The sequence below is a fragment of the Streptomyces sp. NPDC006551 genome, assembly GCF_040611675.1.
Lineage (GTDB): Bacteria > Actinomycetota > Actinomycetes > Streptomycetales > Streptomycetaceae > Streptomyces.
The window spans coordinates 1-101,769 of the sequence record NZ_JBEXOT010000025.1; the positions used below are offsets into that span (position 1 = coordinate 1).

The 101,769-nt window shown below is 71.8% G+C and carries 82 protein-coding genes, 1 pseudogene and 1 riboswitch; of the genes and pseudogenes, 60 read left to right on the top strand and 23 right to left on the bottom strand.

Annotated elements, in window-relative coordinates; genetic code table 11:
* Positions 1–776: TAXI family TRAP transporter solute-binding subunit (locus ABZY12_RS21625; RefSeq protein ID WP_356892667.1), on the bottom strand; the 776-nt coding region annotated here is incomplete at its 3' end.
* Between the two features lie 103 nt (positions 777–879).
* Positions 880–1,782, bottom strand: a complete 903-nt coding sequence (locus tag ABZY12_RS21630; protein ID WP_356892669.1) for a LysR substrate-binding domain-containing protein — start codon at positions 1,780–1,782, stop codon at positions 880–882.
* A gap of 348 nt (positions 1,783–2,130) precedes the next feature.
* Here ABZY12_RS21630 and ABZY12_RS21635 point away from each other — a divergent pair, with 348 nt between their 5' ends.
* The 5 genes from ABZY12_RS21635 (at position 2,131) to ABZY12_RS21655 (ending at position 7,463) form a co-directional block, all read left to right on the top strand.
* The gene (locus ABZY12_RS21635) at positions 2,131–3,336 is read left to right on the top strand and encodes a four-carbon acid sugar kinase family protein (protein ID WP_356892671.1); all 1,206 of its coding nucleotides are present in this window, start codon (positions 2,131–2,133) and stop codon (positions 3,334–3,336) included.
* Positions 3,333–4,343, top strand: a complete 1,011-nt coding sequence (gene pdxA / locus ABZY12_RS21640; RefSeq protein ID WP_356892673.1) for a 4-hydroxythreonine-4-phosphate dehydrogenase PdxA — start codon at positions 3,333–3,335, stop codon at positions 4,341–4,343. Before ABZY12_RS21635 ends, pdxA begins: the two co-directional genes overlap by 4 nt.
* A 56-nt stretch (positions 4,344–4,399) precedes the next feature.
* Complete coding sequence (locus tag ABZY12_RS21645) at positions 4,400–5,083, top strand: hypothetical protein (protein WP_356892675.1); 684 nt, start codon at positions 4,400–4,402, stop codon at positions 5,081–5,083.
* Positions 5,084–5,159: 76 nt separating this feature from the next.
* Positions 5,160–6,680 (top strand): tRNA (N6-isopentenyl adenosine(37)-C2)-methylthiotransferase MiaB, encoded by a 1,521-nt coding sequence (gene miaB, locus ABZY12_RS21650; RefSeq protein WP_356892677.1) that lies wholly within the window; start codon positions 5,160–5,162, stop codon positions 6,678–6,680.
* A gap of 42 nt (positions 6,681–6,722) precedes the next feature.
* The gene (locus ABZY12_RS21655) at positions 6,723–7,463 is read left to right on the top strand and encodes a class III extradiol dioxygenase subunit B-like domain-containing protein (protein ID WP_356892679.1); all 741 of its coding nucleotides are present in this window, start codon (positions 6,723–6,725) and stop codon (positions 7,461–7,463) included.
* A gap of 120 nt (positions 7,464–7,583) precedes the next feature.
* Here the strand turns inward: ABZY12_RS21655 and ABZY12_RS21660 are convergent, their stop codons facing one another.
* Complete coding sequence (locus ABZY12_RS21660; protein ID WP_356892681.1) at positions 7,584–7,853, bottom strand: antitoxin; 270 nt, start codon at positions 7,851–7,853, stop codon at positions 7,584–7,586.
* A gap of 50 nt (positions 7,854–7,903) precedes the next feature.
* Positions 7,904–8,179, bottom strand: a complete 276-nt coding sequence (locus tag ABZY12_RS21665; protein ID WP_356892683.1) for a hypothetical protein — start codon at positions 8,177–8,179, stop codon at positions 7,904–7,906.
* A 183-nt stretch (positions 8,180–8,362) separates the two neighbouring features.
* Here ABZY12_RS21665 and miaA point away from each other — a divergent pair, with 183 nt between their 5' ends.
* The 6 genes from miaA (at position 8,363) to hflX (ending at position 16,487) form a co-directional block, all read left to right on the top strand.
* Positions 8,363–9,301 carry a tRNA (adenosine(37)-N6)-dimethylallyltransferase MiaA gene (gene miaA, locus ABZY12_RS21670; RefSeq protein ID WP_356892685.1) on the top strand — a complete coding sequence of 313 codons (939 nt, stop codon included), beginning with the start codon at positions 8,363–8,365 and terminating at the stop codon, positions 9,299–9,301.
* Between the two features lie 108 nt (positions 9,302–9,409).
* On the top strand, positions 9,410–9,874 hold the full coding sequence (locus tag ABZY12_RS21675; protein ID WP_356892818.1) for a hypothetical protein: 465 nt from the start codon (positions 9,410–9,412) through the stop codon (positions 9,872–9,874).
* 126 nt (positions 9,875–10,000) lie between these two features.
* Positions 10,001–10,885, top strand: coding sequence for a diaminopimelate epimerase (gene dapF / locus ABZY12_RS21680; protein WP_356892687.1), 885 nt, complete (start codon positions 10,001–10,003; stop codon positions 10,883–10,885).
* 205 nt (positions 10,886–11,090) lie between these two features.
* On the top strand, positions 11,091–13,220 hold the full coding sequence (locus ABZY12_RS21685; protein WP_356892689.1) for an HD domain-containing protein: 2,130 nt from the start codon (positions 11,091–11,093) through the stop codon (positions 13,218–13,220).
* Between the two features lie 164 nt (positions 13,221–13,384).
* Positions 13,385–14,875 (top strand): M1 family metallopeptidase, encoded by a 1,491-nt coding sequence (locus ABZY12_RS21690; RefSeq protein WP_356892691.1) that lies wholly within the window; start codon positions 13,385–13,387, stop codon positions 14,873–14,875.
* 118 nt (positions 14,876–14,993) lie between these two features.
* Positions 14,994–16,487, top strand: coding sequence for a GTPase HflX (gene hflX, locus ABZY12_RS21695; RefSeq protein ID WP_356892693.1), 1,494 nt, complete (start codon positions 14,994–14,996; stop codon positions 16,485–16,487).
* 126 nt (positions 16,488–16,613) lie between these two features.
* On the opposite strand, the gene ABZY12_RS21700 is transcribed toward hflX, so the two are convergent.
* Both ABZY12_RS21700 and ABZY12_RS21705 read right to left on the bottom strand, forming a co-directional pair.
* On the bottom strand, positions 16,614–17,783 hold the full coding sequence (locus ABZY12_RS21700; protein ID WP_356892695.1) for a hypothetical protein: 1,170 nt from the start codon (positions 17,781–17,783) through the stop codon (positions 16,614–16,616).
* A 142-nt stretch (positions 17,784–17,925) separates the two neighbouring features.
* The gene (locus ABZY12_RS21705) at positions 17,926–19,101 is read right to left on the bottom strand and encodes a hypothetical protein (protein ID WP_356892697.1); all 1,176 of its coding nucleotides are present in this window, start codon (positions 19,099–19,101) and stop codon (positions 17,926–17,928) included.
* A gap of 332 nt (positions 19,102–19,433) precedes the next feature.
* On the opposite strand from ABZY12_RS21705, the gene ABZY12_RS21710 reads away from it, so the two are divergent.
* The 5 genes from ABZY12_RS21710 to ABZY12_RS21730 all read left to right on the top strand — a co-directional run bounded on the left by ABZY12_RS21710 (position 19,434) and on the right by ABZY12_RS21730 (position 27,459).
* Positions 19,434–20,885, top strand: coding sequence for a diaminobutyrate--2-oxoglutarate transaminase family protein (locus ABZY12_RS21710; RefSeq protein ID WP_356892699.1), 1,452 nt, complete (start codon positions 19,434–19,436; stop codon positions 20,883–20,885).
* 41 nt (positions 20,886–20,926) lie between these two features.
* Positions 20,927–22,813, top strand: coding sequence for an IucA/IucC family protein (locus ABZY12_RS21715; protein WP_356892701.1), 1,887 nt, complete (start codon positions 20,927–20,929; stop codon positions 22,811–22,813).
* 135 nt (positions 22,814–22,948) lie between these two features.
* The gene (locus ABZY12_RS21720; RefSeq protein WP_356892820.1) at positions 22,949–23,590 is read left to right on the top strand and encodes a GNAT family N-acetyltransferase; all 642 of its coding nucleotides are present in this window, start codon (positions 22,949–22,951) and stop codon (positions 23,588–23,590) included.
* Between the two features lie 61 nt (positions 23,591–23,651).
* On the top strand, positions 23,652–25,448 hold the full coding sequence (locus ABZY12_RS21725; RefSeq protein WP_356892703.1) for an IucA/IucC family siderophore biosynthesis protein: 1,797 nt from the start codon (positions 23,652–23,654) through the stop codon (positions 25,446–25,448).
* Positions 25,449–25,485: 37 nt separating this feature from the next.
* Positions 25,486–27,459, top strand: coding sequence for an ATP-dependent DNA helicase (locus tag ABZY12_RS21730; protein ID WP_356892705.1), 1,974 nt, complete (start codon positions 25,486–25,488; stop codon positions 27,457–27,459).
* Between the two features lie 89 nt (positions 27,460–27,548).
* Here ABZY12_RS21730 and lexA read toward each other — a convergent pair whose 3' ends face one another.
* Positions 27,549–28,340 (bottom strand): transcriptional repressor LexA, encoded by a 792-nt coding sequence (gene lexA / locus ABZY12_RS21735; protein ID WP_356892707.1) that lies wholly within the window; start codon positions 28,338–28,340, stop codon positions 27,549–27,551.
* Between the two features lie 477 nt (positions 28,341–28,817).
* On the opposite strand from lexA, the gene nrdR reads away from it, so the two are divergent.
* Both nrdR and ABZY12_RS21745 read left to right on the top strand, forming a co-directional pair.
* Positions 28,818–29,330, top strand: coding sequence for a transcriptional regulator NrdR (gene nrdR / locus ABZY12_RS21740; protein WP_356892709.1), 513 nt, complete (start codon positions 28,818–28,820; stop codon positions 29,328–29,330).
* A gap of 158 nt (positions 29,331–29,488) precedes the next feature.
* A complete protein-coding gene (locus ABZY12_RS21745; RefSeq protein WP_356892711.1) occupies positions 29,489–32,380 on the top strand; it encodes a vitamin B12-dependent ribonucleotide reductase in 2,892 nt (963 codons plus the stop codon).
* A 166-nt stretch (positions 32,381–32,546) separates the two neighbouring features.
* Here ABZY12_RS21745 and ABZY12_RS21750 read toward each other — a convergent pair whose 3' ends face one another.
* A complete protein-coding gene (locus ABZY12_RS21750) occupies positions 32,547–33,077 on the bottom strand; it encodes a TerD family protein (RefSeq protein ID WP_356892713.1) in 531 nt (176 codons plus the stop codon).
* A 236-nt stretch (positions 33,078–33,313) separates the two neighbouring features.
* Here ABZY12_RS21750 and ABZY12_RS21755 point away from each other — a divergent pair, with 236 nt between their 5' ends.
* Positions 33,314–33,919 carry a YdbC family protein gene (locus ABZY12_RS21755; RefSeq protein WP_356892715.1) on the top strand — a complete coding sequence of 202 codons (606 nt, stop codon included), beginning with the start codon at positions 33,314–33,316 and terminating at the stop codon, positions 33,917–33,919.
* Between the two features lie 128 nt (positions 33,920–34,047).
* Here ABZY12_RS21755 and ABZY12_RS21760 read toward each other — a convergent pair.
* Positions 34,048–34,665 (bottom strand): annotated as a pseudogene (locus tag ABZY12_RS21760) (TetR/AcrR family transcriptional regulator); the annotation flags it as partial.
* A 130-nt stretch (positions 34,666–34,795) separates the two neighbouring features.
* Between ABZY12_RS21760 and ABZY12_RS21765 the strand changes: the two are divergent.
* From ABZY12_RS21765 to ABZY12_RS21795, 7 genes are all read left to right on the top strand, one after another.
* Positions 34,796–36,406: an ATP-binding cassette domain-containing protein gene (locus tag ABZY12_RS21765; protein ID WP_356892717.1), complete on the top strand. Its 1,611-nt coding sequence runs from the start codon at positions 34,796–34,798 to the stop codon at positions 36,404–36,406.
* 33 nt (positions 36,407–36,439) lie between these two features.
* The gene (locus ABZY12_RS21770; protein WP_356892719.1) at positions 36,440–37,123 is read left to right on the top strand and encodes a histidine phosphatase family protein; all 684 of its coding nucleotides are present in this window, start codon (positions 36,440–36,442) and stop codon (positions 37,121–37,123) included.
* A complete protein-coding gene (locus ABZY12_RS21775; protein WP_356892721.1) occupies positions 37,113–38,024 on the top strand; it encodes an ADP-ribosylglycohydrolase family protein in 912 nt (303 codons plus the stop codon). The genes ABZY12_RS21770 and ABZY12_RS21775 overlap by 11 nt, the downstream gene beginning before the upstream one ends.
* Before the next feature lie 308 nt (positions 38,025–38,332).
* Complete coding sequence (locus ABZY12_RS21780; protein WP_356892822.1) at positions 38,333–40,003, top strand: DUF4173 domain-containing protein; 1,671 nt, start codon at positions 38,333–38,335, stop codon at positions 40,001–40,003.
* A gap of 144 nt (positions 40,004–40,147) precedes the next feature.
* Entirely contained in the window at positions 40,148–40,417 is a 270-nt protein-coding gene (locus tag ABZY12_RS21785; RefSeq protein ID WP_356892723.1) for a TetR-like C-terminal domain-containing protein, read from the top strand.
* 92 nt (positions 40,418–40,509) lie between these two features.
* The gene (locus tag ABZY12_RS21790; protein WP_356892725.1) at positions 40,510–41,220 is read left to right on the top strand and encodes a ribonuclease HII; all 711 of its coding nucleotides are present in this window, start codon (positions 40,510–40,512) and stop codon (positions 41,218–41,220) included.
* Positions 41,221–41,333: 113 nt separating this feature from the next.
* Entirely contained in the window at positions 41,334–41,966 is a 633-nt protein-coding gene (locus ABZY12_RS21795; protein WP_356892727.1) for a hypothetical protein, read from the top strand.
* 80 nt (positions 41,967–42,046) lie between these two features.
* Here the strand turns inward: ABZY12_RS21795 and ABZY12_RS21800 are convergent, their stop codons facing one another.
* Together ABZY12_RS21800 and ABZY12_RS21805 are read right to left on the bottom strand one after the other, a co-directional pair.
* On the bottom strand, positions 42,047–42,676 hold the full coding sequence (locus ABZY12_RS21800; RefSeq protein ID WP_356892729.1) for a hypothetical protein: 630 nt from the start codon (positions 42,674–42,676) through the stop codon (positions 42,047–42,049).
* A gap of 214 nt (positions 42,677–42,890) precedes the next feature.
* Positions 42,891–45,074 carry a RecQ family ATP-dependent DNA helicase gene (locus ABZY12_RS21805; protein WP_356892731.1) on the bottom strand — a complete coding sequence of 728 codons (2,184 nt, stop codon included), beginning with the start codon at positions 45,072–45,074 and terminating at the stop codon, positions 42,891–42,893.
* 133 nt (positions 45,075–45,207) lie between these two features.
* Here ABZY12_RS21805 and ABZY12_RS21810 point away from each other — a divergent pair, with 133 nt between their 5' ends.
* The 7 genes from ABZY12_RS21810 (at position 45,208) to ABZY12_RS21840 (ending at position 55,739) form a co-directional block, all read left to right on the top strand.
* Positions 45,208–46,689, top strand: a complete 1,482-nt coding sequence (locus ABZY12_RS21810) for a DUF4192 domain-containing protein (RefSeq protein ID WP_356892733.1) — start codon at positions 45,208–45,210, stop codon at positions 46,687–46,689.
* A 115-nt stretch (positions 46,690–46,804) separates the two neighbouring features.
* Complete coding sequence (locus ABZY12_RS21815) at positions 46,805–48,967, top strand: glycogen debranching N-terminal domain-containing protein (protein ID WP_356892735.1); 2,163 nt, start codon at positions 46,805–46,807, stop codon at positions 48,965–48,967.
* A 110-nt stretch (positions 48,968–49,077) separates the two neighbouring features.
* Positions 49,078–49,848, top strand: a complete 771-nt coding sequence (locus ABZY12_RS21820) for an NUDIX domain-containing protein (RefSeq protein ID WP_356892737.1) — start codon at positions 49,078–49,080, stop codon at positions 49,846–49,848.
* Between the two features lie 141 nt (positions 49,849–49,989).
* Positions 49,990–51,768, top strand: coding sequence for an ABC transporter ATP-binding protein (locus ABZY12_RS21825; protein WP_356892739.1), 1,779 nt, complete (start codon positions 49,990–49,992; stop codon positions 51,766–51,768).
* 160 nt (positions 51,769–51,928) lie between these two features.
* Positions 51,929–52,816, top strand: a complete 888-nt coding sequence (locus ABZY12_RS21830) for a FadR/GntR family transcriptional regulator (protein ID WP_356892741.1) — start codon at positions 51,929–51,931, stop codon at positions 52,814–52,816.
* Positions 52,817–53,191: 375 nt separating this feature from the next.
* Positions 53,192–54,739 carry an RNA polymerase sigma factor gene (locus tag ABZY12_RS21835; protein ID WP_356892743.1) on the top strand — a complete coding sequence of 516 codons (1,548 nt, stop codon included), beginning with the start codon at positions 53,192–53,194 and terminating at the stop codon, positions 54,737–54,739.
* Positions 54,740–54,914: 175 nt separating this feature from the next.
* On the top strand, positions 54,915–55,739 hold the full coding sequence (locus ABZY12_RS21840) for a serine protease (RefSeq protein ID WP_356892745.1): 825 nt from the start codon (positions 54,915–54,917) through the stop codon (positions 55,737–55,739).
* 172 nt (positions 55,740–55,911) lie between these two features.
* On the opposite strand, the gene ABZY12_RS21845 is transcribed toward ABZY12_RS21840, so the two are convergent.
* A complete protein-coding gene (locus ABZY12_RS21845; protein WP_356892747.1) occupies positions 55,912–56,142 on the bottom strand; it encodes a hypothetical protein in 231 nt (76 codons plus the stop codon).
* 432 nt (positions 56,143–56,574) lie between these two features.
* Here ABZY12_RS21845 and ABZY12_RS21850 point away from each other — a divergent pair, with 432 nt between their 5' ends.
* The 3 genes from ABZY12_RS21850 (at position 56,575) to ABZY12_RS21860 (ending at position 61,064) form a co-directional block, all read left to right on the top strand.
* A complete protein-coding gene (locus ABZY12_RS21850) occupies positions 56,575–58,692 on the top strand; it encodes a DNA topoisomerase IV subunit B (protein WP_356892749.1) in 2,118 nt (705 codons plus the stop codon).
* A gap of 258 nt (positions 58,693–58,950) precedes the next feature.
* Positions 58,951–59,469 (top strand): DUF485 domain-containing protein, encoded by a 519-nt coding sequence (locus ABZY12_RS21855; protein WP_356892751.1) that lies wholly within the window; start codon positions 58,951–58,953, stop codon positions 59,467–59,469.
* The gene (locus ABZY12_RS21860) at positions 59,466–61,064 is read left to right on the top strand and encodes a cation acetate symporter (protein ID WP_356892753.1); all 1,599 of its coding nucleotides are present in this window, start codon (positions 59,466–59,468) and stop codon (positions 61,062–61,064) included. The genes ABZY12_RS21855 and ABZY12_RS21860 overlap by 4 nt, the downstream gene beginning before the upstream one ends.
* Positions 61,065–61,067: 3 nt before the next feature.
* Here ABZY12_RS21860 and ABZY12_RS21865 read toward each other — a convergent pair whose 3' ends face one another.
* Together ABZY12_RS21865 and ABZY12_RS21870 are read right to left on the bottom strand one after the other, a co-directional pair.
* Positions 61,068–61,751: a response regulator gene (locus ABZY12_RS21865; protein WP_356892755.1), complete on the bottom strand. Its 684-nt coding sequence runs from the start codon at positions 61,749–61,751 to the stop codon at positions 61,068–61,070.
* Positions 61,748–63,406, bottom strand: coding sequence for a sensor histidine kinase (locus tag ABZY12_RS21870; RefSeq protein WP_356892757.1), 1,659 nt, complete (start codon positions 63,404–63,406; stop codon positions 61,748–61,750). Before ABZY12_RS21870 ends, ABZY12_RS21865 begins: the two co-directional genes overlap by 4 nt.
* A gap of 302 nt (positions 63,407–63,708) precedes the next feature.
* On the opposite strand from ABZY12_RS21870, the gene ABZY12_RS21875 reads away from it, so the two are divergent.
* The gene (locus ABZY12_RS21875) at positions 63,709–64,758 is read left to right on the top strand and encodes a CobW family GTP-binding protein (RefSeq protein ID WP_356892759.1); all 1,050 of its coding nucleotides are present in this window, start codon (positions 63,709–63,711) and stop codon (positions 64,756–64,758) included.
* Between the two features lie 190 nt (positions 64,759–64,948).
* Here ABZY12_RS21875 and ABZY12_RS21880 read toward each other — a convergent pair whose 3' ends face one another.
* Positions 64,949–67,405 (bottom strand): DNA topoisomerase IV subunit A, encoded by a 2,457-nt coding sequence (locus ABZY12_RS21880; protein WP_356892761.1) that lies wholly within the window; start codon positions 67,403–67,405, stop codon positions 64,949–64,951.
* A 236-nt stretch (positions 67,406–67,641) separates the two neighbouring features.
* Here ABZY12_RS21880 and ABZY12_RS21885 point away from each other — a divergent pair, with 236 nt between their 5' ends.
* From ABZY12_RS21885 to ABZY12_RS21900, 4 genes are all read left to right on the top strand, one after another.
* On the top strand, positions 67,642–68,988 hold the full coding sequence (locus tag ABZY12_RS21885; protein WP_356892763.1) for a pitrilysin family protein: 1,347 nt from the start codon (positions 67,642–67,644) through the stop codon (positions 68,986–68,988).
* A complete protein-coding gene (locus ABZY12_RS21890; protein WP_356892765.1) occupies positions 68,985–70,382 on the top strand; it encodes a pitrilysin family protein in 1,398 nt (465 codons plus the stop codon). Before ABZY12_RS21885 ends, ABZY12_RS21890 begins: the two co-directional genes overlap by 4 nt.
* 212 nt (positions 70,383–70,594) lie before the next feature.
* Positions 70,595–70,761, top strand: a riboswitch (cyclic di-AMP (ydaO/yuaA leader).
* A 12-nt stretch (positions 70,762–70,773) separates the two neighbouring features.
* The gene (locus tag ABZY12_RS21895) at positions 70,774–71,556 is read left to right on the top strand and encodes a M23 family metallopeptidase (RefSeq protein ID WP_356892767.1); all 783 of its coding nucleotides are present in this window, start codon (positions 70,774–70,776) and stop codon (positions 71,554–71,556) included.
* Positions 71,557–71,773: 217 nt separating this feature from the next.
* The gene (locus tag ABZY12_RS21900) at positions 71,774–72,457 is read left to right on the top strand and encodes a GntR family transcriptional regulator (protein ID WP_356892769.1); all 684 of its coding nucleotides are present in this window, start codon (positions 71,774–71,776) and stop codon (positions 72,455–72,457) included.
* 187 nt (positions 72,458–72,644) lie between these two features.
* Here ABZY12_RS21900 and ABZY12_RS21905 read toward each other — a convergent pair whose 3' ends face one another.
* A complete protein-coding gene (locus ABZY12_RS21905) occupies positions 72,645–72,926 on the bottom strand; it encodes an HPr family phosphocarrier protein (RefSeq protein WP_356892771.1) in 282 nt (93 codons plus the stop codon).
* Positions 72,927–73,112: 186 nt separating this feature from the next.
* On the opposite strand from ABZY12_RS21905, the gene ABZY12_RS21910 reads away from it, so the two are divergent.
* The 4 genes from ABZY12_RS21910 (at position 73,113) to ABZY12_RS21925 (ending at position 78,887) form a co-directional block, all read left to right on the top strand.
* On the top strand, positions 73,113–76,280 hold the full coding sequence (locus ABZY12_RS21910; RefSeq protein ID WP_356892773.1) for a GNAT family N-acetyltransferase: 3,168 nt from the start codon (positions 73,113–73,115) through the stop codon (positions 76,278–76,280).
* Positions 76,281–76,345: 65 nt separating this feature from the next.
* On the top strand, positions 76,346–76,930 hold the full coding sequence (locus ABZY12_RS21915; RefSeq protein WP_158991310.1) for a DUF5998 family protein: 585 nt from the start codon (positions 76,346–76,348) through the stop codon (positions 76,928–76,930).
* Positions 76,930–78,177 carry a nucleotide pyrophosphatase/phosphodiesterase family protein gene (locus ABZY12_RS21920; protein ID WP_356892776.1) on the top strand — a complete coding sequence of 416 codons (1,248 nt, stop codon included), beginning with the start codon at positions 76,930–76,932 and terminating at the stop codon, positions 78,175–78,177. The genes ABZY12_RS21915 and ABZY12_RS21920 overlap by 1 nt, the downstream gene beginning before the upstream one ends.
* Before the next feature lie 59 nt (positions 78,178–78,236).
* Positions 78,237–78,887, top strand: a complete 651-nt coding sequence (locus ABZY12_RS21925; RefSeq protein ID WP_356892778.1) for a thymidine kinase — start codon at positions 78,237–78,239, stop codon at positions 78,885–78,887.
* Positions 78,888–78,973: 86 nt separating this feature from the next.
* Here the strand turns inward: ABZY12_RS21925 and ABZY12_RS21930 are convergent, their stop codons facing one another.
* A complete protein-coding gene (locus ABZY12_RS21930) occupies positions 78,974–79,375 on the bottom strand; it encodes a DUF5997 family protein (protein WP_356892780.1) in 402 nt (133 codons plus the stop codon).
* 58 nt (positions 79,376–79,433) lie between these two features.
* Here ABZY12_RS21930 and ABZY12_RS21935 point away from each other — a divergent pair, with 58 nt between their 5' ends.
* From ABZY12_RS21935 to ABZY12_RS21950, 4 genes are all read left to right on the top strand, one after another.
* Entirely contained in the window at positions 79,434–80,255 is an 822-nt protein-coding gene (locus tag ABZY12_RS21935) for a LysR family substrate-binding domain-containing protein (RefSeq protein WP_356892782.1), read from the top strand.
* Between the two features lie 254 nt (positions 80,256–80,509).
* Positions 80,510–83,161: a YfhO family protein gene (locus ABZY12_RS21940; protein WP_356892784.1), complete on the top strand. Its 2,652-nt coding sequence runs from the start codon at positions 80,510–80,512 to the stop codon at positions 83,159–83,161.
* A gap of 110 nt (positions 83,162–83,271) precedes the next feature.
* On the top strand, positions 83,272–84,237 hold the full coding sequence (locus ABZY12_RS21945) for a glycosyltransferase family 2 protein (protein WP_356892786.1): 966 nt from the start codon (positions 83,272–83,274) through the stop codon (positions 84,235–84,237).
* A gap of 3 nt (positions 84,238–84,240) precedes the next feature.
* Positions 84,241–85,578 (top strand): polysialyltransferase family glycosyltransferase, encoded by a 1,338-nt coding sequence (locus ABZY12_RS21950; RefSeq protein ID WP_356892788.1) that lies wholly within the window; start codon positions 84,241–84,243, stop codon positions 85,576–85,578.
* 75 nt (positions 85,579–85,653) lie between these two features.
* Here ABZY12_RS21950 and ABZY12_RS21955 read toward each other — a convergent pair whose 3' ends face one another.
* Positions 85,654–86,430, bottom strand: a complete 777-nt coding sequence (locus ABZY12_RS21955) for a VOC family protein (protein WP_356892790.1) — start codon at positions 86,428–86,430, stop codon at positions 85,654–85,656.
* A gap of 316 nt (positions 86,431–86,746) precedes the next feature.
* On the opposite strand from ABZY12_RS21955, the gene ABZY12_RS21960 reads away from it, so the two are divergent.
* Positions 86,747–87,574: a sulfurtransferase gene (locus ABZY12_RS21960; RefSeq protein WP_356892792.1), complete on the top strand. Its 828-nt coding sequence runs from the start codon at positions 86,747–86,749 to the stop codon at positions 87,572–87,574.
* A 293-nt stretch (positions 87,575–87,867) separates the two neighbouring features.
* On the opposite strand, the gene sepH is transcribed toward ABZY12_RS21960, so the two are convergent.
* Positions 87,868–88,941 (bottom strand): septation protein SepH, encoded by a 1,074-nt coding sequence (sepH, locus tag ABZY12_RS21965; protein WP_356892794.1) that lies wholly within the window; start codon positions 88,939–88,941, stop codon positions 87,868–87,870.
* Between the two features lie 433 nt (positions 88,942–89,374).
* Here sepH and ABZY12_RS21970 point away from each other — a divergent pair, with 433 nt between their 5' ends.
* Positions 89,375–90,274 (top strand): hypothetical protein, encoded by a 900-nt coding sequence (locus tag ABZY12_RS21970; RefSeq protein ID WP_356892796.1) that lies wholly within the window; start codon positions 89,375–89,377, stop codon positions 90,272–90,274.
* A 3-nt stretch (positions 90,275–90,277) separates the two neighbouring features.
* Here the strand turns inward: ABZY12_RS21970 and ABZY12_RS21975 are convergent, their stop codons facing one another.
* A complete protein-coding gene (locus tag ABZY12_RS21975; RefSeq protein ID WP_356892798.1) occupies positions 90,278–91,627 on the bottom strand; it encodes a D-arabinono-1,4-lactone oxidase in 1,350 nt (449 codons plus the stop codon).
* Positions 91,557–92,828 carry an MFS transporter gene (locus ABZY12_RS21980; RefSeq protein WP_356892824.1) on the bottom strand — a complete coding sequence of 424 codons (1,272 nt, stop codon included), beginning with the start codon at positions 92,826–92,828 and terminating at the stop codon, positions 91,557–91,559. Before ABZY12_RS21980 ends, ABZY12_RS21975 begins: the two co-directional genes overlap by 71 nt.
* Before the next feature lie 145 nt (positions 92,829–92,973).
* On the opposite strand from ABZY12_RS21980, the gene ABZY12_RS21985 reads away from it, so the two are divergent.
* Both ABZY12_RS21985 and ABZY12_RS21990 read left to right on the top strand, forming a co-directional pair.
* Positions 92,974–94,101 (top strand): ferrochelatase, encoded by a 1,128-nt coding sequence (locus tag ABZY12_RS21985; RefSeq protein WP_356892800.1) that lies wholly within the window; start codon positions 92,974–92,976, stop codon positions 94,099–94,101.
* A 9-nt stretch (positions 94,102–94,110) separates the two neighbouring features.
* Positions 94,111–94,968 (top strand): inositol monophosphatase family protein, encoded by an 858-nt coding sequence (locus ABZY12_RS21990; protein WP_356892802.1) that lies wholly within the window; start codon positions 94,111–94,113, stop codon positions 94,966–94,968.
* Between the two features lie 61 nt (positions 94,969–95,029).
* Here the strand turns inward: ABZY12_RS21990 and ABZY12_RS21995 are convergent, their stop codons facing one another.
* On the bottom strand, positions 95,030–95,203 hold the full coding sequence (locus ABZY12_RS21995) for a hypothetical protein (protein WP_356892804.1): 174 nt from the start codon (positions 95,201–95,203) through the stop codon (positions 95,030–95,032).
* Positions 95,204–95,605: 402 nt separating this feature from the next.
* Here ABZY12_RS21995 and ABZY12_RS22000 point away from each other — a divergent pair, with 402 nt between their 5' ends.
* The 4 genes from ABZY12_RS22000 to ABZY12_RS22015 all read left to right on the top strand — a co-directional run bounded on the left by ABZY12_RS22000 (position 95,606) and on the right by ABZY12_RS22015 (position 99,193).
* The gene (locus tag ABZY12_RS22000) at positions 95,606–96,259 is read left to right on the top strand and encodes a response regulator transcription factor (protein ID WP_132914883.1); all 654 of its coding nucleotides are present in this window, start codon (positions 95,606–95,608) and stop codon (positions 96,257–96,259) included.
* 3 nt (positions 96,260–96,262) lie between these two features.
* The gene (locus tag ABZY12_RS22005; RefSeq protein WP_356892806.1) at positions 96,263–97,498 is read left to right on the top strand and encodes an ATP-binding protein; all 1,236 of its coding nucleotides are present in this window, start codon (positions 96,263–96,265) and stop codon (positions 97,496–97,498) included.
* A 396-nt stretch (positions 97,499–97,894) separates the two neighbouring features.
* A complete protein-coding gene (locus ABZY12_RS22010; RefSeq protein ID WP_003955561.1) occupies positions 97,895–98,191 on the top strand; it encodes a DUF4193 domain-containing protein in 297 nt (98 codons plus the stop codon).
* Between the two features lie 12 nt (positions 98,192–98,203).
* Positions 98,204–99,193, top strand: a complete 990-nt coding sequence (locus ABZY12_RS22015; RefSeq protein ID WP_356892808.1) for a hypothetical protein — start codon at positions 98,204–98,206, stop codon at positions 99,191–99,193.
* Here ABZY12_RS22015 and ABZY12_RS22020 read toward each other — a convergent pair.
* On the bottom strand, positions 99,190–99,750 hold the full coding sequence (locus ABZY12_RS22020; protein WP_356892810.1) for a DUF3093 domain-containing protein: 561 nt from the start codon (positions 99,748–99,750) through the stop codon (positions 99,190–99,192). The two genes, ABZY12_RS22015 and ABZY12_RS22020, sit on opposite strands and share 4 nt — an antisense overlap.
* 58 nt (positions 99,751–99,808) lie before the next feature.
* Here ABZY12_RS22020 and ABZY12_RS22025 point away from each other — a divergent pair, with 58 nt between their 5' ends.
* Genes ABZY12_RS22025 through ABZY12_RS22035 form a run of 3 tightly spaced genes read left to right on the top strand, consistent with a single transcriptional unit; the run spans position 99,809 to position 101,677 of the window.
* Positions 99,809–100,393, top strand: a complete 585-nt coding sequence (locus ABZY12_RS22025; RefSeq protein WP_356892812.1) for a PaaI family thioesterase — start codon at positions 99,809–99,811, stop codon at positions 100,391–100,393.
* Entirely contained in the window at positions 100,393–100,905 is a 513-nt protein-coding gene (gene dut, locus ABZY12_RS22030; protein WP_356892814.1) for a dUTP diphosphatase, read from the top strand. Before ABZY12_RS22025 ends, dut begins: the two co-directional genes overlap by 1 nt.
* A gap of 1 nt (position 100,906) precedes the next feature.
* Complete coding sequence (locus ABZY12_RS22035) at positions 100,907–101,677, top strand: DUF3710 domain-containing protein (protein ID WP_356892816.1); 771 nt, start codon at positions 100,907–100,909, stop codon at positions 101,675–101,677.
* Positions 101,678–101,769 lie beyond the last annotated feature (92 nt).

Sequence of the window (101,769 nt, forward strand, 5' to 3'; positions counted from 1 at the left end):
GGAGAGCACGACGTCGACGAGGTGCTCCAGGAGCCTCGGTCCGGCGATGGCGCCGTCCTTCGCCCGCCACGGTCGTGGAGCTTGTCCACCAGGGCGGCGTCCAGCGGAATGAGTCGTACCGGAAGGCGCTCGGAGAGGGTCTGGACCGCGTGGGTGGGCAGCCCGCCCGACCAGAAGAACGCGTCGAGCTGCTTGCGCTCCAGCAGCGACGGCATCGTGTCGATACCGGCCGACACCGGCTGGATGCCGACGTCCGGGGTGAGCCCCGCGGCCGCCAGGACCCGGTCCGCGATCAGTCTCACCCCGGAGCCCTCCTGCCCGACGCCCACCCGCAGGCCGCGCAGGTCGGCCACCGACCGGACGGGCGACTCCTTACGGACCACCAGCTGTACGTAGTCGTCGTAGAGGCGGGCGGAGCCGCGCAGCCGGTCGAATCCCGGCTTCCGGTCCCGCTGGTACTGGGCCACCGCGTCGGCTGTCGCGATCGTGAAATCCACCTCGCCGGAGGCGAGCCGAGCCAGGTTCTGCTGGGAGCCCTCGCTGTTCCTGAGCGTTATCGAGACATCCGGCAGATCGCGGGCGAGGGCCTGCTTCAGCAGGTCGCCGTACCGCTGGTAGACGCCGGTGGGCACGCCGGTACTGAAGGTCACGGTGCCGCTCGGCGCGGGCGGACCGATAGGAACCAGCCACCAGACGAGCAGCCCGCCCACCACCAGGAGCGCCGCCGCCAGCTGGAGGGCACGGCGTCGGGCGGCGCGGGAGAGGGTGGCGAACATGGCGCGATCCTGCCAGCTCGGCCCCCGCGATGGCCAGGCCCGCAGGGGCCGTACGCGGGGAGCCACGAGGCCCCGATCGCGGCGAGCCGGGTCGGCCGGGGCGTCAGGCCTCCCCGGGCGGCGGCCGGAGCTGGGCCGACTGGCTGCGCAGCCAGTCGAGCAGCCGGGAGACCCGGGCGTCCTCCTCGGGTGGCCGCGGGCTGAGCAGGTGGTAGTGCGTGCCGTCCGCGACCAGGCCGAAGGGCGCCACCAACTGCCCGCGGACGAGATCGTCATGGACGAGGGCGTACGGGCCGATCGCGACACCCACCCCCGCGACGGCCGCCTGCAACGCCAGATAGAAGTGCTCGAAGGTCTGCTGCGACGCGCCTTCGACACGGGTCCCGGTGAGCCGCCACCAGTCGTCCCACGCCTGTGGCCGGGTGCTGGTGTGCAGGAGCGACAGACCGGCGAGATCCTCCACCCGGCTCAGGCGCCGCGCCAGATCGGGGCTGCAGACCGGACCGATCCGCTCCTCGAAGAGGTGCGTGCGGCTCACCCGATCCGGTACGGGGAAGTCGTCCCTGCGCAGAGCGAGGTCGATGGTCTCCCGCTCGAAGGAGACGGGCCCACCGCCCGCCGACAGGTGCACGGTGAGGCCGGGCACCCGCACGGCGAGATCCGGCAGGCGGGGGATCAGCCAGCGCATCAGCAGCGTGGGCTCGCAGGAGAGCGCGATCGGACCGCCCCGCTCACGGCGGGAGATCTCCCGGGCCGCCGAGTCGATCTGGTCGAGCGCGTCACGGACGGCGGCCGCCAGCCGACGGGCCTGCGGGGTGGGACGCAGTGACCGCGTCCCGCGCTCGAACAGCGTGGTGCCGAGCGCCTTCTCCAGGTTCTGGATCTGCCGGCTGATCGCCCCGTGGGTGACGTGGAGCTCGTGGGCGGCCCGGGTCATGCTCGCGTGCCGCACGGTGGCCTCGAAGGGGAGAAGGGTGTTCGGCGGCGGGAGGTCGGGCCAGCGCATGTGTGAAATCTACTCACAGGTGGGGTGAGAAGGAATCGCTTGTCCCAGGTGCTTCGCGGGCGCCAGGGTTGACGACGTCACCGACCGGCGATCCGAGGAAGACGTATCAGGATGGCGCATCAGGCCCCTCAGAAACCGCAGGCATCGCAGGCACCACAGATACGCCAGGCATCGCAGACGCCCCGGGACCCGCAGGCACCGCAGGACCCTCAGGCATCGCAGACGCCCCGGGACCCGCAGGCACCGCAGGACCCCCAGGCGCCCCAGGCACCCCGGGACCCCCAGGCGCCGCACGGCCCCATGGCCGCACGGACGCCCCACATGCCCCGAGCGACCTATACGCCCTACGTGCCCCGGTGGCCCCACGCGGGCCCGTTCGCATCGACCATCGCCGTCCTCGCCGACGACCTGACCAGCGCCGGTGACGGTGCGGCCCCCTTCCGCAGGGGTGGTCACCGCGCCCAGGTGCTGCTCAGCGCCTCCGCTACCGCGCCCGAGGCGGTGAACGGTGTGGTGGCCGTCGACCTCGGCAGCCGGCTGCTCGGCCAGGGCGAGGCCGTGGCCGAGACGCGACGGGCCGCCCAGACGTACGCCGGAGCCGACCTGTTGATCAAGACGGTCGACTCCACGCTGAGGGGCCATGTCGCCGCCGAGATCCGCGCCGCCCACGCGGGCTCGCGTCGCCGTGCCGTGGTGATCGCGCCCGCCTTCCCGGCGGAGGGGCGGACCACGGTCCGGGGGGTCCAGCATGTGCACGGAGTTCCGGTGCACGAGAGTGCGTTCGGCAGCGACCCGGCGCACCCGGTCACCTCCTCGGACCTCACGCACCTCCTGCCGGAGGCCGTCGTCCTCGAACCCGACCGGCTGGACCGGCTGCCCGAACTGATCGAAGGCGGCGGCCTGTTCGTCTGCTCGGCCGCCACGGACCGCGATCTGGACCGTCTCGTCTCCGCGGCGCCGGCGATCCGTGAGGTGCTGTGGGTCGGCTCCCCGGGCCTCGCCGCCGCGCTGGCCCGGCATCACTCCCGTACCGCCACCGCCACCGCCACAACCACCGCCCTGCCCGCCGCACGCCATCCGCTGGTGGTGGTCGGCAGCGCGAATCCGGCGACCCGACGCCAGTTGGACCGGCTGCGCGGGCGACCGGACGTGGCCGCGGTGGCGGCGGGCGACCCCCTCGCCGCCGCCGGGGCGCTGCGGCGTACGGCGGCGCCGGTACGGGTCGTCCACACGCCCGATGCCCGCCGCGAGGCCCCCGCCCCGGGCTCGCTCACCCGCGATCTGGCGCTCGTGGCGGGGAGGTTGGTGGCGGACGGGCTGGTCGACGGGCTCGTCCTGACCGGGGGAGAGACGGCCGTCACCGTCCTCCGGGCGCTCGGGGCCACCGGGATCGACCTGTACGACGAGCCCGAGCCCGGGATCGCCCGCGGCACGCTGCTCGGCCCGCGGGGCATCCCCGTCCTGATCAAGGCCGGCGGGTTCGGCGACGACGGGACGCTCGACCGGCTGTGCCGCCTTCTCGCCGAAGGCGACGAAAGGAGCACGCGCGCGTGAAGCCCCTGGCCGTCACCATGGGTGACCCGAACGGCATCGGGCCCGAGATCACCGTCAAGGCGCACGCCGACCCCGCCCGCCGGCCACCGGTCGTCGTGATCGGGGACCCGGACGTCCTCACCCGTGCCTGCCGCACCACGGGCACGGCCCTGACCGTGCGGGCGATCGACTCCGTGGCCCAGGCCCGTCCCACCCCAGGTGTCATGGACGTGCTCGCCGAGGGCGAACTCCCCGCGGACCTGTCACCGGGCACGGTGGACGCCCGAGCCGGGATGGCGTGCTTCCGGTACGTACGGCGGGGTGTCGAACTCGCGCTCCGCGGCGAGATCCGGGCCCTGACCACCGCGCCGATCAACAAGGAGGCGCTCCGACTGGCCGGGCTGCCCTACCCCGGACACACGGAGATCCTCGCCGACCTGTCGGGCACGACCGACTACGCGATGATGATGGCCAACGACGAGCTGCGGGTCGTCCTGGTCACCGTCCACCAGTCGCTGCGTACGGCCCTCGACGCACTCACCACCGCCCGCGAGCTGGAGATCATCCGGCTGACCGACCGCACCTTGCGGGGCGGCGGGCTCAGCCGTCCCCGTATCGCCGTGGCCGCGCTCAACCCGCACGCGGGCGAGAACGGGCTCTTCGGGCGCGAGGACCTCGACATCATCGAGCCGGCCGTCCGGGGTGCACGGGCGGAGGGCATCGAGGCGAGCGGGCCGTGGCCGGCCGACACGGTCTTCATGCGGGCCCGGGCAGGGGAGTTCGACGCGGTCGTCGCCCAGTACCACGACCAAGGGCTCATCCCCGTCAAGTACCTGGGGCTCGAACGCGGCGTCAACATCACCATCGGCCTGCCGTTCGTGCGTACGAGCGTCGACCACGGAACGGCCTTCGACATCGCGGGACACGGCACCGCGGACCATACGAGCCTGCTCACCGCCCTGCACCAGGCCGCCGACCTGACCGCCGACAGGACCGGTGACCCGACGGATGCCGCGCCGCCGACCTGACGGACGCTCCGTCGACGGCCCGACCGCCGACCTGACCCACTCCCCGGAGGACCACCGTGGACTTCATCTTCATGCTCACCCGTGACGACAGGACCGTCACGGACTGCCTGCGCGTCCTCGACTCCGTCGCGGACCTCGACATCGGCCACATCGGTTTCAAGGACATCGGCGTCGACCCCGCGACCCTCGCCCGGCTCCACCGCCGGATCAAGGAGAGAGGCGCCACCAGCTACCTCGAAGTGGTGAGCACCACGCGGGAGCAGGCCCTCGCGTCCGTGAGGAGCGCGATCGACCTCGGTGTCGACCGGCTCATGGGCGGCACCTGGATCGACGAGACGCAGGCCCTCCTCGCCGGAACGGGCATCGAGTACCTGCCCTTCGCGGGCGAACCCCTCGGGCACCCCACCCGGCTGGCCGGCGGTCCGGACCGTATCGCCGACGACTGCCGCCGAGCCGAGACGGCGGGCTGCGCGGGCGTCGACCTCCTCGCCTACCGCGCCACCGACGCCGACCCGCTCGACCTCGTCCGCGCCGCCCGCGCCGCGACCACCGGCCGGCTCGTGGTGGCCGGAAGCATCACCACCCCCGCACAGATCCGCGCCCTGGCCGACGCGGGCGCCGACGCCTTCACCATCGGCTCCGCGGCCTTCAACGGCTCCCTCCGCCCGGACGCGGGCACGCTCGGCGCCCAGCTCACAGCGGTGGCCGAGGCCATGGCAGCGGCCGTCGCCCACCACTAGAGGCCCGCCCGCCGCCGCCTCCCGCCCCACGAGAGGCACGGGCCGGCGCTCCTCCGACGGCCCTTACCCTAGAGACGTGACTAGCATCGACCGGAGCCTCGCCGTGGGCGAACCCAAGACCTATGAGATCCGCACCTACGGGTGCCAGATGAACGTCCACGATTCCGAGCGGCTCTCCGGTCTGCTGGAGGACGCCGGCTACGTCCGCGCTCCCAAGGGCGCCGACGGTGACGCCGACGTCGTCGTGTTCAACACCTGCGCCGTCCGCGAGAACGCCGACAACAAGCTGTACGGCAACCTCGGCCGGCTCGCCCCGATGAAGACCTCGCGCCCCGGGATGCAGATCGCCGTCGGTGGCTGTCTCGCCCAGAAGGACCGCGACACCATCGTCAAGAAGGCGCCCTGGGTCGACGTCGTCTTCGGTACGCACAACATCGGCAAGCTGCCGGTCCTCCTGGAGCGCGCCCGTATCCAGGAAGAGGCGCAGATCGAGATCGCCGAGTCGCTGGAGGCGTTCCCCTCCACGCTGCCGACCCGGCGCGAGTCCGCCTACGCCGCCTGGGTGTCGATCTCCGTCGGCTGCAACAACACCTGCACGTTCTGCATCGTCCCGGCGCTGCGCGGCAAGGAGAAGGACCGCCGTCCCGGCGACATCCTCGCCGAGATCGAAGCCCTGGTCGCCGAGGGCGTCTCCGAGATCACCCTGCTCGGCCAGAACGTCAACGCGTACGGGTCCGACATCGGCGACCGCGAGGCGTTCTCCAAGCTGCTGCGCGCCTGCGGGAAGATCGAGGGCCTGGAGCGGGTCCGCTTCACCTCACCGCACCCCCGCGACTTCACGGACGACGTCATCGCGGCGATGGCCGAGACCCCGAACGTCATGCCGCAGCTGCACATGCCGCTGCAGTCCGGTTCGGACACGATCCTCAAGGCGATGCGCCGCTCCTACCGGCAGGAGCGTTTCCTCGGCATCATCGAGAAGGTGCGCGCCGCGATCCCGCACGCCGCCATCTCCACCGACATCATCGTGGGCTTCCCCGGCGAGACCGAGGAGGACTTCGAGCAGACGATGCACACGGTCCGCGAGGCACGGTTCGCCAACGCCTTCACCTTCCAGTACTCCAAGCGGCCCGGCACTCCCGCGGCCGAGATGGAGGGGCAGATCCCCAAGGAGGTCGTGCAGGCACGGTACGAACGCCTTGTCGCGCTCCAGGAGGAGATCTCCTGGGAGGAGAACAAGAAGCAGGTCGGCCGGACCCTGGAGGTCATGGTCGCGGAGGGCGAGGGGCGCAAGGACGGCACCACGCACCGCCTCTCCGGCCGCGCCCCCGACAACCGGCTGGTCCACTTCACCAAGCCGGACCAGGAGGTCCGCCCGGGCGATGTGGTGACGGTCGAGATCACCTACGCCGCCCCGCACCACCTGCTCGCCGAGGGTCCGACGACATCGGTACGCCGTACCCGCTCCGGAGACGCCTGGGAGAAGCGCACCGCCGAGGCCGCCGCCAAGCCGGCGGGTGTCCTGCTCGGCCTGCCGAAGATCGGCGTGCCGGAGCCGCTTCCCGCCGCCTCCGTGCCGGCCTGCGGCAGCCACTGACACCCGCGGGCCGCGGCCTGTCGTCGCAGTAGGCTGCGGATCATGCTTGTCGCCGCAGCCGTCTGTCCGTGTCCGCCGTTGCTCGTACCCGAGGTCGCGACCGGAGCCGCCCCCGAACTCCACGCCGCGCGGGTGGCGTGCGCGGACGCCCTGGGGCTGCTGGCCGCGTCCCGGCCCGATCGGCTGTACGTCGTCGGGCCCGCGGCCGAGGGCGCCCTCGGTCCGTACCCCGCCGGCTCCACGGGGTCCTTCGCCGGGTTCGGAGTCGACCTCTCCGTACGGCTCGGGGCCGCCCGGCCGGCCGGAGGCCGGCCCGGCGACGACAGGTCGGCCGGAGACCGGCCGCTGCCCGCGTCGCTCGCCGTCGCCGCCTGGCTCCTGGAGCGCACCGACTGGGCCGACGCGCCGGTCGAGGGGCTGGGAGTCGGGGAGCGGCTGGAGAGCGGCCGGTGCGCCGCCGCCGGCCGTGAGCTGGCCGCGTCCGCCGACCGCGTGGCGCTGCTGGTCATGGGCGACGGCAGCGCCTGCCGCTCGGTCAAGGCGCCCGGTTATCTGGACGAGCGCGCCGCGCCCTTCGACGCCGAGGCGGCCAGGGCGCTGGGCAGCGCCGATCCGGACGCCCTCCTGGGCCTGGACGAGAACCTCGCATACGAGCTGAAGGCGGCCGGCCGGGCTCCCTGGCAGGTTCTCGCGGGCGCCGCCCAGGGGGCGGGCCTGGAGGGCCGACTGCTGTACGAGGACGCCCCGTACGGCGTCGGATACTTCGTCGCCGCTTGGTCCTAGGGCACGGCGGGCGACCGGCCAACCACCGTCAACCAACCGCGTACGAACGGCGGACGGCCGCGGAGCGGTGTGCTCCGCGGCCGTCCGCCGTGCGGAGGGAGCGTCAGGTGACGCCGGGCGTCAGGCGGCCGGCGGCGTGGTCGGGCCTCCGCCAGGAGTGCCGTCGCCCTTGGTTCCGTCGTCCTTGTGGGCGATCCGGTCCAGAGCCTCCTTGGCCTTGCCGGTGCCCGACTCGATCTTGTCGCTGTACTTGCCCTTGGTCTTCTCGTCGACCATCTTCGCGGCCTTCTCCAGGCCGTGGTCGATCTTGTCCCCATGCTGCTGTGCGAGGTCGGAGACCTTGTGCTTGGCCGGGGCGAGCTTGGCCTTCAGTGAATCCAGGAGACCCATGGGTCACCTTCCCTCCGGTAAACCGAATTGCCGTGTCCTGTCCCCAGGAGCTACTTCCGGGCGCTCTCGCCGGCCTCGTTGTCCGCCGCCTCCTCGGCCGACTGCTGCTTGGGGATCTCCACCGACTCGGCCGCTTCGGCGGCCGGGGCCGGCTCGGTGATCCCCGCGGTCCCGCTGTCCTCCGTCGCCTCGGCATCGGTGGCGGGGGCCTCGGAAGCGTTCTCCGCCTCCTCCGCGTCGGACGTCAGGGCGACGGCCTCCGTCTCCTGCGGTGACGCCTCGGCAGCTTCCTTGCCCTTGCGGCGAAACATTGCAAAAATGCCCATTTCCACTCCATAGCGTACTCGTGCGGGAGAAGCCCCGCGGGCGCCCGGTGCGCCCCATCGCGCCACCCGGTGCAGCCGGCACGGAAACCGGCGGTCGGAACCTCGCAACAGGCAACGAACCCGGATGCGGGCCGTCACGTCGCTCATTCGGGGACTCGGCGGGAGGTTTGCGAGACTGGGGCAGTGAGAAGTGCAGCTCCCGCCCCGCGGGTCATCGCCGTCGTCGGTCCCACAGCGGCCGGAAAGTCCGATCTGGGCGTTTTCCTCGCCCAGCAGCTCGGCGGCGAGGTCGTCAACGCCGACTCGATGCAGCTCTACCGAGGGATGGACATCGGTACCGCCAAGCTGACGCTCGAAGAGCGCGGCGGCGTGCCGCACCACCTCCTCGACATCTGGGACGTGACGGAGGCCGCCAGCGTCGCCGAGTACCAGCGCCTCGCCAGGGCCGAGATCGACCGCCTCCTCGCCGCCGGCCGCACTCCCGTCCTGGTCGGGGGCTCCGGTCTGTACGTACGGGGTGCCATCGACGCGCTCGAGTTCCCCGGCACCGATCCCGTCGTACGGGCCCGTCTGGAGGCCGAGCTGGAGGAGCGGGGCTCCGGGGTCCTGCACGCCCGACTGGCTGCCGCGGACCCGGAGGCGGGGCGCGCGATCCTGCCCAGCAACGGCCGCCGCATCGTCCGGGCGCTCGAAGTCATCGAGATCACCGGCAAGCCGTTCACCGCGAATCTGCCGGGGCCCGATTCGGTCTACGACACGGTCCAGATCGGCGTGGACGTCGAGCGGCCCGAGCTCGACGAGCGGATCACCGCGCGCGTGGACCGGATGTGGGAGGCCGGGCTCGTGGACGAGGTCCGCGCGCTGGAGGCGCGCGGACTGCGCGAGGGGCGCACGGCCGCCCGCGCACTGGGCTACCAGCAGGTGCTCGCGGCGCTCGCGGGGGAGTGCACCGAGGACGAGGCGCGTGCCGAGACCGTACGCGCCACCAAGCGCTTCGCGCGCCGTCAGGACTCGTGGTTCCGGCGCGACCCGCGCGTCCACTGGCTGAGCGGCGCGGCGGAACACCGCGGGGAACTCCCGCGAGAGGCGCTGACGTTGGTCGAACGAGCGGTTACAGCCTGATCACGTGATGGCATCGGGACGCCACGCCCGTCATTCCAACGGTCGGGAGCGTGCCATCATCGAGCATCGATCGACCAAGTGGAGTCCGAGTTGGGAGGGCGCGTGGCGATGGAGGCCGGCCCTCGCGACACAGAGCAGCACGGCGCGGCCCGGGGCGAAGCCCCGGGTGACGCGCCCGGTTTGACCCCGGACGGTCCCGACGACGCCCAGGGCACCTCCGTCGAGGTGGACGCCGCCGAGGTCGAGGTCGAGCTGCGGCCCCAGCGCCGTCTGAGGATCTGGCAGCTGGCGCCCATCGTGGGCCTCGCCGCCGTCGGCTCCCTGATGTTCGCCTTCCCGCTGGCCTTCGGTTCGGGGGAGGGCGGCGCCGTCGTCGCCATGCTGGGGCTGCTCATCAGCTCCTGCGCCGCCGGCTGGGGCATGATGGCCGCCCGCAAGGTCGGCTACACCTGGCCGGGCCTGCCGTCCCGCGGCTCCGGCGAGCGCCCGGACTGGCGCGTGATGGCTCTGTACGTCTGCGTCAGCGCGCTCCTGGTGGCCCTGGCGGTCTGGCGCGTCGCCCGCCTCCGCTGACCCGCGGAGCACACGCCGCACCGACCTGCCCCGCGCGGCGGGGCACGCGATCGAGCGCCCGGCGCGACCCGCCCGCTCCGTGGACCGTCGAGGCGGCTGTCGTACCCGACCCGTACAGTTGATCCCGTGACCAGCACGCAGACATCGCCGCTCCCCTTCCTCAAGGGCCACGGGACCGAGAACGACTTCGTGATCGTCCCCGACACCGACAACACCGTCGAGCTGCCCGCCGACGTCGTCGCCCGGATCTGCGACCGGCGCGCCGGGATCGGCGGCGACGGGCTGCTGCACGTGGTCCGCAGCGCGGCCCATCCCGAGGCCCGGGCGATGGCCGGCGAAGCCGAATGGTTCATGGACTACCGCAACGCCGACGGCTCGGTCGCCGAGATGTGCGGCAACGGCCTGCGGGTCTTCGCCCGCTACCTGGAGCACGCCGGGCATGTCACGGCCGGTGAGATCGCGATCGCCACCCGCGACGGGGTCAAGAGGGTCCACCTCGACAAGGACGGTTCCGTCACCGTCGCCATGGGCCGCGCCGTCCTCTCCGAGGACGGGGTCACCGTCACCGTCGAGGGTCGCAGCTGGCCCGCCCGCAACGTGAACATGGGCAACCCGCACGCCGTCGCCTTCGTCGAGAGCCTCGACCACGCGGGCGACCTGTTCACCGAGCCGCCGTACGCCCCGGCCGAGGTCTATCCGGAAGGCGTGAACATCGAGTTCGTCGCCGACCGCGGCCCCCGCCATGTCGCCATGCGCGTGCACGAGCGCGGATCCTCCGAGACGCGCTCCTGCGGCACGGGCGCCTGCGCCGTCGCCGTGGCCACCGCGCGCAGGGACGGCGCGGACCCGGCCGAGAGCGGGACGCCCGTCACGTACACCGTCGACGTCCTCGGCGGCACGCTGATCATCACCGAGCACCCCGACGGCGAGATCGAGATGACCGGGCCCGCCGTCATCCTCGCCGAGGGCACGATCGACCCCTCCTGGCTGGCGACGGCCACCACGGCCTGAGAACCGCGACGAGCTGATTCCGGCCGGCCGTGGGCTTGGCCGGAATCGAAACAGTCAACGACGGAGCTGTCGCTCGAATGGGTGATCCGTTTCACGCTGGGCGAGAGCGTGACTGCGCCGCGTGGTGGGCTCGGTAGCATCAAGCACCGGCCAGGCAGGCACGCCTTGCCCGCCCTCCGCCGGTCGACGTCGCCGGAGGTGCCCCATGAGTGCAGAGGCCACCAATCCTGTGAGCGCGGCAGAGGCCAACGCCCCCGACGCTCCCAGCCGCAGACGCGCCCGCCCGAGGATCGACCTCCGCAGGCTCGGGCGCGCCGCTCTGCTCGGTCCGACCGCACGGGGCCGCCTGCCCGACGCCATCGGCCATGTCGCCGACGCGCACCGCGCCCACCACCCCGACGCCGACCTGGCCGTGCTGCGCCGGGCGTACGTCCTCGCCGAGTCCTCGCACCGAGGCCAGTTCCGCAAGAGCGGCGAGCCGTACATCACGCATCCGCTCGCGGTCACCCTGATCCTCGCCGAACTCGGCGCCGAGACCACGACGTTGACCGCCTCCCTCCTCCACGACACCGTCGAGGACACGGAGGTGACCCTGGATCAGGTGCGTGAGCAGTTCGGTGACGAGGTCGCCTACCTCGTCGACGGTGTGACCAAGCTGGAGAAGGTCGACTACGGCGCCGCCGCCGAACCGGAGACCTTCCGCAAGATGCTGGTCGCCACCGGCGACGACGTCCGCGTCATGTCGATCAAACTCGCCGACCGGCTCCACAACATGCGCACCCTCGGCGTCATGCGGCCCGAGAAACAGGTCCGGATCGCCAAGGTCACCCGCGACGTCCTCATCCCGCTCGCCGAACGGCTCGGCGTCCAGGCCCTCAAGACCGAGCTGGAGGACCTGGTCTTCGCGATCCTCCACCCCGAGGAGTACGAGAACACCCGTGCCCTCATCGCCGAGAACGCCGACGCCGGAGACGCGCTCGCGGCCATCGCCGAGAGCGTCTCGGCGGTCCTGCGCGAGGCCGGCATCCCCGCCGAAGTCCTCATCCGGCCGAGGCACTTCGTCTCCGTCCACCGCGTCCGGCTCAAGCGCGGCGACCTGCGCGGCAGCGATTTCGGCCGACTCCTGGTGCTGGTGGGCGAGGACGCGGACTGTTATGCCGTCCTCGGCGAACTCCACACCTGTTTCACCCCGGTGATCTCCGAGTTCAAGGACTTCATCGCCGCTCCCAAGTTCAACCTGTACCAGTCGCTGCACACCGCCGTCGCCGCTCCCGACGGCGCCGTCGCCGAAGTCCTCATCCGTACGCACCAGATGCACAAGGTCGCCGAGGCCGGCGTCGTCGCCCTGGGCAATCCGTACGTACCGCAGGACGGTGCCGAACCGGCCGAGGAAGGTGAGCGCGCCGACCCCACCCGGCCCGGCTGGCTCTCCCGGCTCCTCGACTGGCAGCAGTCGACGCCCGACCCCGACACCTTCTGGACCTCGCTGCGCGCCGACCTCGCCGAGGACCAGGAGATCACCGTCTTCCGGGCCGACGGCGGCGCCCCCGGCACGATCAGCCTGCCCGCCGGGGCGACCTGCGTCGACGCGGCGTACGCGCAGTACGGCGAAGCGGCCCACTCCTGCGTGGGCGCGCGCGTCAACGGGCGACTGGCGACGCTCAGCACCGTGCTCGCCGACGGCGACACCGTCCAGCCGCTGCTGGCCCAGGACACGGTCTCGGGGCCCTCCCCCGAGTGGCTCGACCACGCCCGTACCCCCGCCGCGCGCATCGCGATCACCGGCTGGCTCCAGGCGCACCCGGAGGCCACCAAGGCTCCGGCCGCCGATCCCCGCCCGCCGGTCTCCGTCACGGCCGACCGGCGCTCCGGCACCAGGCTCCTGGCCGATCTGCCGGGGACGACGGCCGGCGCCGTACGGCCCGCCGGATGCTGCACGCCCGTGCCCCCCGACGAGATCACCGGCTTCCTGGTACGCGGCGGGTCCGTCACCGTCCACCGGACCGGCTGCGCCGCCGCCGACGCGATGAGGCGGCTCGGCCGCGAACCCGTCACGGTCCACTGGGGCGACACCGCGGAGTGCCGCGTCACGCTCGTCGCCGAGTCCTTCGGCCGGCCCAGGCTCCTCGCCGACCTCACCGAGGCCATCGCCGCCGCGGGCGTCGCCATCGTCTCGGCGACCGTCGAGCCGCCCTGCGAACAGCGGGTCCGCCACACGTACACCCTCCAACTCCCCGACGCCACCGGTCTTCCCGCCCTGATGCGGGCGATGCGGGACGTCCCCGGGGTGTACGACGTGAGCCGCGCGCAGCACCCCGCTTCCCCCGACCTGTAACCCCACGCCGCTCCGGCCCGCAGGACGAGCCGGCCGCGCACCCGTCAGCCGCGACGGGACAGCCCTTGAACCAGTCGGCCGCCCTCGGTCCGGTGCTGACTCCTTCGGGTGGCGGACGAGCGCGCCGCCGGGGGCGGGGCCCCGCGCACTGGTAGCCGTAGCTCATGCCGCTCACCTCCCCAAAGACCTCCCCACGCGCGCGGTGGCTCCGCTCCGCCGCCCTGGTCGCCGCATCGGCCGGTCTCGTCGCCGCCGCCGTGCCCGCGCCTCCGCCGCTCGGCATCGGGGACCCGCTCTTCCCCCACCTCGGCAACCCCGGTTACGACGTCCGGTCGTACGACATCGGCCTCACCTACCCGGGCCGGAACACCGAGCCCCTCGCGGCCGTCACCCGTATCGAGGCGCTCGCGACCACCGACCTGGAGCGGATCAACCTCGACTTCGCGCACGGCGAGGTCTCGGCCGTCACCGTCGACGGCGCGGCCGCCGAGTTCGTGACCAGCGGCGAGGACCTCGTGATCACCCCGGCACGGGCGGCCGAGGACGGCGACTCGCTGGAGATCACGGTCACCCACACCAGCGATCCCCGCGGCCCCGCCGGCACCGGCGGCTGGATCCGCACCGGCGACGGACTCGCCATGGCCAACCAGGCCGACGCCGCCCACCGGGTCTTCCCGTCCAACGACCACCCCGCCGACAAGGCGTACTTCACCTTCCGGATCACCGCCCCCAGCACCCTGACGGCCGTCGCCAACGGCCTGCCGGCGGGTCGCGCCGAGAATGCCACCACCACGACGTGGACCTACCGCACGGCCCATCCCATGGCCACCGAGCTCGCCCAGGTCTCCATCGGCCGCTCCACCGTCGTCCACCGGACAGGACCGCACGGTCTCCCCGTCCGGGACGTGGTGCGCACCGCCGACCGGGAGCTCGTGGAGCCCTGGCTGAAGCGGACCCCCGGGCACCTGGAGTGGATGGAGCGCCAGGTGGGCCGCTATCCCTTCGAGACCTACGGGCTGCTCGTCGCCGACGCCGAGACCGGCTTCGCGCTGGAGACCCAGACCCTCTCTCTCTTCGAGAGAAGACTGTTCACCGAAGCCGACTACCCCGAGTGGTACGTCGACTCGATCATGGTCCACGAGCTCGCGCACCAGTGGTTCGGCAACAGTGTCTCGCCGCGCACCTGGTCCGACCTGTGGCTCAACGAGGGGCACGCGAGCTGGTACGAGGCGCTGTACGCCGAGGAGGTCGGGAAACAGTCCCTTGAACGGCGTATGAAGGCCGCCTACGCGGCCTCCGACGGGTGGCGGGCGGCCGGAGGTCCCCCGGCGGCCCCCGAGCCGCCCTCGCCCGGCCAGAAGATCAGCCTCTTCCGGCCCGTCGTCTACGACGGGAGCGCCCTGGTCCTGTACGCGCTGCGGCAAGAGATCGGCGAGGACGCGTTCCAGAGCCTGCAGCGCCGCTGGGTGAGCGAGCACCGCGACGCCACCGCGACCACCGCCGACTTCACCGCGCTGGCCTCCCAGGTCGCGGGGCGCGACCTCACCGCCTTCTTCGCCGGCTGGCTCTACGCGGAGAAGACGCCGGCCATGCCCGGGCACCCGGACTGGCGCAGCCGGGCAACGCAGCCGGCGAGCGCCGCGAAACCGGGGTGACGCGCCCCGTCCGGCCGTGTCACCATCATCAGGTCGGCGACGCGGCCGGACCGGGAATCTTTCCGTGCCGTCGCGTGTTGTGATCGACGTAACGACTTTCCATCGACGTAAGGATCAAATGACCTCCTCTTCATCCCCTTCCCAGGACGAGCAGAGCTTCGCCGAGACGAGCCGCACCGAGAGCCTTCGGGCCGATGCCCTGATGGAAGAGGACGTCGCCTGGAGCCACGAGATCGACGGAGAGCGGGACGGCGATCAGTTCGACCGCTCCGAGCGCGCGGCCCTGCGGCGCGTGGCGGGCCTCTCCACCGAGCTCGAGGACGTCACCGAGGTCGAGTACCGGCAGCTGCGCCTCGAGCGCGTCGTGCTGGTCGGCGTATGGACCTCGGGGACCGTGCAGGACGCGGAGAACTCCCTCGCGGAGCTGGCGGCCCTCGCCGAGACGGCGGGTGCCCTGGTGCTCGACGGCGTCATCCAGCGCCGTGACAAGCCCGACCCGGCCACGTTCATCGGCTCGGGCAAGGCCCGTGAGCTGCGGGACATCGTGCTCGAAACCGGTGCCGACACCGTCGTCTGCGACGGTGAACTCAGCCCCGGCCAGCTCATCGCCCTCGAAGACGTCGTCAAGGTGAAGGTGGTCGACCGGACCGCCCTGATCCTCGACATCTTCGCCCAGCACGCCAAGTCCCGAGAGGGCAAGGCACAGGTCGCGCTCGCGCAGATGCAGTACATGCTGCCGCGACTGCGAGGCTGGGGTCAGTCGCTCTCCCGTCAGATGGGTGGCGGCGGCGGTGGCGGCATGGCCACGCGTGGTCCCGGTGAGACGAAGATCGAGACCGACCGGCGTCGGATCCGCGAGAAGATGGCGAAGATGCGCCGGGAGATCGCGGAGATGAAGACCGGCCGCGACATCAAGCGGCAGGAGCGGCGCCGTCACAAGGTTCCGTCCGTCGCCATCGCCGGATACACCAACGCCGGCAAGTCGTCCCTGCTCAACCGGCTGACCGGCGCGGGTGTGCTGGTGGAGAACGCGCTGTTCGCCACCCTCGACCCGACCGTCCGCCGGGCCGAGACGCCCAGCGGCCGGGTGTACACCCTGGCCGACACCGTCGGGTTCGTACGGCATCTGCCGCACCACCTGGTCGAGGCGTTCCGCTCCACCATGGAGGAGGTCGGCGACTCCGACCTGATCCTCCACGTGGTGGACGGCTCGCACCCCGCCCCGGAGGAGCAGCTGGCCGCCGTCCGCGAGGTGTTCCGTGACGTCGGCGCGGTGAACGTGCCGGAGGTCGTGGTCGTGAACAAGGCGGACGCGGCCGACCCGCTCGTGCTGCAGCGCCTGATGCGGACCGAGCGTCACGCGATCGCGGTCTCGGCGCGTACGGGCGAGGGCATCGAGGAGCTGCTCGCGCTCATCGACGCCGAACTGCCGCGGCCGCAGGTCGAGATCGAGGCGCTCGTGCCGTACACCGAGGGCGGTCTCGTCTCGCGGGTGCATGCCGAGGGCGAGCTGCTCTCCGAGGAGCACACGCCGGAAGGCACGCTGCTCAAGGCGCGGGTGCACGAGGAGCTGGCGGCGTTCCTGATGCCGTACGTTCCCGCCGCGCACTGACCGGTCTCGCCGGAAGTCGCTGCGCGCGGCTCAACGGGTCCCATGCGTAAGGCCCCGCCCCTTGACTGGGGGCGGGGCCTTACGCGTGGACGCCGGCCGAGGAAGCCGGCCATCGGTGTCGCCCGGTCAGCGGGCGAACTTCTTGCTCACCATCTCGTGCGCGTCCTTGGCACCACGGCCCAGCTGCGGACCGGCCAGCCAGCCGTTGCCGCCGACCGGGCCGATCGAGGTGTTCGACACCAGCGCCACCTTGCCGTTCGGCATCGTGCGGATCCAGCCACCGCCGGAGGAACCGCCGGTCATGGTGCAGCCGATGCGGTACATCGTCGGCGTCGCCGGAGCCGTGGTGAGCCGGGTCGGCCGGTCGAGGCACTTGTGCATGATCAGACCGTTGTACGGCGGGGCGGCCGGGTAACCCCAGGCGCCCATCGTGCCGGCCTGGGCCGCGGTCGGTGCGGAGAAGTCGATCGGCAGGGCGACGCCTACGGTCTCCTCCAGGGACTTCTTGCCCCGCTCCGGCTGTACGTGCAGCACGGCGTAGTCGTAGGGCCAGGCGGGGTTCGTGCCGCCGCGCTGGATCCACTCGCCCGAGGTGACCGCCCAGTCGGCCCAGTACTGGCCGTAGGGAGCGACCTGGTGCGGCTGTGCGTTGCCCAGTGCGGACGCCGACTTGCCGAGGTCGTTGTAGGCGGGCACGAAGGTGATGTTGCGGAACCAGCCGCCCCGCTGGCCGGCGTGCACACAGTGGCCGGCGGTCCACACGAGGTTGGACTTCCCGGGCCGGCGCGGGTCCTTCACGACCGTGCCGGAGCAGACCATGGGACCCTGCGGCGAGTCGAAGAAGATCTTCCCCACGGGCGCCGCGTTGCGGTGGTACGGAGTCTTCTCGCGCTGGGCCTGGACGGGCCGCGGCACGGGGTCGCTGCCGCCCGCGCCGGACGCCGTGGTGATCGTCGGGTCGGGGCTCTTCGCCGACTGCATGCGCTCGGGGTCCCACAGCCCCTCGATCACCGGGTTGACGAAGTCCTCGGCCTCACGGAGCCAGGTGTCCCTGTCCCAGTTCTTCCAGTCGCCGTTCTTCCACTTGTCCAGGTCGACGCCGTGCTTCTGCAGCTTGTCGGCCAGGTCCTTGGGGAGAGCGGCGTCGCCGCCACCGGTGGTGGGGTCGGCGGCGGTCGCCCCGGCGGCGGGCTTGTCGGCCGCCGGCGTCGTCTCGGTCGGGCCGCAGGCGGTGGCGGTCAGTGAGAGCGCCACCGCCAGGCCGGCGAACGCCGGCAGGAGTCTTGTCGAACGCATGAGTTGAGATCCCCCTGGGATGTTTCCCGCGCCCCGGCTCTGCCATGGGATTGGTTGCCATGAACGCGTCACTAGCGGTGCACAGTATGCCCGTAGGCGGGAGGCGGGACCCCGCGGGGCCCCGCCTCCTCACCGAGGACGACTACCGGCCTGCGTACTTCTTGCTGACCTCGTCGTAAATGCCCTTGGCCTCGGCGCCCAGGCGCGGACCGGCCAGCCAACCGGCCGTCACCGGACCGATGGAGGTGTTGGACACCAGCGCCGGCTTCCCGTCCTTGCCCTGGGCCACCCAGCCGCCACCGGACGAACCACCGGTCATGGTGCAGCCGATCCGGTACATAGTCGGCTGCTCCGCCTTCACCGACAGGCGGCCCGGCTTGTCCTGGCACTGGAACATCTTCTGACCGTCGAACGGCGCACCCGCCGGGTAACCGGTCGCCGTGATGCTCGCGATCTTCGACGTGGCGGGCGCGTTGAACTCCACGGGGAGCGCCGCACCGACCGTCTCCTCCAGCGACTTGCCCGTGCTGCCCTTCTCCGGCGTCACATGGATCACCGCGAAGTCGTACGGGGCGCCCTGACCCCCGGTCGCCGCACCCTGCGAGATCCACTGCTCGGACGTCTGCGCCCAGTCACCCCACCACACGCCGTACGGAGCGACTTCCTCGCGGGTCGCGTTCTCCAGCTGGGCGGTCGGCTTGCCGCTGTCGTTGTACGAGGGGACGAAGGCGATGTTGCGGTACCAGCCGCCCTTCTTGCCGGCGTGCACGCAGTGGCCCGCCGTCCAGACCATGTTGGACTTCCCCGGGTTCGCCGGGTCCTTCACGACCGTGGCCGAGCAGACCATCGAGCCCTCGGGACCGTCGAAGAAGACCTTGCCCGCCTCCGGCGCGCCGGAGTGGTACGGCGGCGTCACGGCCTTCGCCCTGACCGGATCGGGGGTCGGGTCGGTGACACCCTCGTCACCCGAGATGTCCTCCTCCTCGACCGGCCTGTCGGGGCGCTCGGCGTCCCGCATCCGGTCCGGGTCCCAGAGGTCCTCGATGATCGGGTTGACGAAGTCCTTGGCCTCACGCAGCCACTTGTCGCGGTCCCAGTTCTTCCACTCGCCGTTCCTCCACTTGTCCAGGTCGATCCCGCGCTCCTTGAGCCGGTCCTTGAGATCGTCCGGAATCGTGATCTTGTCGCCGGTGGACGGGCTCGCGGGAGCGCTGGGCTTGTCTCCCGCTATCTCCTCGGTCGGGCCGCAGGCCGTCGCCGTCAGCGTCAAGGCCGCGACGGCGGCTGCCGAGGCCAGCAGCGGACGAATCGATCGCATCTCGTGATCCCCCTGGGAACTACGTCAACTTGTGCATGAGTGAACAGCGGTGAAGTGCGACGACGCCGTGACCGGTGCCGAAGCGCGGCCCCCATGATGCCGGTGCCGGAGTGGACGGCGTGCGGCAGGTCCGCGGTTCCGCCCCTCGTACAGCCGTTGCCGGGACGTGATCCGGGACGGCCCGACGAACTTGTGACTGGCCCGTGATCCCCGCGATCCCTCGTCGTTGGTACGGACGGGGGACACGGAGGCAGCGTTCAGGGCCGGCGTTCGCACGGTCGCGCAACGTACCGATGTGCAACGCAACCGTTACAGCGGGAGGACACCGAGCCGTGGCCCTGACCGAATCAGCTCCGGCCGTACCACCGGCCGCGCACGCGCCCGAGGGCGGGCGGACCGCGACCGAGACCGGCGCCCATGAGGGCATCCTGCGCCGTCAGTCGCTACGCGAATCGGCGGCGCGCACCTATGCCCGCTCACTGCCGATCGTTCCCGTACGCGCCCGGGGACTGACCATCGAGGGCGCGGACGGCCGCCGTTACCTCGACTGCCTCTCCGGCGCGGGGAGTCTGGCCCTCGGGCACAACCACCCGGTGGTCCTGGAGGCCGTCAGGAAGGTCCTCGACTCCGGCGCCCCGCTCCATGTCCTCGACCTCGCCACCCCGGTCAAGGACGCCTTCACCACGGAGCTGTTCGCCACACTGCCCGCCGGACTCGCCGACGACGCGCGCATCCAGTTCTGCGGACCGGCCGGCACGGACGCGGTCGAGGCCGCCCTCAAGCTCGTCCGCACGGCCACCGGACGCAGCGGACTGCTCAGCTTCACCGGCGCCTACCACGGCATGACCGCCGGAGCCCTCGACGCCTCGGGCGGCGCCACGGACGTACGGGTCACCAGGCTGCCCTACCCGCAGGACTACCGCTGTCCGTTCGGCGTGGGCGGGGACCGGGGCGCCGAACTGGCCGCCCGCTGGACGGAGAACCTGCTCGACGATCCCAAGAGCGGCGTCCCCACCCCCGCGGGCATGATCCTCGAACCGGTGCAGGGCGAAGGCGGAGTCATCCCCGCCCCCGACGCCTGGATGCGCCGGATGCGCGAGATCACCGCCTCGCGCTCCATCCCGCTCATCGCCGACGAGGTCCAGACCGGCGTCGGCCGCACCGGCACCTTCTGGGCCGTCGAGCACAGTGGCGTCGTCCCCGACGTGATGGTCCTCTCCAAGGCCATCGGCGGCTCCCTCCCGCTCGCCGTCATCGTCTACAGGCGCGCACTCGACGCCTGGAAGCCCGGCGCCCACGCGGGCACCTTCCGCGGCAACCAACTCGCCATGGCCGCCGGAGCCGCCACCCTCGCGTACGTACGGGAGAACAAGCTCGCCGACCGCGCGGCCACCCTCGGGGCGAGGATGCTCGGCCGCCTCCAGGGCCTCGCCGCCGACCACCCCTGCGTCGGCGACGTGCGCGGGCGAGGGCTCATGATCGGCGTCGAACTGGTCGACCCCTACGCCGAGGACCCCGGTTCCCCCGCCCCGCCCGCCGACCCGGCCCTCGCCGTGGCCGTCCAGCGGGAGTGCCTCGACCGCGGCCTCATCGTCGAACTGGGCGGCCGCCACTCCGGAGTCGTCCGTCTCCTGCCCCCGCTCACCCTCACCGACGAGCAGGCCGCGGCGGTCCTCGATCGCTTCGCCGACGCCCTGGCCGCCGCCGAACGCGCCCACCGCCCGGGCCCGCCCACGCGTGCCCGGTCCACGCACCGCCGGAACGCCACCGGACCGTCCCACTGACCCCGGACCGAACCCGGGACACCCCCACAAGGAAGCCCCCCGTGAACGCCACCCCCGCCTCCGAAGCGTCCGACACCGGCAGCGCCGCCCACGGCCCGGTCACCGTCGAGCAGGCCACCGTCCCCCGCCAGCCCTCCGGTCCGTTCGATCCCCAGCCCGCGCCCATGTCGCCAGCGGCGCCCCTTCCCGCACCATCCGCCGCGGCCGGCCACGACCACCTCGACGACCCGGATCCGCAGAGGGCCGCCGACGCCGCGACCATCGAGAACCTGCTGCGCTGCTGGGCACGGGAGAAGAACCTCCCCGCCCCCGACTCCGGCACTCTCCGCATCCCCCTGGAAGCCAGCGGCACCGCCCTCCTCGTTCCCGTCCTGTACTGGTCGCCCACCGGTTGGCACCGCTTCGGCGTCCCCACCCTGGAAGGCCTCCCCACCTCGGCACCCTTGGCCGACGCCGTCACCGTCGCCGCCCTTCTCAGCCGCGAGACCGGCCGTCCGGAAGGCACCGAACTCGTCGGCCGCGTCGCCGACTCCGTCCGTCGCACCGCCGACTTCATCGCCGACCGGCGCCGCCGCCCAAGCCCCCGCCCCGACGCCGACCTCTTCCTCACCGCCGAACAGTCCCTGCTCCTCGGCCACCCCCTCCATCCGACTCCGAAGAGCCGCGAAGGACTCTCCGAAGCCGAAGCCCGCCTCTACTCACCCGAGTTGTACGGCTCCTTCCCCCTGCACTGGATGGCCGTCGACCGCACCGTCCTCGCCTCCGACTCCGCCTGGACCGAGCAGGGCCGCCCGATCACCGCCGAACAGCTCGCCACCGGTCTGGCCGCGGGCCTCGCCCTTCCCGCCGGCACCGTGCCGCTGCCCCTCCACCCCTGGCAGGCCCGCGAACTGCTCCACCGCCCGACCGTCGCCTCCCTCCTCGACGCGGGTCTCCTCCACGACCTCGGCCCCCACGGCGCCGCCTGGCACCCCACCTCCTCCGTCCGCACCGTGCACCGCCCCGGCGCCCGGGCCATGCTCAAGCTCTCCCTCGGCGTCCGCATCACCAACTCCCGCCGCGAGAACCTCCGCAAGGAGCTCCACCGCGGCGTGGAGGTCCACCGCCTCCTGCGCACCGGGCTCGTCGACCAGTGGCAGGCGGCCCACCCCGGATTCGACATCGTCCGCGACCCCGCCTGGCTCGCGGTCGACACTCCCGACGGCGACCCCGTACCCGGACTCGACGTCATGGTCCGCCACAACCCCTTCGCCACCGGAGACGACGCCGTCTGCATCGCCGCCCTCACCGCCCCACGGCCGTGGCCCGGCACCACCCGGATGCGCTCCCGCCTCACCGAGATCGTCACCCGTCTCGCCACCCGCACCGGCCGCCCCACCACGGCGGTCGCCGCCGAGTGGTTCCTGCGCTATCTCGACCACGTCGTCCGCCCCGTGCTCTGGCTCGACGGCGTCGCCGGAGTCGCCCTGGAGGCCCACCAGCAGAACACCCTGGTCCTCCTCGACCCGGAAGGCTGGCCCGTCGGCGGCCGCTACCGCGACAACCAGGGCTACTACTTCCGCGAGTCCCACCGCGATGAACTCGACAGCCGCCTGCCCGGCATCGGCACCGCCAGCGACACCTTCGTCTCCGACCAGGTCACCGACGAGCGCTTCGCCTACTACCTCGGCATCAACAACGTCCTCGGTCTCATCGGGGCCTTCGGCTCCCAACGCCTCGCCGACGAACGCGTCCTGCTCGCCGGCCTCCGCCGGTTCCTCGCCTCCGCCGGCAGCCTCGGCTCACCCCTGCCGCACCGGCTTCTGGAGGCCGCGACGCTGCGCTGCAAGGCCAACCTCCTCACCCGCCTGCACGGCCTGGACGAGCTCGTCGGCCCCGTCGACACCCAGTCCGTCTACGTCACCATCACCAACCCCCTCCGCCCCTGAAAGACCCCGTTCCGACCGCACTGCCGAGAGGAGAGCGCCACCGTGCCCCCCACCGACGCGAGCACCGACACCGAGGCCTTCGCCGACACCGGAACCAGCCCCTTCTCCCCAGCCGACACGGCCGGAGAGGACACCCTGGACCTGCGCCTCCCCGACGAACTCGTCGCCCTGTTCTCAGTCGGCGAGCCCACGGCGACGACCGACGGCGACCTGCTCGACTCCGTCGCCACCTGGGGCCCGGCCACCACCCCGATCGGCACGTTCCAGCTCGTCCCCGTACGGATCGAACGAGACCTCGCGCTCATCAGCCGCTGGATGAACGACCCGGCCGTGGCAGCCTTCTGGGAGCTGTCCGGCCCGGAGACCGTGACCGCCGGACACCTCCGCGCCCAACTCGAAGGCGACGGCCGCAGTGTGCCCTGCCTCGGACTCCTCGACACCACCCCCATGAGCTACTTCGAGCTCTACCGCGCCGACCTCGACCCGCTCGCCCGGCACTACCCCGCCCGCCCCCACGACACCGGCGTCCATCTGCTCATCGGCAGCGTCGCCGACCGCGGCCGCGGAGTCGGCACGGCCCTCCTCCGAGCCGTCGCCGATCTCGTCCTCGGCCACCGCCCCCGATGCACCCGTGTCATCGCCGAACCCGACCTGCGCAACACCCCCTCCGTCTCAGCCTTCCTGAGCGCCGGATTCCGCTTCTCCGCGGAAGTTGACCTCCCCGACAAACGAGCCGCCCTCATGGTCCGCGACCGCGCCCTCCGTCACGTCCTGTGAACGCCCCTTTGCCTTACATGGACCGCTCGCCCCACAGCGGTTCCCACCCAGAGGAGTCCCCGTGCCGTCGTCCCCAGTCACTCATGACTCCGCACTGCTCTCACCCGCCGAGCTCACCCCTGACGCCTGGACCCGGGCGTGCTCACGCCTTCTCGCCAAGACCCTCGGCGAGTTCGCGTACGAGGAGATCATCGAGCCGGTCACCACCGACGGCCCGGGCAGCCCCGGTCGGTACGTCCTGCGCCTCGACGACGGGGCGGCGCTCACCTTCTCCGCCCGCCGCGGCGCGTACGGCAGCTGGCGCGTCGCACCCGACTCGATCGAGCTCGACGGCCGACCGCTGACCGACCCCCTCGACTTCCTGGTCCGGGTCCGCCGGCTCCTCGGCATCGACGGCGCCACTCTCGGCCATCTCATCCGCGAACTCACCACCACCCTCGCCGCCGACGCCCGTCTGCACCACTCGGCACTCACCGCCGACCGGCTCGCCGACCTCGGATACGCCGAACTCGAAGGTCATCAGACCGGCCACCCATGGCTCGTCCTCAACAAGGGCCGCATCGGCTTCTCCGCCTCCGACACCGCCCGCTGGGCCCCCGAGGCCCGCCGCGCCGTCCACCTCCCCTGGATCGCCGTCAGCACCGACCTCGCCGCCTACCGAGGAGTCCCCGGGCTCGAAACCGCCGACCGGCTCTACGCACGCGAGCTCGACACCGAGGTCCGCGAAGCCTTCGACGCCGAACTGCGCGGCCGCGGCCTCGATCCCGCGACGTACCTCCTGATGCCCGTCCACCCCTGGCAGTGGGACGAGATCCTGCTCCCTCTCTACGCCCCCGCCGTCGCCGCCGGGGCCATCGTCCCGCTCCACCGGACCGACGGCGACCTGCGCCTGCCGCAGCAGTCCATCCGTACGTTCCTCAACACCAGCCGGCCCGACCGGCACACCGTCAAACTCCCGCTCTCCGTCCTCAACACCCTCGTCTGGCGCGGACTGCCCACGGAACGCACCCTCGCCGCCCCGGCCGTCACCTCCTGGGTCCACGGCCTGCGCGACGCCGACCCTTTCCTGCGGGACGAGTGCGGCGTGATCCTCCTCGGTGAGGTCGCCTCCGTCACCGTCCAGCACCCCCTCTACGACCGGCTGCCCGAGGTCCCGTACCAGTACAAGGAACTCCTCGGCGTCATCTGGCGCGAGCCGCTGCGGCTACCGCCCGGAGAGCGCGCCCGTACCCTCGCCGCCCTCCTGCACACCGACCCGAACGGCCGCGCCTTCGTCGCCGAACTCGTCGAACGGTCCGGCCTCGCCCCCGCCGTCTGGCTCCAGCACCTCTTCAGGGCCCTGCTGCCCCCGCTGCTGCGCTTCCTCTACCGGTACGGCACCGTGTTCTCCCCGCACGGCGAGAACGCCATCGTCGTCTACGACGACCGGGACGTCCCCGTGCGGCTGGCGATCAAGGACTTCGTCGACGACGTCAACATCAGCGCCCGGCCGCTCCCCGAGCACGACGCCATGCCGGACGACGTCCGTGCCGTCCTGCTCACGGAGGAACCCGACTTCCTCACGCAGTTCATCCATTCAGGGCTCTTCGTGGGCGTCCTCCGCTACCTGGCGCCGCTCTGCGACGAACAACTCGGGTTCCCCGAGAAGGATTTCTGGGCCCTGGTCCGCGCCGAGATCATCCGTCACCAGACGCGCTTCCCGGAGCTGAAGGAACGGTTCGAGCTGTTCGATCTCCTCACACCCCGAATCAAGCGTCTCTGTCTCAACCGCAACCGTCTGCACCTGGACGGCTACCGGGACCGCCCCGCGCGGCCGCACGCGGCCGTCCACGGAACCGTCCCGAATCCACTCGCGTGATCCGACTGTCAGTCCCGCGCCGTAGGGTGGAGGCGCTATGACGAAGCCATCCCTCCCCGATCTCCTCCACGCCGCAGTCTCCGCCGTCGGCGGTGTGGAACGGCCTGGCCAGGTAACCATGGCCGAGGCCGTTGCCGAGGCCATCGACGACAGCTCCCACCTCCTCGTCCAGGCCGGCACCGGTACCGGAAAGTCCCTCGGCTATCTGGTCCCGGCACTGGCGCACGGGGAGCGCGTGGTGGTGGCCACCGCCACGCTGGCCCTCCAGCGTCAGCTGGTCGAGCGCGATCTTCCGCGCACGGTCGACGCCCTGCATCCGCAGCTCCGCCGGCGCCCGGAGTTCGCCATGCTCAAGGGGCGGTCGAACTACCTCTGTCTGCACCGCCTCCACGAGGGGGTTCCGCAGGACGAGGAGGACGGGCTCTTCGACCCCTTCGAGGCCGCCGCACCGACGAGCAAGCTCGGCCAGGATCTGCTGCGGTTGCGGGACTGGTCCGACGAGACGGAGACGGGAGACCGCGACGACCTGACGCCCGGTGTCTCCGATCGCGCGTGGGCCCAGGTCTCCGTCTCCTCCCGCGAGTGCCTGGGAGCGAGCAAGTGCGCGTACGGCGCGGAGTGCTTCGCCGAGGCGGCCCGAGAGCGGGCCAAGCTCGCCGATGTGGTCGTCACCAATCACGCCCTGCTGGCCATCGACGCGATCGAGGGCGCCCCCGTCCTGCCCCAGCACGAGGTGCTGATCGTGGACGAGGCCCACGAGCTGGTCTCCCGTGTCACCGGCGTCGCCACCGGCGAACTCACCCCGGGCCAGGTCAACCGGGCCGTACGCCGGAGCGCGAAGCTGGTCGACGAGAAGATCGCCGATCAGCTGCAGACCGCCGCCGAAGGCTTCGAGAGGGTCATGGAGCTGGCCCTGCCGGGCCGCCTGGAGGAGATCCCGGAGGACCTGGCCTATGCGCTGATGGCGCTGCGTGACGCGGCTCGTGCGGTGATCACGGCCCTCGGCTCCACCCGCGACAAGTCGGTCCAGGACGAGGACGCCGTGCGCAGGCAGGCCATGGCCTCGGTCGAGACCGTCCACGGTGTGGCCGAGCGGATCACCCAGGGGTCCGAGTACGACGTCGTCTGGTACGAGCGACACGATCGTTTCGGCGCCTCGGTGCGGGTCGCCCCGCTCTCCGTCTCCGGGCTGCTGCGGGAGAAGCTCTTCGCGGACCGGTCCGTGGTGCTCACCTCGGCCACCCTGAAGCTCGGGGGCGACTTCAACGGAGTCGGAGCCTCGCTGGGGCTGGCGCCGGAGGGCACCGAGGGTGACGACATCCCGATGTGGAAGGGCATCGACGTCGGCTCGCCCTTCGACTACCCCAAGCAAGGGATCCTCTATGTCGCCAAGCACCTCTCCCGGCCCGCGCGTGACGGCGATCGCGGCGACATGCTGGACGAGCTGACCGAGCTGATGCAGGCGGCGGGCGGCCGCACACTCGGTCTGTTCTCCTCCATGCGGGCGGCTCAACTCGCGGCGGAGGAGCTCCGCACCCGCATCCCCGAGTTCCCGATCCTGCTCCAGGGGGAGGACACCCTCGGCGAGCTGATCAAGAACTTCTCGGCCGATCCGAAGACCTGTCTCTTCGGCACGCTCTCGTTGTGGCAGGGGGTGGATGTCCCAGGGGCCAGCTGTCAGCTCGTCGTGATGGACAAGATCCCCTTCCCGCGCCCGGACGACCCGCTGATGAGCGCGCGGCAGAAGGCGGTCGAGGAAGCCGGCGGCAACGGCTTCATGGCCGTCGCGGCTACGCACGCGGCACTTCTGATGGCCCAGGGCGCCGGCCGACTGGTTCGGGCCACGGGCGACCGCGGCGTCGTCGCCGTACTCGATCCACGGCTGGCCACGGCGCGCTACGGCAGCTATCTGAAGGCGTCGCTGCCCGACTTCTGGTACACCACGGACCGCAACCAGGTGCGCAAGTCGCTCGCCGCGATCGACGCGGCGTCCACGGCGGCGGGAGTCTGAGACAAGCCCCTGAGGTGGCAGGAGACACGGCAGGGCCCCGAGACCGGCGCAGTGGGTCCCGGGGCCCGGTCAGAGCCGGCGAGGTGGCGTCACACCCGCCGCAGTACGGCGACGACCTTGCCGAGGATGGTGGCCTCGTCGCCGGGGATCGGCTGGTACGCCGCGTTGTGCGGCAGCAGCCAGACATGGCCGTCCTCGCGCTTGAAGCGCTTGACCGTGGCTTCGCCGTCGAGCATGGCGGCCACGATGTCGCCGTTCTCCGCGACAGGCTGGCGGCGCACCGTGACCCAGTCGCCGTCACAGATCGCGGCTTCGATCATCGAGTCGCCGACGACCTTCAGGACGAACAGCTCGCCGTCGCCGACCAGCTGCCGGGGCAGCGGGAAGACGTCCTCGACCGACTCCTCGGCGAGGATCGGACCGCCGGCGGCGATCCGTCCGACCAGGGGAACGTACGAGGCGGCCGGCTTGCCGGTGGTGTCCGTCGGCTGGGTGCTGGGCTGGTCCGAGCCGCGCACCTCGTAGGCCCGCGGGCGGTGCGGGTCGCGGCGGAGGAAGCCCTTGCGCTCGAGGGCCATCAGCTGGTGCGCCACCGAGGACGTACTGGAGAGACCCACCGCCTGGCCGATCTCACGCATCGACGGCGGGTAGCCGCGTCGCTGGACCGAGTCCCGGATGACCTCGATGACCCTCCGCTGCCGGTCCGTGAGGCCGGAGCTGTCGGCCCTGATTCCTGGGGGGCGTCCGGGCAACGAGCGCGCGGGCCGGCCGGGCTCCCCGTCCCCGTTCATGACTGTGTCGTTCATGGCATGCACCGGCTCGAATCGGCCCTGGGAGCGGTCCTGGGCTGTGATGGTGGCACTGTCTGCGGTGGTGGTCACGTCGTCGGCCCCTCTCGAATGGTCTCCCTGGCTGGCACAACGGTAGTGGCTTTCGAAAGGTTGCGCCAAACACACGTTCGAGTGAAAATTCGCAGATTGCCTTACGTGTTCGTGCAGGTGGGTGTATAGGCAGGCCCGGACCGCAGTGGGAATCGGTCATTACGGTAGCCTTCCCCGCCGTACCGCAGGGTGGCGGGGTGCCTTTCAAGTGTGGCACCCGAGGGCCCCGAATCGGCGGCGCCGCGCTCTTCCCGTACTCTCGTCCCCGATCGCGGGCGACCGCGTCGCGCGACACGCGCGACGCGAGGAAAACGCGCTTCGCCCCCAGATCTAGTGGTTGGATTGCATCAGCCACCTAGAAGTTGTGGTCCCCGGTCGGCCGGGACCGTACGCATCGCCTATGCTGGTGGTCGCTTCGAGGGGCCTTGACGGGCCCGGCGGGGCTATTCAGTCGTGCTGTGAGGGAGGGTCGGAACCATGCATTGCCCCTTCTGCAGGCACCCCGACAGCCGCGTCGTCGACAGTCGCACCACCGACGACGGCACGTCGATCCGCCGCCGTCGCCAGTGCCCCGACTGCTCCCGTCGTTTCACGACGGTGGAGACCGCCTCGCTGATGGTGATCAAGCGGTCCGGCGTGACGGAACCCTTCAGTCGTACCAAGGTCATCTCCGGCGTGCGCAAGGCATGCCAGGGGCGGCCCGTGACCGAGGACGCCCTCGCCAAGCTCGGCCAGCGGGTCGAGGAGGCGGTGCGCGCCACCGGGAGCGCCGAGCTGACCACCCATGACGTGGGGCTGGCCATCCTCGGCCCGTTGCAGGAGCTCGACCTCGTCGCGTACCTGCGCTTCGCATCCGTTTACAAGGCTTTCGACAGCCTCGACGACTTCGAGGCCGCCATCGCGGAACTCCGCGGGCAGCGGCCTCCCGCAGTGGAGCGCGGGACCGGAGCGACCCTCGAGGTCCCCGTTCCCGCCACCGCCGCCGACTGACCGGCGGGCCGGACCGGGGGTCCGGCGAGACCGGTCGCCGAGCGGCCGAAAAGACGTGCCACGAGCGCCTGTGCGGTGCTCATGGCAGCAGACAAGAAGACGGTGCCCTGGGATTATCTGGGCACTTCAGGGTGTTTTGCCCGTATATGGGAGGCGGCATGACAGAGACGGCGAGCGGTCCGGCAGCACGAGGTTCCCGCGCCAAGGGATCCAAGGCGAGCAAGGGCCTGCGTATCGAGCGCATCCACACCACCCCCGGAGTGCATCCGTACGACGAGGTGGTCTGGGAGCGTCGTGACGTCGTCATGACCAACTGGCGCGACGGCTCGGTCAATTTCGAGCAGCGTGGCGTCGAGTTCCCCGACTTCTGGTCGGTGAACGCGGTCAACATCGTCACCAGCAAGTACTTCCGCGGGGCCGTCGGCACCCCGCAGCGCGAGACCGGTCTCAAGCAGCTCATCGACCGGATCGTGAAGACCTACACGAAGGCCGGCGAGGAGTACGGCTACTTCGCCTCGCCCGCCGACGCCGAGATCTTCGAGCACGAGCTGGCCTACGCCCTCCTGCACCAGATCTTCAGCTTCAACTCGCCGGTCTGGTTCAACGTCGGCACGCCGCAGCCCCAGCAGGTCTCCGCCTGCTTCATCCTGTCCGTCGACGACTCCATGGAGTCGATCCTCGACTGGTACAAGGAAGAGGGCATGATCTTCAAGGGCGGTTCCGGCGCCGGCCTGAACCTCTCCCGTATCCGCTCCTCCAAGGAGCTGCTCTCCTCCGGCGGCAACGCCTCAGGCCCGGTCTCCTTCATGCGTGGCGCCGACGCCTCCGCGGGAACGATCAAGTCGGGTGGCGCCACCCGCCGCGCGGCCAAGATGGTCATCCTCGACGTCGACCACCCCGACATCGAGGACTTCATCGAGACCAAGGTCAAGGAGGAGGAGAAGATCCGCGCCCTGCGTGACGCGGGCTTCGACATGGACCTGGGCGGCGACGACATCACGTCCGTCCAGTACCAGAACGCCAACAACTCGGTCCGCGTGAACGACGAGTTCATGAAGGCCGTCGAGTCCGGTGGCAAGTTCGGCCTGCGCGCCCGGATGACCGGCGAGGTCATCGAGGAGGTCGAGGCCAAGTCGCTGTTCCGCAAGATGGCCGAGGCCGCCTGGGCCTGCGCCGACCCGGGCATCCAGTACGACGACACGATCAACCGCTGGCACACCTGCCCGGAGTCCGGCCGTATCAACGGCTCGAACCCCTGCAGCGAGTACATGCACCTGGACAACACGTCCTGCAACCTCGCCTCGCTGAACCTCATGAAGTTCCTCAAGGACGACGGCAAGGGCAACCAGTCGTTCGAGTCCGAGCGCTTCGCCAAGGTCGTCGAGCTGGTCATCACCGCGATGGACATCTCCATCTGCTTCGCCGACTTCCCGACCCAGAAGATCGGTGAGAACACCCGCGCCTTCCGCCAGCTGGGCATCGGCTACGCCAACCTCGGCGCCCTGCTGATGGCGACGGGCCACGCGTACGACTCCGACGGCGGTCGCGCCCTGGCCGGTGCCATCACCTCGCTGATGACCGGTACGTCGTACAAGCGCTCCGCCGAGCTCGCCGCGGTCGTCGGCCCGTACGACGGCTACGCCCGCAACGCCGAGCCGCACCAGCGCGTCATGAAGCAGCACGCGGACGCCAACACCACGGCCGTCCGCATGGACGACCTCGACTCGCCGATCTGGGCCGCCGCCACGGAGGCCTGGCAGGACGTGATCCGTCTCGGTGCAAAGAACGGCTTCCGCAACGCCCAGGCCTCGGTCATCGCCCCGACCGGCACCATCGGTCTCGCGATGTCCTGCGACACCACCGGCCTCGAGCCCGACCTCGCCCTGGTCAAGTTCAAGAAGCTGGTCGGCGGCGGCTCGATGCAGATCGTCAACGGCACCGTCCCGCAGGCCCTGCGCCGCCTGGGCTACCAGGAGGAGCAGATCGAGGCGATCGTCGCCCACATCGCCGAGCACGGCAATGTGATCGACGCGCCCGGTCTGAAGACCGAGCACTACGAGGTCTTCGACTGCGCGATGGGCGAGCGTTCCATCTCCGCGATGGGCCACGTCCGCATGATGGCGGCCATCCAGCCGTGGATCTCCGGCGCCCTCTCCAAGACCGTGAACCTGCCGGAGACGGCCACGGTCGAGGACGTCGAGGAGGTCTACTTCGAGGCCTGGAAGATGGGCGTCAAGGCGCTCGCCATCTACCGCGACAACTGCAAGGTCGGCCAGCCTCTCTCCGCCAAGAAGAAGGAGGAGGAGAAGGTCGAGGTCACCGCGAAGTCCGAGGCGACGATCCGCGAGGCCGTCGAGAAGGTCGTCGAGTACCGCCCGGTCCGCAAGCGTCTGCCCAAGGGCCGCCCGGGGATCACGACCTCCTTCACGGTCGGTGGCGCCGAGGGTTACATGACCGCCAACTCCTACCCGGACGACGGTCTCGGCGAGGTCTTCCTGAAGATGTCCAAGCAGGGTTCGACGCTCGCGGGCATGATGGACGCCTTCTCCATCGCCGTCTCCGTCGGTCTGCAGTACGGCGTGCCCCTGGAGACCTACGTCTCCAAGTTCACCAACATGCGCTTCGAGCCGGCCGGTATGACGGACGACCCGGACGTGCGGATGGCGCAGTCGATCGTCGACTACATCTTCCGCCGCCTGGCGCTGGACTTCCTGCCCTTCGAGACGCGCTCCGCGCTCGGCATCCACTCGGCCGAGGAGCGTCAGCGTCACCTGGAGACGGGTTCCTACGAGCCCGCCGACGACGAGGTGGACGTCGAGGGTCTGGCCCAGTCCGCCCCCCGGCAGACGGAGACGCTGAAGGCTGTCGCCCCGGCCGCGAAGACCGAGGCCGCCGCGCCGAAGCAGGCGCACACCTCGGCGGAGCTCGTCGAGATGCAGCTGGGCATCAGCGCCGACGCGCCGCTGTGCTTCTCCTGCGGTACGAAGATGCAGCGAGCGGGCTCCTGCTACATCTGCGAGGGCTGCGGCTCGACCAGCGGTTGCAGCTGATCCCGGGCCCCCTCGGGGGTGAAGCTCCTGTCAGGGCGGTGGCGCCGGTTTTCCCGGCGCCACCGCCCTCGGCGTCTGTGCCGCCTGGCCGGCGGCGCCAGGGTGCGCCGGGAGGGGACCGGTCCATGGCCGGTCCCCTTCTTCGTGTCCTGCTCGAAGGCAGGGCTCAGGAGTGCTGGGCGCCCATCAGTGTCGTGAAGGTCTGCGGGTCGGAATCGAAGCCGCGCGGTGTCGCCCGGTAGGACCAACCGCTGTCTCCGTCGCGGCTGAACTCGATGATCGTCGCCGCCGTGGCGTCGGCCACGGCGGTGAAGTCGTGGGTCACGAGCTCCGTGTAGCCCTCACGCACGCGTACGCCGGCGTGGGTGATGTCGCCGAACGTCCGGCGTCCGCCACCCTGCTGTATGGCCACACCCACCACCACGCGCGCGTAGTGCGGCGCGAGGCGGTCCAGTTCCAGGGTCATCGCCTCGTCGTAGCCGAACCCCTGCCCCGTACGGCTGTCGCGGTTGAGCGTGATGGTGCCGTCGGGGGAGCGGCTCCCGAAGTGCACGAGATAGGCGGGCGATCCGTACGGATCGTCCGCCGTGTAGACCCCTGCGATCAGATCCAGGTCGTGCGCCGGAGCGCCCATCGGGCTGGGGTCCCACTTGAGCGTCACCTCGACCTTGCCGACCCCCTTGTTGAGACCGCTCACGGTGAATCCCCTCTCTACGTACGCGTCGCTTGCCGTGTCTGGTCAACTGCCCGTGGTCCCGGGCGGTTTGCCCATGGTGTCATGCGGTTCCCTCGCGGGGTGGTGACACGGCACCCGCTGGGGTGATCACTGTCGACGTCGGTATCGAACTGGGTGACGAGGAGTCGTCGGGTCTGGTGAGACCGCACTTCTCCGTAGTCTCACGGGGCCCATGGCCGGGCCCGTACGATGGCGCGGTGCTGGTCAAGTGGATTCGCTGCACCGTTGTGGACCGTCGGGGGTTCGAGCGGGGGCAGCGGAAATGGGCGGGGCTGCTGGGTGAGCCGGGATTCCGGGGACAGGGCGGAGGATGGAGCCGAGGACGGCCCGATGTCGCCCATGTCTTCGCGTTCTGGGAGAGCCGGGCGTTCTACGACTCGTTCATGGCCCGGTCGCACGACCGGCTCGCGGCCGCGCAGGCGGGCACATTCAAGAATGCCCAGGTCAAGCTCTTCGATCACCGCTTCGACGTGAAGACGGGTTTCGAGCCGCGGTTCACGGATGCCGACGTCGCCCGGGTTGCCCACTGCCGTGTTCATGAGGACCGGGTCGAGCACTTCGCGCTCATGCAGGAGAAGGTGTGGAATCCGGCCATGGCCGGTTCTCCCGGGATGCTCCGCGGGGTGTTCGGCGAGGCGCCGGGGTGCGAGTTCCTCGTGCTGTCGATGTGGCGGTCGGCGGCGGAGCACGGGAAGTACCGGGTCGAACGGGTCGAGCGGCTCGGTCTGCGTGCCCAGACGGAGGCCGATGTGGCGGCGCTGGCAGGGGACGTGGTGCAGCTCGAGCCGTCCTGGACGGTGTGACCGGCGCGGTGTGGTCAACCGGCGGTGTCGGGGGTGGTGTTCGGGTCAGGGGCTGGATCGGGATCGGGGACTCGATCGGTGGCGCGGACAGCGTCGGTCTTGTCCTCGGCCCCGCCGCCTTCCGTGACGAAGGCACCTGCCGTGACCGCCGCGGACGTCGCCCGGGCCGCCTGATCCGCGACCGCGGTGTCGACCGGCTCGCGGGTGACGAAGAGGCGCAGGAAGAGGGGCGCCGACACCGCGCGCACGACCGCGCCGGCGTCGGTGCCGGCGGGTGCTTCGCCGCGGGCCAGAGCGCGCGCGACGACGATCTCGCAGCGGCCGAAACGCTCGGTGTAGAAGGCCCGCAGGGCGTCGGCGGCCCGCTCCGACTGGAAGGCGGCGCCGACGAACGCGGTCGGAGCCGCGGCCGCCGCCGGATCGGCGAAGGAGTCGACCACCTCGCGGGCCAGCGCCCGTAGATCGCCGTCGAGGCTGCCGGTGTCCGGCGGGGTCCAGCCGTCCTCGCCCGCGAGATCCAGGGCATCCGCCACGAGTCCCTCAAGGCCGCCCCAACGGCGGTACAGCGTCGTTTTGTGCACGCCGGAGTGCTCCGCCACGTACTCGACGGTGAGGGCCGGATAGCCGTGCTCCGCCAACCCCGTCAGAACGGCGTCGCGAACCGCGGCGCGCGTCCTCGCCGTGCGGCCCCCCGGACGGCGGCTGCCGGGCGCGGGCGCCGGGGACCCTTCGATCGAACCATTCAATTGCTACTCCCGTTGCGTTAGTGAGGTCGAGTGTGCCACACTCTTCGTAACGCGACCGAAGTTGCATTTAGCAGCCCGATTGCGTCCTTTCCCTCTGTCCGAATCGCTGTTTGTGCCGTTGGAGGCGCCCTTGCCCACACAGATTTCTCTGCGTGACGTGACCGTGTCCCGAGGCGACCGGCTGCTGTTCGACCAGGTCTCGCTCACCGTGCGCCCCGGAGAGCGGATCGGGGTCGTCGGGGAGAACGGCGCGGGCAAGTCCACGCTGCTCCGCATACTCGCCGGGCTCGACGCACCCGACGAGGGCGAGGCCGTCACCGTGACAGACGGCGGTACGGGAGTGGTCGCGCAGACTCCCCGACAGCCTGCCGACAACACCGTCGCCGACGCGATCGACGACGCTCTGGCCGATCTCCGCGCCATGGAAGGGCGGCTCCGGGAACTCGAAGCCGAGCTCGCCACGGCAAACGGGAGCCTTCTCGACGAGTACGGCGACCTGCTCACCGCCTTCCAGCTGCGTGGCGGATACGAGGCGGACGCTCGTATCGACAAGGCGATGCACGGCCTCGGTCTCACGGGTATTGGAAGGGAGCGGCGGCTCGGCAGCCTCTCGGGCGGCGAACAGGCCCGGCTCGGCATCGCATGCGCGGTCGCCGCTGCGCCCGAGGTCCTCCTCCTGGACGAGCCGACCAACCACCTGGACGCCCGGGCCCTCGACTGGCTGGAAGGAGCCCTCCTCGCCCATCACGGCACCGTCGTGGCCGTCTCCCACGACCGGGTCTTCCTGGAACGGGTGGCCACCGCGATCCTGGAGGTCGACGCCGACCGGCGCACCGTCGTCCGGTACGGAGACGGGTACGCCGGATACCGGGCCGAGCGGGCGGCCGCCCGGCGACGCTGGGAGCAGGCGTACGAGGAGTGGCGCGAGGAGACGGAGCGGCTCGAGGTCTTCGCCGCGACCACCGCCCACGGGGTCGCCGTCGGCCGCTCCATGAAGGACAACAACAAAATGGCCTACGACCGCGCGGGCGGGCGGGTCCAGGCATCCATCGCGGGGCGGGTGCGGAACGCGCAGGAGCGGCTGCGCCGACTGCGGGCCGACCCTGTCACCAAGCCTCCGAGGCCGCTCGCCTTCGCCGCCCGGCCGGTCGCAGGGGGCGCCCGAGGAGACCTGGTCACCCTGACCGGTGTCCGCGTGGCGGACCGGCTGGCCATCGACGACCTGACCGTCCGGGCGGGCGAGAAGCTGCTGATCCATGGCGACAACGGCGCGGGCAAGTCCACCTTGCTGCGCGTCGCCGCGGGTCTCGTCGAGCCGGACACGGGAGAGGTCCGCCGCGCGGGACGCATCGGCTTCCTGGCCCAGGAGATACCGGTCGACCGCCCCGCGGTGCGGCTGCTCGACGCCTTCGGGCGGGGACTCGCTCTCGCCGAGGACGAGCGGGAGGAACTGCTCCTCTCGTTCGGGCTGTTCCGCCCGGCCGACCTCCGGGTCGCGGTCGGGAGCCTCTCGGCCGGGCAGCGCCGGCGCCTGGCGCTCGCCCGACTTCTGGCCCGACCCGCCGACCTGCTGCTGCTCGACGAGCCGGCCAACCACCTGGCGCTGGCTCTGGTCGAGGAGCTGGAGGAGGCGTTGGAGCAGTGGCCCGGCGCGCTGATCGTCGTCTCCCACGACCGGCAGCTGCGCCGCCGCTTCACCGGCCGGATACGCCGGATGGACTCCGGACGTCTAGGCGGCTGAGCCCGTCCGGACCGGGCGATCTAGGGTCGTGGCATGGCACGACCGCGGCGCATCGTTCTCGTACGGCACGGAGAGTCCGAGGGCAATGCCGATGACACCGTGTACGAACGAGAGCCCGACCATGCGCTCAGGCTCACCGAGACGGGTCGGCGGCAGGCGGAGGAGACAGGGGAACGGCTTCGGGAGCTCTTCGGGGAGGAACGGGTCAGCGTGTACGTCTCGCCGTACCGTCGTACGCACGAGACCTTGCGGGCGTTCCGGCTCGATCCCGGGCGGGTCCGGGTGCGGGAGGAGCCGCGACTGCGGGAACAGGACTGGGGTAACTGGCAGGACCGGGACGACGTCCGCCTGCAGAAGGCGTACCGCGACGCGTACGGGCACTTCTTCTACCGCTTCGCGCAGGGCGAGTCGGGGGCCGATGTGTACGACAGGGTCGGCGCGTTCCTCGAAAGCCTCTACCGCAGCTTCGAGTCGCCGGACCATCCGCCGAACGTACTGCTGGTCACGCACGGACTGACCATGCGCCTGTTCTGCATGCGCTGGTTCCACTGGACGGTGGCCGACTTCGAGTCGCTGTCCAATCCGGGCAACGCGGAGACGAGGATGCTGCTGCTGGGCGAGGACGGCAGATACACCCTGGACCGCCCGTTCGAACGCTGGCGTACGCCGGAGCCGTACGGCCACACCGGGATAGAGTGGCAGAGCGATGACCGCTGACTTCTCTCTCGACCGGCGCTTCGACCGCGCCCTGGCCAGTCTCCGTGGGCTGACCGTGGGAGACGCCCTGGGCTCCCAGTTCTTCGTCCCCGCCAACTATCCGCTGCTGAAACGACGCGAGCTGCCGGCCGGTCCCTGGCAGTGGACCGACGACACCGAGATGGCCTGCTCGGTCCTGGCCGTGCTCGTACGGCACGGCCGGATCGACCAGGACGCCCTCGCCCAGTCGTTCGCCGAGCACCACGATTTCGACCGGGGCTACGGCCCCGCGGTCAACCGGATGCTCCGGCTCGTCCGGGAGGGCGGCGACTGGCGGGAACTCGCCTCCGCCCTCTTCAAGGGGCAGGGATCGTGGGGCAACGGAGCCGCCATGCGGATCGCCCCGCTCGGCGCCTGGTACGCGGACGATCCGGAACAGGCGACCCATCAGGCCGAGATCTCCGCGTACACCACGCACCAGCACCGGGAGGCCGTCGTCGGAACCATGGCCGTGGCGGCCGCCGCGGCCCTGGCCGCGGATCCGGCCGGTCCGCCGACACCCACCGACCTGCTCGACGGAGTCATCGCCCTCGTACCGCGCAGCGCCGTCGGCGCCGGCCTGCGGCGGGCCCGCGACATGCTCGACTACGGCGACGCGGGCACGGTGGCGGCGGTCCTCGGCTGCGGGCGTCGCACCAGCGCCCACGACACGGTTCCGTTCGCGCTCTGGTCGGCCGCCCGCGCCCTGGGCGACTACGAGCAGGTGTTCTGGACGACGGCGCAGGCGGGCGGCGATGTCGACACCACCTGCGCGATCGCCGGTGGGGTGGCCGCCTCCGCGGCGGCCGGCGCGCCGCCCGCCGCTTGGCTGGAGCAGACCGAGGAACTGCCGGACTGGCTTCCGGCCGCTGTACGCCCCTGACGGGGAGCCTGAGCGACTCCCTGACACGGCCCCCTCGTAAGGGCCGATCGTCGCGCTTGTCCGAAGTGGAGTGTCACGGTCCTGCCACAGCGGCGTCCGCTCCGGGCCGATCGCCCGAAGCGCGGTTAGAGTCGGCCACTCCGAAAGCGCTGATCATGACAAGAGCGCGCGCAGATGAGACACCCGGACCGCAGTCTTCCGCCAGTCATGGCCTGCGGGCCGGGTCGGGAGGGGGTCCCGTGTCCGACACGCCCGAACAACCATCGAAGAACAGAGCTCCGGCCGAGCCGAAGTCGTCCTTCGGCCCCATGGCCGAAGGACCGAGCGCACCCGCACCGCAGGCGTACCAGCCGCCGTCCGTTGCTCGCGGGCCGCAACAGCGACCGGCGGCCGGTCCGCCGGGCGGACCGAGGCCGCCGCAACAGCCCTGGGGCTACCCGATGCCTCCGCGCGAGAGCCGGCTCACCCGGCTTCGTCCCGACCCACCGGCGAGGGTGACCGCCCCGACACTCTGGGGGATCCTGGCCACCGCCCTGCTCAGCGCCCTGCTGCTCGGTGACGGCATCGGCCTGAACCTCATGATCGTGGCCGCTCCGGCGGTTTTCGCCGCCTCCTTCGCCGCCCGTCATGCCGGCCGTCGGCTGCGCCCCTGGACCCTGGTCTGGGCCGTCGGCGGGCTCGCCCTTCTCGCCATACCCGCGCTCCTGGACGCGGGCTGGCCGACATTCCTGGCCATCGTGTCCGCGCTGGTGCTCACCGCCTTCGCGCTGCACGGGGGCAGGGGCTGGCCGAGCATGCTGCTCGGGCCGATCGGACTGATCGACTCCCTGGGCTCCGGCACCACCTGGGTCGCGCGGGGGCTGCGCGACCGCGCGGACGGTTCCCGTGGCCGCCTCGGGCCGATCCTGCGCACGGTCGGCGTGGCCGTCCTGCTGCTCGTCGTCTTCGGCGCGCTGTTCGCCGGAGCCGACGCGGCCTTCGCCGATCTCCTCGGCTCGCTGACTCCCGACGTCTCGCTCTCCCAGGCGCCCTGGCGGCTCTCGTTCCTGCTGCTCGGCCTGTTCGGAGCGATCTCCCTCGCCCGCACCGCCGCCGCGCCCCTGCGCTGGGACCGCGTGGTCGTCCGGCCCGGACGGGCGCGTGCCCGCCTGGAGTGGGCGCTTCCGCTGGTCGTCCTGAACCTGCTCTTCGCGGCCTTCAACGCGGTCCAACTCGCCGTCCTCTTCGGCGGATACGACAAGGTGCTCAGTGAAACCGGGCTGACCTATTCCGAGTACGCCCGCCAGGGCTTCTGGCAGCTGCTCATGGCCACCCTGCTCACCCTCCTGGTGATCGGCCTCGCCCTGCGCTGGGCGCCACGCTCCGATCCCCGCGACCGGGCGCTCGTCCGCGCCGTGCTCGGCACGCTGTGCGTGCTGACGCTCGTCGTGGTCGCCTCCGCGCTGCGCAGGATGGACCTGTACGTCGACGCCTACGGGCTGACCCGGCTGCGCGTCTCGGTCACCGCGATGGAGATCTGGCTGGGCGTGGTCCTCCTGCTGATCATGGCGGCCGGAGTGTTCGGCGCGCGCTTCCTGCCCCGTGCGCTGGCCGTGAGCGCCGCCACCGCGGTCCTCGCCTTCGGCCTGGTGTCGCCCGACGCCCTCGTCGCCGAGCGCAATGTCGAACGGTACGCCGAGCTCGGCAAGATCGATGTGCGCTACCTCGAAGGTCTCTCGGCCGATGCGGTCCCCGCGCTCGACCGGCTTCCCGAACCCCAGCGCTCCTGCGCGCTGCTGGACATCGACGCCCGGCTCCGTGAGGACGACGGCAGTTGGTACGCCACCAGTTGGTCGGAGAGGAGGGCCCGCGCGATCCTGGCGGGCCGTGCCCTCACACGATCGCCCGAGGCGTGCCGGACGCCGAGCCGGGAAGAGGACTACGACCCCGACGGTGACGGCGATGTGTACGGTGACGACGACCCGTACGACGCCCCCTGATCCGGTCCGGCCGTGACGAGCCCCGTACGACTGTGCTTCCCGTCCCCTGCCCTAGGCGAGGGGGACGGGAGGCTGCCGAACACCGTCAGCGCCCGCCACGAACGAACCGATGGTGAGCGGGTCCCGCCACCCTCCCGGCGGTCGGTGATTCACGAATGCGACGGCGAGCCCGCCGAACGGTTCCACGAGCTGATCGTGACCGGGGTGATCGAACCGCCGCCCCGCCTCTTCGGGGAGGTGACGCAGCGGGGAATCGGGCGGGGTGAAGTCCGGCCGGACGTCACCGGCGAGCTGCTCTTCGACGTCATCCCGGTGTTGGTGATGTACCGCTCGAAGATGTGCGCCAGCGAATGGGCGGACTCCGAGATCGCCGCCGTGATCGATCAGATCATGGTCTCGCTGCTTCGCCCCTGACGCGGCCGAGAGGCGTGCGGCGGCGGGTTCGGACATCCGACGGGAATCCGGGTATCGCGGGCGGCATGGATCGGCGTAACCTGTCTGGCGCCATGCCGTACGAACCACCCACCCACAGCGTCGAGCGATCGCTCCGAGCCACCACCGGCGCCAAGATCATTGCCGGGGTCGACGAGGTCGGACGAGGGGCATGGGCCGGTCCCGTCACGGTGTGCGCAGCCGTCACCGGGCTGCGCCGGCCCCCCGAGGGGCTCACCGACTCCAAGCTGATCACTCCCAAGCGCCGCACAGCCCTGGCGGCGGAACTGGAGAAGTGGGTCACCGCCTACGCGCTGGGGCACGCCTCCCCGGAGGAGATCGACGACCTCGGCATGACCGCCGCGCTCCGGCTCGCCGCCGTCCGCGCCCTGGACGCGCTGCCCATGCGTCCGGACGCGGTGATCCTCGACGGCAAGCACGACTATCTCGGTAGCCCCTGGAAGGTCCGTACGGTGATCAAGGGCGACCAGTCCTGTATCGCCGTGGCCGCCGCCTCGGTCATCGCCAAGGTCCGGCGCGACGCCATGATGGCCGAACTGGAGGCCAGGGCGGAGGAGTGCTCCGCCTACGGCTTCGGCGCCAACGCGGGCTACCCATCGCCGGTCCACAAGGCGGCCCTCGAAGAACGCGGCCCCACGTCGTACCACCGTCTGTCCTGGGCGTACCTCGACGCCATGCCCCGGTGGCAGCACCTCAAGAAATTCCGTATCTCCGCCGAGGCGGCCGCACTGGAAAGCGGGGGCCAACTCGGCTTCGACTTCTGAACTTCCGGCTCCTGAACGACATGACTCTCCCGAGAGCCGCCTCAGCAGCCGGGGCGCACATGTGTGCCCACCCGCCGATGACTCGCGCACCGGCGTTTGATAGACATCCACTCATGCCTCTCATCCCCGAGGAGCCTCAGATTCACGAGAGTGCCCAGGGTCCCCGCGCCACCACGGCCGCCGGACACCCCGCGCCGACCCCCCGTCCCGTACCCGGCCCGCGTTCGGCGGCCTCACCGCGTCCTGGCCGTCCCGGCCCCGGACCGGCCAGGCCCGGCCCGCCGGTGCAGCGCCCGCAGCCCGGTGCCGCCGCATCCCCGTCGCCCCGCCCGGAGAATCGTTCCGCGCAGCGGCCCGGCCCGCAGATCCAGGTGATTCCGGCCCCGGCCGACGGCGCTCTCGACGCCGCCGAGGAAGCGGTGGACCTTCTCCTGGAGACCGGCCGCGCACCGGGCGACATCCTCGTCCTCACCACCGGCGAGCAGCACCCCTGGGCGGCACACGAGCTGTCCTTCGGTGACGCCGCCTACTGGGCGCAGCAGGACGCCCGCGACGATGTGTTCTTCGCGGACGCCGCCGTCGTGGAGCGGGCCGCGGCCCGGCCCGTGGTGGTCGTGGCGGTCAACGGTGGCGCCGACGACGCCACCGCCCGCGCCCTGCCCCTGGCGATGGGGCGCGCGACAGCGCTCCTCATCGTCTGCGGCGACCCGCAGCGCGTCAACGCCGTGCTCGGCGCCGGCGTCTGAGCCGGAGCACGTACCCACGGACCTGACCCGGCCGCCCTACGGGGTGGCCGGGCCGTGGCACGCCGGAGGGCGCGCGTGGCTCAGCGGGCGGCCGTCCGGCGCAGTGGTTCGGCGGCTCCACTCGCCGTACGGGGCCGGAGAGTTCCCAGCTCGGACGTGACGTCCCCGAGCGCGGTCGGAGGGGACTCGGAACCGGGCTGCCGGCCGCCCCGGCCCTCACCCAGCACCTGCCAGCCGCCTCGGGTCAGGGTGATGTACGCACCGCAGCGCAGACCGTGGAGTGTGCAGGCGTCCCGCAGCCCCCACATCCAGGCGCCGTCCTCCTCCGTCCAGCGCTCGTCACCGTCCCGGCAGTAGAGCAGGACGGCGGTCCGCACGGGAGACCTGCGCCGGAGGTCGTGCGGAATGACCCGGCGCAGATGCGCGAGGAGCGCGTTGCGGAACTCCCAGCCGTCCGCGGGGACGGCGCGGCGGGCGAACGACGCACTGGCGGCGAGCCGTTCCTCGTGGTCGAGGACGGCCACGACCGCGGTCGAGGGCGTCGGTCGGTGGCGGGCGTGCAGCCCGCTGACCACCTCACGCGGATTGCGGAGGAGCGGAATTCCCGCCGCCGCCCACTCGGCCGGTTCGAGCATCCGAGCAAGGCGGCTGGCGGACCCGGACGACGAGCTGATCGAGGTGGCTGCGGACGGAGCGAATCCGAAGGTCACGGTCCTCCCTTCGGATACGCGCCCGTTGGGCGGCAGGGTCGAGTGAGGGCGCGGCACAGCACAGTCCTTCCGGACCGCGTAGGGGCTGTGCGGGGCGGATTCCAATTCTTGCGGGCCCGTGCGCGGGCGGCAACGAGCAATTGAGAACGCTGACTGGAATAGGCCGGTATGACACTGATATCCCTGCCCAGTCATCAGGTGTTCACTCCCCGTTTCACCCCTGGATGGCGAGCACCAGCGGAAACACCCCCTCCGCCCCCGCCCGTCGCAGCAGCCGCGTCGCCACCGCCAGTGTCCAGCCGCTGTCCGAAAGGTCGTCAACCAGCAGAACCGGCCCGGCCGCTGAGGCCAGCCGCTCGGCCAGTGGGGGCGGAACCATGAGTGCCTGATGGAGCCCGACCACCCGCTGAGCGCTGTTCGTTCGCGAGATCCGCAGATCGTCCGCCTCCGGCGCGTACTCGACCGAACCGAGCAACGGCATCCGGCCGATCTCCGAGATCCGCTCCCCGAGGGAGCCCACGAGCTGCGGCCTGCTCCGCGAGGCGACCGTGACCACACCGACCGGACGGGCAGGCGCGTCGGACGCTCCCGACGCCCAACCGCCCGGTCCCTTGGCCCAGTCGGCGAGCACCCGCACCACCGCATGTACGACGTCGTCCGGGACGGGGCCGTCCGGCGCCCGCTCCGAGAGCATCGGACGCAGCCGGTTCCCCCAGCCGATGTCCGAGAGCCGGCCCAGGGCCCGTCCGGGGAACGCCTGCTCACCGGCGGGGATGCGGCCCTTCAGATCCACGCCGACCGCCGGGAGCCCCGTCGGCCACATCTTGCGCGGCTCCACGTCCACCCCCGGCCGACCCAGCTCGCCCCTGGCGGCGTCGAGCGCGGCCTCGGTGACCTTCGGATCGAACCGGGACCCCGAGCAGTTGTCGCAGCGGCCGCACGGAGCCGCCTCCTCGTCGTCCAGCTGGCGCCGCAGAAACTCCATCCGGCAGCCCGTCGTCGCCGCGTACTCTCGCATCGCCTGTTGCTCGGCCGACCGCTGACGGGCCACCCACGCGTACCGCTCGGCGTCGTAGGTCCACGGCCGGCCGGTGCTCGTCCAGCCGCCCTTCACCCGGTGCACGGCACCGTCCACGTCCAGCACCTTGAGCATCGTCTCGAGGCGGGTTCGCCGCAGCTCCACCAACGGCTCCAACGCGGGAAGCGACAGCGGGCGGTCCGCCCCCGCCAGCACGTCGAGCGTGCGCCGCACCTGCTCCTCGGGCGGGAAGGCCACCGAGGCGAAGTACTGCCAGATCGCCTCGTCCTCCTTCCCCGGCAGCAGCAGCACCTCCGCGTGCTCCACACCTCGCCCCGCGCGGCCCACCTGCTGGTAGTACGCGATGGGGGAGGACGGCGATCCGAGGTGCACCACGAAGCCCAGGTCCGGCTTGTCGAAGCCCATGCCCAGCGCCGAGGTCGCCACCAGCGCCTTGACCCGGTTGGCCAGCAGGTCCTCCTCCGCCTGCTGACGGTCGGCGTTCTCCGTACGGCCCGTGTACGAGGAGACCGTGTGGCCGCACTGGCGGAGATAGGCGGTGACCTCCTCGGCGGCCGCGACCGTGAGGGTGTAGATGATCCCCGAGCCGGGAAGCTCGCCGAGGTGATCGGCCAGCCACGCCAGCCGGTGGGCCGCGTCGGGCAGCCGGACCACGCCGAGGCTGAGGCTCTCCCGGTCCAGCGGACCGCGCAGCACCAGCGCGTCCGTCCCGGCGCCCGTGCCGAGCTGCTCGGCCACGTCCGCCGTCACCCGTGCGTTGGCCGTCGCCGTGGTGGCGAGCACCGGGACCCCGGCGGGCAGATCGGCCAGCATCGTGCGCAGACGGCGGTAGTCGGGGCGGAAGTCATGACCCCAGTCGGAGATGCAGTGCGCCTCGTCGACCACGAGCAGGCCCGTGGCGGCGGCGAGCCGTGGGAGCACCTCGTCGCGGAAGTCCGGGTTGTTGAGCCGCTCGGGGCTGACGAGCAGGACGTCCACCTCGCCCGCGGCCACCTCCTGCTGAACCGTCTCCCACTCCTCGGTGTTCGACGAGTTGATCGTGCGGGCGCGGATACCGGCGCGGGCCGCCGCGTCGACCTGGTTGCGCATCAGAGCGAGCAGCGGGGAGACGATCACGGTGGGCCCACCACCGAGCTCACGCAGCAGTGAGGTCGCCACGAAGTACACCGCCGACTTGCCCCAGCCGGTCCGCTGCACGACCAGCGCCCGCCGCTTCTCGGCGACGAGCGCCTCGATGGCACGCCACTGGTCCTCCCGCAGTCTGGCCGTACCCGTCGGATCGCCGACAAGACGGGCGAGTACGGCATCGGCGGTGGCTCGGAGGGCCGCGCGGTCTTCGAGGCGGTCTGCGTTGGTCATGCCCCCATGCAACCCGATGGGTACGACAAACCGCGAACGAGCCGCGAGACCTGTGGACAACTTCGAGGGGACCGCGCCGTGAGTTATCCACAGGGGTTTCGGAGTCGGCGGTCGGCGCGGGACCGTCGTGACCATGAACACGAACCCACACGCATCCGACGGCCCCTCCGGAGCGCAGCAGATCACGCTGCGCAGCCCCGCCGAGCTGGCCGACGCCCTCCCCTTCATGCTGGGCTTCCATCCCACCGATTCGGTCGTCCTCGTCGGGCTCCACGGCGAGCGCGGACGGTTCGGCGGCCGGGTCAGGCTCGGCATCCCGAGCTCGCCGGCCGAGTGGTCCTCGACGGCCGAGCACCTTGCCGAGTGCCTGGTCGACGGATGCACCCGCAAGGGAATCCGCCCGGACGGCATCGTCGTCTTCCTCTGCCAGGATCCGGCGCCGGGAGAGACGGCTCGCCAGGTGAGCGAGCGGCTCAGCCCGTTCGCCCAGCGACTGCGCACGGCCTGCGGCGAGCTCGACATTCCGGTCTACGAAGCCCTCTGCATCTCCGACGGCCTGTACTTCTCCTACTGCTGCCCCGACACCCGATGCTGTCCGCCTGACGGGACACCGCTCGCGCTGACCGGTACGTCGGTGATGGCGGCGGCCGCCGCCTACGCCGGAATCCAGGTGAGGGGAACCCTGCGGGACATGCAGGCACGGCTCAAGCCGCGTGAAGCGCCCGGTGTCGCCCTCCGCGGCGACGCCCGGTCACACGGCGACACGCCTCCCGGCACCGAGCCGCGGGGCAACGAGGAGCAGCGCAAGGCCCTGAACGAGGCGGCGGCGGAGATCACTCCGAAGCTTCTCGAAGACCATTCGGGCCGAGGCAGGAGGGAAATCAGGCAGACCACGCTCGATCTGGCCCGCACGCTGCTGCGTCGGTTCGACACACCGGCCGAGGAGGAAACGGCGGACGCGACGTCCACGTCCTCCGCAGCGGGGGCGGAGGGCGGCCGGCCCGACCGCAAACCCGTGGACCGGGCGCGGGCGAGGGGGGCTGGGGAGCTCGACGCCGCCGACGACGCCCTGCTCACCGCCCGTGAGGCCGCCACCCTGATCATCGGCCTTCAGGACCGGGACACCCGGGATCAGGCAGCCGCATGGATGGAGGGCCGGGAAGGTCTCGCCGCCCTGCGCCTGTGGCGCGCCCTGGCCAGGCGCTGCGTCGCACCCTACGGCGAGCACGCGGCCGCTCCACTCGCCCTGGCGGGCTGGACGGCCTGGTCCACCGGAGACGAGCCGTCCGCCCGTGTCGCTCTCGGCCTGGCGCTGGAGGCCGATCCCGACTACCTCTTCGCCCGGCTGCTTCACCAGGCATGCAACGACGGACTCGACCCCGAGTCGCTGCGCAGCTGCCTGCGCGAGGAACGCCGCGCCCGGACCGCGGTCCCGCCCGCCGGCCCGGTGAGCAGGCCGCGTCCCCGGGTGCGCCGCCCCGGCGGCGCCCGACCGCGGGCCGTCAGGAAGGGAGCACCGGTCGCGAGCGCCCGCCCCGGCCCGGTGCGGGCCAGGCACGTCCGGAGCGGCGCCGCCCCGCGTGGTGGGCGGCGCGGGACGAGGAGCCGGCGGTGACGCCCGTGACCACCCCGCCCGCAGCGGCGTTCAGGTCTGTGGCGGAGCCGTACGGCCCGTACCGCCGACGTTCCACCGGCTGTCCGGATCGCACAGAGAGCACAGCACACGACCCATGGCCCCCAGCCCCGCCCCGGCCACCGGACGCCCGGCCGGACTCACGTACGCCGCCGGCCCCGTGCACCCGGGCACCGCACGTCCGGGAGAGCTGCCGGAGGTGCACGACGCGCTCTTCTGCGTCGCCCTGCCCGCCCTCGCCGTCTGCGCCGAGCACGGCCAGCTCACCGGCCACGGCCTCGAAGGGGTCTATCTGGCAGGTAGACGGCTCCTCTCCCGCTGCGTCCTGCGAGTGGCGGGCCGCGAACCCGTCCCTCTCCAGGGCAGATTGGCCGCCGCCGACCGCGCCGGATTCCTCGGTGTCCTGCGCACTCCTGGAGACACCGGGCCCGACCCCGGTGTCACCGTCGAGCGTTCGCGCGGCGCGGACGGCACCGAACGGATCACCCTGCGCAGCTCCGCCGGAAGACCGCTTCGACTCCCGGTGGAGGTCGCTCTGGGGACGGATCTCGCGGATCTGGGCGCGGTGGCGGCCGGACGCTGCGGACCCGAGCTCGCCGCGAGCGTTCACGGCACGGGGATGCGCTGGACGGCGGACGACGGCCGATACGCGATCGTCACCGCCGTCCCACCCCCGATGGACGCGCTGGCCGCGGCCGGAGTTCTCCGCTGGGAGATCGAGTTGGCGCCCGGAGACGCCCGCACGATCGAGCTCCGCGTGCGCGGCGACCGGACAGCCCGGCTTGCCGGCGCCCCAGGCCCGGGGCCTGGGGCCCCGGCACAGGGCACCGGACGGTCCGGAAGGCCAGGGGCGGCCGCCGGAAGGCAAGGCGCCCCGGGTACGGCCGCAGGCCGGCCGGGCGGCCCCGTACCGGCCCTCGCGCGGCCGGGCGGGCAGGTCTTCGCCGAAGCGCGGGCGGAAGGGGACGACCCGCGTGTGGGCCGCCTGCTGCGCACCGCCGTCGACGATCTCAGGGCGCTGCTCCAGCGTGATCCCGCCCAGCCCGCCGATGTCCACCTCGCGGCCGGAGTGCCCTGGCGCTGCGGACCCGTCGGCGCCGAGGCCCTCTGGGCCGCGCGTATGGCGCTGTCGCTCGGCACCCGGCTGGCCTTCTCCACCTTGCGTGCCCTGGCCCGCACACAACTCGGCGGGCCGGGTCCCGAGGCGGGAAGGATCCCCGGCCCCCTCCGGGACGCAGGCCCTCACCTCCCGCCCCGCTGCACCGGCATCGAAGCCACCCTCGCCTTCCCCGTCCTCCTTGCCGAGGCCAGACGCTGGGGCATGCCGGAACAGGAACTCGCCGAGCTGCTCCCCGCCGCGGAGCGGTGCCTGCGATGGCTTCGCGGCGCCGCGGACCCGAGCGGCTTCGTCCCGGACCCGGGCCCCGCCGGGCCCTGGCGGGCCGAGACCCAGGCCCACGCACACCGGGCGGCCGTCCTCGGCGCCGACCTCCTGGAGGCCTGCGGCCGTCCCGGCGCCGCCATGTGGCGGGACTGGGCGCACACCCTGCGCCGTCGTTTCCGCGAGGAGTTCTGGTTGGACGACCGCTCGGGCGGCAGGCCCGCCGTGGCCCGGGCGCCGGACGGCCGGCCCTGGAACCAGCTGGGCGGCTGGGCGGCGCACCTCCTGGACAGCGGGCTCGCGGGCGGCGGCCGTCACGCACCCGGCCTGCTGGACAAGGCCCGGACGGAACAGCTGGCCAGGCTGCTCGGTACGCCGGCGCTGGACTCCGGCTGGGGCCTGCGTGGCCTCGGCGTCAAGGAACCGGGCCACAACCCCTTCGGGCACCGCGCCGGAGCCGTACGGGTGCACGAGACGGCGGTGGCCGTGGCCGGTCTCGCCGCGGCGGGATTCGAGAAGGAGGCGACATCCCTGCTGCGCGGACTTCTCGACGCGGCCGAGGCGTTCGGCTTCCGGTTGCCCGAGATGTACGCCGGGGGGTTGCGCACGGCCGGTGGTGCTCCGGTGCCGCACCCGGCGGCCTGCCGGCCCGCCGCGGTGGCGGCGGCGGCCGGCGTGCTGGTCCTGACGACCCTCGTCGGAATCAGGCCGGACGCACCAGGCGGGACGGTGGCCCTGCAGCCGGTACGGTCGGCCCCGTTGGGCGCCGTCCGGCTTTCGGGACTCCTCGTCGCGGGTGAACCGTTCGCGGTACGGGTGAGCAGGCTTGGGCTCGGCATGGTGGAGGAGGCCGCCGAAGGCCTCCAGCTCGGAGGCTGAAACGGATGCGGGTCGACAACACACCGGAAGCGTCGTGGGAGGGAGAAGAAGTCATTGTCGATGCACCCGGGGGGCGTGTTTATCGTCAGGAAGACGACTATGATCGCGGCATGTCTCCCTACGACCCGTCGGCCTTTCCGCCCTTCGCCGTCACCGTCGATCTGGTCGTGCTCACGGTCCGGGGTCACGCCTTGTGCGCCCTGGTCGTACGACGGGGAGAACCGCCGTTCCAGGGCCGGTGGGCGCTGCCCGGTGGCTTCGTCCGGGCCGACGAGGACCTCTCCGCGGCCGCGGCGCGTGAACTGGTCGAGGAGACCGGGCTCTGCGCCCACGACCCCGCCGCTCCGCTGCCCGCCGCCGGCAACGGTGCCCATCTGGAACAGCTGGCGACCTATGGGGATCCCGAGCGAGACCCGCGGATGCGCGTGGTCAGCGTCGCCCATCTGGCGCTCGCCCCGGATCTGCCGGCGCCGCGCGCCGGTGGCGACGCCAACAGCGCACGCTGGGCGCCGGTGGAGGATCTGCTCCGCCCCGGGGGTGACGCCGAGCGTGAGGACGAGCAGTCCGGCCCGCTCGCCTTCGACCACGCCAAGATCCTCGCCGACGGCGTGGAGCGGGCCCGGTCCAAGATCGAGTACTCCTCGCTGGCCACCGCGTTCTGCCCGCCCGAGTTCACGGTGGGCGAGCTCAGGAGGGTCTACGAGGCGGTGTGGGGCGTCGCTCTGGACCCGCGCAACTTCCACCGGAAGGTGACCGGCACCCCCGGCTTCCTGGTCCCCGCCGGTGGCACGACCACCCGTCAGGGCGGCCGCCCGGCCCAGCTGTTCAGGGCGGGCGGGGCGACGCTGCTCAACCCGCCCATGCTGCGCCCCGAGGTCTGAACCGGCCCGACCTCCATCGCCCCGAGGTCGGCGTGGGGCGACCCGAGGCCCCAATCCTGCGCCGAAAGTCCGAAATGTAGCGTTATCTTGCTTCGACAGCCGCCCTGCCGCGGAGCGGTGTCACCTACCGCGAGAGAAGCGATGCTCCAGGCCATCGGACTCACCAGCAGCCCCCGCCGCGACCTTTCGCCCGCCGTGGACGACCTCACCTTCGACGCCCGGCCGGGCTGTGTGACCGCCCTGCTCGGCCCTTCCGGATCCGGAAAGACCACCGCCCTGCGGCTGATGCTCGAACTCGAGCCCGGCCGTGGTGTGACGTACTTCCGGGGCCGGCCCCTGCACCGCATCGCCCATCCCGCCGGCGAGGTCGGTGTCCTGCTCGGCGACGTCGCCGGACACCCCTCGCGCACCCTGCGCAGCCAGCTCCGGATGCTCTGCGCGGCCGTCGGCGTCCCCGGGACCAAGGCGGACGAGATGCTCGACGCCGTGGGCCTCACCGGCCTCCACGACCAGCGCGTCGGCACGCTCTCGCGGGGTATGGACCGCCGACTGGGGCTCGCCTGCGCCCTGTTGGGAGACCCGCACACGCTGCTGCTCGACGAGCCCGTGGCCGGTCTCTCGGCGCGCGAGAGCGCCTGGCTGCACGAATTCCTGCGCGCCCACGCCGCGGCGGGCGGGACCGTTCTGTTCACGACGGCGGATCCCAAGGAGGCGGCACGCAACGCCGACCGGGTCGTCACCGTGAAGTCCGGCCGCCTCGTCGCCGATCAGGACGTCACGGAATTCGCCCGTACCCGGCTGCGGCCCCGTGTGGCCGTGCGAACCCCGCACGCCGCACGGCTCGCCGCCGCCGTCACGCAGGAGGCGCGCGCAGCCCGCCGCTCCGTCGAGGTCGTCACCGAGAGCGGCAACCGCCTCTCCGTCTACGGAAGCGACTGCTCCGCGATCGGTGAGACCGCCTTCCGCCACGGTGTGCTCATCCATCGACTGGCCGACGAGGTGGGCGACACCTGCTCCGCCGGTTCCTCCGAACCCGCCCGTCCCGTCACCGGCCCCGTTGCCGCCCGGGCCGGCGCGGAGGCCGGAAGCAGGCCGGATGTGAGCGGAAGCGGCCAGGAGTCCGCGCCCCTGGCGGTCCGTCGCCCGGCCCGCGCGCCGCTGCGCCCCCTGCGGTACGAGATCCGCCGCCTGCTCGGCGTACCGAGCACTCCGCTCGTCGTCGCCGCCACGCTCGCCGCCTCCGTCCTCATCTCGGTGCTGCTCGCCCGCAGCGGCCGCACCCCCGTGCCCACCGTGCTCGCGGGCTGGCCCGGACTCTCGCCGCTGCCGCCGGCCGCGCTCGGGGCGGGGCTGCTCGGGGCCTTCTCCTTCGGGGACGAATACCGCTACCCCGCCCTCACCACCGGCCGCGGCGCCGTGCCCCGGCGCCTCGGACTGCTGCTCGCCAAACTCGCCGTAGCGGCCGCCGTCGCCGTGTTCCTCGCGGTCGTCGTCGTGGTGGCCGATCTGGAGGCAGTCCGCCTCGTCTACGGCGGCGACTTGATTCCCGTACCGGAGAACTGGCCGACCTTGTGCGCGAGTTGGCTTGGACTGATCATCGGCTGCGCCTGGGCGGGGGTGCTCGGGGCCGGGGTGTTCCGGGTCGCCGCGGCCGGAGTGGCCGCGGTGCTCGCCGTGCCGATCGCGCTCGTCCCCGTGCTGCACCTGGTTCTCGCCGGTCCGTCGGGCCGCTCGATCGCCGGACTCCCCACCCGCCTCCGGCGATTCGTCAGCCTGGAGTGGCCGATCGAGGCCGACCGCTGGCTGATGGGCGCGATTCGGGTGCTCGCCCAGCCCGTGGGGGTGGCGCTGACGCTGGCGTTGACCGGCCTGCTCTGCGCCTATCTGTTCACCGGGTTTCGCCGTAAGGCGCGTTGGTGATCAGTTCGAGACCGACATCGCCCGGTTCACCGATAACTTCCTTAAAAATGCCGGGGTATGTCCGATTAATCGTCAATTGTGTAGGGGGTGACGATCACCCTTTCGTGTGCTTTTCACCAAAGACCTCAAGGGTCCCCGGGACCACGCCGACAAAGGATGCGTGAGTACCCTTGCGCACACCATGATGACCGCCGCCCGCTCCGTCGACTCCGGCCTCGGCGCCCCGGGCGATCTCGACCGTTACCCGTACGCGGAGGCGCCCGTCGCCGATCGCGTCGGCCCGCCCTCCTGGGAAGGGGTGGAGACGGACCTCGGCCGGGTCGGGCGCCGCAGCGCGGGCAGCCGCGGCCGCGGACTGCACGGCCAACTCGTCCAGCAGCTGGGGCAGATGATCGTCTCCGGCGACCTCGGCGCCGACCGGCCGCTCGTCCCGGAGGAGATCGGGCAGCGCTTCGAGGTCTCCCGCACCGTCGTGCGCGAGTCGCTGCGCGTGCTGGAGGCGAAGGGCCTGGTCAGTGCCCGCCCCAACGTCGGCACCCGAGTCCGTCCGGTCAGCGACTGGAACCTGCTGGACCCCGACATCATCGAGTGGCGCGCCTTCGGCCCCCAGCGTGACGATCAGCGCCGCGAGCTGAACGAACTGCGCTGGACGATCGAGCCCCTGGCCGCCCGGCTCGCCGCCGGACACGGCCGGGAGGACGTGCAGCAGCGGCTCGCCGACATGGTCGAGATCATGAGCCACGCCTACGCCCAGGGTGACGGGATCACCTTCGCCCGGGCCGACACCGAGTTCCACTCCCTGCTCATCCAGCTCGCGGGCAACCGCATGCTCGAGCATCTCTCCGGCATCGTCGGCGCTGCGCTCCAGGTCTCCGGCGGCCCTGTCACCGCGTGTGACCGCCCCGGTGAGAACTGCCTCGCGCACCACGCCCGGATCGTCGACGCCCTCGCCGCCGGCGACGCCCACGGCGCCGAGACGGCCATGCGGCAACTGCTCACCGTTCATCCCGAGGTGGAGCGCGTGGTGCCGGCTCCGCGCGAGCACTGACGCGCGGGCTGTGGCCAGGAGTACGAAGCCGCACACATCGCGTGTCGCCGCATCCGCGCGGAACCCGGGGATCATGGCGGATCCCCGGGGCCGCGGGGGTCGCGACGGCGCGAATGTGCGACGAAACCACCGTTCTGGCCGATTCGTCGCAAATGAGGTGTGACTCGGGCCACGCGGATTGGGCGTAACACTCCTCGAAGCCGTGCGATGACCTAAGAGGTGACAGCCGAGGAAGGAATACAGCCGCCGCGTGAGGCGCTGTGCAGTTCCCCGGTCCAGCCCGCGCCGTCGGCACATTCCCCGTCGACGGTCGTCGGCTCCGGCCCGATCATGGGCGGGGCCGGAAGCCGTTTCCATCGTTCCGAGAGGTTGTTCGTGTCGGCCAGCACATCCCGTACGCTCCCGCCGGAGATCGCCGAGTCCGAGTCTGTGATGGCGCTCATCGAGCGGGGAAAGGCTGATGGGCAGATCGCCGGCGATGACGTGCGTCGGGCCTTCGAGGCTGACCAGATTCCGCCAACCCAGTGGAAGAATGTTCTGCGCAGCCTCAACCAGATCCTCGAGGAAGAGGGTGTGACGCTGATGGTCAGTGCAGCGGAGTCGCCGAAGCGCGCCCGCAAGAGCGTCGCAGCGAAGAGCCCGGCCAAGCGCACCGCCACCAAGACCGTCACCGCCAAGACGACCGTGACGAAGCCCGCCACGGCCGCCGCTGCGGCCCCGGCGGCAGAAGGCGCGGACCCGGCCGACGAGGCCGGCACACCGGCCAAGAAGGCGGCCGCGAAGAAGACCGCCGTGAAGAAGACGGTGGCGAAGAAGACCACCGCCAAGAAGACGGCGGCCAAGAAGACCACCGCCAAGAAGGACGCCGACGAGGTCATCGAGGGCGAGGAGCTCCTCGAGGACGTCGCACCCGGCAAGGGCGAGGACGAAGAGGCCGAGGGCGAGAACAAGGGCTTCGTCCTGTCCGACGAGGACGAGGACGACGCTCCGGCGCAGCAGGTCGCCGTCGCCGGCGCCACCGCCGACCCGGTCAAGGACTACCTCAAGCAGATCGGCAAGGTCCCGCTGCTCAACGCCGAGCAGGAGGTCGAGCTCGCCAAGCGCATCGAGGCCGGTCTGTTCGCCGAGGACAAGCTGGCGAACTCCGACAAGCTGGCGCCCAAGCTCAAGCGCGAGCTGGAGATCATCGCCGAGGACGGCCGCCGCGCCAAGAACCACCTCCTGGAGGCCAACCTCCGACTGGTGGTCTCGCTGGCCAAGCGGTACACCGGCCGCGGCATGCTCTTCCTGGACCTGATCCAGGAGGGCAACCTGGGTCTGATCCGCGCCGTCGAGAAGTTCGACTACACCAAGGGCTACAAGTTCTCCACGTACGCCACCTGGTGGATCCGTCAGGCGATCACCCGCGCCATGGCCGACCAGGCCCGCACCATCCGTATCCCGGTGCACATGGTCGAGGTCATCAACAAGCTCGCGCGTGTGCAGCGCCAGATGCTCCAGGACCTGGGCCGCGAGCCCACCCCGGAGGAGCTGGCCAAGGAGCTCGACATGACCCCGGAGAAGGTCATCGAGGTCCAGAAGTACGGCCGTGAGCCGATCTCCCTCCACACCCCGCTGGGTGAGGACGGCGACAGCGAGTTCGGTGACCTGATCGAGGACTCCGAGGCGGTCGTCCCGGCCGACGCGGTCAGCTTCACGCTCCTCCAGGAGCAGCTGCACTCCGTTCTCGACACGCTCTCCGAGCGTGAGGCCGGCGTGGTCTCCATGCGCTTCGGTCTCACCGACGGCCAGCCGAAGACGCTGGACGAGATCGGCAAGGTCTACGGCGTGACGCGTGAGCGCATCCGCCAGATCGAGTCGAAGACGATGTCGAAGCTGCGCCACCCGTCGCGTTCGCAGGTCCTGCGCGACTACCTCGACTAATCACCGCTTGTCGTCATCGCCTCGCACTCGCGAGGCATGGTGGCGTGCCGCCAAGCGTACGAAGGGTCCGGTTTCCCGAGTAGGGGCCGGGCCCTTCGGCGCGTTCGGGGGTGCGAGGTGGGGACGAGTGGCCGACTCTGGGTGAACGGACATCACCGGAGAGTCAGGAGGCTCTATGCGTCGCCCCATCGCCCTCGCAGCGGCCGCTGCCCTGGGCCTGTTCCCGGCCGCGGCAGGGCCGCTCGCCCTGGCCCCGCCGGCGGCGGCCGACAGCGTCGTCGTCGGCGGGCAACCCGCACGGATCTCGGACGCGCCGTGGGTCGTGGCGCTCTCCAGCCGTGACCGGTTCGGGGGTACGCGCGCCGGACAGTTCTGCGGGGGAGTCGTGGTGGGGCCCACGAAGGTGCTCACGGCGGCCCACTGCGTCGGCAGGGACCTCCTGGGCGCCGAGCCGGGGGAGATCGCCGACCTCAAGGTGATCGCCGGACGCAGCGCCCTGCGGAGCCAGGGCGGACAGGAGATCCGGATCTCCCGAACCTGGGTCGATCCCGGCTACGACCCGGCCACCAATGCCGGTGACCTCGCCGTGCTGACGCTGGCGTCCGCGCTGCCGGCGTCGTACGTGATCGGGACGGCCCGCCCGGGTGACAGGGCCGAGGCCCCGGGGACACAGGCGAAGGTGTACGGCTGGGGCGACGTCAGCGGCAACGGGACCTATGCCTCCGCCCTGCGCTCAGCGCCTGTGGAGGTGCTGCCGGACGGGGCCTGCGAACGGGCCTACCCCGGTGGGGCGGCGTCCGGCGCGGCCTACCGAGGGGATCTGATGCTCTGCGCGGGCGATCCGCGCGGCGGGAGGGACGCCTGTCAGGGCGACAGCGGCGGACCGCTCGTGGCCGACGGGCGGCTCATCGGTCTGGTGTCCTGGGGCAGCGGCTGTGGGCGGGCGGAGTACCCGGGCGTGTACACCCGTGTCTCCACGGTGCTGCCGAGCCGCTCATGACCGGCGGTGGCGATCCGTATGGGAACGGGCGCTGAGCGTGCCATACGGGAACCGGGCCCCGATGGGAGGGCCGGCGGCAGATGAGAACGGGCGGCCACCCCCCTTGCACGCGGGGGTGGCCGCCCGTCGTCCGGTCAGCGACCGGCCCTTGGCTCGTCGGGGATGCGAGGCGTCAGCGGTCCTCGTCTACTGCCTTGGCCGGCACGTCGGTGAGCCGGTCCGTCTCATCCTGTATTTCCGCGGCGATCTTCTTGAGTTCCGGCTCGAACTTACGCCCGTGGTGCGCGCAGAAGAGCAAGTCACCGCCGCTGACCAGGACGACGCGCAGGTACGCCTGGGCGCCGCAGCGGTCGCAGCGGTCAGCGGCCGTCAGGGGGCTCGCGGGGGTCAGAACAGTAGTCACGTCGCCTCTTCTCTAGCTCGACGAGCTGTCGTACCAGGGTCAACATCCAACCAGGCCGAAAACGTTCCCGCTCGTGCCTTTTCCTTGAAACTTTTTCCCAAGGTGGCTGACTGCTGCCGGTTGGCGGCGAATGAGCCGTATTGCGTCGCTCTACGGATTTCGCGTTGCTTGGGTCGGATCGTCCTCCCGGCTGGCTTGCCGGTTGTTCATGAGGACGTGCCCGGAGCCTAAATGGTTCATGCCTGGAAGGGAACGTGATGTTCACGTCACCCCATCGAGGGATCGAACACCCGTGCGGCTCTGGACTAGCATGAGGAATCAGGAGGGTGGCGTGACAACGGCTCTACCAGGCATCGGTACCCTCTGACCGGTGACCGACGCCGGGCCTTACCCCACCGGGCCAGTTTTCAAATTCAGCGAGGAGCGAACCGCGTGACCGCCGAAACGTCCGTGCCGTCCAGTGCGCTGCTGACCGCAGACCGTGACGGTTCCAACTACACCGCGCGGCACCTGCTCGTACTCGAAGGGCTCGAAGCGGTTCGCAAGCGCCCCGGTATGTACATCGGGTCCACCGACAGCCGCGGCCTGATGCACTGCCTCTGGGAGATCATCGACAACTCCGTCGACGAGGCCCTCGGCGGATACTGCGACCACATCGACGTCGTCCTCCACGACGACGGCTCCGTCGAGGTGCGCGACAACGGCCGGGGCATCCCGGTCGACGTCGAGCCCAAGACCGGACTGTCCGGTGTCGAGGTCGTCATGACCAAGCTCCACGCCGGCGGAAAGTTCGGCGGTGGCTCGTACGCGGCCTCCGGCGGTCTCCACGGCGTCGGCGCCTCCGTGGTGAACGCCCTGTCGGCCCGGCTCGACGTCGAGGTCGACCGGAACGGCGCCACGCACGCGATCAGCTTCCGCCGGGGCGTCCCCGGGATCTTCACCGAGCAGGGGCCCGACAGTCCCTTCGACCCGGGCAACGGACTGCTCAAGGGCAAGCGTGTGCCCAAGACCCGCACCGGCACCCGGGTGCGGTACTGGGCCGACCGGCAGATCTTCCTCAAGGACGCCAAGCTCTCCCTGGAGAACCTCCACCAGCGCGCCCGCCAGACGGCCTTCCTCGTACCCGGCCTGACGATCGTCGTCCGCGACGAGCGGGACCTGGAGGGGGTCGGCAAGAGCGAGGAGACCTTCCGCTTCGACGGCGGCATCAGCGAGTTCTGCGAGTTCCTCGCCCAGGACAAGGCCGTCTGCGACGTGCAGCGGCTGAGCGGCCACGGCACCTTCAAGGAGACCGTCCCGGTCCTGGACGACCGCGGGCACATGACCCCGACCGAGGTCACCCGTGAGCTGGGCGTCGACGTGGCCCTGCGCTGGGGCACAGGCTACGACAGCACGGTCAAGTCGTTCGTCAACATCATCGCCACCCCCAAGGGCGGCACCCACGTCTCCGGCTTCGAGCAGGCCATCACCAAGACGGTCAACGAGGTGCTGCGCTCCACCAAGATGCTGCGCGTCGCCGAGGACGACATCGTCAAGGACGACGCCCTGGAGGGGCTCACGGCCGTCGTCACGGTCCGCCTCGCGGAGCCGCAGTTCGAGGGCCAGACCAAGGAGGTGCTCGGCACCTCCGCCGCCCGCCGGATCGTCGCCAACGTGGTCGCGAAGGAGCTGAAGGCCTTCCTGACGTCCACCAAGCGCGACGCCAAGGCCCAGGCCCGGGCGGTCCTGGAGAAGGCCGTGGCGGCCGCCAGGACCCGTATCGCGGCCCGCCAGCACAAGGAGGCGCAGCGCAGGAAGACCGCGTTGGAGACCTCCTCCCTGCCGGCCAAGCTCGCCGACTGCCGCAGCGACGACGTCGAGCGCAGCGAGCTCTTCATCGTCGAGGGTGACTCCGCCCTCGGCACCGCCAAGCTCGCCCGCAACAGCGAGTTCCAGGCGCTGCTGCCGATCCGCGGAAAGATCCTCAACGTCCAGAAGTCCTCCGTCTCGGACATGCTCAAGAACGCCGAGTGCGGCGCGATCATCCAGGTCATAGGAGCCGGCTCGGGCCGCACCTTCGACATCGACGCGGCCCGCTACGGCAAGATCGTGCTCCTCGTCGACGCCGACGTCGACGGCGCGCACATCCGGTGCCTGCTGCTGACGCTCTTCCAGCGCTACATGCGGCCGATGGTCGAGGCCGGACGCGTCTTCGCCGCCGTGCCGCCGCTGCACCGCATCGAACTGGTCCAGCCCAAGAAGGGCCAGGACAAGTACGTCTACACGTATTCGGACAACGAGCTGCGCCAGACCCTGCTGGAGTACCAGCGCAAGGGCGTCCGCTACAAGGACGCCATCCAGCGCTACAAGGGCCTGGGTGAGATGGACGCCGACCAGCTGGCGGAGACCACCATGGACCCGCGCCACCGCACCCTGCGCCGGATCAACATCGGCGACCTGGACTCCTCCGAGCAGGTCTTCGACCTGCTCATGGGCAACGACGTGGCTCCCCGCAAGGAGTTCATCACCAGCTCGGCGGCGACCCTGGACCGCTCGCGCATCGACGCCTGACCTCCCGCTCACGCCCCCGGGCCGTGCCCCTCACGCGAGGGAGCGCCTCCGGGGGCGCCGAGGTGCTTCCGGCGGGGGCTCGGCGGCAGCCGCCGTGCTGCCCCCGGCTCCCGGGCGTGAGCGCGCTCCGATCACGCCGACCGGCGATTCCATCACCTGATGGGGTGAAGTGGGGGAGGAGAAGAGTCCTGGATCTTCCCGCTCTGTCCATCCTTGTGCACGCGGCCGAAACGGTTCGCTGACAAGGAGAGTTCACCGGTGGAGAAGCAGGAAGGGCCGGACGCCCCCGCGGGGCGGACCGGCGGTCCGGCGGTCCGTATCGACGACCCCTGGTACGACGCCCTGGCCTCCGGCTGGGGCGAGCCCGCCGACACGGACGCACCGGCCGGCGAGGAGGCGCGTACGGCCGCGGAGGCGGCCGGGTCCGTACCGCCGCAGCGGCCGGCGCACAGCGAGGCGGACGTCTATCTGGAGGTCCAGCGCAGTCCGGCGTTCCAGGAAGTACGCCGCAGCTACCGGCGGTTCGTGATCCCGGCGGCGCTCGCCTTCCTCCTCTGGTACCTCGCCTATGTCGTGGCGGCGACCGTCGCGCCCGGACTGATGGCCCGGCCCGTCGTCGGAGCGGTCAACGTGGCGATGGTCGCGGGACTCGGTCAGTTCCTCAGCACCTTCCTGCTGACGTGGGCCTACGCCCGCCACGCCCGGCTGCGCAGGGACCGGGCGGCGCTGGAACTGCGGTGGGACACCCAGGAGATGACGCGGGGGGTCCAGCGGTGACCGGCAACCATCAGACAGTGGCGCTGCTGCTGTTCAGCGCCTTCATCGCGGTGACGCTGGCGATCACCACCTGGGTGAGCCGCAACCGGCACGGCTCGCCCGAGGAGTTCTACGCCGGCGGCCGGCTGTTCTCGCCCATGGAGAACGGTTTCGCCATCGCCGGTGACTACATGTCCGCCGCCTCCTTCCTCGGCATCTCCGGACTCATCGCCCTCTTCGGCTACGACGGCATGCTCTACTCCGTCGGCTTCCTGGTCGCCTGGCTGGTCGTCCTGCTCCTGGTCGCCGAACTGGTCCGCAACTGCGGCCGGTTCACCCTCGCCGACGTCGTCGCCGCCCGGATGACCGAGCGCCCGGTCCGGATCGCCGCCGGAACCTCCTCCGTCACCGTATCCGTGCTCTACCTGGTGGCCCAGATGGTCGGCGCGGGCAGCCTCGTCGCCCTCCTCCTCGGCGGTACGAGCGAAGCCGCCCGCTCCTGGACGGTGATCGGCGTCGGCGCCCTGATGGTGATCTACGTATCCCTGGGCGGCATGCGCGCCACCACCTGGATCCAGATCGTCAAGGCCGTGCTGCTCATGGCCGGCACGATCGCCCTCACCGTGCTCGTCCTCCTCCGCTTCCACGGCGACTTCGGCCAGCTGCTCACCGCCGCCGCCGAACGCAGCGGCCACGGCCGGGACTTCCTCGCGCCGGGGCTGCGCTACGGCGGGGACTGGACCGCCCGCCTGGACTTCATCAGCCTCGGCATCGCCCTGGTCCTCGGCACCGCGGGCCTGCCCCACATCCTGGCCCGCTTCTACACCGTGCCCACCGCGCGAGCCGCCCGCCGCTCCGTCGTCTGGGCCATCGGCCTGATCGGCAGCTTCTACCTGATGACGATCGTCCTCGGCTTCGGAGCGGCCGCCATCATCGGCCCCGACGACGTACGCGCCTCCAACGCCGCGGGCAACACCGCCGTACCGCTGCTCGCACTCGACCTCGGCGGGGGAGCGGGCTCCACGGGCGGCACCGTGCTCTTCGCGATCGTCGCCGCCGTCGCCTTCGCGACGATCCTGGCCGTCGTCGCCGGGATCACGCTCGCCTCCTCCGCATCCGTCGCCCACGATCTGTACGCCTCGCTGCGCCGTCGCCACGGACGGACCAGGAAGTACAGCGAGGTGACCGTGGCACGGCTGGCCGCCGCCGGGATCGGTGCGGCGGCGATCGGGCTCGGGCTGCTGGCCCGCGACCTGAACGTGGCGTTCCTGGTCGGCCTCGCCTTCGCCGTCGCCGCCTCCGCCAACCTCCCGGTGCTGCTGTACTCGCTGTTCTGGCGGAACTTCACCACCAGGGGAGCCGTCTGGTCGGTGTACGGAGGGCTGTTGCCGGCGGTCCTGCTCGTCGTCCTCTCACCGGTCGTCTCCGGCAGCCCGGACGCACTCTTCCCAGGCGTCGACTTCCATCTCTTCCCGCTGCAGAACCCGGGAGTGGTCTCCATCCCGCTGGGCTTCCTGGCCGGCTGGATCGGGACCGTCACCTCGCACGAGCCGCCGGACGCGGCGAAGCACGCCGAGACGGAGGTCCGGGCGCTGACCGGCGCGGGGGCCGTGTGAGGTTCAGCCCGCGGAGCCGGCCCACACGTACCGGTGCTCGGGGCGGCCCGTCTCGCCGTACCGCAGGGAGAGCCGCACCCGGCCGGTGCGCTCCAGCAGCTTGAGATAGCGCTGGGCCGTCTGCCGGCTCACCCCCGCCCGCTCGGCGATCTCCTGCGTCGACAGGGCGCCGTCGGCGGCGAGCAGCACCTGGCGCACCAGCTCGGCGGTGGTGGGGGAGTGCCCCTTGGGCAGGACGGGTTCCGCCCCGCTCACCGACAGCGCGCCGAAGATCCGGTCCACCTCGGCCTGTTCCGCCTCGCCACCGCCGTCGAGGGTGCGGCGCAGCGCCGCGTAGGCCTCCAGCTTGGTGCGCAGCCCGGCGAAGGTGAACGGCTTGACCAGGTACTGGAGCGCACCGTGCCGCATCGCCGCCTGGACGGTCGCCACGTCCCGCGCTGCCGTCACCATGATCACGTCGGTATGGTGGCCCAGCCGACGCAGTTCCCGCACGACCGCGAGGCCGTTCTCGTCCGGGAGGTAGTGGTCGAGCAGGATCAGGTCGACCGGCATCTCGGCCAGGCGGGCGAGGGCCTCGGCGGTCGAGTGGGCGGTGGCGACCACCTGAAAGCCGGGCACCTTCGTCACATAGGCGGCGTTGATCCGCGCGACCCGTACGTCGTCGTCGACGACGAGCACGTCGATCATCGCCGGTCACCCGCCGCTGCGGCGCGCTCAGGCTCGGTCAGCGCCTCCGGGAGTACGACGGTGAACTCGGCGCCTCCGTCGGGGCCCTCGCCGACCCGGGCGCTGCCTCCCTGACGCTCGGCGAGCCTGCGGACCAGCGCGAGACCCAGGCCGCGCTTGCCGTGGGACGGCAGCTCCTTCGTGGTCCAGCCCTCCGTGAAGATCAGCTCGCGCCGGTCCTCCGGGACGCCGGGGCCGCTGTCCGCGACGCGCAGGACGACGGTGCGGTCCTCCGTGCCCAGGGCGACCTCGACGCGGGCGCCGGCGGTGCCGGCCGCGGCGTCCAGCGCGTTGTCGACGAGGTTGCCGACGACGGTGACCAGTTCGCGCGGGTCGACCAGACGGTCGGGGAGCAGGGAGTCGTGCGCGATCCGCAGCGAGACGCCCCGCTCGGCGGCGACCGTGGCCTTGCCGACGAGGAGGGCGGCGAGCAGCGGGTCGTGGATCTTCTCCGTGACCTGTTCGGCGGTGGCGCGGTGGACGCCGACGACCTCGGTGACGAACTCGACCGCCTCCTCGTGCATCTCCAGCTCCAGGAGGCCGAGGAGGGTGTGCAGACGGTTGGCGTGTTCGTGATCCTGGGCCCGCAGCGCGTCGATCAGGCCGCGGGTGGCGTCCAGCTCGCGGCCGAGCCGCTCCAGCTCGGTGCGGTCACGCAGGGTGGCGACGGCGCCGCCGTCGTCGGTCGGCATCCGGTTGGCGATCAGTACCCGGTGCCCGCGGACGGTCACCAGGTCCTCGCCGGTGACGCGACCGGCCAGCACATCGGCGGTGCGCCCGGAGCCGAGCGCGTCCTCCAGCGGGCGGCCGGTGGCCTCGGGGCCGATCCCGAGGAGGCGCTGGGCCTCGTCGTTCATCAGCCGTATCCGGCCGGTGCGGTCGAGCGCGACGACACCCTCGCGAATGCCGTGGAGCATCGCCTCGCGCTCGGCGAGCAGCGCGGAGATGTCGGAGAAGGCGAGGTCGTGGGTCTGCCGCTGGAGCCTGCGCGAGATGAGGTACGCGGCGAGGGCTCCGGCCGCCAGGGCGCCGCCGGCGTACGCGAGGAGGCCGGGGATCGCCCCGAGCAGCCGGTCATGGACGCTGTCGTACTCGATGCCGACCGACACGGCGCCGACGATGGTCCCGTCGGCGCCCCTCAGGGGGGCCTTGCCGCGGGCGGAGCGGCCGAGGGTGCCGCTGTCGATCTCCATCACCTCGCGGCCGGCGAGAGCCGAGCTGGGGTCGGTGGAGACGATCCTGCCGATCTGCGCGGGATCGGTGTGCGACCAGCGCACGCCCCGGGTGTCCATGACGACGACGTACTCGGCGCCGGTGGATCGCCGGATCCGCTCGGCCTCCGTCTGCACGGGGCCGGACGCGGAGGGCGCGGAGTCCCGCAGCGCGGCGGCGACCTGTGGGGACGCCGTGGTCTCGGCGATGGCGAGAGCGCGGCGCATGGCCTGGTCGTCGAGCTGGGCGCTGAGCGGTGCGAGGAAGAGGCCGGTGGCGAGCACGGTCACGCCGGTGGCGATGGCCAGCTGCATGAGGAGGACCTGCGAGAAGACCCGCTGCGGCCAGCCGATCCGCCGACGGCGCACGGGGGGCCGCGCGGGGGTGGTCGGTGCGGGGCTCATGCAGGAACGGTACGGGGAGGGGGAGCGCGACCGGAAATCTCGACGGGGGCGGGGCGTACCGGCCGGGGGCGCCGGGCCGCTGGGTGCGGGGCGTGGTCGGGGTGTGGGTGGGGCGTCGTGGTCGGGTCCGGGCCGGTGGGGGTGCGCCCGGCCTTTCGCCGGGCTGGAGGTTCCACGCGCACCGTGCGGGTCGGGTGGCAGAGGTGCCGGTCGCCCTGTGGGCGGTGCCGCACCGGGGGCGGCTGCGGGGCCGGTCCTATTCTGGGGGTTTCGTCAGGGCATCGAGAGATCGGAAGGTTTCCTTGAACACGCAGCAGATCCCCGTCGTCGTTCTCTCCGGGTTTCTGGGGTCGGGCAAGACGACGCTGCTCAATCATCTGCTGCGCAGCGCCCGAGGGACCCGGATCGGGGTCATGGTCAACGACTTCGGGGACATCGGGATCGACGCCATGACCGTCGCCGGGCAGGTCGGCTCCACCGTGTCGCTCGGCAACGGCTGTCTGTGCTGCGCCGTCGACGCGAGCGAGCTGGACGAGTACCTGGAGGTACTCACCCGGCCGTCCGCGCGGCTCGATGTGATCGTCATCGAGGCGAGCGGTCTCGCCGAGCCGCAGGAACTCGTGCGGATGGTGCTCGCCAGCGAGAACGAGCGGATCGTGTACGGCGGGCTCGTGCAGGTCGTCGACGCCGCCGAGTTCTCCGCCACGCGGGCGCGGCACCCCGAGACCGACCGGCATCTCGCCCTGGCCGACCTGGTCGTCGTCAACAAGACCGACCGGGTGGCGGAGCGCGAGCTGGACGCCGTCCACGGCACCGTCGCCGGGCTGGCCGGGCGCGCCGCGGTGATCCGCGCCGCACACGGACGGATCGACCCCGAGGTCCTCTTCGACCGGGTCGTGCCCGAGGGCGAGATCGAGGGACAGATGTCCATCGAGGACCTGCTGTACGCGGACGAGGACCAGGCGGCCCATCCGCACGCCGCCTACGAGACGCTCTCCCTCTCCACCGGGACCGCGCTGCACCCGCGCCGCCTGATGGACTTCCTAGACTCCCGCCCCCACGGCCTCTACCGCATGAAGGGCTTCGTCGACTTCGGCGAGGCCGACCCGGTGAACCGGTACGGCGTCCACGCGGTCGGCCGGTTCCTGCGCTTCTACCCCGAGCCCTGGCCGGAGGCCGGGGAGCGCCTGACCCAGCTCGTCCTCATCGGCTCCGGCATCGACGCCGAGGCGCTGCGCAAGGAGCTCGCCGCCTGTGAGCTGACCGGTCCGCAGGACACCCCGGACGAACACAGCATGTGGGGTGTCCTGCGGTACGTACGACAGACGGAGGAAGAGCCGGAGGCCCTTTAGGGCCTGTCCGCCCTGGTCCGCCGGAGGCCCCCTAGTGACCTGAGTCGGAGATCCATAGGCAGTTCCTGCTGGACACCTAGTGCATCGGCGGCGGCCGATGAGCCTGTGGCCAGCGGCGTTCGTGAGCGCCCTCGGATCTATGCGGATGGACCGCAGCGACGATCTACCGAAGAACCTCCGACTCAGGTCACTAGCTCGCCGGGCCCGCCAGGACCGCGATCGGCTTCGGCAGGGGCGTACCCGAACCGTCCCGGCGAGGGTCGATCTCGGGGAGGTCCACCGGCGTGCCGTTCTGCTGGGCCGCGCGCGCCGGGGCGGCGCCCGCCCAGGCGAGGATGAGCACGTCCTCGCCCTTCAGGAACCGCTGGCAGCGCACACCACCCGTCGCGCGCCCCTTGCGGGGGTACTGGTCGAACGGGGTCAGCTTCGCCGACGTGGCCGCCGAACCGTCCAGCGTGCCCGTCGAGCCCGCGACCGTGAACACCACCGCGTCCGCGGCCGGGTCCACCGCCGTGAACGAGATCACCTCGGCGCCGGCCGCGAGCTTGACGCCCGCCATGCCGCCCGCCGGGCGCCCCTGGGGACGTACCTGCGAGGCCTGGTAGCGCAGCAGCTGGGCGTCGGAGGTGATGAAGACCAGGTCCTCCTCGCCCGTCCGCAGCTCGGTCGCGCCGACGATCCGGTCACCCTCCTTGAGGGTGATGACCTCCAGCTCTTCCTTGTTCGCCGGATAGTCCGGCACCACGCGCTTCACCACGCCCTGGAGCGTGCCGATCGCCAGACCCGGCGAGGACTCGTCGAGCGTGGTCAGACAGACCACCGTCTCGTCGTCCCCCAGGGTCAGGAACTCCGCCAGCGGCGCCCCGCCCGCGAGGTTCGGAGCGGCGGCGGTGTCCGGCAGCTGCGGCAGGTCGATCACCGCGAGCCGCAACAGCCGCCCGGCCGACGTCACCACGCCGACGTCACCGCGCTGCGTCGCCGGGACCGCCGAGACGATCACATCGTGCTTGACGCGCCTGCCGTCCTCGGCGGCCGGAAGCTCCGCCGTCGCCGTACGGGCCAGGAGACCGGTCGAGGAGAGCAACACCCGGCACGGGTCGTCCGCGACCTCCAGGGACGCGGCCGCGACCGGCGCGCCCGCCGACTCCAGGAGGACCGTACGCCGGTCGGTGCCGAACTTCTTCGCCACCGCGGCCAGTTCGGAGGAGACCAGCTTGCGCAGCTCGGAGTCGGACTCCAGGATCCCGGTCAGCTCGTCGATCTCGCCGTTGAGCCGGTCCCGCTCGGACTCCAGCTCGATCCGGTCGAACTTCGTGAGCCGGCGCAGCGGGGTGTCCAGGATGTACTGCGTCTGGATCTCGCTCAGCGAGAAGTGCTCGATCAGGCGCTCCTTGGCCTGCGCGGAGTTCTCGCTGGAGCGGATGAGACGGATGACCTCGTCGATGTCGAGGAGCGCGACGAGCAGGCCCTCGACGAGGTGCAGCCGGTCGCGCTTCTTGCTCCGGCGGAACTCGGAGCGGCGGCGCACGACGGTGAAGCGGTGGTCGAGATAGACCTCGAGCAGCTCCTTGAGGCCCAGCGTGAGCGGCTGGCCGTCGACCAGGGCCACGTTGTTGATGCCGAAGGACTCCTCCATCGGCGTCAGCTTGTAGAGCTGCTCCAGGACCGCCTCGGGCACGAAGCCGTTCTTGACCTCGATGACCAGGCGCAGGCCGTGGCTGCGGTCGGTGAGGTCCTTGACGTCGGCGATGCCCTGGAGCTTCTTGGAGCCGACCAGATCCTTGATCTTGGAGATGACCTTCTCCGGGCCGACCGTGAAGGGCAGTTCGGTGACGACGATGCCCTTGCGGCGGGCCGTCACGTTCTCCACCGTCGCCGTGGCGCGGATCTTGAACGTGCCGCGGCCGTTCTCGTACGCGTCCTTGATGCCGGACAGGCCGACGATCCGGCCGCCGGTCGGCAGGTCGGGGCCGGGCACGAACCGCATCAGCGCGTCGAGGTCGGCGTTCGGGTGCCGGATGAGGTGCCGGGCGGCCGCGATCACCTCGCCCAGGTTGTGCGGCGGCATGTTGGTCGCCATGCCGACCGCGATGCCGGAGGCTCCGTTGACCAGCAGATTGGGGTACGCCGCCGGCAGCGCGACCGGCTCCCGCTCCTGGCCGTCGTAGTTCGGCGAGAAGTCGACCGTGTCCTCGTCGATGGACTCGGTCATCAGCAGCGCGGCCGAGGCCATCCGGGACTCGGTGTACCGCATGGCGGCCGGCGGGTCGTCGTTGCCGAGGGAGCCGAAGTTGCCGTGGCCGTCGACGAGCGGGACCCGCATCGAGAACGGCTGCGCCATCCGCACCATCGCGTCGTAGATCGACGCGTCGCCGTGCGGGTGCAGCTTGCCCATGACCTCGCCGACGACACGGGCGCACTTCACATAGCCGCGGTCGGGACGCAGCCCCATCTCGTTCATCTGGTAGACGATGCGGCGCTGCACCGGCTTCATGCCGTCGCGGGCGTCCGGCAGCGCGCGGGAGTAGATCACCGAGTACGCGTACTCGAGGAAGGAGCCCTGCATCTCGTCGACGACGTCGATGTCGAGGATTCGCTCCTCGAACGCGTCGTCCGGCGGCGGTGTCTTCGTGCTGCGGCGGGCCATCGCGGCTGCGGCTCCTTCACCAACAAGGTTGATCTGACGCGGACCATTGTGGACCGTCCCACCGACAACGCCGACCGCGACCCGGGCTCGGCCCTCCCGGCGGGCCCGTCGTCGGCCGTACGCGACCCGTCGCGACCCGGAAGAGGGAAGCGGCGAACCTGCGGGAACTTCGCCAGGTGTCGGTGCGCTTGCATACAGTGGCAGGACTTTTCCATATCGCGATCGAAGGGACGTACATGCCCATGGGTCACACGGCCACGGCCGAGGCCGGCTCCGGCGGCCTGACAGCGACCGAGCACCGGCTGGCCAACGGCCTGCGCGTGGTGCTCTCCGAGGACCACCTGACCCCGGTCGCCGCGGTCTGCCTCTGGTACGACGTCGGCTCGCGCCACGAGGTGGCGGGCCGCACCGGTCTCGCCCACCTCTTCGAGCACCTGATGTTCCAGGGCTCGAAGCAGGTCCACGGAAACGGTCACTTCGAGCTGGTCCAGGGCGCGGGCGGCTCGCTCAACGGCACGACGAGCTTCGAGCGCACCAACTACTTCGAGACGATGCCGACGCACCAGCTGGAGCTCGCGCTCTGGCTGGAGGCGGACCGGATGGGCTCGCTGCTGGCCGCTCTGGACGACGAGTCCATGGAGAACCAGCGCGACGTCGTCAAGAACGAGCGCCGCCAGCGGTACGACAACGTGCCCTACGGCACGGCCTTCGAGAAGCTGACCGCCCTCGCGTACCCGGAGGGCCACCCGTACCACCACACGCCGATCGGCTCCATGGCCGACCTGGACGCGGCCACCCTGGAGGACGCGCGGAGCTTCTTCCGTACGTACTACGCGCCGAACAACGCGGTGCTGTCGGTCGTCGGCGACATCGACCCGGAGCAGACGCTCGCCTGGATCGAGAAGTACTTCGGCTCCATCCCGTCCCACGACGGCAAGCGGCCCCCGCGCGACGGCACCCTGCCCGACACCATCGGCGAGCAGCTGCGCGAGGTCGTCGAGGAGGAGGTCCCGGCCCGCGCGCTGATGGCCGCCTACCGCCTCCCGCACGACGGCACGCGCGAGTGCGACGCCGCCGACCTGGCCCTGACCGTCCTCGGCGGCGGAGAGTCCTCCCGGCTCCACAACCGTCTGGTCCGCCGTGACCGCACGGCCGTCGCGGCCGGCTTCGGCCTGCTGCGCCTGGCCGGCGCGCCCTCGCTGGGCTGGCTGGACGTGAAGACGTCGGGCGGCGTCGAGGTCCCAGAGATCGAGTCCGCCGTCGACGAGGAGCTGGCCCGCTTCGCCGCCGAGGGTCCGACGCCCGAGGAGATGGAGCGCGCCCAGGCCCAGTTGGAGCGCGAGTGGCTGGACCGGCTCGGCACGGTCGCCGGCCGCGCCGACGAACTGTGCCGGTACGCGGTGCTGTTCGGCGACCCGCAGCTCGCCCTGACGGCCGTTAACCGGGTCCTGGACGTCACCGCCGACGAGGTGCGCGAGGTCGCCGCGGCCAGGCTGCGTCCCGACAACCGCGCGGTGCTCGTCTACGAACCGGTCACCGCCGAGCAGAGCGAGAGCGACGAGGAAGAGGGAGCGGACCAGTGAGCGACGCTGCCGCGTCTTTGACGAGCATGGAGTTCCACCCGCAGCCGAAGCCGGGCACCGCCCGCCCCTGGGCATTCCCGGCCCCCGAGCGCGGCGCGCTGGACAACGGCCTGACGGTGCTGCGCTGTCACCGCCCCGGCCAGCAGGTGGTGGCCGTCGAGATCTTCCTCGACGCGCCCCTGGACGCCGAGCCGGAGGGTCTCGACGGAGTCGCGACGATCATGGCCCGGGCCTTCTCCGAGGGGACGGACAAGCACTCGGCGGAGGAGTTCGCCGCGGAGCTGGAGCGCTGCGGCGCCACGCTCGACGCGCACGCCGACCACCCGGGCGTACGGATCTCCCTGGAGGTTCCGGTCTCCCGGCTGCCCAAGGCGCTCGGTCTGCTCTCCGAGGCCCTGATCGCCCCGGCCTTCGTCGACACCGAGATCGAGCGGCTGGTACGCAACCGGCTCGACGAGATCCCGCACGAGACGGCGAACCCCGCCCGCAGGGCGGCCAAGCAGCTCTCCAAGGAGCTCTTCCCGGCCGGCTCGCGCATGTCCCGGCCGCGCCAGGGCACCGAGGAGACGGTCGCCGCGATCGACGCCGCGGCCGTCCGCGCCTTCTGCGAGGCGCACGTGCGGCCCGCCACGGCCACCGCCGTGGTCGTCGGCGATCTGACCGACGTCGACCTGGACAAGGTCCTCGCCGAGACCCTCGGCGCCTGGACGGGCGACACGACCGAGCCGCGTCGCATGCCGCCGATCACGGCCGACGACACCGGCCGCGTGGTCATCGTGGACCGTCCCGGCGCGGTCCAGACCCAGTTGCTGATCGGCCGCGTCGGCGCCGACCGGCACGACCGGGTCTGGCCGGCCCAGGTCCTCGGCACGTACTGCCTCGGTGGCACCCTCACCTCCCGCCTGGACCGTGTCCTGCGCGAGGAGAAGGGCTACACCTACGGCGTGCGGGCCTTCGGCCAGGTGCTCCGCTCCGACGGCGAGGGCAACGGCGCCGCGATGCTCGCCATCAGCGGTTCCGTCGACACCCCCAACACCGGCCCGGCGCTTGACGACCTGTGGAAGGTGTTGCGCACGCTCGCCGCCGAGGGGCTGACGGACGCGGAGCGCGACGTCGCGGTGCAGAACCTCGTGGGCGTGGCGCCGCTGAAGTACGAGACGGCCGCCTCTGTCGCCGGGACGCTCGCCGACCAGGTCGAGCAGCACCTTCCGGATGATTTCCAGGCGCAGTTGTACGCGCGTCTGGCCGAGACCGGCACGGTGGAGGCGACGGCGGCCGTCGTCAACGCCTTCCCGGTGGACCGTCTGGTCACCGTGCTCGTGGGTGACGCGGCGCAGATCGAGGAGCCCGTGCGCGCGCTCGGCATCGGCGAAGTGACCGTCGTCACCGGCTGATCGAGGAGCTCCAGCGCCACTTCGAGGACCCCGACGTCACCCTACGTCGGGGTCCTCGCCTTTGTTGGGTCTTTGTCCGTATTGCGGGAGAGGGTGCCCGTCTGCCCTGTGGCATGTCTTACAAAAGGACGTGTCTGTTTGCTGATTGAAAGACAGTCCGCTTAGCGTCGGTCCGGCTGTTCGTCAGTTGCACCCGCCGCGACCGCGGCACCGGACAGTCATCGCCGAGTCCCCGTCAGGCGCGAGCCTGGGGAGCCGGGGACCCACACGAAGTCCCTGGGGTGAATCGGACGCCTTCGCCTGAGCGCGGAGGGGCCCGTAGGAGACCTTCCTGCTCCGAACCCGTCAGCTAACCCGGTAGGCGAGAAGGAAGGAAAGGATCAGCCACTTCATGGCGTTCACCCGTGCCACCGGGAAGCATCGTGGTCCGAGCCGTATGGCGCGCCGCAGCGCGGGCATCGCCGGCGTCGCCGCCCTCGCCACCACCGGCGTCATCGGAACCCTCGCCTCCCCGGCGCTCGCCGCCGACACGGACACCCGCTCGCTCGAGGACACCGGCCTGAACCAGGCCGTCGTCTCCGAGTCCCTGGCGGACCAGATCGACGTCCAGGCCGCCGTCCAGGAGCGGGAGGCCGTCGAGGCCCTCGCCAAGGCGAAGGCCGAGGCCCGTGCCAAGGCCGAGGCGAAGCGCAAGGCCGAGGCCCGCGCCAAGGAGATCCGCGAGGCCAAGGAGCGCGCCGCCCGTGAGGCCGAGCGCAAGCGCCTGAACTCCTTCCAGCTCCCCATCGCCGGTTCGTACGTCACCACCGGCTACAAGACCGGCGGCTCCCTCTGGTCCTCCGGCAGCCACTCCGGCGTCGACTTCCACGCCGCCTACGGCAGCAAGGTCGTCTCGGTGGGCTCGGGCACCGTCGTGGAGGCCGGCTGGGGCGGCGCGTACGGCAACAACGTCGTCATCCGGATGAGCGACGGCACGTACACCCAGTACGGGCACCTCTCGGCCATCAGTGTCTCGGTCGGCCAGACCGTCACCCCGGGCGAGCGGATCGGCATCTCCGGTTCGACCGGCAACTCCACCGGCCCGCACCTGCACTTCGAGGCCCGCACCAGCGCCGAGTACGGCTCCGACATCAACCCGGTCGCGTACCTGCGCGCCCGTGGCGTGAACGTCTGACCCGACCGCGCCCCTCCGCGTCAGAAAAGCCCCGGCTCGTACTGAGCCGGGGCTTTTCTCGGCCAAAAGATATCCATGGATTCCCGGTAGCCATCGGAATTGCCGCCCCGCTGCAATAGAGTCACCGGACAGTCGTCCGTCATCGAAGAGTCGGCGAGGAACCGGCGGACGGACGTCAATAGGATGGGTTTCGCGCGGATTGAGGCGGAGGTCGAACATGCGCATCCCCGCGCACTCGGTATGCACGGCGATCCGGGACGACATCGTCTCCGGGGTCTTCGAGCGCGGCAGCCGGCTGACCGAGGAGCAGCTCGCCCGCCGCTATGGAGTCTCCCGCGTCCCGGTCCGCGAGGCGCTGCGAACCCTGGAATCGGAGGGGTTCGTGATCACCCGCCGGCACGCGGGGGCCCATGTCGCCGAGCCCACCGAGCAGGAGGCGGCCGACCTGCTGGACGTGCGGTCGCTGCTGGAGCCGCTGGGTGCCGCCCGCGCCGCCCAGCGCCGCACCGAAGCCCATCTCAAGGTGCTGCGCGGCCTGGTCAGGCTCGGCCAGGAGCGGGCCAGGCGCGGCCAGGGCGACGATCTGCGCTCGCTCGGCGGCTGGTTCCACGAGACTCTGGCGCAGGCGTCCGGCAGCCCGGCGCTCACGGCGCTGCTCACCCAGCTCCGGCACAAGATCGCCTGGATGTACGTGGTCGAGCCGGCCGGCCGGCCCGTGGAGGCATGGGCCGAGCACGGGGCGATCGTCGACGCCGTGGCGCGCGGCGACGCCGAGCGGGCCCGTGCGCTCACCGCCCTGCACGCCGAGCGGTCGCTGGTCCTGCACCGGCTGAAGAGCTCCGGGCGAGGGCGTGTGAGGGCTTCGCAACATGTCGTAAACACCGCGAGCGTCCGGAATTAACGACGGGGCCGTATACAAAGAGATGGAATTCTCCGGCTGTATTCGTGCTGCCCGAAATAAGGCCGACGGGAATGGCGTCGCCCGGAATTGTGCTTCCCTTTATTCCGGTCCGGAGTGACCACACGGAAAACGAAGGAGCCGCGCCCGCCGTGATCGACGGCGGGCGCGGCCCCTTCGTGAAGTGTCGTCAGACGGTCTCGGGAAGCTCCTCGAGGCCCTCGGCAACCAGCTTGGCGAGACGGTCCAGAGCGGCCTCGGCGCCCTCGGCGTCCGAAGCGAGCACGATCTCCTCGCCGCCCTGCGCGCCCAGACCGAGCACCGCGAGCATCGACGCGGCGTTCACCGGGTTGCCGTCGGCCTTGGCGATCGTCACGGGGACGCCGGAGGCCGTGGCGGCACGGACGAAGATGGAGGCGGGGCGGGCGTGCAGGCCCTCGGCCCAGCCGACGTTGACGCGGCGCTCAGCCATGGTGTTGCCCTTCAAGTCTTAGCGGGTTGTCTAGACCAGTCTCTCACACGGGTCGCGACATGCTCGTACCGACCTCCGGCCCGGACACGACGGCCCTTCGGCCTTCCTACCTTGCCCATACCCCGCACGGCACGCATGCCGTGCGCGACCGGTGCCGGTGTCGTACCCCGGCCGTAGGCTTGGCCCATGCAGAGCGCGTCGGAACAGGAACAGCCTGAACACGCATACCCCGACCACTGGGAAGCGGACGTCGTCCTCCGTGACGGCGGGACCGCGCGCATCAGGCCCATCACCGTCGACGACGCCGACCGGCTGGTCAGTTTCTACGAACAGGTCTCGGACGAGTCGAAGTACTACCGCTTCTTCGCGCCGTACCCGCGCCTCTCCGCCAAGGACGTCCACCGCTTCACCCATCACGACTTCGTGGACCGGGTGGGGCTCGCGGCGACCGTCGGCGGGGAGTTCATCGCCACCGTGCGCTACGACCGCATCAACGCCCAGGGGCTCCCCGCGAGCGCCCCGGCCGACGAGGCGGAGGTCGCGTTCCTGGTCCAGGACGCACACCAGGGCAGGGGCGTCGCCTCCGCGCTCCTCGAACACATCGCCGCGGTGGCGAGGGAGCGGGACATCAGGCGCTTCGCGGCGGAGGTGCTGCCCGCGAACACCAAGATGATCAAGGTCTTCACGGACGCCGGGTACACCCAGAAGCGCAGCTTCGAGGACGGTTCGGTACGGCTCCATCTCGACCTCGAGCCCACCGACCGCTCGCTCGCCGTCCAGCGCGCGCGGGAACAGCGCGCCGAAGCCCGCTCCGTGCAGCGCCTGCTCGCCCCCCGCTCGGTCGCCGTCGTCGGAGCCGGGCGCACCCCGGGGGGCGTCGGCCGGACCGTGCTGCGCAACCTCCTGGAGGGGGGGTACACCGGACGTACGTACGCGGTGAACCGGGCCCTCGGCGAGGGGACGGTCTCGCTCGACGGGGTGCCGGCCTTCCGCTCCGTCGCGGACATCGGCGAGCCGGTGGACCTGGCGGTCCTGACCGTCCCCGCCGAGCGGGTGCCGGAGGCGGTCGCCGACTGCGGCGAGCACGGCGTGCGGGGCCTGGTCGTCCTCTCCGCCGGCTACGCCGAGAGCGGGCCGCAGGGACGGGAACGACAGCGCGAACTGGTGCGGCAGGCCCGCTCGTACGGCATGCGGATCATCGGGCCCAACGCGTTCGGGATCATCAACACCTCGGCCGGTGTCCGGCTGAACGCCTCACTCGCCCCGCAGATGCCGACGTCCGGGCGGATCGGGCTGTTCACCCAGTCCGGGGCGATCGGCATCGCGCTCCTCGCCGGACTCCACCGGCGGGGCGCCGGACTCTCCTCCTTCATCTCGGCGGGCAACCGCGCCGACGTCTCCGGCAACGACCTCCTGCAGCACTGGTACGACGACCCCGAGACGGACGTCGTCCTGCTCTACCTGGAGTCGATCGGGAACCCCCGCAAATTCACCCGGCTTGCGCGGCGGACGGCGGCGGTCAAGCCGGTCGTGGTGGTCAAGGGGGCCCGCCACAGCGGGAGCGCGCCCCCCGGACACCGGGTTCCCGTCACCCGTATCCCGCACGCCACGGTCTCCGCGCTGCTCCGGCAGGCCGGAGTCATCCGGGTCGACACGGTCACCGAACTGGTCGACGCGGGCCTGCTCCTCGCCGGCCAGCCGCTGCCGGCCGGGCCGCGGGTGGCGATCCTCGGCAACTCCGAGTCGCTCGGGCTGCTGACCTACGACGCCTGCCTGACGGAAGGGCTGCGTCCGCTGCGTCCGCTCGACCTCACCACGGCGGCGAGCCCGGCGGACTTTCGCGAGGCGCTGGCGGCGGCGCTCGCGGACGAGACCAGTGACGCGGTCGTCGTGACGGCGATCCCCTGGGTCGGCGAGAACGGCGCCGTCGAATCCGGCGACGGCGAGGTCCTCGCTGCCCACCTCCGCGAGGCCGTCGCCTCCGCCCCGGCCCCGGCCAAGCCGGTGGTCGTGGTCCACGTCGAGATGGGCGGCCTGGCGGAAGCCCTCTCGGCGGCGACGAGCACGCGCCCGTCACCGGCACCCTGGACGGCACCCGCCCCGCCGGGCACCTCGGCGCCCTCGACGACGCCCAGCCCCGGCACCCCACCGGGCCCGGCCCACCCGGCGGCGCTCAGCCCCGGCACCCCACCGGCCCCGGCCCACCCGGCGGCGCTCAGCCCCGGCACTCCACCGGCCCCGGCCCACCCGGCGGCGCTCAGCCCCGGCACTCCACCGGCCCCGGCGGCGCCCGCCGCTGCCGGGGACCCCGTCGGCGGAGGCCCGGTCGTCGGCGGTGCCGCAGGTTCCGGATCGGGCGGCGTCAGGCCCGAGGCGCCCGCCACGGGCGGCCAGGTCGGCGGGCCGCCCCAGGCGACGAAGGGCGCCGAGGACGGCCCTCCCGGTGGGGAGGGACCGGACGGGGCCGCGCCCGCGCCCTGCAGTGGCAACATCCCCGCCTATCCCGCCGCCGAGCGGGCCGTGCGGGCGCTGGCGGAGGCCGTGCGGTACGGGCAGTGGCGGCGGCAGGCCGCCGAGCCGGGGCGGGTACCGGAGTACGAGAACATCGACGAAGCGGGGGCCGCCGAACAGATCGAGCGGCTGCTCGGGGAGGAAGCGGACGCCCACGGCGTGACCCTCGACGCCGACGCCGCAGGCGAACTGCTCGCGCGTTACGGGATCACGGTCCTCCCGATCCTGCCCGCGCCCACCCCCGACGCCGCCGTCGCGGCCGCCGCCCGCCTCGGATATCCCGTGGCCCTGAAGACGACCGCGCCCCATCTGCGCCACCGCCCGGACCTCGGCGGCGTACGCCTCGATCTCGCCACCGAGGGACAACTCCGCACCGCGTACGCCGAGTTGACCGAATCTCTCGGCAAGCCCGAGGAGCTCCACCCGGTCGTCCAGGCGATGGTGCCGCGCGGAGTCGACACCGTCGTGCGGTCCGCCATCGATCCGGCTGTCGGCGCCGTCCTCTCCTTCGGGCTCGCCGGAGCCGCCTCCGAGCTGCTCGGCGACATGTCCCACCGGCTGGTCCCGGCCACCGACCGGGACGCCGCCGAGCTCGTACGGTCGATCCGCACCGCCCCCCTCCTCTTCGGCTGGCGCGGCTCCGACCCCGTCGACACCCCGGCCCTCCAGGAGCTGCTGCTGCGCGTCTCCCGGCTCGTCGACGACCACCCCGAGGTCGTCGCGGTCACCCTGGAGCCCGTGGTCGTGGCCTCGCGCGGCCTCTCCGTCCTCGGCGCCATGGTCCGCCTCGCCCCGCCCCCGCTCCGTACCGACCTCGGCCCGCGCAGCCTGCCGAGCTACTGACCGCGCCGCCCGGGCAGCCCCGGAGCGGCCCGGAGCGCCCCTTCCGACGGATTAGGATGGAGTCCATGGCGAAGACCGGTACGACGACCCAGGGGCTGCGCGCGGCGATCGAGCGCAGCGGCTATTACCCGGCCCTCGTGGCCGAGGCGGTGGAGGCCGCCGTCGGTGGCGAGGCGATCGCGTCGTACCTGGTGCACCAGGAGACCACGTTCGACTCCAACGAGGTCCGCCGCCATGTCACCGTCCTCGTCCTGACGGCCAACCGTTTCATCGTCAGCCACACCGACGAGCAGGCCGCCGACACCAGTTCCCCGACGCCGTACGCCACGACGTCCACCGAGTCGGTCAAGCTCGACCGGATCTCCTCGGTCGTCGTCAGCCGGGTCGTCGCCAACCCGGAGTCGTACACCCCCGGCACGCTGCCCCGCGAGGTCGTCCTCACCATCGGCTGGGGCGCCGTCTCGCGGATCGACCTGGAGCCCGCCGCCTGCGGTGACCCCAACTGCGACGCCGACCACGGCTACACCGGCAACGCCACCGCCGACGACCTCAGCCTGCGCGTGAGCGACGCCGGTGACGGGCCGGACACGGTCCGCCAGACCCTCGCCTTCGCGCAGTCGCTCTCCGAAGCCACCGCGGCGACCCGCTGATGGTCCAGCCCACCACGGCCACCTCCGGCTGGCCGGACGAGCCGGTCCCCACCTCCGTGTCCTCGGCCTGGGGATACCCGCACGTAGCCGCGCTCGCACCCGGCTCCGCGCCCGTCCCCGAGTACGGCTCCGGCTCGCTCGCCGACCTTCTCCCGACCCTCGTCGCCGGGCAGGGCGCGCCCGGCTTCGACGCCCGGATCGCCGAACTCACCCCCGCGGACCGGAACTGCGTCTTCCTGATCGACGGCCTCGGCTGGGAGCAGATCAAGGAGCATCCCGACGAGGCGCCGTATCTCACCTCGCTGCTCGCCACCTCGCGCGGCGGCACCGGACGCCCCCTCACCGCCGGGTTCCCCGCCACCACCGCGGCCTCGCTCGCCTCGGTCGGCACCGGACGGTTCCCCGGTGAGCACGGACTGCCCGGCTACACCGTGCGTGACCCCGACACCGGCGAGCTGATGAACCAGCTCCGCTGGAAGCCGTGGACCCCGCCCCACGTCTGGCAGCCGTACCCCACCGTCTTCCAGCTCGCCCACGAAGCCGGGATCCACACCGCCCAGGTCTCCTCCCCGATCTTCCAGGACACGCCGCTCACCAAGATCGCGCTGAGTGGCGGAACGTTTCACGGCCGGCTCTCCGGCGAGGAACGCATGGACTTCTCCGCCGAGCAGCTCGCCGCCGGCGACCGCTCGCTGGTCTACACGTACTACAGCGAGCTCGACGGCGCCGGACACCGCTTCGGCATCGACTCCGACGCCTGGCGCGGTCAGCTGATGTTCGTCGACCGGCTCGTCCAGCGTCTCGCCGACCAGTTGCCGCCCCGTTCCGCGCTGTACGTCACCGCGGACCACGGCATGGTCGACATCCCCTTCGACGAGCAGTCCCGGATCGACTTCGACGAGGACTGGGAGCTGCGCGCCGGCGTCGCCCTGCTCGGCGGTGAAGGCCGCGCCCGCCATGTCTACGCCGTGCCGGGCGCCGAGAACGACGTTCTGACCTGCTGGCGCGAGGTGCTCGGTGAGCAGTTCTGGGTGGCTGGCCGGGACGAGGCCATCGCGCTCGGCTGGTTCGGCGACTCGGTCGACGAGCGGGTGTACGGCAGGATCGGCGACGTCGTCGCCGCGGCCCGTGACGACGTGATCGTCACCGCCTCCGTCAACGAACCGCACGAGTCGGCGATGGTCGGCGTGCACGGATCCATGACGTCCGCGGAGCAGTTCGTCCCGCTCCTCGAAGTCCGTTCCTGAACCACCGTTCCCGAACCACCGTCCCCCGACCCTCCCGCCCTGAAAGGCCGCAACCTCCCATGCCCGAGCTCGTGTTCTTCTCCGGAACGATGGACTGCGGAAAGAGTACGTTGGCACTCCAGATCGGGCACAACCGGTCGGCGCGCGGGCTCCAGGGCGTGATCTTCACCCGCCAGGACCGGGCCGGTGAGGGCAAGCTGTCCTCCCGCCTCGGTCTCGTCACGGACGCCGTCGAGGTGGCCGACGACATGGATGTGTACGCCTACCTGGTCGCCGAGATGTCCAAGGGCGGCAAGGTGGACTACGTGATCGTCGACGAGGCGCAGTTCCTGGCTCCCGGGCAGATCGACCAGCTCGCCCGGACCGTCGACGACCTCGGTCTGGACGTCTTCGCCTTCGGCATCACCACGGACTTCCGGACGAAGCTGTTCCCGGGCTCCCAGCGGCTGATCGAACTGGCGGACCGGATCGAGCAGCTCCAGGTCGAGGCCCTGTGCTGGTGCGGGGCGCGGGCCACGCACAACGCCCGTACGGTGGGCGGCGAGATGGTCGTGGAGGGCGAGCAGGTCGTCGTCGGCGACGTGAACCGGCCGGCCGAGGAGATCGGCTACGAGGTCCTGTGCCGCCGCCACCACCGTCGCCACATGACGAGCGCCACGGCCCGGGCCGGCGCGTTGTCCCCCGACGTACTGCCGGTGACCTCGGCCTGAGCCGTCCGACGGCCGCACCCCGAACGACGCGTCGGCCCCTCACCCGGGCGGGGTGAGGGGCCGACGCGGTTCCGTGGATCGGGAGGTCAGGAGCGCTGGTCGTCCCGCGTGGCCTGCTCGGCGTGCTTCTCCTTGATCCGCACCGTCTCCTTGCGGACCTCGGCCTGGGTGGCGCGCTCCTTCTGGAGCCACTCGGGGTTCTCCGTCTTCAACGCCTCGATCTGCTCCGTGGTGAGCGGCTCGGTCACTCCGCCCCGGGCGAGGCCCGAGATGGAGACGCCCAGCTTCGCGGCGACCACCGGGCGGGGGTGCGGCCCGTTGCGCCGCAGCTCCCGCAGCCACTCGGGCGGATCGGTCTGCAGCGCACTCAGCTCGGCACGGGAGACGACACCCTCCTGGAACTCGGCGGGGGTGGCCTCGAGGTACACACCCAGCTTCTTCGCCGCCGTGGCGGGCTTCATCGTCTGGGGGCTCTGGTGCGACTTCATGAGGTCAAGGGTATCGAGCATGTGCGCTACCTCCGACCACGACCGGTAACCTGGCGGGGTGACAGGCTCGGAAGAAACCCCATCGTTCCGGCTCGCGTACGTCCCGGGGGTGACGCCCGGCAAGTGGGTGCGGATCTGGAACGAGCGCCTGCCCGACATCCCGCTGGACCTCGTCCCCGTGACCGCCGCCGAAGCCCCCGACATCCTGCGGAGCGGCGGCGCCGACGCCGGGTTCCTGCGGCTGCCGATCGACCGGACGGACCTCAGCGCGATCCCGCTCTACACCGAGACGACGGTCGTCGTGGTCCCCAAGGACCACCTCGTGGCCGCCGCCGACGAAGTGTCCGTCGAGGACCTCGCCGACGACATCCTGCTGCACCCCCTGGACGACACCCTCGACTGGGAGCGTCCGCCGGGACGGCCGGCGATCGAGCGTCCGGCCACCACGGCGGACGCCGTCGAACTGGTGGCGGCGGGCGTGGGGCTGCTCGTCGTCCCGCAGTCGATCGCGCGTCTGCACCACCGTAAGGACCTCACCTACCGGACGGTGACGGACACCCCCGAGTCGCGGGTCGCGCTGTCGTGGCGGGAGGACGCGACCACCGACCTGGTGGAGGACTTCATCGGCATCGTCCGGGGGCGGACCGTCAACAGCACCCGCGGCCGCGCCGGAGCCACGGCCGACCCGAAGGACAAGCGTCCCGAGAAGGGCGGCGCACGCCAGAAGTCCGCGGCGGCCAAGTCGACCGGCAAGTCCACCGGTAAGCCGGCTGCCCGATCGACCGGGAAGACGACCGGCAAGACGGCCGGGAAGAGCACGCGGAGCCGGTCCGGCGGCCCGGCGGCGGCCAAGCGCGGCAAGCCCCGCCGCCGGTCGTAGCCCGCGCGGGAGCACCGCGGTACGGCGGTCCACGGCGGTCCACGACGGAACAGCGGCACGGCCGGGGCAGCGATGGCGGCACGGCGGTAGGGCCGGGGCGGTGCGGCACCACGAGTTCACCTCGGGTGTACCCGGACACCGCCTGCTGATCGGCTTCGGGTCGCCCGGCTCGGCGGTAATGGCGGTCGGCCCGTGACATGAACCGGGCCCTCCGCACATCCGCGCGCCGCGCGCGACACACCCCCGGAGGACGCGTGCCCCCTGCTGCCGAGACCGTGACCGCCTCGAGCGAGGGCGCGCGGAGCGAGGGCGAGCGGTCCGGCCCGGGGGACGGGGCCGCCGGGAAGCGGCCCGGCGGTCACGTGCGGCGGTGGGCGCGAGCGGCCCGGCACAGCGCCCGTGCGCGGGCGTCGACCGGCGCGGCCCTGCTGACCTGCCTCGTCTTCTGCCTCGGCGGAGCCCTGGCCGGCAGCCATCCGTTCGGCCCCACCACCCGGAACACCGTCGACCTCGGCCAGCAGTACCTTCCGTACCACGCGTACTGGCGCAAGCTCCTGCTCGGCGACACCGACGGCGACCTGTTCCTGAACTGGAACTCCGGCTTCGGCTCGAACTTCCTCGGCGACTACGGCACGTACCTGTCCAGCCCGTTCGATCTGATGGTCGTCCTGTTCCCGGCGGACCGCGTCGAACTGGCCCTCTACGTCATCACCGCCGCCAAGATCACCGCCGCCGGTGCGGCGATGGCGGTGCTGCTGCTGAGGCTGCGCCCCGGCCCGTGGCCGGTGGCCGCCGTGCTGGGAACGGCGTACGCGCTCTGCGGCTGGACCCTCAACTTCGCCGCCACCGTACCGATGTGGCTGGACGGGCTGCTGGCGTTCCCGCTGCTGTGTCTGGTCGGCGAGTGGGCCCGCGCCGGGCGCCACGCGGTACTCGGCCCGCTCGTCGTCGCCCTGGCCTGGTTCGCCAACTTCTACACCGCCTACATGGCGACCGTCGGCGCGGCCGTCGTCCTCACCGTCCGGCTGTTCACCGCGGACGACACGGGGCGCCGGCGTCTGGCCGGACTGCTGCGCGCCGCCCGTGGCGTGGTCGTGGGCATCGGCCTCGCGGCTCCGCTCGTCCTGGTGATCTTCATGGCCACCCGGGTCGCGGACCCGACCCCCGAGGTGACCTTCACCGCCGTGCCCTGGACGGAGGTGTTCGCCCGGCTGCTGCCGGCCACGGCGAGCGTGGCGTCCCCCGCCCTCTTCATCGGCACCCCCGCCCTGGCGCTCGCGCTGACGCTGCCCTTCAACCGCGCGGTCGCCCCGAGGGCCCGTATCGGCTGGACGTCGGCGATCTGCCTGGTCGCGCTCTCGATGCAGTGGGGCCCCACCCATCTGCTGTGGCACGCGGGCGCCTCGCCCAACGGCATTCCGTACCGTCAGAGCTTCGTGCTGTGCGGGCTGTTGCTGATCGCGGCCTGGCTCTCCACGGCCCGCGGGCTGCCCCGGCTGCCCGCACTCCTGGGTGCCGGAGCGCTCCTCGCCGCGATGGTCTTCGCGTCCCGGGACAGCGTCGTCATCGACCGCTGGAGCCATCCGGCGTTCGGCGCCGCTCTCGCCCTCGGCGCGCTCGCCGCGGCGGGCGTCCTGGCCGCCCGCCGCTTCGGTGTCGGCGCCCGCGCCCTGCCCGCCCTGGCCGTCGTGCTCCTCGTCCTGGCCCAGGCCGGCGAGACCGCGATCACGGGCGGCCGGATCGAGCGGCAGCAACTCGGCAAGGTCTCCTGGGCGCCGCGGCTCGGCCCCTGGCACGCGGACATGGCACGGGCGACCGAGGCGGCGGACGCCTGGCCGAGGTATCGCACGGACCCCGGTGAGGTACCGGGCGGCAACGACGTCCTCCTCGTCGGCGGACAGGGCGCCGACTACTACAGCAGCCTCACGGCGGACGTCTCCTCCCGTACGCTCTCCTCCCTCGGCTTCGGCTTCTACGCCAAGGGACGCCATCCGGTCAGCCTGGACAACCCGGTGACCGACGCGATCTTCTCCATCGGCACCCGGATGCGCTCCACGCCCTCGGCGCCCGTCCGCACCGACAGGCTGCCGAGGGCCGCGATCAGCTCCACCGGCACTCCCGTGCCGCCCCTGGTCACCGTGCGCGAGGACGTCCGCCTCGATGAGCGCCCGGCCGCGTTCGGCGACTCCGCCTTCGCCAACCAGGAGGCGCTGCTCGGCGCCGACGTGTACGACGAGCCGGCCGTGCTCCGGCGGACGGGCGGAGCCGACGGCGAGGTCACGCTCACGGCCGCCTGCCCGGCCGGTTCACAACTCTGGTTCTGGGCACCGCGGTACCACGGCACGGCGGCGTCGGCGGGACAGCCGCCCGTGGACTTCGCGGGCAGACTTCCGTCCGTCCTCGGCCCCATGCGGTCGCTCGGCACCGTCCCGGCGTCCGGGGCGGTACGGATCCACCTGCGCGCCACCGCCCCGGCCGAACCGGTCCTGCCACCGAGGCCGGTCGGCTGCCTCGTCCGGGAGCGGCTCGACGCGGCCGTGCGGCGGCTGACGGCGACCGGAGCGACCGAAGTGCGGGCCTCCGGCCACTCCCTCTCCGCCGAACTCCCGGCCGGCAGCACCGGCACCGCCGTCGTCGCCGTGCCGCGCATCTCCGGCTGGCGCTGCCTGGCGGGGGACGCGGAGCCCACGGCCGCCCGGCGCCATCTGGGCCTGCTGGCCGTTCCGCTCGACGGCACGGCCACGTCGATCCATTGCGTCTTCCGGCCGCCCGGGCTCCGCGTCGGCGGCGCGATCGGTGCCGTCGCGCTGCTCTGCCTGCTCGCCATCGCATTCCGGCACCGGTTTCCGCGCAGGACGGGAAGAGTTCACCCGGAGTGCACACCTGGCTCGACCGGCCGGAATTGAGCGCCGATACGCTGCCGACCGATCGTCCTCGTACGGTACGCAATACCCGTACGTCACAGGTGAATTGTTCCCGTGTTCCCGTATCCCGTGTGTGAGTGTTGGGGTTCCGTGTGCCGAAACTGTCCGTCATCGTGCCGTTCCACAATGTCGGGATCTACGCCCCCGACACCATGCGCAGCCTCGCGAAGAACGCGGATCCGGATTTCGAGTTCCTGTTGATCGACGACTGTTCCACGGACGACACGCCGTACGTCCTCGACCGCTGGAAGAGCCGGATTCCGAACGCCACCGTGATCCGTCACGAGACGAATCGGGGCGTGGCGCAGGCCCGTAACACCGGCTTGGACGCGGCGACCGGCGACCATGTCACCTTCCTCGACGGCGACGACTGGTACGCCCCCGGTCATCTGCGCGCCATGGTCCGCGGTATCGAGGCGCTGGGCTGCGACTTCGCCCGCACCGACCATGTCCAGTCGACGGGCAGGTCCCGCAGCGTCCGCTACGCCCCGGCCAAGCGGCGGGACACGGTGATGGACCCGCGCGACGGGATCGCCCCGGCGAACATGATCACGATGGTGGACTATCCGTTCGTCCCGTTCGGCATCTACGCCGGTCATCTCTTCCGCGACGGCGCCTCCCGCTTCGAAACGACTTTGCGCACCGCCGAGGACCGGCTCTGGATCTGGCGTCTCCATCTGAAGGCGACGTCCTATGCGGCGCTCAGTATCCATGGCGTCTTCTACCGTCGTGGTGTCACCACATCCCTGACCCAGATCACCGACAATCGTCAGCTGGACTTCATTCCGTCGTACGACCTCCTGCTCGAAGAAGTGTCCGCCGACGCCGAGGCCGACCGCTTTCTCCCGAAAGCCGTCCGCACCTACTGCGCCATGATCGCCTTTCATATGGGAAAGGCCGACCAGTACGAGCCCGCGGTCGCCAAGCGCCTCAAGCACGACGTGACGGACGCCCTGCGCCGTATGCCGCAGCGGGTGCTCGACGAGACCCTGGCGACGATGGACACCGCACGCGCCACGCTGCTCCGCGGCCTGCGCGCCACCGGAAGGACCGCCTGACCCATGGACCCGCGCACCCGCAAGCCCGTGCAGATCTTCCAGGTGTCGACGCTGTACGGAGCCGCCACCGTGGCCGCCGCCCTCGACGCCGGCCAGTTCGGCGCCCGCGAGGACGCCCGCAGGCTCCTGCTGGTCTCGAACAACGCCGAGATCCCGGAGACCGCCCTGCGGCTCGAGGAGATGACCGGCTACGACCGGATCGCCACCCGCTTCGACGGCACGATCGACTGGAACGACGCCATCCGCCCCCACCACCCCGGCACCTGGGCGCCCCGCCCGGAGGAGACACCGCTGTGGCAGCGGGTGTTCCGCACCGCCTGGGACCTGGGCGACGGACCGGTCGAGCTCGTCGTCGAATCCATCCAGGTCAACCCCGCCAAGGCGCTCGCCGCCGTCTTCGCCGAGAGCTCCGTCGAGGTCTACGCCGACGGCCTGATGAGCTACGGCCCGACCCGCGACGAGCTGCCGCAGTCGATCGGCTGCCGCGTCCGGCGTCTGCTCCACCTCGACCTCGTGCCCGGCCTGCGCCCGCTGCTGCTCGCCGAGACCGGCGTCGAGCCCGAACTGGTGCCGGACGACGCCTTCCGCGGGGTGCTCACCGAGATCGCCGAGGCGGCCGACGGCGACCGGCTGGTGGCGGAGGCGGTCGCGGCCGCCCCGACCGCCCTGCTGCTCGGCCAGTACCTCGCCGCCCTCGGCATCCTCACCGCGGACGAGGAGGAGGAGCTGCACGTCCGCATGGTGCGCGGCGCCGCGGCCGCCGGGCACCGTTCGGTGGTCTTCAAACCGCACCCGACCGCCCCCGTCCGCTACTCCCTGGCCCTGCGGGACGCCGCCGAGACCGCGGGGGTGCGGCTCACGGTCCTCGACGGTCCGCTGCTCGCCGAGACCTTCTACGAACGCTGCCGGCCCCGGCTCGTCGTCGGCTGCTTCTCCACGGCGATGCTCACCGCCGCCGTGTACTACGGCGTCCCCGTCGCCCGCGTGGGCACCGGGACGATCCTGGAGCGGCTCACGCCGTACGAGAACAGCAACCGCGTGCCGCTGACCGTCGTGGACCACCTCGTGCCCGACCTGGAGACCGGCGCCGCCCCCGCCGTACCCGGCCCGACCCCCGAGACTCTCGCCCCGCTCGTCAGGGCCGTGGGCTACTGCATGCAGCCGAAGCTCCACCCCCGGCTGCGTGAGGAGACCGCCGCGCTGCTCACCGACCGCCTGGGCGAGGAGAGCACCGCCCGCTACTTCGACCGGGAGCGCCTCGGCCGGCTGGGACTGCCCGGCGGCGACGCACCGCGGCCCGCCTCCCGGCTCCGCCGCGGCCTGGTGCGGAGCCGGGCCTGACCGACGGGAGACGGGGAGGCGGAGACTCTGAGGAGGGGGAGAGTCTGAGGAGGCGCGATGCTACGCCGGGTGGTCTCAGCGGCCCGGCGCTGAGTGGACGATCGTGAAGACGGCGCCCTCCGGGTCCGCCACCAGGGCGAGGCGCCCCGCGAGGTCGTCCCACGGCGGTCGCAGGAGGCGCCCGCCCAGCTCGGTGACCAGCCCGGCGGCCGCGTCGGTGTCGGCGACCTCGAAGTACGTCATCCAGTGCGCGCCCCGGTCACGGGGGAGGCCGTTGCCGACGCCGTGCAGCGAGGCGACCGGGCGTCCGTCCAGACGGAGGGTCAGAAAGTCGAAGTCGGCGGAGACGACCGGCTCGGCCTCGTAGCGGAAGACCGTCCGGTAGAACTTGCCGACCGACGACGTCTCGTACGTCAGAAGCTCGTTCCAGACCGGGGTGCCGGGCGCGCCGTCGACCGCCGTGCCCTGGTGCAGCTCGGCCTGCCAGACCCCGAAGACGGCGCCCGAGGGGTCGGAGCAGATCGCCATCCGGCCCGCCTCGCCCGCGTCGAGCGGGCCGACCGCGACCGTGCCGCCGCAGGAGCGGATGCTCTCCGCCGTCTCGTCGGCGTCGTCCGTCGCCAGATAGGTGGTCCAGGCGACCGGCAGATGCCGGTCGGGCGGCAGCTGGCCGATGCCCGCCACCTCCTTGCCGTCGAGCAGCGCCCGCACGTACGGGCCGAGCTGCTGCGGGCCGGGCACGAACTCCCAGCCGAAGAGGGCGTTGTAGAACTCCTGCGTCGCGTCAAGCCCGTGCACCATCAAGCTCACCCAACAGGGTGTACCGGGTGTGCGCCGAGTCGCCTCCGTCATCGTCACTCTCTCCTCGGACCATCGTCGTGGCCGTACGGGGGGACGAGGCGTACGCACGAGGTCGTACGGGGCCGTCGGGGCCCGGACACAGGGCCGTAGCCGTTCCGTGCCCGGCGGTCCGTCCGCCGTCCTCGCGTCTCGTTCGCGCGCCCCGTGCCGATGCTCGCACCACCAGCCGCGCCGTGCGCCACGGCCGCGCCGCTTTGGCGCGAACCCGCAGGAGGATGCCTGGTTCGTCGCTTCCTCTTCTGCCGCCGTCCGTCCGCCGTCCGCCGTTCGTTCCTGTCACGGCGTGGGCTGCGCGAGGATGGCACCCATGAAGCCCATCATCACCGCAAGCGAACTCCTGAGCGAGTCGGTCGGGCCCCGGCCACCTGTCCTCCTCGACGTCCGCTGGCAGCTGGGCGGCCCGCCCGGGCTGCCGGAGTACGAGGCCGGGCACATCCCCGGCGCGGTCTATGTCGACCTGGACACGGAACTCGCGGGCCCGCCCGGCGCGGGCGGCCGGCATCCGCTGCCGGACGTGACGGCCTTCGGCGCGACGATGCGCCGGGCCGGCGTCTCGGCGGACACCCCGGTCGTCGTCTACGACGGCGGTCTCGGCTGGGGTGCGGCCCGGGCCTGGTGGCTGCTGCGCTGGACCGGCCACACGGACGTACGGGTGTTGGACGGGGGGCTCGCGGCGTGGACGGGGGAGCTGTCGAAGGAGATCCCTCGGCCGGAGCCGGGCGACTTCACGCCGGTGCCGGGGTCGCACGGGCTGCTCGACGCGGACGGCGCGGCGGCGCTGGCCCGCACGGGGCTGCTCCTCGACGCGCGGGCGGCGGAGCGCTACCGGGGTGACGTGGAGCCGATCGACCGGGTGGGCGGACACATCCCGGGGGCGGTCTCGGCCCCGACGACGGAGAACGTGGACGAGGCGGGCCGCTTCCTCCCGGCGGAGGCTTTGGCCGCCCGCTTCTCGGCCCTCGGTGCCGCCGACGGCACCGACGTCGCGGTCTACTGCGGCTCGGGCGTCTCCGGCGCCCACGAGGTCCTCGCCCTGGAGATCGCGGGCGTCCCGGCGGCCCTGTACGCGGGCTCGTGGTCGGAGTGGTCGGCCGACCCCACCCGTCCGGTGGCCAAGGGCCCGGACCCGCGGTAGCGGGACGACGGTGGCCGGTGTGCCCCGCCGGCGGCCCGGACTCCTGACGCGCCTCGTCCGGGGGCGGAGAACCCGGGGTCGGCCTCGCCCCGACGGCCGGGGACGGAGCTGCGGAGGCCGGCGCTCGGTCCGACGGCCGGGGACGGAGCCCCGGAGGCCGGCGCTCGCCGACCTGGGCGAGCCCGACGGCCGGGGACGCCGGCGTGCCGCACACGGAGAAGGCCCCCGCCGAGGTCGGCGGGGGCCTTCTCCATACTGCCGTCGTCGTACTTCCGAACCTCGTACGGCCGTCGTCAGTCCTGCTTCTTCCGGCGCGTGCCGAAGACGATCTCGTCCCAGCTCGGCACCGCCGCCCGCCGGCCCGGACGGACACCGTCCGCCTCGGCCTGACGGTCCGTCGTGCCCGTGAGGCGGTCGCGGTGCCCCGAGACCGCGCGCGGCATCAGGACGTCGGCGTAGGCCGCACCCGCGCCCGCCGAGGCGGCCGGGGCCGGGGGCTCCTCCGCCTCGGGGTCCTCGGCGGTCTCCGGGTCCGCGGGCTCCGGCACGACCATGTCGCCCCGGAAGTTCGGCACCGCCTCCAGGAGGCTCGTCAGAGAGTCCCGCTCCTCCTCCGGCTCCGGCCCGGGCAGCGCGGCGGTCGGCCGCTCCGGCTGGCGGTCCAACTGACGGTCCAGGGCGCGGTCCAGCGGCCTGTCCCGGGGCAGCCGGGCGATCCGCGGTACGAACGGGAAGCTCGGCTCGGGCGCCGCGGCGATCGTGTCGTCCGTCTCGCCGATCAGCGCGCGTGCCTCGTCGTCCACCGCCTGGACGAGCCGCCTGGGCGGGTCGTACGTCCAACTGGCCGTGTGCACCTCGCCCGCCACCCGGTAGACGAGCAGCACCTCCCACGTGCCGTCGTCACGGCGCCAGGAGTCCCACTGCACGGTGTCCTTCTCGGCGCCGCGCAGCAGCAGTCGCTCCTGCACCGCCTCGCCGAGCTGCGGTCCGGTGTTCTCGCCCGGCCGGCGTACGGGCGTCTTGCGGGCCCGCTCAGCCATGAACGCCCGCTCCGCGAGCACCGGTCCCTCGAAGCGCCGTACGCGGTCGACCGGGATCCCGGCGAGCTGGGCGACCTCCTCGGCCGACGCACCGGCACGTATACGCGCCTGGATGTCCCGGGGGCGGAGGTGGCTCTCCACCTCGATCTCGATCTGACCGAGCCGCGCCCGGTCGTTGCGTACGGCGGCGCGCAACCGCTCGTCGATCGGAAGCGTGTACTCCGTGCTGTCAGCAGCCTTCAGCACCAGTCGTGTGCCGTCGTTGGAGACGGCCACGACACGCAGTTCGGGCATGGGGACCTCCCGGGTGGTGCCTGCCGACGTCACGTGCGTCGCTGCTTCCGCTAGTCGAGTGTGGCCTGCCCGGGTGCAGCCTGCCACAACCTTGCCGAGTTGCCCGGCGTGTCGGGCGTGGACCCTGGAACGCCGTTATGGCACGGTTACCTCTTTACAACGCAGAGTGACCAGCGGTCACGCTGTGTTGCGGGTCCCCGTGCGGTGCCACGGCGCCGCCGGTTCGAGTGCCGCCTTCGGCTCCCTCCCGTTGACCCCGAGCGCCCATGCGGGAGCCCGGACCCAGGGCTCGCCACAGTACTCCATTCGGGCCACCAGGGTGGACAGGCGCGCCGCCCAACTTCTCCGGCGGTACGGGAGTTGAGTGTCCGCGATCACCACCCTCACGTGTCGCTCTTCACAGAATCGCCAGAAACGGAACTAATACCTTCGCCCATTTGTCCCTTCTGGGTGCATGGTTGAACGGATGAGCAGGCGAGGGCCCGGTATGGATCAGGCGAAGGCCGACAGGGACAGCAGGGACAGCAGGGACGGCGAGGACGACAGGGAAGAGACGAGGAAGCGGCTCGATCTGAGCGTGGCTCAGGTCTCGGGCAGCGCCATCGCCGCGGTCGTGGCGGCCAAACTCGCCTCCACCCTCGGTGTGTACGGCACGATCCTGGGCGCCGGTGTGATCAGTGTCATCGCGACCTGCGGCGGCTCGGTCTTCCAGCACCTCTTCAAGCGGACGGGTGAACAGATACGGGTGGTCACCGTCCACGGCGAGCCGGTGAAGGCGTCGCGCCGGTCCGTCCGCCGGGCCGCGCCCGCTCGCACCCAGGTGCTCCCGGCCATCGGTGAGCCCGCCGCGCCGCCGTACGACGAGGAGTTCGGCGTCGCGACGACCCACGGCACCCGAGTCCGCGGCTGGAAGCGCTCCGCCGTCGCCGCCGCGCTCGTCTTCCTCGTCTCCATGGGCGGTATCACCGCCTACGAACTGATCTCCGATCAGGACTTCAGCGGCACCAGGGGAACGACCACCTTCGGCTCGGTGGTCGGGCGCGGCGCGGAGGGCTCCCCGGGCACCCCGTCCACCGACGAGACACCCGGCGCGGAGTCCGGCACCCAGCAGCAGCGGAAGCGGAACCAGGACCAGGGCCGAGACCGTGAACAGGGCGGCAGCGGCGGCCCGTCCCCGGACACCGGGCAGAGCACCCGGGAGCCGGACCCGACACCGTCGGACTCGGCCGGCGGCGATCCGGCACCGACTCCGACGCCCACACCCACGCCCTCCACGGCGACGCCCACGCCGACCCCGACGGGGAGCCCGTCCGACGGCGCCCCGGCCCGGGACATTCCGCCGACGCCGACGCCGACGGCCGAGTGATCGTCAGTCGCCCAGAACCCGCCGCAGATAGTCGTTGGCGAACAGCCGGTCCGGGTCCAGCCGGTCACGCAGCGCCGCGAACTCGGCGAAGCGCGGGTAGACCTCGGAGAGGTACGCCGCGTCCCGGGTGTGCACCTTGCCCCAGTGCGGCCGGCCGCCGTGCGCCGTCATGATGCGCTCCACCGCGGTGAAGTACCCGCGGTGGGGCGTTCCCTTGTAGAGGTGGGCCGCGATGTACACCGTCTCCCGGTCCGAGGCGGTGGAGAGCGCGATGTCGTCGGCGGGAGCCGTCCGCACCTCCACCGGGAAGCTCACCTTCAGCGGGGAGCGTTCGACCATCGCCTTCAGCTCGCGCAGCGCCGCGACCCCCGCCTCCCGCGGCAGGGCGTACTCCATCTCCACGAAGCGCACCCGGCGCGGGGAGGTGAAGACCTTGTACGGGATGTCGGTGTACGTACGGGCCGACAGGGCGCGGCTGGCGACCTTGGCGAGCGACGGGATGACCGGAGGCACCGCGCGGCCCAGCGCGCACGCCAGCTGGAAGACGCCGTTGGAGAGGAGCTCGTCCTCGATCCAGCCGCTGACCGGTCCGGGCGGGGCGGCCGGGCCCGCGCTGCGGTTGTTGCGCTTGGTGTTGCAGTTGTCGGTGTGCGGGAACCAGTAGAACTCGAAGTGCTCGTTCTCCGCGTGCAGCGCGTCGAACTCCGAGGTGACCTTGTCGAAGGTCATCGGCTCCTCGCGCGCGGTGAGCAGGAAGACCGGCTCCACGGCGAAGGTGATCGCGGTGATCACGCCGAGCGCGCCGAGCCCGATCCGGGCGGCGGCGAAGACGTCGGGGTTCTCCTTCTCGGAACAGGTCATCAGCCGTCCGTCGGCCGTGACCAGTTCGAGCGCCCGGATCTGCGCGGCGATCGAGGCGGAGTCGCGGCCCGTCCCGTGCGTACCTGTGGACGTGGCCCCGGCGACCGTCTGCTCCATGATGTCGCCCATGTTCGTGAGCGACAGGCCCTCCCGGGCCAGCGCCACGTTCAGCCGCTTGAGCGGGGTGCCCGACTCCACGGTGACGGTCATCGCCTCGCGGTCGATCCGCCGGATCCCGGCCAGAAGGTGAGGGCGCACCAGCAGGCCGTCCGTCGCGGCGATCGAGGTGAAGGAGTGGCCGGTGCCGACCGTCTTCACCCGCAGGCCGTCCTCGGCCGCCCCGCGGATCGCCTCGGCGAGCTCCTCGGCCGAGGCGGGGCTCACCTCCCGTGCGGGACGGGAGGTGACGTTCCCCGCCCAGTTACGCCACGGGGCGCTCGCCGTCCCGGCTTTCCCCGACCGCTGTGACCGTCCTGTCGCCGTCCTGCTCACGCTGCCCCTCCCCAGTCGGCACCGGCCTGCGCAGCCGGCGGTACCCCAGGAGACCCACCACGACCGCGAGCGCGCCCGAGACCACGGGCACCACGTACGCCGCCTCCGCTCCCGACGCGTCGACCACCCAGCCGGCGGCCGAGGAGCCGAGCGCCACACCGATCGCGAGCCCGGTCCCTGTCCAGGTCATGCCCTCGGTCAGCTTGGTGCGCGGTACGTGCGCTTCGACGAGGGCCATGGTGGTCACCATCGTCGGCGCGATGGACAGGCCCGCGACAAAGAGCGCCACGGCCAGCAACGGCAGGTTCCCGGCCAGTAGGAGGGGGATCATACTCACGGCCATCGCGCAGACGCCCAGCAACCACCTGCGGGACGGCTCACCCTTGAGGTGGAGCAGCCCGAAGACCGCGCCCGCCAGGCAGGAACCGAGCGCGTAGACGGCGAGGACGAGGCTGGCGGCGGCCTTGTGGCCCTGCTCCTCGGCGAAGGCCACGGTCACGACGTCGACCGAACCGAAGATGGCACCGGTGGCGACGAACGCGAGTGCGAGGACCTGCAGGCCGGGGGAGCGGAGCGCGGAGCCGCTGCTGTGCTCCTCGCGGGGGTGCGGCCGGGGCTCGGTGGCGCGCTGTGAGGTCAGCCAGAAGACGCCGATGGCCAGGAAGACGCCGGCGAACAGCGGACCGGCCTCCGGGAACCAGACGGTCGACAGACCGATGGAGATGATCGGGCCGAAGATGAAGCACACCTCGTCGACGATCGACTCCCACGAGTACGCGGTGTGCAGTTCGCGCGCCGAGCCGTGGTAGATCTGCGCCCAGCGTGCCCGGGTCATGGCGCCGACGCTCGGCACACAGCCGATGACGGCCGTGAAGACGAACAGGGTCCAGTCGGGGGCGCCCTGCTGGACGCAGAGCAGCAGCCCGGCGCCCGCCACCACCGAGACGACGGTCACCGGGCGCAGGACCCGGCGCTGGCCGTGGCGGTCGACCATCCGGGAGACCTGGGGGCCCAGCACCGCCGCGGACATCGCCAGCGTCGCCGAGAGCGCGCCGGCCAGGCCGTACCGCCCGGTGACCTGGGAGATCATCGTGACGATGCCGATGCCCATCATGGACAGCGGCATGCGGCCGAGGAATCCGGCCACCGAGAACGCCTTGGTACCGGGGGCCGCGAAGATCGCGCGGTAGGGACTGGGCAAGTGGATCTCCGGCATCACTCGGCACGTGTCGTCCAACACGTGTAATTAATAGCTAAAGCCTACGGCGTTGAAGTGGATGAGCGGTCACCATTTTTCGGACGGGCCGCGCCACCGGCTGTCACAGGCGGGTGGGAGGATCGGTGCCATGTCCGATCAGCACGATCCCGCCCCGTACGACGCCCTTCTGCTGCTCTCCTTCGGCGGCCCCGAGGGCCCGGACGACGTGGTCCCCTTCCTGGAGAACGTGACCCGCGGCCGAGGCATCCCGAAGGAACGGCTGAAGGAGGTGGGGCAGCACTACTTCCTCTTCGGCGGCGTCAGCCCGATCAACGACCAGAACCGCGCCCTGCTCGACGCGCTGCGGACCGACTTCCGGCAGGCCGGCCTCGACCTGCCGGTCTACTGGGGAAACCGGAACTGGGCGCCGTACCTCACCGACACCCTGCGGGAGATGATCACCGACGGGCGACGCCACATCGCCGTCCTCGCCACCAGCGCGTACGCCTCGTACTCCGGCTGCCGCCAGTACCGCGAGAACCTCGCCGACGCGCTCGCCACGCTGGAGGCGGAAGGGCTGCCGCTGCCCCGCGTCGACAAGCTCCGGCACTACTTCAACCACCCCGGCTTCATCGGCCCCATGGTCGAGGGCGTGCTCGCCTCCCTGTCCGAGCTGGACGAGCCGGTGCGCGCCGGCGCCCACCTCGCCTTCACCACGCACTCCATCCCGGAATCGGCCGCGGACTCCTCCGGCCCCGCCGGCGAGCACGGGGACGGCGGAGCCTATGTGAAGCAGCACCTGGACGTGGCCCGGGTGATCGTCGAGGCCGTCCGCGAGGAGACCGGCGTCTCGTACCCCTGGCAGCTCGTCTACCAGTCCCGCAGCGGTGCCCCGCACATCCCGTGGCTGGAGCCGGACATCTGCGACCACCTGGAGAAGCTCCACGGCTCCGGCGTCCCGGCCGCCGTGATGGTCCCGATCGGTTTCGTCTCGGATCACATGGAGGTCCTGTACGACCTCGACACCGAGGCCACCGCCAAGGCCGCGGAGCTGGGCCTGCCGGTGCGGCGCTCGGCGACCGTGGGGGCGGACCCGCGGTTCGCCGCGGCCGTACGGGACCTCGTCCTGGAGCGTGCGGCGAGCGAGCGCGGGGCGCGGGCCGAACGCTGCGCCCTGGGAGCCCTCGGTCCGTCTCACGACATCTGCCCGATCGGCTGCTGCCCGGCCCGGGCGGAGCGGCCGGCGGCGGCCGGTGCCGACAGTCCGTACGCGTAAGGAGCGCCTGTGACCGAGCCCGTGAACCCCCTGCCGACCGGCCCCTCGACGACCGACCCGCTGCTGACCGAGCTGCTCGGCCTCGCCCTGGAGGCCGCGCGGCGGGCGGGCGCCCTGCTGCGGGACGGGCGGCCGGACGACCTGGCCGTCGCCAGGACCAAGTCCAGCCCGATCGACGTGGTCACCGAGATGGACATCGCCGCCGAGAAGCTGATCACCGGCTTCCTCGCCGAGCACCGCCCGGACGACGGATTCCTCGGCGAGGAGGGCGCCTCCAGCCCCGGCTCCAGCGGCGTCCGCTGGGTGATCGACCCGCTCGACGGCACCGTGAACTATCTCTACGGGCTGCCGACCTGGGCCGTCTCCATCGCCGCCGAGCGGGACGGCGAGACCGTCGTCGGCGTGGTCGAGGCGCCGATGCGCCGCGAGACGTACCGGGCGGTCCTCGGCGGTGGTGCGTACGCCGGCGACCGCCGGCTCGTGTGCCGTCCCGCGGCCCCGCTGGAGCAGGCGCTGATCTCCACCGGCTTCGCCTACGTCCAGACGGTCCGCGCCCACCAGGCCGATGTGGCCCAGCGCCTCATCCCGCGCGTCCGCGACATCCGCCGCGGTGGCTCGGCCGCCATCGACCTCTGCGACGTGGCCGCCGGCCGCCTCGACGCCTACTACGAACGCGGCCTCAATCCCTGGGACCTGGCGGCGGGGGACCTGATCGCCCGCGAGGCGGGCGCGAGGACCGGTGGACGTCCCGGTGAGCCCCCGACGGGCGAGCTCGCCGTGGCGGGCTCCCCAGGCGTCTTCGAGCCCCTCCAGAGCCTCCTGGAGGAGTTCGGGGCATGGCACGACCGGCCCGGGTCCCGGAGCTGAGATCCCGGGACGTGGAGGGGCCCCGGTGTCATCGACACCGGGGCCCCTCCACGTCCGTGGGTCAGGCGGTGACGGCGCCGACCTGCACGCCGTGCTCGGCGGCCAGGCGGTGCAGGTCGTCGAGCTCGGCCTGCTCGACCTCCGCGAGGAAGTCGTCGCCCGTCTCGCGTGCCCGTGTGAGGTCGGTCTGCGCGGTCCTTATGCGCTGCAGCAGTCCTGCGGTGAAAGCGTCCATGGTGCGCCCCCTCGTCATGGGTCGGTGGCACGGGGGTGTGCCGAGGGTGGATGGATCACACGCTGCTACCTCTGGGGGACAGAGCGGTCAGTGGCGTGCCACATACAGGGGTGATCGCGGGGTGTGCAGAACGTCCTCCCCAGAGCGTTCCTCACAGAAACCTCAACTGGCCCGTGAATCAGGTGAATTCTTCTCGCACCACCCGACCGCCCTACCTATGCGCCCCCTGCGCGCCCCCACGTGGCCCCGTCGGCCAAGGCGCCCGGAACCCTCCGCGGAGACCGGCCCCACCCCGCCTTACAGCCGGTTTACGCGCGTACCGGGCAGGATGGACAGGCACAGTCAGTGCTCAGGAACCGCTCTGTCCCCATCGGGCCGGGGCTCGCAGGAAGGAATTGCGACGTGCGCGTACTCGTCGTCGAGGACGAGCAGCTGCTCGCCGATGCCGTGGCCACCGGACTGCGCCGGGAGGCCATGGCCGTCGACGTCGTGTACGACGGCGCGGCCGCCCTGGAGCGCATCGGGGTGAACGACTACGACGTGGTCGTCCTCGACCGCGACCTCCCGCTCGTCCACGGCGACGACGTCTGCCGCAAGATCGTCGAGCTCGGCATGCCCACCCGCGTCCTGATGCTCACCGCGTCCGGTGACGTCAGCGACCGCGTCGAGGGCCTGGAGCTCGGCGCCGACGACTACCTCCCCAAGCCCTTCGCCTTCACCGAGCTCACCGCGCGCGTGCGGGCCCTCGGCCGGCGCACCACCGTGCCGCTGCCGCCCGTCCTGGAGCGCGCCGGCATCAAGCTCGACCCCAACCGCCGCGAGGTCTTCCGCGATGGCAAGGAGGTCCAGCTGGCGCCGAAGGAGTTCGCCGTCCTGGAGGTCCTGATGCGCAGCGAGGGCGCGGTCGTCTCGGCCGAGCAGCTCCTGGAGAAGGCCTGGGACGAGAACACCGACCCTTTCACCAACGTCGTACGGGTCACGGTGATGACCCTGCGCCGCAAGCTCGGCGAACCTCCGGTCATCGTCACGGTCCCCGGCTCCGGCTACCGGATCTGACCGGTGGCCGCGACCCCGGCGCCCCTGCAGACGCCTCCCAAACCGACCTGGGACCCCCGGGACCCGGTCAGACCCCTGCTGCGACCCACCATCCGGATACGGCTCACCCTGCTCTACGGCGGGATGTTCCTGATCGCCGGCATCCTGCTGCTGTCGATCATCTATCTCTTCACCACCCAGGCCCTGAGCCTCAGCGCCTCCGAGCTGCCGTTCAAGATCGTCAAGGGTGACGTCCTGCCCACCACCTCGTGGTGCGACCTGCCGGAGGCGGGCACGGGCGACCAGTTCAACCAGGCCGTCACGGCCTGTATGAAGCACCAGCGGGACCTGGCCCTGGACGACCTCCTGCGCCGCTCCCTGTTCGCCCTGCTCGGCCTGAGCATCATCGCCTTCGCCTTCGGCTACGCCATGGCGGGCCGGGTCCTCTCCCCGCTCGGCCGGATCACCCGGACCGCCCGCCAGGTGGCCGGATCCGACCTCGCCCGGCGGATCGAGCTGGACGGCCCCGACGACGAGCTGAAGGAGCTGGCGGACACCTTCGACGAGATGCTGGAGCGCCTGGAGCGCGCCTTCACCGCCCAGCAGCGGTTCGTCGCGAACGCCTCGCACGAACTGCGCACCCCGCTGGCGATCAACCGCACCCTCCTGGAGGTCCACCTCTCGGATCCCGGGGCCCCGGTGGAGCTCCAGCAGCTCGGCAAGACCCTGCTCGCCACCAACGAGCGCAGCGAGCAGCTGGTCGAGGGCCTGCTGCTGCTCGCCCGCAGCGACAACCAGATCGTCGAGCGCAAGCCCGTCGACCTCGCCGAGGTCGCCTCGCGCGCCATCGACCAGGTGCACGCGGAGGCCGAGGCCAAGGGCGTGGAGATCCGCGGGGAGCGTGCGCCCGCCGTCGTCCAGGGCAATGGCGTCCTGCTGGAGCGGATCGCCCTGAACCTGGTCCAGAACGCCGTGCGGTACAACCTCCCGGAGGGAGGCTGGGTGGAGGTGACCACCGAGACCCAGCACGGCCAGGCGGTCCTGGTGGTCTCGAACACGGGACCCGTGGTCCCGGCGTACGAGATCGACAACCTCTTCGAGCCCTTCAGACGGCTGCGGCAGGAACGGACCGGGAGCGACAAGGGGGTCGGGCTCGGCCTGTCGATCGCCCGCTCGGTGGCGCGCGCCCACGGCGGGCGTATCATCGCGGAGCCTCGGGACGGCGGTGGTCTCGTGATGCGTGTCACTCTCCCGATCTGACACACTTCGAGTACCCGCCGGGTTCCGTTCGCTTTGCGCGGAATTTCCGGGGTCCGTTCCTGAGACGCCCCTGTGTGATCGATCACAGGAAATCACATAGGCCTCTCTACTCTCCGTGATCGAGAATTCCATCGGAAAACCAGGAAAAGTCCGGGTTTCCGGGGCCCTTGATGACGGGAAGTACACGGGGTGGCGCCCGTGAAGGACGGCCAAGGGACCGTGTACGGTCCCGTTCGCCACCCAAAGCCGATCACTCGTGAGAGGGCGGGCTGGGTGTCGATTGAGTAACAGACCTTGATGTGAGGCAAAATCTCCGCCTCGGGTCGGGCACAAGTCCGGCCTCTCACGCGTTACGTGCGCTGGAGACACCGCAACCACCCAGAGGGGGAGAGCGACATGGCAACGGATTACGACACCCCACGCAAGACCGACGACGACGTCGATTCGGACAGCCTTGAGGAACTGAAGGCCCGCCGGAACGACAAGTCGACCTCGACGGTCGACGTCGACGAGTTCGAGGCCGCTGAGGGCCTGGAACTGCCCGGCGCGGACCTCTCGAACGAGGAGCTCGCCGTCCGGGTCCTGCCCAAGCAGGCCGACGAGTTCACCTGCATGAGCTGCTTCCTCGTGCACCACCGCAGCCAGCTGGCTCGGGAGAAGAACGGCCAGCCGATCTGCCGCGACTGCGACTGAGATCGGACAGCCGTGGCAGGCGACACACCGTCCCGGAAGCGACGCTTCCGGCTTCATGGGAAGCCGGAGGCTGATCAGGGCGGCCCCGGCCCGGCAGAGGGTGCCCAGCAGGCCCCCGACGCCGAGCACACCGCCCACCTGCCCTCCCTCGGCGCGCGTGACGACGGGCGAGGCCCCTCGGCCTCGCTCGAAGCTGCCCCGACCTCGCGGTCGGCACCGACGGAGCGGCAGGAGGCGCGCCACGGGCGCCTCGACGCCGTCAGGCGCGTGGCCAACCCGGCGCGCGTCCAGCTCGACCGTATGAAACTCGACCGCGCGCGGATCGACGCCGTCAAACGCGGCGTGAAGCGTGGCGGCGAGAGCGCCAAGGCCGGTATCGGCTTCCTCGCCGACCGGGTCATCGAGATCGCCCCGCGCGTTCCCGTACGGGACCTGGCGACCCTGCGCCGCCACTTCCCGGGCCTCGGCCCCGAGCAGATCGCCGACAAACTCGTCGCCGGCGCGGCCAACGCCAGCTCGACCGTCGGTGCCGGTGTCGGCGCCGCCGCCATGCTTCCCGTACCTCCCGCGATGCCGGCCGAACTGGCCGCCGAGATCACCGGGGTCGCGGCGATCGAGCTGAAGCTGATCGCCGAACTGCACGAGGTGTACGGCCTGCGGCCGCCCGGCACGCTCACCCAGCGCTCGACGGCCTATCTGACCTCCTGGACGGAGGAGCGGGGCATCGACCCCACCAAGCCGACCACCCTCAACGCCGCGCTCGGGGGTCAGCTCAAGCGCGAACTGCGCCAGCAGATCATGAAGCGCATGGTGCGCAATCTGCCGAACCTGATGCCGTTCATGGTCGGCGCCGCCGTCGGCGCGGTGATGAACCGCCGCGACACCAAGAAGCTCGCCGAACACGTCCGCGCTGATCTGCGCCGTCGCCAGGTGCCCTGGGACGCACTGGAGGGGCTGCCCCCGCTGGAGCAGCCCGAGAACCCCAAGGAGATCGGCTTCTAGGCCGACGTGCCGCCCCGCGTCGGCGCGTCCTGCGCCTCCGTGTCCACGCTCGCGTCCCGCGCGTCCGTGTCCACGCTGTGCGCGCTCGCGGCCTCCAGGGCCGCCACCAGACCCCGCGGGTCACGGCTGGACAGATAGACGTACGGCGTCGGGTCCGCCGGGTCGGTGACCTCGACCCGGACGGCCCCCGGGATGTAGCTCCGCAGCAGCATGTAGGCGCGCGGATCGGCCTTGAACGTGCGCCAGGCGCGCGCCTCCTCCGCGTCCAGCGCCTCCGGCGTCCCCAGCGCCGAGACCGGGATCCGCGCGTCGCCCGCGACCAGGGAACCGGCGACGACCCGGATACGGGCGGAGCCGTACGAGGAGACGGCGACGGCCGCCAGCGCGCCCGCCCCGATCACTCCGCACAGCGTCGGGACCGTGCCCAGCGGGAACATGACCAGACCGCCGGAGAGGCCCAGCAGGGCCACGATCACCCACCAGGAGCGGGGAGCGGTCAGACGCTCGTCGAAACGCGGCGCGGAGGACGGCGCGGAGGACGGTACGGGAGGCTGCATGACTCCAAGCTTGGCACGGCGCGACCGGCCCCTACCCGCGCGGGTAAGGTCTGCGGCTGTGACTGCAACATCTGCCGCCCTCACCCCGCCGGCCGACGCCATACCGCCGGTACGCCACCCCGACGCGCCGGCCCCCGGCGAGCTGCTCGGCGCGCATTACGAGCACTGCTTCGGGTGCGGCGGCGGACAGCCCCACGGGCTGCATCTGGAGGCACGGGCCGGCGAGGGCGTGACCGTCACCGCCGAGTTCACCGTGACCCCCGACCACCAGGGCGCCCCCGGCCTCGCGCACGGCGGCGTCCTCGCCACCGCGCTCGACGAGACCCTCGGCTCCCTCAACTGGCTGCTGCGCGTCATCGCCGTCACCGGCCGCCTGGAGACGGACTTCGCGCGGCCCGTCCCGGTCGGCACGGTGCTGCACCTGGAGGCCGAGGTCACCGCCGTGCACGGCCGCAAGATCTATTCGACCGCCACCGGCCGGATCGGCGGGCCCGAAGGCCCCGTCGCCGTCCGCGCCGACGCCCTCTTCATCGAGGTCAAGGTCGACCACTTCATCGACAACGGCCGGCCGGAGGAGATCCAGGCGGCCATGTCCGACCCCGACCAGGTCCGGCGCGCCCGCGCCTTCGAGGTGAACCCCTGATGCGTAACCCTGTCGACGTACTCATCCGGCGCGTGGACCCGGACGTACCGATCCCCGCCTACGGCCACCCCGGTGACGCGGGGGTCGATCTGGTGACCACCGAGGCGGCCGTCCTGGCCCCCGGCGAGCGGATCGTGCTCCCCACCGGCATCTCCATCGCCCTGCCCGACGGCTACGCCGCCTTCGTGCACCCCCGCTCCGGTCTGGCCGCTCGACTGGGTATCGCGCTGGTGAATGCCCCGGGGACGGTGGATGCCGGGTACCGTGGAGAGATCAAGGTGATCGTGGTCAATCTGGACCCCCGCGAGAGCGTGCGGTTCGAGCGGTTCGACCGGATTGCCCAACTGGTCGTCCAGCAGGTCGAGAAGGTGCGCTTCCACGAGGTGGCGGAGCTTCCCGGCTCGGCGCGGGCCGAGGGGGGCTTCGGGTCCACCGGCGGTCATGCCGCTGTGGACGGCACAACGGGTGGGAATCGATACGCTTCGGTCGTATCCGACCGGGAAGGACAGTGACGTGTTCGGACGTCGCAAGAAGAGTGGTGCCGCTGAGGACGCAGCGGGCGAGGCCGAGCAGGTCGTCGACGAGGTCGAACCCCGTGACGGCGAGGACACGGCGGGCCGGCCGCGTCGGGTGAATCTTCCGCCGGCGCCCCGCCCCGACGGACCGTGGGACATCTCCGAGGTGTCCAGGCCCGAGGACGGCCGGGTGGACCTCGGCGGCATCTTCGTGCCCGGCGTCGAGGGCATGGAGCTGCGCGTGGAGGTGGCGGGCGACGCGATCGTCGCGGCCACCGTCGTCCTGCGGGACAGCGCCGTGCAGCTGCAGGCGTTCGCGGCGCCGAAGAAGGAAGGCATCTGGGGCGAGGTCCGCGAGGAGATCGCCTCCGGTATCACCCAGCAGGGCGGTGTCATCGACGAGGTCGAGGGCCCCCTCGGCTGGGAGCTGCGGGCCCAGGTCCCGGTACAGCTGCCGGACGGCACCGGTGGCGTGCAGATGGTGCGCTTCGTGGGCGTCGACGGGCCCCGCTGGTTCCTGCGCGGAGTGATCTCCGGGCAGGGCGCGGTGCAGCCCGAGGCGGCCGGTCTCCTGGAGCAGATCGTCCGGGACACCGTGGTCGTCCGGGGCGACGGGCCGATGGCTCCGCGCGACCCGATCGTCCTCAAGCTGCCGAACGACGCCCAGATGGTGCCCGAGGGCATCCAGCAGGAGGAGCAGGAAGGCTCGCGCTTCTCCGGAGGCATGGGCCAGCTCCAGCGCGGACCGGAGATCACCGAGGTCCGCTGAAATCACGGCAAGGCCGGTGGGCCGTGTCCCGTACACCACGTACGGGACACGGCCCACCCCGCGAACCCCCCAGAGCGACCCCCGAAAAAAGC

Bases quoted from the DNA above. Each gene is read 5' to 3' on its own strand.
- ABZY12_RS21630 (WP_356892669.1), bottom strand. From the start codon at position 1,782: ATGCGCTGGCCCGACCTCCCGCCGCCGAACACCCTTCTCCCCTTCGAG.
- ABZY12_RS21655 (WP_356892679.1), top strand. From the start codon at position 6,723: ATGCTTGTCGCCGCAGCCGTCTGTCCGTGTCCGCCGTTGCTCGTACCC.
- ABZY12_RS21660 (WP_356892681.1), bottom strand. From the start codon at position 7,853: ATGGGTCTCCTGGATTCACTGAAGGCCAAGCTCGCCCCGGCCAAGCAC.
- ABZY12_RS21665 (WP_356892683.1), bottom strand. From the start codon at position 8,179: ATGGGCATTTTTGCAATGTTTCGCCGCAAGGGCAAGGAAGCTGCCGAG.
- ABZY12_RS21675 (WP_356892818.1), top strand. From the start codon at position 9,410: ATGGAGGCCGGCCCTCGCGACACAGAGCAGCACGGCGCGGCCCGGGGC.
- ABZY12_RS21685 (WP_356892689.1), top strand. From the start codon at position 11,091: ATGAGTGCAGAGGCCACCAATCCTGTGAGCGCGGCAGAGGCCAACGCC.
- ABZY12_RS21690 (WP_356892691.1), top strand. From the start codon at position 13,385: ATGCCGCTCACCTCCCCAAAGACCTCCCCACGCGCGCGGTGGCTCCGC.
- hflX (WP_356892693.1), top strand. From the start codon at position 14,994: ATGACCTCCTCTTCATCCCCTTCCCAGGACGAGCAGAGCTTCGCCGAG.
- ABZY12_RS21700 (WP_356892695.1), bottom strand. From the start codon at position 17,783: ATGCGTTCGACAAGACTCCTGCCGGCGTTCGCCGGCCTGGCGGTGGCG.
- ABZY12_RS21705 (WP_356892697.1), bottom strand. From the start codon at position 19,101: ATGCGATCGATTCGTCCGCTGCTGGCCTCGGCAGCCGCCGTCGCGGCC.
- ABZY12_RS21730 (WP_356892705.1), top strand. From the start codon at position 25,486: ATGACGAAGCCATCCCTCCCCGATCTCCTCCACGCCGCAGTCTCCGCC.
- nrdR (WP_356892709.1), top strand. From the start codon at position 28,818: ATGCATTGCCCCTTCTGCAGGCACCCCGACAGCCGCGTCGTCGACAGT.
- ABZY12_RS21745 (WP_356892711.1), top strand. From the start codon at position 29,489: ATGACAGAGACGGCGAGCGGTCCGGCAGCACGAGGTTCCCGCGCCAAG.
- ABZY12_RS21770 (WP_356892719.1), top strand. From the start codon at position 36,440: ATGGCACGACCGCGGCGCATCGTTCTCGTACGGCACGGAGAGTCCGAG.
- ABZY12_RS21775 (WP_356892721.1), top strand. From the start codon at position 37,113: ATGACCGCTGACTTCTCTCTCGACCGGCGCTTCGACCGCGCCCTGGCC.
- ABZY12_RS21780 (WP_356892822.1), top strand. From the start codon at position 38,333: ATGGCCGAAGGACCGAGCGCACCCGCACCGCAGGCGTACCAGCCGCCG.
- ABZY12_RS21790 (WP_356892725.1), top strand. From the start codon at position 40,510: ATGCCGTACGAACCACCCACCCACAGCGTCGAGCGATCGCTCCGAGCC.
- ABZY12_RS21795 (WP_356892727.1), top strand. From the start codon at position 41,334: ATGCCTCTCATCCCCGAGGAGCCTCAGATTCACGAGAGTGCCCAGGGT.
- ABZY12_RS21805 (WP_356892731.1), bottom strand. From the start codon at position 45,074: ATGACCAACGCAGACCGCCTCGAAGACCGCGCGGCCCTCCGAGCCACC.
- ABZY12_RS21810 (WP_356892733.1), top strand. From the start codon at position 45,208: ATGAACACGAACCCACACGCATCCGACGGCCCCTCCGGAGCGCAGCAG.
- ABZY12_RS21815 (WP_356892735.1), top strand. From the start codon at position 46,805: ATGGCCCCCAGCCCCGCCCCGGCCACCGGACGCCCGGCCGGACTCACG.
- ABZY12_RS21820 (WP_356892737.1), top strand. From the start codon at position 49,078: ATGTCTCCCTACGACCCGTCGGCCTTTCCGCCCTTCGCCGTCACCGTC.
- ABZY12_RS21825 (WP_356892739.1), top strand. From the start codon at position 49,990: ATGCTCCAGGCCATCGGACTCACCAGCAGCCCCCGCCGCGACCTTTCG.
- ABZY12_RS21840 (WP_356892745.1), top strand. From the start codon at position 54,915: ATGCGTCGCCCCATCGCCCTCGCAGCGGCCGCTGCCCTGGGCCTGTTC.
- ABZY12_RS21865 (WP_356892755.1), bottom strand. From the start codon at position 61,751: ATGATCGACGTGCTCGTCGTCGACGACGACGTACGGGTCGCGCGGATC.
- ABZY12_RS21870 (WP_356892757.1), bottom strand. From the start codon at position 63,406: ATGAGCCCCGCACCGACCACCCCCGCGCGGCCCCCCGTGCGCCGTCGG.
- ABZY12_RS21880 (WP_356892761.1), bottom strand. From the start codon at position 67,405: ATGGCCCGCCGCAGCACGAAGACACCGCCGCCGGACGACGCGTTCGAG.
- ABZY12_RS21885 (WP_356892763.1), top strand. From the start codon at position 67,642: ATGCCCATGGGTCACACGGCCACGGCCGAGGCCGGCTCCGGCGGCCTG.
- ABZY12_RS21895 (WP_356892767.1), top strand. From the start codon at position 70,774: ATGGCGTTCACCCGTGCCACCGGGAAGCATCGTGGTCCGAGCCGTATG.
- ABZY12_RS21900 (WP_356892769.1), top strand. From the start codon at position 71,774: ATGCGCATCCCCGCGCACTCGGTATGCACGGCGATCCGGGACGACATC.
- ABZY12_RS21905 (WP_356892771.1), bottom strand. From the start codon at position 72,926: ATGGCTGAGCGCCGCGTCAACGTCGGCTGGGCCGAGGGCCTGCACGCC.
- ABZY12_RS21910 (WP_356892773.1), top strand. From the start codon at position 73,113: ATGCAGAGCGCGTCGGAACAGGAACAGCCTGAACACGCATACCCCGAC.
- ABZY12_RS21915 (WP_158991310.1), top strand. From the start codon at position 76,346: ATGGCGAAGACCGGTACGACGACCCAGGGGCTGCGCGCGGCGATCGAG.
- ABZY12_RS21920 (WP_356892776.1), top strand. From the start codon at position 76,930: ATGGTCCAGCCCACCACGGCCACCTCCGGCTGGCCGGACGAGCCGGTC.
- ABZY12_RS21925 (WP_356892778.1), top strand. From the start codon at position 78,237: ATGCCCGAGCTCGTGTTCTTCTCCGGAACGATGGACTGCGGAAAGAGT.
- ABZY12_RS21930 (WP_356892780.1), bottom strand. From the start codon at position 79,375: ATGAAGTCGCACCAGAGCCCCCAGACGATGAAGCCCGCCACGGCGGCG.
- ABZY12_RS21950 (WP_356892788.1), top strand. From the start codon at position 84,241: ATGGACCCGCGCACCCGCAAGCCCGTGCAGATCTTCCAGGTGTCGACG.
- ABZY12_RS21955 (WP_356892790.1), bottom strand. From the start codon at position 86,430: ATGACGGAGGCGACTCGGCGCACACCCGGTACACCCTGTTGGGTGAGC.
- ABZY12_RS21960 (WP_356892792.1), top strand. From the start codon at position 86,747: ATGAAGCCCATCATCACCGCAAGCGAACTCCTGAGCGAGTCGGTCGGG.
- ABZY12_RS21970 (WP_356892796.1), top strand. From the start codon at position 89,375: ATGAGCAGGCGAGGGCCCGGTATGGATCAGGCGAAGGCCGACAGGGAC.
- ABZY12_RS21985 (WP_356892800.1), top strand. From the start codon at position 92,974: ATGTCCGATCAGCACGATCCCGCCCCGTACGACGCCCTTCTGCTGCTC.
- ABZY12_RS21995 (WP_356892804.1), bottom strand. From the start codon at position 95,203: ATGGACGCTTTCACCGCAGGACTGCTGCAGCGCATAAGGACCGCGCAG.
- ABZY12_RS22010 (WP_003955561.1), top strand. From the start codon at position 97,895: ATGGCAACGGATTACGACACCCCACGCAAGACCGACGACGACGTCGAT.
- ABZY12_RS22020 (WP_356892810.1), bottom strand. From the start codon at position 99,750: ATGCAGCCTCCCGTACCGTCCTCCGCGCCGTCCTCCGCGCCGCGTTTC.
- dut (WP_356892814.1), top strand. From the start codon at position 100,393: ATGCGTAACCCTGTCGACGTACTCATCCGGCGCGTGGACCCGGACGTA.